General features: G+C 72.0%; 87 protein-coding genes, 1 pseudogene and 1 riboswitch (1 of these 89 running past the window's edge). Of the genes and pseudogenes, 35 read left to right on the plus strand and 53 right to left on the minus strand.

The window, feature by feature from the left end; all coding sequences use genetic code 11:
* A protein-coding gene (locus tag KBX71_RS34425; RefSeq protein ID WP_210819365.1) for a DUF2726 domain-containing protein crosses the window boundary here: on the minus strand, positions 1 to 850 show its 5' portion. The gene continues 29 nt to the left of window position 1, outside the view; only the first 850 of its 879 coding nucleotides appear in the window; its start codon is at positions 848 to 850; its stop codon lies beyond the left edge, outside the window.
* A gap of 164 nt (positions 851 to 1014) precedes the next feature.
* Between KBX71_RS34425 and KBX71_RS19145 the strand changes: the two genes are divergently transcribed.
* From KBX71_RS19145 to KBX71_RS19165, 5 genes are read left to right on the plus strand one after another with little or no spacing between them, the layout of a single operon-like run.
* Complete coding sequence (locus KBX71_RS19145) at positions 1015 to 1206, plus strand: hypothetical protein (RefSeq protein WP_167493000.1); 192 nt, start codon at positions 1015 to 1017, stop codon at positions 1204 to 1206.
* Positions 1203 to 1583: an Asp23/Gls24 family envelope stress response protein gene (locus KBX71_RS19150; RefSeq protein WP_210819366.1), complete on the plus strand. Its 381-nt coding sequence runs from the start codon at positions 1203 to 1205 to the stop codon at positions 1581 to 1583. The genes KBX71_RS19145 and KBX71_RS19150 overlap by 4 nt, the downstream gene beginning before the upstream one ends.
* 1 nt (position 1584) lies before the next feature.
* Positions 1585 to 2106, plus strand: coding sequence for a DUF6286 domain-containing protein (locus tag KBX71_RS19155; protein WP_210819367.1), 522 nt, complete (start codon positions 1585 to 1587; stop codon positions 2104 to 2106).
* Complete coding sequence (locus KBX71_RS19160) at positions 2103 to 2663, plus strand: hypothetical protein (RefSeq protein WP_210819368.1); 561 nt, start codon at positions 2103 to 2105, stop codon at positions 2661 to 2663. Before KBX71_RS19155 ends, KBX71_RS19160 begins: the two co-directional genes overlap by 4 nt.
* A 54-nt stretch (positions 2664 to 2717) precedes the next feature.
* Positions 2718 to 3443: a helical backbone metal receptor gene (locus KBX71_RS19165; protein WP_210819369.1), complete on the plus strand. Its 726-nt coding sequence runs from the start codon at positions 2718 to 2720 to the stop codon at positions 3441 to 3443.
* 10 nt (positions 3444 to 3453) lie between these two features.
* Here the strand turns inward: KBX71_RS19165 and KBX71_RS19170 are convergent, their stop codons facing one another.
* Complete coding sequence (locus KBX71_RS19170; RefSeq protein ID WP_210819370.1) at positions 3454 to 4410, minus strand: TerC family protein; 957 nt, start codon at positions 4408 to 4410, stop codon at positions 3454 to 3456.
* Positions 4411 to 4704: 294 nt separating this feature from the next.
* On the opposite strand from KBX71_RS19170, the gene KBX71_RS19175 reads away from it, so the two are divergent.
* Positions 4705 to 5262, plus strand: coding sequence for a DoxX family membrane protein (locus KBX71_RS19175; protein WP_210819371.1), 558 nt, complete (start codon positions 4705 to 4707; stop codon positions 5260 to 5262).
* A gap of 217 nt (positions 5263 to 5479) precedes the next feature.
* Positions 5480 to 5872, plus strand: coding sequence for an FKBP-type peptidyl-prolyl cis-trans isomerase (locus KBX71_RS19180; protein ID WP_210819372.1), 393 nt, complete (start codon positions 5480 to 5482; stop codon positions 5870 to 5872).
* Between the two features lie 75 nt (positions 5873 to 5947).
* On the opposite strand, the gene KBX71_RS19185 is transcribed toward KBX71_RS19180, so the two are convergent.
* Positions 5948 to 6334: an STAS domain-containing protein gene (locus KBX71_RS19185; protein WP_210819373.1), complete on the minus strand. Its 387-nt coding sequence runs from the start codon at positions 6332 to 6334 to the stop codon at positions 5948 to 5950.
* Between the two features lie 181 nt (positions 6335 to 6515).
* Here KBX71_RS19185 and KBX71_RS19190 point away from each other — a divergent pair, with 181 nt between their 5' ends.
* Positions 6516 to 7532, plus strand: a complete 1017-nt coding sequence (locus KBX71_RS19190; RefSeq protein WP_210819374.1) for an SMP-30/gluconolactonase/LRE family protein — start codon at positions 6516 to 6518, stop codon at positions 7530 to 7532.
* A gap of 76 nt (positions 7533 to 7608) precedes the next feature.
* Here the strand turns inward: KBX71_RS19190 and KBX71_RS19195 are convergent, their stop codons facing one another.
* Positions 7609 to 8877 carry an Ig-like domain-containing protein gene (locus KBX71_RS19195; RefSeq protein ID WP_210819375.1) on the minus strand — a complete coding sequence of 423 codons (1269 nt, stop codon included), beginning with the start codon at positions 8875 to 8877 and terminating at the stop codon, positions 7609 to 7611.
* Positions 8878 to 9534: 657 nt separating this feature from the next.
* On the opposite strand from KBX71_RS19195, the gene KBX71_RS19200 reads away from it, so the two are divergent.
* Positions 9535 to 10500, plus strand: coding sequence for a sugar phosphate isomerase/epimerase (locus KBX71_RS19200; RefSeq protein ID WP_210819376.1), 966 nt, complete (start codon positions 9535 to 9537; stop codon positions 10498 to 10500).
* A gap of 23 nt (positions 10501 to 10523) precedes the next feature.
* On the plus strand, positions 10524 to 12611 hold the full coding sequence (locus KBX71_RS19205; protein ID WP_210819377.1) for a PQQ-dependent sugar dehydrogenase: 2088 nt from the start codon (positions 10524 to 10526) through the stop codon (positions 12609 to 12611).
* A 128-nt stretch (positions 12612 to 12739) separates the two neighbouring features.
* Here the strand turns inward: KBX71_RS19205 and KBX71_RS19210 are convergent, their stop codons facing one another.
* From KBX71_RS19210 to pdhA, 4 genes are all read right to left on the minus strand, one after another.
* Positions 12740 to 14419, minus strand: coding sequence for a right-handed parallel beta-helix repeat-containing protein (locus tag KBX71_RS19210; RefSeq protein WP_210819444.1), 1680 nt, complete (start codon positions 14417 to 14419; stop codon positions 12740 to 12742).
* Between the two features lie 189 nt (positions 14420 to 14608).
* Positions 14609 to 15991, minus strand: a complete 1383-nt coding sequence (locus KBX71_RS19215) for a dihydrolipoamide acetyltransferase family protein (RefSeq protein WP_210819378.1) — start codon at positions 15989 to 15991, stop codon at positions 14609 to 14611.
* Positions 15988 to 16992, minus strand: a complete 1005-nt coding sequence (locus tag KBX71_RS19220; RefSeq protein WP_196930124.1) for an alpha-ketoacid dehydrogenase subunit beta — start codon at positions 16990 to 16992, stop codon at positions 15988 to 15990. Before KBX71_RS19220 ends, KBX71_RS19215 begins: the two co-directional genes overlap by 4 nt.
* Complete coding sequence (pdhA, locus tag KBX71_RS19225) at positions 16989 to 18155, minus strand: pyruvate dehydrogenase (acetyl-transferring) E1 component subunit alpha (protein WP_374102617.1); 1167 nt, start codon at positions 18153 to 18155, stop codon at positions 16989 to 16991. Before pdhA ends, KBX71_RS19220 begins: the two co-directional genes overlap by 4 nt.
* A 141-nt stretch (positions 18156 to 18296) precedes the next feature.
* Between pdhA and KBX71_RS19230 the strand changes: the two genes are divergently transcribed.
* Positions 18297 to 18767: an Lrp/AsnC family transcriptional regulator gene (locus KBX71_RS19230; RefSeq protein WP_210819446.1), complete on the plus strand. Its 471-nt coding sequence runs from the start codon at positions 18297 to 18299 to the stop codon at positions 18765 to 18767.
* 75 nt (positions 18768 to 18842) lie between these two features.
* A complete protein-coding gene (locus tag KBX71_RS19235) occupies positions 18843 to 20999 on the plus strand; it encodes an acyltransferase family protein (protein WP_210819379.1) in 2157 nt (718 codons plus the stop codon).
* Positions 21000 to 21021: 22 nt separating this feature from the next.
* On the opposite strand, the gene KBX71_RS19240 is transcribed toward KBX71_RS19235, so the two are convergent.
* Positions 21022 to 22050 carry a DNA polymerase domain-containing protein gene (locus KBX71_RS19240; protein ID WP_247683732.1) on the minus strand — a complete coding sequence of 343 codons (1029 nt, stop codon included), beginning with the start codon at positions 22048 to 22050 and terminating at the stop codon, positions 21022 to 21024.
* A gap of 52 nt (positions 22051 to 22102) precedes the next feature.
* Between KBX71_RS19240 and KBX71_RS19245 the strand changes: the two genes are divergently transcribed.
* The 3 genes from KBX71_RS19245 to KBX71_RS19255 all read left to right on the plus strand — a co-directional run bounded on the left by KBX71_RS19245 (position 22103) and on the right by KBX71_RS19255 (position 25314).
* The gene (locus KBX71_RS19245) at positions 22103 to 22834 is read left to right on the plus strand and encodes a histidine phosphatase family protein (RefSeq protein ID WP_210819380.1); all 732 of its coding nucleotides are present in this window, start codon (positions 22103 to 22105) and stop codon (positions 22832 to 22834) included.
* Positions 22818 to 23687 carry an NAD(P)H-hydrate dehydratase gene (locus KBX71_RS19250; RefSeq protein WP_210819381.1) on the plus strand — a complete coding sequence of 290 codons (870 nt, stop codon included), beginning with the start codon at positions 22818 to 22820 and terminating at the stop codon, positions 23685 to 23687. Before KBX71_RS19245 ends, KBX71_RS19250 begins: the two co-directional genes overlap by 17 nt.
* Positions 23688 to 23768: 81 nt before the next feature.
* Positions 23769 to 23858, plus strand: a riboswitch (ZMP/ZTP riboswitch).
* 19 nt (positions 23859 to 23877) lie between these two features.
* The gene (locus KBX71_RS19255) at positions 23878 to 25314 is read left to right on the plus strand and encodes a glycine hydroxymethyltransferase (protein ID WP_210819382.1); all 1437 of its coding nucleotides are present in this window, start codon (positions 23878 to 23880) and stop codon (positions 25312 to 25314) included.
* Positions 25315 to 25424: 110 nt separating this feature from the next.
* Here KBX71_RS19255 and KBX71_RS19260 read toward each other — a convergent pair whose 3' ends face one another.
* From KBX71_RS19260 to KBX71_RS19280, 5 genes are all read right to left on the minus strand, one after another.
* Positions 25425 to 25685, minus strand: a complete 261-nt coding sequence (locus KBX71_RS19260; protein ID WP_210819448.1) for a hypothetical protein — start codon at positions 25683 to 25685, stop codon at positions 25425 to 25427.
* Between the two features lie 88 nt (positions 25686 to 25773).
* On the minus strand, positions 25774 to 26877 hold the full coding sequence (locus tag KBX71_RS19265) for an alpha-hydroxy acid oxidase (RefSeq protein ID WP_210819383.1): 1104 nt from the start codon (positions 26875 to 26877) through the stop codon (positions 25774 to 25776).
* A complete protein-coding gene (locus KBX71_RS19270; protein ID WP_210819384.1) occupies positions 26870 to 27832 on the minus strand; it encodes an alpha/beta hydrolase in 963 nt (320 codons plus the stop codon). The genes KBX71_RS19265 and KBX71_RS19270 overlap by 8 nt, the downstream gene beginning before the upstream one ends.
* A gap of 7 nt (positions 27833 to 27839) precedes the next feature.
* Positions 27840 to 29051 (minus strand): cytochrome P450, encoded by a 1212-nt coding sequence (locus KBX71_RS19275; protein ID WP_210819385.1) that lies wholly within the window; start codon positions 29049 to 29051, stop codon positions 27840 to 27842.
* Positions 29052 to 29118: 67 nt separating this feature from the next.
* On the minus strand, positions 29119 to 30396 hold the full coding sequence (locus KBX71_RS19280) for an SGNH/GDSL hydrolase family protein (RefSeq protein WP_210819449.1): 1278 nt from the start codon (positions 30394 to 30396) through the stop codon (positions 29119 to 29121).
* Positions 30397 to 30708: 312 nt separating this feature from the next.
* Here KBX71_RS19280 and KBX71_RS19285 point away from each other — a divergent pair, with 312 nt between their 5' ends.
* Positions 30709 to 32274, plus strand: coding sequence for an AMP-binding protein (locus tag KBX71_RS19285; protein WP_210819386.1), 1566 nt, complete (start codon positions 30709 to 30711; stop codon positions 32272 to 32274).
* Positions 32271 to 33494 carry an MFS transporter gene (locus KBX71_RS19290; RefSeq protein ID WP_210819387.1) on the plus strand — a complete coding sequence of 408 codons (1224 nt, stop codon included), beginning with the start codon at positions 32271 to 32273 and terminating at the stop codon, positions 33492 to 33494. Before KBX71_RS19285 ends, KBX71_RS19290 begins: the two co-directional genes overlap by 4 nt.
* Before the next feature lie 26 nt (positions 33495 to 33520).
* On the opposite strand, the gene KBX71_RS19295 is transcribed toward KBX71_RS19290, so the two are convergent.
* The gene (locus KBX71_RS19295; RefSeq protein ID WP_210819388.1) at positions 33521 to 34582 is read right to left on the minus strand and encodes a pentapeptide repeat-containing protein; all 1062 of its coding nucleotides are present in this window, start codon (positions 34580 to 34582) and stop codon (positions 33521 to 33523) included.
* A gap of 228 nt (positions 34583 to 34810) precedes the next feature.
* Positions 34811 to 35380 (minus strand): hypothetical protein, encoded by a 570-nt coding sequence (locus tag KBX71_RS19300; protein ID WP_210819389.1) that lies wholly within the window; start codon positions 35378 to 35380, stop codon positions 34811 to 34813.
* Between the two features lie 219 nt (positions 35381 to 35599).
* Between KBX71_RS19300 and KBX71_RS19305 the strand changes: the two genes are divergently transcribed.
* Together KBX71_RS19305 and KBX71_RS19310 are read left to right on the plus strand one after the other, a co-directional pair.
* Positions 35600 to 36538: a sialidase family protein gene (locus tag KBX71_RS19305; protein ID WP_210819390.1), complete on the plus strand. Its 939-nt coding sequence runs from the start codon at positions 35600 to 35602 to the stop codon at positions 36536 to 36538.
* A 39-nt stretch (positions 36539 to 36577) separates the two neighbouring features.
* Positions 36578 to 37279 carry an SGNH/GDSL hydrolase family protein gene (locus KBX71_RS19310; protein WP_210819391.1) on the plus strand — a complete coding sequence of 234 codons (702 nt, stop codon included), beginning with the start codon at positions 36578 to 36580 and terminating at the stop codon, positions 37277 to 37279.
* A gap of 82 nt (positions 37280 to 37361) precedes the next feature.
* On the opposite strand, the gene KBX71_RS19315 is transcribed toward KBX71_RS19310, so the two are convergent.
* The 13 genes and pseudogenes from KBX71_RS19315 to KBX71_RS19375 all read right to left on the minus strand — a co-directional run bounded on the left by KBX71_RS19315 (position 37362) and on the right by KBX71_RS19375 (position 49655).
* The gene (locus tag KBX71_RS19315) at positions 37362 to 38720 is read right to left on the minus strand and encodes a hypothetical protein (RefSeq protein WP_210819392.1); all 1359 of its coding nucleotides are present in this window, start codon (positions 38718 to 38720) and stop codon (positions 37362 to 37364) included.
* Positions 38717 to 39685 carry an alpha-ketoacid dehydrogenase subunit beta gene (locus KBX71_RS19320; protein ID WP_210819393.1) on the minus strand — a complete coding sequence of 323 codons (969 nt, stop codon included), beginning with the start codon at positions 39683 to 39685 and terminating at the stop codon, positions 38717 to 38719. Before KBX71_RS19320 ends, KBX71_RS19315 begins: the two co-directional genes overlap by 4 nt.
* A gap of 82 nt (positions 39686 to 39767) precedes the next feature.
* Positions 39768 to 40739: a thiamine pyrophosphate-dependent dehydrogenase E1 component subunit alpha gene (locus tag KBX71_RS19325; RefSeq protein WP_210819394.1), complete on the minus strand. Its 972-nt coding sequence runs from the start codon at positions 40737 to 40739 to the stop codon at positions 39768 to 39770.
* Positions 40736 to 41527 (minus strand): DUF3050 domain-containing protein, encoded by a 792-nt coding sequence (locus KBX71_RS19330; RefSeq protein WP_210819395.1) that lies wholly within the window; start codon positions 41525 to 41527, stop codon positions 40736 to 40738. Before KBX71_RS19330 ends, KBX71_RS19325 begins: the two co-directional genes overlap by 4 nt.
* Before the next feature lies 1 nt (position 41528).
* Positions 41529 to 41639, minus strand: a pseudogene (locus tag KBX71_RS19335) (phytanoyl-CoA dioxygenase family protein); the annotation flags it as partial.
* 15 nt (positions 41640 to 41654) lie between these two features.
* Positions 41655 to 42893, minus strand: a complete 1239-nt coding sequence (locus tag KBX71_RS19340; protein ID WP_210819396.1) for a beta-ketoacyl synthase — start codon at positions 42891 to 42893, stop codon at positions 41655 to 41657.
* Positions 42890 to 44506 (minus strand): class I adenylate-forming enzyme family protein, encoded by a 1617-nt coding sequence (locus tag KBX71_RS19345; RefSeq protein WP_210819397.1) that lies wholly within the window; start codon positions 44504 to 44506, stop codon positions 42890 to 42892. The genes KBX71_RS19340 and KBX71_RS19345 overlap by 4 nt, the downstream gene beginning before the upstream one ends.
* Positions 44503 to 44949: a beta-ketoacyl synthase chain length factor gene (locus KBX71_RS33835; RefSeq protein ID WP_307847177.1), complete on the minus strand. Its 447-nt coding sequence runs from the start codon at positions 44947 to 44949 to the stop codon at positions 44503 to 44505. The genes KBX71_RS19345 and KBX71_RS33835 overlap by 4 nt, the downstream gene beginning before the upstream one ends.
* Before the next feature lie 143 nt (positions 44950 to 45092).
* Entirely contained in the window at positions 45093 to 46202 is a 1110-nt protein-coding gene (locus tag KBX71_RS19355; RefSeq protein WP_210819399.1) for a beta-ketoacyl synthase N-terminal-like domain-containing protein, read from the minus strand.
* Positions 46195 to 46440 (minus strand): acyl carrier protein, encoded by a 246-nt coding sequence (locus KBX71_RS19360; protein ID WP_210819400.1) that lies wholly within the window; start codon positions 46438 to 46440, stop codon positions 46195 to 46197. Before KBX71_RS19360 ends, KBX71_RS19355 begins: the two co-directional genes overlap by 8 nt.
* Positions 46440 to 46706 (minus strand): acyl carrier protein, encoded by a 267-nt coding sequence (locus KBX71_RS19365; RefSeq protein WP_210819401.1) that lies wholly within the window; start codon positions 46704 to 46706, stop codon positions 46440 to 46442. Before KBX71_RS19365 ends, KBX71_RS19360 begins: the two co-directional genes overlap by 1 nt.
* A 161-nt stretch (positions 46707 to 46867) precedes the next feature.
* Positions 46868 to 48217 carry a class I adenylate-forming enzyme family protein gene (locus tag KBX71_RS19370; RefSeq protein ID WP_210819402.1) on the minus strand — a complete coding sequence of 450 codons (1350 nt, stop codon included), beginning with the start codon at positions 48215 to 48217 and terminating at the stop codon, positions 46868 to 46870.
* A 295-nt stretch (positions 48218 to 48512) separates the two neighbouring features.
* Positions 48513 to 49655, minus strand: coding sequence for a helix-turn-helix transcriptional regulator (locus tag KBX71_RS19375; protein ID WP_307847179.1), 1143 nt, complete (start codon positions 49653 to 49655; stop codon positions 48513 to 48515).
* Positions 49656 to 49941: 286 nt separating this feature from the next.
* On the opposite strand from KBX71_RS19375, the gene KBX71_RS19380 reads away from it, so the two are divergent.
* Complete coding sequence (locus tag KBX71_RS19380) at positions 49942 to 51381, plus strand: Tat pathway signal protein (protein WP_210819403.1); 1440 nt, start codon at positions 49942 to 49944, stop codon at positions 51379 to 51381.
* A 65-nt stretch (positions 51382 to 51446) separates the two neighbouring features.
* Here the strand turns inward: KBX71_RS19380 and KBX71_RS19385 are convergent, their stop codons facing one another.
* The 10 genes from KBX71_RS19385 to KBX71_RS19430 all read right to left on the minus strand — a co-directional run bounded on the left by KBX71_RS19385 (position 51447) and on the right by KBX71_RS19430 (position 60610).
* Positions 51447 to 52274: a M55 family metallopeptidase gene (locus tag KBX71_RS19385; RefSeq protein ID WP_210819404.1), complete on the minus strand. Its 828-nt coding sequence runs from the start codon at positions 52272 to 52274 to the stop codon at positions 51447 to 51449.
* Positions 52275 to 52562: 288 nt separating this feature from the next.
* A complete protein-coding gene (locus KBX71_RS19390) occupies positions 52563 to 52880 on the minus strand; it encodes an antibiotic biosynthesis monooxygenase (RefSeq protein ID WP_124815314.1) in 318 nt (105 codons plus the stop codon).
* On the minus strand, positions 52877 to 54133 hold the full coding sequence (locus KBX71_RS19395; protein WP_210819405.1) for a beta-ketoacyl synthase N-terminal-like domain-containing protein: 1257 nt from the start codon (positions 54131 to 54133) through the stop codon (positions 52877 to 52879). The genes KBX71_RS19390 and KBX71_RS19395 overlap by 4 nt, the downstream gene beginning before the upstream one ends.
* On the minus strand, positions 54130 to 55404 hold the full coding sequence (locus KBX71_RS19400) for a beta-ketoacyl synthase (protein WP_210819406.1): 1275 nt from the start codon (positions 55402 to 55404) through the stop codon (positions 54130 to 54132). Before KBX71_RS19400 ends, KBX71_RS19395 begins: the two co-directional genes overlap by 4 nt.
* Complete coding sequence (locus KBX71_RS19405) at positions 55401 to 55805, minus strand: cupin domain-containing protein (RefSeq protein ID WP_210819407.1); 405 nt, start codon at positions 55803 to 55805, stop codon at positions 55401 to 55403. Before KBX71_RS19405 ends, KBX71_RS19400 begins: the two co-directional genes overlap by 4 nt.
* Positions 55798 to 56553: an SRPBCC family protein gene (locus tag KBX71_RS19410; protein ID WP_210819408.1), complete on the minus strand. Its 756-nt coding sequence runs from the start codon at positions 56551 to 56553 to the stop codon at positions 55798 to 55800. The genes KBX71_RS19405 and KBX71_RS19410 overlap by 8 nt, the downstream gene beginning before the upstream one ends.
* Positions 56550 to 57980, minus strand: coding sequence for an acetyl/propionyl/methylcrotonyl-CoA carboxylase subunit alpha (locus KBX71_RS19415; RefSeq protein ID WP_210819409.1), 1431 nt, complete (start codon positions 57978 to 57980; stop codon positions 56550 to 56552). The genes KBX71_RS19410 and KBX71_RS19415 overlap by 4 nt, the downstream gene beginning before the upstream one ends.
* A gap of 19 nt (positions 57981 to 57999) precedes the next feature.
* Positions 58000 to 58518 (minus strand): acetyl-CoA carboxylase biotin carboxyl carrier protein, encoded by a 519-nt coding sequence (gene accB, locus KBX71_RS19420; RefSeq protein WP_210819410.1) that lies wholly within the window; start codon positions 58516 to 58518, stop codon positions 58000 to 58002.
* Positions 58515 to 60275 (minus strand): acetyl-CoA carboxylase carboxyltransferase subunit alpha, encoded by a 1761-nt coding sequence (locus KBX71_RS19425; RefSeq protein ID WP_210819411.1) that lies wholly within the window; start codon positions 60273 to 60275, stop codon positions 58515 to 58517. The genes accB and KBX71_RS19425 overlap by 4 nt, the downstream gene beginning before the upstream one ends.
* Positions 60272 to 60610 carry a TcmI family type II polyketide cyclase gene (locus KBX71_RS19430; protein WP_124821672.1) on the minus strand — a complete coding sequence of 113 codons (339 nt, stop codon included), beginning with the start codon at positions 60608 to 60610 and terminating at the stop codon, positions 60272 to 60274. The genes KBX71_RS19425 and KBX71_RS19430 overlap by 4 nt, the downstream gene beginning before the upstream one ends.
* 424 nt (positions 60611 to 61034) lie before the next feature.
* Between KBX71_RS19430 and KBX71_RS19435 the strand changes: the two genes are divergently transcribed.
* The 4 genes from KBX71_RS19435 to KBX71_RS19450 all read left to right on the plus strand — a co-directional run bounded on the left by KBX71_RS19435 (position 61035) and on the right by KBX71_RS19450 (position 65104).
* Positions 61035 to 61832: a BTAD domain-containing putative transcriptional regulator gene (locus tag KBX71_RS19435; protein WP_210819412.1), complete on the plus strand. Its 798-nt coding sequence runs from the start codon at positions 61035 to 61037 to the stop codon at positions 61830 to 61832.
* 129 nt (positions 61833 to 61961) lie between these two features.
* On the plus strand, positions 61962 to 62372 hold the full coding sequence (locus KBX71_RS19440) for a TcmI family type II polyketide cyclase (RefSeq protein ID WP_231396260.1): 411 nt from the start codon (positions 61962 to 61964) through the stop codon (positions 62370 to 62372).
* A gap of 1 nt (position 62373) precedes the next feature.
* A complete protein-coding gene (locus KBX71_RS19445; RefSeq protein ID WP_210819413.1) occupies positions 62374 to 63723 on the plus strand; it encodes an NAD(P)/FAD-dependent oxidoreductase in 1350 nt (449 codons plus the stop codon).
* Positions 63724 to 64030: 307 nt separating this feature from the next.
* Positions 64031 to 65104, plus strand: a complete 1074-nt coding sequence (locus KBX71_RS19450) for a hypothetical protein (RefSeq protein ID WP_210819414.1) — start codon at positions 64031 to 64033, stop codon at positions 65102 to 65104.
* Between the two features lie 821 nt (positions 65105 to 65925).
* Here the strand turns inward: KBX71_RS19450 and KBX71_RS19455 are convergent.
* A complete protein-coding gene (locus tag KBX71_RS19455) occupies positions 65926 to 66642 on the minus strand; it encodes an isocitrate lyase/phosphoenolpyruvate mutase family protein (RefSeq protein WP_210819415.1) in 717 nt (238 codons plus the stop codon).
* 57 nt (positions 66643 to 66699) lie between these two features.
* Between KBX71_RS19455 and KBX71_RS19460 the strand changes: the two genes are divergently transcribed.
* Positions 66700 to 67323: a TetR/AcrR family transcriptional regulator gene (locus tag KBX71_RS19460; protein WP_210819416.1), complete on the plus strand. Its 624-nt coding sequence runs from the start codon at positions 66700 to 66702 to the stop codon at positions 67321 to 67323.
* On the opposite strand, the gene KBX71_RS19465 is transcribed toward KBX71_RS19460, so the two are convergent.
* The gene (locus KBX71_RS19465; protein ID WP_124821666.1) at positions 67316 to 67618 is read right to left on the minus strand and encodes a GNAT family N-acetyltransferase; all 303 of its coding nucleotides are present in this window, start codon (positions 67616 to 67618) and stop codon (positions 67316 to 67318) included. The two genes, KBX71_RS19460 and KBX71_RS19465, sit on opposite strands and share 8 nt — an antisense overlap.
* Positions 67619 to 67766: 148 nt before the next feature.
* Here KBX71_RS19465 and KBX71_RS19470 point away from each other — a divergent pair, with 148 nt between their 5' ends.
* The 3 genes from KBX71_RS19470 (at position 67767) to KBX71_RS19480 (ending at position 71927) form a co-directional block, all read left to right on the plus strand.
* A complete protein-coding gene (locus KBX71_RS19470; protein WP_210819417.1) occupies positions 67767 to 68462 on the plus strand; it encodes a thioredoxin family protein in 696 nt (231 codons plus the stop codon).
* Positions 68463 to 68505: 43 nt separating this feature from the next.
* The gene (locus KBX71_RS19475; RefSeq protein WP_210819418.1) at positions 68506 to 68904 is read left to right on the plus strand and encodes an MmcQ/YjbR family DNA-binding protein; all 399 of its coding nucleotides are present in this window, start codon (positions 68506 to 68508) and stop codon (positions 68902 to 68904) included.
* 155 nt (positions 68905 to 69059) lie between these two features.
* Positions 69060 to 71927 (plus strand): glycosyl hydrolase, encoded by a 2868-nt coding sequence (locus KBX71_RS19480; RefSeq protein WP_210819419.1) that lies wholly within the window; start codon positions 69060 to 69062, stop codon positions 71925 to 71927.
* 98 nt (positions 71928 to 72025) lie between these two features.
* Here KBX71_RS19480 and KBX71_RS19485 read toward each other — a convergent pair whose 3' ends face one another.
* Both KBX71_RS19485 and KBX71_RS19490 read right to left on the minus strand, forming a co-directional pair.
* A complete protein-coding gene (locus KBX71_RS19485) occupies positions 72026 to 73393 on the minus strand; it encodes an endo-1,4-beta-xylanase (RefSeq protein ID WP_247683736.1) in 1368 nt (455 codons plus the stop codon).
* Between the two features lie 337 nt (positions 73394 to 73730).
* Positions 73731 to 75506 carry a family 43 glycosylhydrolase gene (locus tag KBX71_RS19490; protein ID WP_210819452.1) on the minus strand — a complete coding sequence of 592 codons (1776 nt, stop codon included), beginning with the start codon at positions 75504 to 75506 and terminating at the stop codon, positions 73731 to 73733.
* A gap of 619 nt (positions 75507 to 76125) precedes the next feature.
* On the opposite strand from KBX71_RS19490, the gene KBX71_RS19495 reads away from it, so the two are divergent.
* The 3 genes from KBX71_RS19495 to KBX71_RS19505 all read left to right on the plus strand — a co-directional run bounded on the left by KBX71_RS19495 (position 76126) and on the right by KBX71_RS19505 (position 80592).
* Positions 76126 to 78462 (plus strand): beta-L-arabinofuranosidase domain-containing protein, encoded by a 2337-nt coding sequence (locus KBX71_RS19495; protein ID WP_210819420.1) that lies wholly within the window; start codon positions 76126 to 76128, stop codon positions 78460 to 78462.
* A gap of 161 nt (positions 78463 to 78623) precedes the next feature.
* The gene (locus KBX71_RS19500) at positions 78624 to 79562 is read left to right on the plus strand and encodes an SMP-30/gluconolactonase/LRE family protein (RefSeq protein WP_210819422.1); all 939 of its coding nucleotides are present in this window, start codon (positions 78624 to 78626) and stop codon (positions 79560 to 79562) included.
* A gap of 133 nt (positions 79563 to 79695) precedes the next feature.
* Positions 79696 to 80592, plus strand: a complete 897-nt coding sequence (locus KBX71_RS19505; protein ID WP_210819423.1) for an endonuclease/exonuclease/phosphatase family protein — start codon at positions 79696 to 79698, stop codon at positions 80590 to 80592.
* A gap of 46 nt (positions 80593 to 80638) precedes the next feature.
* Here the strand turns inward: KBX71_RS19505 and KBX71_RS19510 are convergent, their stop codons facing one another.
* Both KBX71_RS19510 and KBX71_RS19515 read right to left on the minus strand, forming a co-directional pair.
* Positions 80639 to 81523 (minus strand): MHYT domain-containing protein, encoded by an 885-nt coding sequence (locus KBX71_RS19510; RefSeq protein WP_196926831.1) that lies wholly within the window; start codon positions 81521 to 81523, stop codon positions 80639 to 80641.
* A gap of 166 nt (positions 81524 to 81689) precedes the next feature.
* Entirely contained in the window at positions 81690 to 84491 is a 2802-nt protein-coding gene (locus KBX71_RS19515) for an RNA helicase (RefSeq protein WP_210819425.1), read from the minus strand.
* A gap of 86 nt (positions 84492 to 84577) precedes the next feature.
* Between KBX71_RS19515 and KBX71_RS19520 the strand changes: the two genes are divergently transcribed.
* Positions 84578 to 85348: an HAD family hydrolase gene (locus KBX71_RS19520; protein ID WP_210819426.1), complete on the plus strand. Its 771-nt coding sequence runs from the start codon at positions 84578 to 84580 to the stop codon at positions 85346 to 85348.
* 18 nt (positions 85349 to 85366) lie between these two features.
* Here the strand turns inward: KBX71_RS19520 and KBX71_RS19525 are convergent, their stop codons facing one another.
* Entirely contained in the window at positions 85367 to 85762 is a 396-nt protein-coding gene (locus KBX71_RS19525) for a hypothetical protein (protein WP_210819427.1), read from the minus strand.
* Positions 85759 to 86055 (minus strand): hypothetical protein, encoded by a 297-nt coding sequence (locus KBX71_RS19530; RefSeq protein ID WP_247683737.1) that lies wholly within the window; start codon positions 86053 to 86055, stop codon positions 85759 to 85761. Before KBX71_RS19530 ends, KBX71_RS19525 begins: the two co-directional genes overlap by 4 nt.
* A gap of 230 nt (positions 86056 to 86285) precedes the next feature.
* On the opposite strand from KBX71_RS19530, the gene KBX71_RS19535 reads away from it, so the two are divergent.
* Positions 86286 to 87197, plus strand: coding sequence for a DMT family transporter (locus KBX71_RS19535; protein WP_374102618.1), 912 nt, complete (start codon positions 86286 to 86288; stop codon positions 87195 to 87197).
* Here the strand turns inward: KBX71_RS19535 and KBX71_RS19540 are convergent.
* From KBX71_RS19540 to KBX71_RS19565, 6 genes are all read right to left on the minus strand, one after another.
* Positions 87160 to 88083 (minus strand): diacylglycerol kinase, encoded by a 924-nt coding sequence (locus KBX71_RS19540; RefSeq protein WP_307847182.1) that lies wholly within the window; start codon positions 88081 to 88083, stop codon positions 87160 to 87162. The two genes, KBX71_RS19535 and KBX71_RS19540, sit on opposite strands and share 38 nt — an antisense overlap.
* A 135-nt stretch (positions 88084 to 88218) precedes the next feature.
* Positions 88219 to 89169: a twin-arginine translocase subunit TatC gene (tatC, locus tag KBX71_RS19545; RefSeq protein WP_210819430.1), complete on the minus strand. Its 951-nt coding sequence runs from the start codon at positions 89167 to 89169 to the stop codon at positions 88219 to 88221.
* Positions 89170 to 89187: 18 nt separating this feature from the next.
* Complete coding sequence (gene tatA / locus KBX71_RS19550; RefSeq protein ID WP_210819432.1) at positions 89188 to 89502, minus strand: Sec-independent protein translocase subunit TatA; 315 nt, start codon at positions 89500 to 89502, stop codon at positions 89188 to 89190.
* Positions 89503 to 89661: 159 nt separating this feature from the next.
* On the minus strand, positions 89662 to 89907 hold the full coding sequence (locus KBX71_RS19555; RefSeq protein WP_210819433.1) for a hypothetical protein: 246 nt from the start codon (positions 89905 to 89907) through the stop codon (positions 89662 to 89664).
* Positions 89908 to 89917: 10 nt separating this feature from the next.
* Positions 89918 to 90973 (minus strand): YafY family protein, encoded by a 1056-nt coding sequence (locus KBX71_RS19560; RefSeq protein WP_210819435.1) that lies wholly within the window; start codon positions 90971 to 90973, stop codon positions 89918 to 89920.
* Positions 90970 to 91968 carry a YafY family protein gene (locus tag KBX71_RS19565; RefSeq protein ID WP_210819438.1) on the minus strand — a complete coding sequence of 333 codons (999 nt, stop codon included), beginning with the start codon at positions 91966 to 91968 and terminating at the stop codon, positions 90970 to 90972. Before KBX71_RS19565 ends, KBX71_RS19560 begins: the two co-directional genes overlap by 4 nt.
* 117 nt (positions 91969 to 92085) lie before the next feature.
* On the opposite strand from KBX71_RS19565, the gene KBX71_RS19570 reads away from it, so the two are divergent.
* Together KBX71_RS19570 and KBX71_RS19575 are read left to right on the plus strand one after the other, a co-directional pair.
* The gene (locus KBX71_RS19570; RefSeq protein ID WP_210819439.1) at positions 92086 to 93090 is read left to right on the plus strand and encodes a cation diffusion facilitator family transporter; all 1005 of its coding nucleotides are present in this window, start codon (positions 92086 to 92088) and stop codon (positions 93088 to 93090) included.
* A 49-nt stretch (positions 93091 to 93139) separates the two neighbouring features.
* Complete coding sequence (locus KBX71_RS19575) at positions 93140 to 94225, plus strand: DUF3866 family protein (protein ID WP_210819440.1); 1086 nt, start codon at positions 93140 to 93142, stop codon at positions 94223 to 94225.
* The last annotated feature ends 200 nt before the right edge of the window (positions 94226 to 94425 follow it).

Genomic DNA, 94425 nt, shown 5'->3' on the forward strand with positions numbered 1-94425 from the left:
ACCCGCCGACCAGTTCGTCACGGCGCTGGCTCAGCGCGGCGATCTGCGCGGTCCACTCGGCCCGCGGCAGCAGGTCCGCGACCGCGTTCTCCCGCAGTCGCTCCCCCACGGCGACGGCGGCGAGATCCTCGGCCAGCCGGGCCGCGTCGATACCGCAGGAGAAGCGGTGTTCGGTCACCGAGACCCGTTCGATGAGACACGCGTCGGGGCGTACCTGCACCCAACTCCACCCCTGCGCCGGCCCGTCCACCCAGCGCACGTGCAGCCCTCGCACGATCGGGTCGGCCACCTGCCCGGCCACGTACGCCTCCACCGCAGCCGCGCGGGTCAGCGCGCCGAGGTCGTTGACCGGCCCGGTACGCCCGTCCGGCAGCCGGCCCAGGATGTCCCGGAAGCCCACCGGCGCCGGTTCGGTCCCGGCGGCGGACGCGGCACCGCCCGCGGCGTAGGCGCGCGCGTCGATCACGTACTCGACCAGGCGGCGGCCGTGGTCGGTGGCCCGCAACGTCGGCGAACCGATCCGCAGCACGGGCAGGCCGGCGGCCGCGCTCACCGCGTCCTTGAGTCGCTCCACGCGTTGTTCCGCCGATCCGGCGGACGGCACCGCGCCGATCTCCACGGCGACGATCGGGCGGCCGGTGTCGGCGGCGTAGACCACGAAGTCGAAGCTGGCGCGACTCGCCGAGGTCCACTGGCTGCCGGTGACACCGGGTGGGCGGCCCTGGACCAGATCACTGAGCCGGCGTGCCGACAGGACCCGGTGGCCGGCGCGGCCGGGCAGCGCGTCGCGCCCCGCCTCGGCGGGCATCGTCCGCAGCCAACCGCGGTCGTCGCTCCCGATGCTCGTCATCTGCCTGATCCATCCGCCGGTCGGTCGAGCCGGGCCGAGTCTAGGTGGTCGATCATGGGCCACTGACTTCTAGTGTGATTGGGATCACAGCGGTACCGACGTTCCAGGGATGGCCCCCGGGTGTATCCAGCGACCGCCGGTACCCGACCGGTCCGGAGGTGACCATGTCGCGACAGCAGTTCGGCTTCCTCGCCGGGTTCCTCGCCGTGGCGGTCTGGGCACTCGCCGGCGTCGGCGTGGCCGCCCTCGCCGTGCTCGCCGGCCTGCTCGGCTGGCTGGTCGTCCGGGTGCTCGACGGCGACCTCGCGCTGACCGGTCTCGGCGACCGCCGTGCCGACGCTCGGCGACGCCGATGACCACCCGCCCGTCCACGGGGACGAACCCCGGTACCGGCCTGGCCACCGGAACCACAGGTTCGGAGCGCCGACCGGGCGACGCGACGGACGTCGCGCGGATCGCGGTGCAGGCGGCCAGCCTCGTACCGGGCGTGTCCGTCGTCCGCCCGGCGGCGGTCCGCCTGGACGACCGGACCGTCGGACTCGACCTGCACCTCATCACCTGGTACGGCCACAGCGTGCCGACGATCGCCGAAACGGTTCGGGCGGTGGTCGCCGACCGGGTGGCCGCCCAGACCGGGCTCACCGTGGCGGTGGTGACCGTCACCGTGGACGACCTGCTCGTCCCCGGCGTCGACGGGCCCGGAGCCGGCACCGCGGTGCCCGAGGACGGCTGAGATGCGCACCGCCAACCGGGTCGCCTCGTTGCTGCTGGCCACCGCCCTGCTCATCGGTGGCGCGGCGGTGGCCGTCCAGGCGTTGCTGCTCACAGTGCACCGCCCGACGCCGCTCGACACCACCGGCTGGTTCGACGCGCTGAGCGGCACCCGGTGGCACGACAGCACGGTCCGGGCCGTGGCCGGCGGGACGCTGCTGCTGGGCCTGGCCATCCTCGTCGCCCAACTGCGCCGCTGGACACCGATCCGCCTGCGAGCCGACGAACGCGACGGCTGGTACCTGCACCGGCGCTGTGTGGAGCGGCGGCTCGCTGACGCCGCCAGCGCGGTGCCGGGCATTCGCCGCGCCCGGGTCCGGGTCCGACGGCGCGGCGGCCAGTGGCGTCCCCGGGTCCGCGCGACAGGCGACCCGGCGGCCCGGACGGAGATCGAGTTCGCCGTGCACCAGGAGTTGCACCGGCTCACCGCGCCCCGCCCCGCCCGGATCGACGTCCGGCTGCTGCCTCGGCGGCGGCCGGCGTGACCAACGCCGGGCACCGACTGCTGTGGACCATCATCGCCCTGCTGCTGGTGGCGGGCGGCGCGGCGGCGCTGGCGGCCAGCCTCGGCACGCTGCCCGGCGTCGACCCGGCGGCGGTGCTGCTCAGCGCCGAACTTGTCGACCGGTGGCGGCTGGCCGCCCCGTGGAGCACCCTGGCCGCGGCCGTCGCCGGGGCGCTGTTCGCGCTGGCCGGGCAACGCCTGCTGGCCCGGGAGCTGCGGGGCCCGGACGGCGTCCTGCGCGGCACCCTGAGCCACGCCGGACGCCGGCCGGGCCGGACCCGGCTGGCCATCGACGTGCTCGCCGACGCGCTGGTACGCGACCTGACCGGGAACCCCGGCGTACGCCGGGCCCGGGTGGTGCTCACCGGCGCGCCACCGCACCCCGACGTGTGGATCCGGGTGGACCTCACCGCCGACGCGCCGACCGCTGGCGTACGCGAGCACGTTCGCGCCGCGGTCCGTCGATTCGCGGCGACGACCGACTGCCAGCCCGCACACCTCGACGTGACGGCCCGCATCGAGCCCGGCCACCTCTGACCCGGCGCCGAACCGAGGGGCATGATCGGTGCTGGCGGCGAAGGGGGTACGCGGATGCGGGTGGTGTCGCTGGTGCCGTCGCTGACCGAGGCGGTGGCGCTGACCCTGCCGGGAGTGCTGGTCGGGGCCACCGACTGGTGCAGCCACCCGGCCGGGCTCGACGTGGCCCGGGTCGGCGGCAGCAAGTACCCCGACCTGGACCGGGTGCGCGCGCTGCGGCCGGATCTGGTGCTGCTGAACGTGGAGGAGAACCGCCGAGCCGACGCGGAGGCGCTGCGGGCGGCCGGCGTACCGGTGCGGGTCACCTATCCGCGAACCGTTCCCGGGGCGTTGACGGAGCTGGGCGACCTGCTGACCGAACTGGGCGCGCCGACGGAGCCGGCCTGGCTACGGGCCGCACGGCGGGCGTGGCAGACGCCACCCCGGCTGACACCGACCCGCCGCGCGGTGGTGCCGGTCTGGCGTCGACCGTGGGTGGTGCTCGGCGGCGACACGTTCGCCGGCGACGTGCTGCGCCGCCTCGGCGTGGTCAACGCCTACGACGAGCACCCCGAGCGCTATCCCCGCCCGGCCCTCACCGAGCTGCGCGAACACGAGCCCGACCTGGTGGTGCTGCCCGACGAGCCGTACCTGTTCACCGCCGACGACGGGCCGGAGGCGTTCCCCGGCGTACCGTGCGCCCTGCTCTCCGGACGGCACCTCACCTGGTACGGCCCGTCCCTGGCCGAGGCGCCCGCGCTGCTCGCCGACCAGTTGTCCCGGCCGGTGCTGGTCGTCTGACTCCGGCGGCTCAGCCGTTGGGTCGGCGGCGGGCGGCCACGGTGCTGGCGGCGATGGAGACCGCCAGGGTCAGCACCACGACGGCGAGCGTCAACCAGACCGGCAGCTTGCCCACCGGCGTCTCGGCGAGAATCAGCTTCAGCCCGGCGAAGGCCAGCAGCAGTGCCAACCCGTACCGCAGGTAGCCGAAGTGCCGCAGCAGGCCGGCGAGGCAGAAGTAGAGGCTGCGCAGCCCCAGGACGGCGAACGCGGTGGCCGTCCAGACCAGGAACGTGTTGGTGGTGATGGCGAGGATCGCCGCCACCGAGTCGATGGCGAAGACCACGTCGGTGGCCTCGATGGCGACGAGCGCCACCAGCAGCAACGTCGCCACCCGTCGGCCGCCCACCCGGGCGGTGAACCGGTCGCCGTGGTAGCGGGCGTCGGTGGGCACCAGCCGCCGGAACAGCCGGACCACGACGTTGCGTTCCGGGTCGACGTCCGGCTTCCCGCGGACGGCCAGCCGCCAGCCGGTCCAGATCAGGAACGCGCCCAGCACGAAACCGGCCCAGGTGAGCCGGTCCAGCAGTTCGGCACCGGCGAAGATGAACAGCAGCCGGAAGACGAGTGCCCCCACGACACCCCAGAACAGCACCTTGTGCTGATAGCCGGGCGGCACCTGGAAGTAGCCGAAGAGCAGCGCGAAGACGAACACGTTGTCCACCGAGAGCGCCTTCTCCAGCAGGTAGCCGGAGAAGTAGACGATGGCCGGGTCACCGCCGAGCCCCCACCAGACGGCCAACCCGAACAGCAGACCCGCGCCGATCCAGACGGCGCTCCACAGCAGCGCCTCGCGGAGCTCGATGACGTGGTTGTCCCGGTGCAGGAGCACATCCACGGCGAGCAACACCGCGATCACCGCGCCGACCGCCGCCCAGGCCCACAGCGGGACCGCGACCGTCGCCTCAGCCACCGACGCCCTCCGCATCGACCACGGTGCACCGCCCGTTACCAGGCCGGCCGGCCGTTTCTGAGCCTAGGTGAACGGGCGACCTCGCATCGGGCGCTCCGACGAAGTCACGTCCACCGGCCGCAACGGCGATCTGGCAGCGACCGGCGGCGGTGGCGCAGGCGCTGCGTGGGCGCGGTGAGGGTCGCCGGACCCGACCCGAGGAGGTCGAACGTCCCGAGCGGTTGCGGTCTGTCGGCCCTGCCGCCGAGGACGCCACGGGCGTCCACTGGAGATGCCACCGGGAAGCGCGGTGCGAAGCTGAGAAGGGACGTGGGGACCATGACCGCGACGATCGAGCGGGTCACCGCCGAGAACACCGCACCGCAGGCCGGCACCGCTCACCGGCGGGCCGTCCGGTACATCCTGGCCGGAACCCGGCTGGCACTCGGCTGGGTCTTCCTCTGGGCCTTCGTCGACAAGATGTTCGGCCTCGGGATGGCCACCGAGTCGAAGAACGCCTGGATCAACGGGGGCAGCCCCACCAAGGGATTCCTGACCTTCGGCGTGACCGGCCCGTTCAAGGATCTCTATACCGGGATCGCCGGCGCCGCCTGGGCGGACTGGCTCTTCATGGTCGGCCTGGCCGGGATCGGTGTCGCGCTGCTGCTCGGCATCGGCATGCGGGTCGCCGCCGTGGCCGGTGGACTGCTGCTGGTCCTGATGTGGACCGCCGTCCTGCCTCCGGAGAACAACCCCTTCATGGACGACCACTTGATCTACGCGGCAGTGCTGGCGGTCCTGGCACTGGTCAACGCCGGTGACACCTGGGGCCTCGGCCGGGTGTGGGCGACGCTGCCGATCGTCCGGCGGATGCCCTGGCTGCGGTGAGCGCCGCACACCCCCTCGGCGGGCGTCACCAGCACCCGTGCAGCCCCCCACTGCATCGCCCCACCGCCCGGGCCCGCGGCACCACCGGGGCCGTCGGTGCACGACCGGAGGATGGGCCGCAGAGCAGGTTGCGGGTCCGCCGGACATCGGTGAGGGATGATCCGGCAGGATCGACGGTGACCGGACACATCACCCAACAACGGCAGGAGATCCCCGCATGAACCAGGCAGCAGGCGCCCAGTCGGGCAAGCCCGAGGTTGGTCCGATCGAGGGTGCACCGCCGGCCGACCTCGTGATCGAGGACATCACCGTGGGCGACGGCCCGCAGGCCGAGCCGGGCCAGTTGGTCAGCGTGCACTACGTCGGCGTGTCGTACTCCACCGGCAGCGAGTTCGACTCGTCCTGGAACCGAGGCCAGGCGTTCGAGTTTCCGCTCGGCGGCGGTCAGGTCATCGCCGGCTGGGACCAGGGCGTCGCTGGCATGCGGGTCGGCGGTCGGCGCCGGCTGATCATCCCGCCGCACCTGGGGTACGGCGACCGGGGCGCCGGCGGCGTCATCAAGCCGGGCGAGACGCTGGTCTTCGTCGTCGACCTGCTCGGAGTGAACTGACCGATTGTGTCGGGGTCCGCCGGCCCACGCCGGCGGCCCCGCGCCGACCCCGGGCGCCCACCTCGTGGACGGGAGTCAGGCGGCCAGTTGCAGGTCGGTGGTCGCGACCACCGGGCGACGCGCCGCCTCGATCGCCGAGGCCGGCTCCAGAATCGCCATCACGCGGTGCAGCCCGCTGACGCGCAGCACCCGCGCCACCACCGGGCTCGGGTCGACCACTACCAACTCGCCACCACGGGCCCGCACGCGCAGATGCGCGGCCAGCAGGGTGCGAACGCCGGCGGCGGAGAGCAGCCGCAGCCCGGACAGCTCCAGGTGAAGCACCGGCCGGGCCGGCGCGGACCACAGCGCGGACCGGAACGCGGCCACCGTGGCGATGTCGATCTCGCCGGCCACCCGCATGAGGACCATCTGGTCACCCACACTGACCTGCACGTCGAGCCGGTCGCTGTGCTCTTCCATGCCCAGAAATCTAGCCGCCACCACCGACACTTTCGCCCCTCCAGGGAGTGATTCCGGGTACGCCCAGGGGCATACCCCGAGGTACCCCACCTCCCTCTCGGGGTGGAGTCGGGGGCCCAGGCGGCACGCCGCGCGGGCGCGGAACGCGGAGTCGACCGAGAACGGGGTGGAGAATAGGTAGATGCTGATCCCCCGGCCCCGGCCGCCCCGGCTGATCCGTCCCGTCCGCGAGCCGGCGACCAACCCTCCGGCGCTGGCCGGGGCGTGGGCCCCCACCGACCGCCGGCTCGACCACGCCGAGGTGCTCCTCCTCCCCGCGGGCGCCGTCGGCCCCGAGGACGTGCTGGTCGACGCGGTCGGGCGGGTGATCAGTGGCGACGAGGACGGTCGGATCTGGTGGTGGCCGGTCGACGCGCCGGCCGGCACGCGACCCCAGCTGCTGGCCGAGACCGGGGGCCGTCCGCTCGGCATCGAGCTGGACCTGTCCGGCGAGGCCCTGGTGGTCTGCGACGCGTACCGCGGGCTGCTGCGGGTCACACCGGACGGCGCGGTACGCGAACTGACCGGAACGGCGCCCCCGGTGCACCTGGCCAACAACGCGACGGTGGGCCGTGACGGCACCATCTACTTCACCGACAGCTCCGACCGGTTTCCGGTCTCCCACTGGAAACGGGACCTGCTGGAGCACCGCCCCAACGGTCGGGTGCTGGCCCACCATCCGGGCAGCGGCCGCACCGAGGTGGTGACCGACGGGCTGTACTTCCCCAACGGGATCGCTCTGACCCCGGACGAGTCGGCGCTGCTGCTCGTGGAGACCAGCACCCACCGCCTGCTGCGTGTCGAGCTGAACGGCGGTGTGCGGGTCCTCGCCGACCTGCCCGCGTACCCGGACAATCTCGCCTCGGTGGGTGACGGGACGTACTGGATCGCGCTGCCCAGCCCACGGGTGCCGATCGCCGAGCGGCTGCTGCCCCATCCGCGGCTGCGTCAGATCGCCGCCCTGCTGCCCGACGCGATGCAGCCGCAGCCCCGCCGCTACGGGCTGGTCGCGCTTGTCGACGGCACCGGCGCGGTCCGCCGGACGCTGCACGGCCCGAACGGCCACTACTCGATGATCACCGGGGTACGCCAGCACGGCGACCAACTCTGGCTGGGCAGCCTGACCGGTTCCGGGGTGGCCCGCGTACCCCTGGGGTGATGGTCCGGGGCCACGGGCGGCGACAGGGCCGGTCCGCCGTCGGGCGGGCCGGCCCTGTCCTGCCGTCAGTGGTGTCTCAGCGGCCGCTGACCGAGGGTGCCGGTGCGGGTGATCCGCCGGCCACCGCGCCCGGATGCGCCGGGGCGACAGGTGCGGGCTTGAGTCCCGGCGGCACCGGCAGGGCGCTGCCCCGGGCGAACTCGTCCCAGCTCACGTTCCAGGCGGTCCAGCCGTTGCCCGGCTGCAGCTCCACCTCGGTGCCCTTGACGGTGACCAGGTCACCAACCTGCGTCACCCCCATCAACCAGTCGGCCGCCGTCGCGGAGACGTTCGCGCAACCGTGCGAGACGTTGGTGTTGCCCTGGTCTCCCTCCGACCAGGGGGCGGAGTGGATGAACTCGCCGCCCCAGGTGTAGCGCTGGGCGTCGTCGACGTCGACCACGTAGCCGCCGTCCGGCTCACCCCGGGTGTCGAAGGTGACCCGCTCGTGCTTCTCCATGATCACCATCTTGCCGCTGGAACTCGGCGTGCTCGGCTTACCCAGGCTGACCGGGATCCGGCGGACCTGCTTGCCGTCGCGCAGCACGGTCATCTGCTTGGTGGCGTTGTCGATCTCCAGCGAGACCTGTCGTCCGATCTTGGAGGTCGCGGTCCGCTCGGCGTCGCCGACCAGTTTCTTTCCGATCGGCAGACCCTCCAGGCCGGCCCGCAGACTGATGGTGGTCCCCGGCTTCCAGAAATCGGGTGCCCGGTAATAGACCTGACTTCCGTCCTCAAGCCACGACCACGCACCTGGCTGCGGCGGATTGGTCTTTACGAACAACCGGCGCTGGACATCCGCTCTGGCCTCTTTCGGAATTCCCGGGTCAAACGCCACCGTTACCGGCATCGCGGTGCCGTACGTCCGATTGCCGTTGAAATAGAGGGTGCTGGTGATCTGTGGTTTGGTCGATTTGGCCATCGTCGTGAACGTGGTGGTGCGGGTGGTGGTGGCCCCGGAGTCACCGGTCGCGGTCACCTCGGCGGTGTAGGTCCGTCGTGGTTGCAGCGGAGCGCTCGGCACCCAGCCGGAGCCGTCCTCGCGCGGCTCGGCGTTGACCTGCTTGCCCTTGTCGTCGGTAAGGCGTACGCCGGTGACCCGCCCGCCCTTGACCACTGTGCCCACCTCGGCGCTGACCGGGACGTCCCGGGCCTTGTCCCCCGGTGTCACGGCGAGTTCCGGCGCGGCGGCGTGCTTCTTGGCCGAGCCGGTCGCCGACCCCCGGTCGGCGGTGCACGCACCCAGGGCGAGTGGTGCGGCTGCGATGGTTACCGCCAACAGCGTCAATCGCCGCCTAGACGTCATGTTTCAGTCCCCCCGTTTTCGACTACCCTCCGCCACATTCTGACCCGCCCAACAGGAGTAGCCGCAGCATTCCGAAATAATCGTCAGCGCATTTACCGGCGCATTTTCCGACAATGTTCCAGTTGGCGGAACAGGGGTTCAACCGACCCATGTCGGGCGCTCTGCTCCGCTTGAGCGACGCAACGTCGACTGTCCGAATGGCGGGCGCGTGGTGGCACCCGAGGGCGACGTTTGTCCGGTCTGCGGGCGCCGATGCGGCCGACCCGGGCGGCCAGGGCCGGGCGTCCGGGGCCGGGCCGGGCGGATCGCGCACGGCGCGGTGGGCGCGGGAAGTAGAAGGTCATGCCGGGTGGCGCACCTCGTGGGCGGACTTTTGTCAGTTGAAGCGAAACTTCCGGCGAACGCGACAAAGCTTTGCCTTCGTCCGGGGGCAAGGGTAAGGTCTCGATCTAGATAGAGGGTTGCCCATTCGTCGATCAACTTGCCGCCACCTCTGCCGGGTCGCCGCGTTCCGCTCCCGATGGGTCCGGGCCGCACCCGCGCCGTCCCTCACCGTCCAGCCGGAGCCCGCCTCCGGCCGGTTCGGCGCGCCCGGCGGACGGCAGTCAGGTCGACCGCCGCCGGCGGCGTACCAGCCGTCAGGAAGGGACCACCACCATGGATCAACAACTCAACCGACCGGGGCCGACACCGGCATCCGAGCCGGTCAGCCGGCGTGGAGTGCTGCGCGCCGCGACCGTCTCCGCTGCCGCGGTCGGCGCCGCCGGTCTGCTCGCCGGTCCGGCCGCCGCCGCACCCGCCGCGTCCGGCCAGCAGGCCCAGGGCCGCCGTCGGGTGCCGGTGGACCGGATCAGCATTCAGCTCTACACGCTGCGTGACCAGCTCGCCGCCGACCTGCCCGGCTCCCTGGACGCGCTGCGCCGGATCGGTTACCGGCGGGTGGAGCACGCCGGTTTCGTCGGACGCACCGCCGCGCAGTTCCGGGCCGCGCTCGACGAGGCCGGGCTGCGTTCCACCTCCGGGCACGTCGGCATCCCGCAGCCGTTCGACGCCGCCACCTGGGAGCAGGCCCTCGCCGACGCCAACGTGGTGGGCTGCAAGAAGATCGTCCACCCGTACTTCGGTCGGGACGCGAGCGGTCAGCCGATCCGGGACCCTGCCGTCTACCGGGCCCTCGCCCGGGACCTGAACCGCGCCGGGCGGCTCGCCGAACGCGCGGGGCTCGACTTCGGATACCACAACCACCAGCTCGAGTTCGTGCCGCTGACCGGCGGTTCGACCGGGTTCGACATCCTCAGCTCGCAGACCGATTCCCGGCTGGTCCACTTCGAGCTCGACCTCTACTGGACCTGGCGGGGCGCCCACGACCCGGTCGACGTGATCCGGGCCAACCGCGGTCGGATCCGCCAGGTGCACGTCAAGGACCTCGACGTCGAGGGTGGCTTCGCCGACCTCGGCGACGGCGTCATCGACTTCGGCCGCATCTTCGCCCACGAGCGGGAGGCCGGCATCGAGGAGTACATCGTGGAGCGTGACGACGCGGGCACCGCGCCGCGCTCCCCCGCCGACGCCCTGGACACCGCTCGCGTCGGCTTCGACTATCTCGCTTCACTTCGGTACTGAAACCACCCCGGGGGACTCACCTGATGAACAGGACCGCATTCGCGTCCGCCCTGCTGCTGGCGACGGCCGGCCTGGCCGTACCACCGTCGGCAGCGGCCGCAGCGCCGGCCGCGCCGCCGGACAGCAGCTTCCAGAAAGTGACACTGAACGACTTCCCGGGCGAGCCGATGAGCCTCGCCGTTCTGCCCGACCTGCGGGTGCTGCACACCTCCCGCACCGGTGAGGTCCGCATCCACGACCCGCGCACCGGGCTGAACACCCTCGCCGCCGACATCCCGGTGTACGAGCACGACGAGGAGGGGTTGCAGGGGGTCGCCATCGACCCGAACTTCGCCCAGAACAAGTGGGTGTACCTCTACTACTCGCCGCCCATGGAAACGCCTGTGGACGACCCGGCGACCCCGGGCGTCAACGAGGGGGACGCGCCGGAGACCGGCACCGAGGCGGACTGGCAGCGGTTCAAGGGCGCGCTGCGGTTGTCCCGGTTCAAGCTCGACGGGACGAAGCTGAACCTCGCCAGCGAGCAGCAGATCATCGACGTGCCGACCGACCGGGGCATCTGCTGCCACGTCGGCGGCCAGATCGACTTCGACAGCAAGGGCAACCTGTACCTGTCGACAGGTGACGACACCAACCCGTTCGCCTCCGACGGCTACATCCCGATCGACGAGCGGGCTGACCGCCACCCGGCCTTCGACGCCCAGCGCACCTCGGCCAACACGAACGACCTGCGCGGCAAGCTGCTGCGCATCAAGGTGAAGAACGGTGGCGGTTACACGGTGCCGGCCGGCAACCTGTTCAAGTCGGGCACGGCGCAGACCCGCCCGGAGATCTACGCGATGGGGCTGCGCAACGCGTTCCGGTTCTCCGTCGACAGGCGTACCGACAACGTGTACGTGGGCGACTACTCCCCGGACGCCTCCAACCCGAACCCGGAGCGCGGCCCGGCCGGGCACGGCCGGTGGATGCTCGTGGACAAGCCGGCCAACTACGGCTGGCCGTACTGCGTGACGCCGACTATCGCGTACCGCGACTACGACTTCGCCACCGGCGAGTCCGGCGCCAAGTTCAACTGCAAGCGCCCGGTCAACGACTCACCGCACAACACCGGCAAGCGCGTGCTGCCGCCGGTCGAGCAGCCGGAGGTCTGGTACGCGGCCGCCCCCTCGGCCGAGTTCCCGCAGCTGGGCACCGGCGGCATCTCTCCGATGGGCGGCCCGGCGTACGAGTACGACGGGACCAGCACGTCGCGTACCCGCTGGCCGGCCTACTACGACGGGGTGCCGCTGTTCTACGAGTGGTCCCGCGACTACATCAAGGAGTTCCGCCTCGACTCCGACGGCGACGTGACGGACATCCGTCCGGTGGCGCCGTCGCTGGTGGTGGACAACCCGATGGACATGGAGTTCGGCCCGGACGGCGCGCTCTACGTCCTGGAGTACGGCGACGGCTACTTCGCCGAGAACCCGGACGCGCAGCTGTCCCGGATCGACTTCGTCCGGGGCAACCGGACGCCGATCCCGAAGATCAGTGGCACCCCGACCGTGGGGCAGGCCCCGCTGACCGTCGCGTTCTCCAGCGCCGGCACGACCGACCCGGACGGTGACAAGCTGAGCTACGCGTGGGACTTCAACGCGGACGGCTCGGTGGACAGCACCGCTCCGAACGCGAGCTGGACGTTCCCGGAGAACGGCTCGTACACGCCGACGTTGAAGGTCACCGACCGCACCGGACGGTCCGCGTCGGCGTCCCTGCCGCTGGTGGTCGGGCCGACCGCGCCGATCGTCGAGTTCGTCGCCCCGGAGGCCGGGCAGCCGTTCCAGTTCGGGCAGACGGTGGCGTACGAGGTGAAGGTCACCGACGACCTGCCGGTGGACTGCTCCCGGGTGAAGGTCACCTACGTGCTCGGGCACGATGAGCACGGGCACCCGCTCTCCACGTCGACGGGCTGCACCGGAAGCATCCCGACCTTCCTGGACAGTGGGCACAGCGGTGCGGACAACCTGACCGCCGTGTTCGTCGCGGAGTACACCGACGCGGGCACACCCGCGCAGTCGGGCTCGGCCACTGTCGTGCTGGACCCGACCCCGGTGGCCGGTCTGGCCGGCTGACCAACCCACGATGACAGCGGCGGCGACCGGATCACTCCGGTCGCCGCCGCTCGTCGTCTCTGCTCCGGCCGGCGGGAGGCGCACACCGCGCGCACCGGGCGACGGCGCGGGCGGGCCCCGGTCGTCGCTCAGGTCCAGTCGTTCTCGACGTGGTTGTCCCGCCACCGTCCGCCCACCGGCGGGGTGTCCAGTCGCATCCCCTCGTCGGCGTTGCCGGCCAGATCGTTGTCCTCGACCCGGCAGTCCACGCAGCTGCCACGCCCGGTGATCCACAATCCGTGCGTCTGGGTCTGGTTGTCGTGGTTGTCCCAGATCCGGTTGCCTCGGATGGTGGCCGAGTCGAACGGCGCGTCGATGGTGATACCGGCCCGCAGTTGGGGTGCGGCGGCCAGTTCGTACGCGCGTCCCGGCGGTGGCACGTCCCCGCTCCACGCGGAGAACGCGTCCGGGCGGACCGGGGCGAGCGTGAGTTCGTCGCCGGTGTTGGAGGCCACCATGGCAATGGTCTTCCCGACCCGCAGGACCTTTCCCCGGTGCCCGTCGTGCGGCCAGGTGGCCGACCGGTCCACCAGGCACCGCTCGCTGTAGCGGACGGCGTCGCCGGTCCCGCTGGCCCCCTCCGCGCACTGCCGCCCGTTGTTGCGGATCCGGTTGTTGAGCAGCACCGCGTCGGTCATCTGGTGGTCGATCCGGACCGCGTCCAGGCCGTTGCCCCAGAACTCGTTGCTCTCGATGACCACGTCCCGGATCGAGCCCTGATAACCGCGTCCGAGGTCGTGCGCGTGATAGCCGTGCCGCCCGTTGCCGCTGATCCGGTTGCCGCGGACGGTGTACGGGCCGGGGCTGTTGCCGATGCTGACCCCGTCGTACATGTTGCCGTCGATGACGCAGTCGGTGAGCAGCCCACCCCGGCCGGCCACGGACGAGGTGCCCTGCGCCGACACGTCGAATCCGGTCTCCAGGTTGCCGGTCATTGTGCAGGCGGAGACGATCAGGCCGTCGGCGCCCCAGTCGGAGATGCCGAAGCGGTTGCCCTGACTGTGGCAGCCGATGATGCGGTAGCCGCGCGGAGGCGCCCAGTAGTCCTTCTGCAGCTCCAGGAAGATGCCGTTGGTGCCGTTGGCCAGGGCGGTGCAGTTGGCGATGGTCAGCCGCTCCACAGCTCCCCAGCCGCCGATGCCGATCCCGATGCCGGCGCCGCCCATCTGCTCGCCGTTGTCCAGTCGGCCGCAGCCGACCACCACCACGCCGTCGATCAGGGAGTCCTGGAGGAAGTCGCAGCCCAGCCCGGTGGCCGCGGTGTGGTGGATGTAGAGGTTGCGGAAGACGCCCCGCACCACGTACTGGAGGCCGAGGCCCTTGGCCAGGTAGTTGTACTCGGCCATGGCGACGCCGGAGCCGTCGATCTGGAAGTCGGAGAAGGTGCAGTCGGCGATGTGCCGGTCCCGGTCGGCGCCGTGCTGCACTGTGGTCCAGAAGGCCAACGGGGTGGGGTCGGCCCGGTTGCCCTCGTTGCTGAGCATGAACCGGGTCGCCGCCGGTCCCGCACCGATCAGCGACACGCCGCTGCGCCACACCGTGCCGGCGTCCCGGATCGAGTAGATGCCCGGCGGGCAGTAGATGACCCGGGCCCGCCCGTCCGAGGCGTACCCGGCGCCGAGGCGGTCCACGAGGGCGGCCAGCGCCGGTTGGTCGTTTGTCGAGCCGTCACCGGTCAGCCCGTAGTCCAGCGCGTCGCAGTAGAGCGGCGCCCCGGCGGAGGCGGGCCGTCGTACCCGGACCGAGTTCAGTAGCAGCTCGTTCGCCACGGCCACAGGCCCGGCTCCCTTCGACGCGTTCGGTGCGCTCCGGCGGGGCCGACTTCCCGGTGCAGCCGCCGGGAAACCCTGGCCCGATCACACCGCCGGAAACCCCGGCCCGCTCGCACCGCCGGGAAACCCCGGACGTGCGCCGACCCCGGCGCCGCACGAGCGGCGCCGGGGTCCGGGGGGTACGCGTCAGACGGCGGCGATCAGCAGCGCCGGGCGCTCCACGCAGTCGGCGACGTGCCGCAGGAAGCCACCGGCCACCCCGCCGTCGCAGACCCGGTGGTCGAAGGTGAGGCTGAGCTGGGTCACCTTGCGGACGGCGAGTTGCCCGTCGACCACCCATGGCTTGTCCACGATCCGTCCGACCCCGAGCAGGGCCGCCTCGGGGTGGTTGATGATCGGTGTGGAGCCGTCGACGCCGAACACCCCGTAGTTGTTCAGCGTGAAGGTGCCGCCGGTCAGCCGGGCCGGGGGCAGGCTGCCGGCTCGCGCGGCGGCAGTGGTCGCGGTCAGTTCGGCGGCCAGTTCGGCGGTGGTGAGCCGCTGGGCGTCGCGCAGCACCGGCACCAGCAGACCCCTGTCGGTCTGCGCGGCGATGCCGAGGTGCACCCCGGCGGACTGGATGATCCGCTGCCCCTCGGTGTCGACCCGGGCGTTGAGCTGCGGGAATCGGCGCAGCCCGCTGAGGCAGATCCGGGCCAGTAGGGCCAGGATGCTCACCGGCGCGTCGGGCGTCGCCGCGTTGATCGCGGCGCGGGTCTCCAGCAGCCCGGTGGCGTCCACGTCGACCCAGATGGTCACCTCCGGGATCTCCCGCCGGCTGCGGGAGAGCTTGTCGGCGATGACCTTGCGGACGCCGGTGAGCGGGACGATCACGTCGCCATCCCCGACCGGCGCCGAACCCGGCTGCGGGTCCGGAACGGCGGCGAGTCGGGTGGCGGGCACGGTCGGCGCGGCCTCCACGTCGGCGCGGCGGATCACGCCCCCGGGCCCGGTGCCCCGCAGGGTGGCGAGGTCGACGCCGCGCTCGCGGGCCAGCCGTCGCACGATCGGAGAGATGACCAGGGCGGCGGGCGACCGCGCCGCGTCGCCGGACCCGGCACCCGCGTCGGGCGCACCACCGGCGGCCGGACCGGTGCCGCCGGTCGGGTCGGCGGTCGAGTCGGCGTCGGCCGGTTCGGGGGCCACCGCCAGGCGGGGCCGACGCCGACGGCGGGTGGTGTTGCCGTGGCCGGTGCCGTACCCGATCAGCACGTTGCCGGAGCCGGCCCGCTCCTCCTCGCGGTAGGTGGCGTGCCCGGCGGGCTCGTCGCCCCCGTCCAGCGGCGCGATGGTGATCAACGGCTGGCCGACCGGGCGTACCTCACCGGCCGCGCCGTGCAGGGTGACCACCCGGCCTGCGTACGGGCAGGGCACGTCGACGACGGCCTTGGCGGTCTCCACCTCGACCACGCTCTGGTCGACAGTGACCACGTCGCCGACGGCGACCCGCCACTCGACGATCTCGGCTTCGCTGAGCCCCTCGCCCAGGTCGGGCAGGAGGAAGACCTGTGTCCGTCCGACGATGGTCATGCCGCCGCCCAACGCGCGTCCGGCTGGTCGTCCCACTGGAGGCGGGCCACCGCGTCGAGCACCCGGTCCACGCCGGGCAGGTGGGTGTGCTCCAGCATCGGCGCCGGGTACGGGATGTCCAGCCCGGCGACCCGCAGCACCGGGGCGTGCAGCGCGTGGAAGCAGCGCTCCTGCACCCGGGCGGCGATCTCCGCGCCGACGCCCGCGAAGCCGGGCGCCTCCTGGATCACCACGCACCGGCCGGTACGCCGGACGGAGGCGGTGATGGTGGCGTCGTCGAACGGCACGATCGTGCGCACGTCGACGACCTCCAGGTCCCATCCCTCCTCCCGCGCGGCCTCGGCGGCCTCCAGCGCGACCGGCACCGCCGGCCCGTACGCCACAAGTGTGGCGTCGCGTCCGGGCCGGCGCACGACGGCCCGGCCGAACGGTTCGGTGCGGGTCGGCAGGGACGCCTCGTCGCTGGCGAAGTAGAGCTTCTTGGGCTCCATGAAGATCACCGGGTCGGGGTCCTCGATGGCCTCGCGCAGCAGCGAGTACGCGTCGTCGACGGTCGCCGGGGTGACCACCTTCAGCCCGGGGGTGTGCGCGTAGTACGCCTCGGACGAGTCGCAGTGGTGCTCGACCCCGCCGATCCCGCCCGCGTACGGCACGCGGATGACGATCGGCACGCTCAGCGCGCCCCGGGTGCGGTTGCGCAGCTTCGCCACGTGCGAGGCGATCTGCTCGAACGCCGGGTACGCGAACGCGTCGAACTGCATCTCGACCACCGGGCGCAGGCCGGACATGGCCAGGCCGACGGCGAAGCCGACGATGCCGGCCTCGGCGAGGGGGGTGTCGAAGCAGCGGTTCTCGCCGAAGCGGGCCTGGAGGCCGTCGGTGATCCGGAAGACGCCGCCGAGCGCGCCGACGTCCTCACCGAAGACGACGACCCGGTCGTCGGCGGCGAGCGCGTCGGCGAGCGCGGTGTTGAGCGCCTTGGCCATGGTGGTGGCCATCAGGCGTCACCCTCCTCGGCGTGGGCGGCGGCCAGCTCGGCGCGGACCTGCTCGCGTTGTTCGATCAGCTGCGGGGTGGGCTCGGCGTAGACGTGGTCGAAGAGGCTCAGCGGGTCGACGGTGGGCTGCTCGTTCATCCGGGTCCGTAGGTCCGCCGCGTACGCCTCGGCCTGCTCGGCGATCTCGGCGGCCGCCGCGTCGTCGAGCACACCGCGGGCCCGCAGGTAGGTTTCCAGCCGGGCGACCGGGTCCCGGTCCCGCCAGGCGTCGACCTCGGCGCGGTCGCGGTAGCGACTGGCGTCGTCGGCGTTGGTGTGCGGCTCCATCCGGTAGGTGTGCGCCTCGACCAGGAACGGCCCCTTGCCGGCCCGGGCGTGGGCGACCGCGCGGGTGAGCACGGCGAGCACCGCGACGGGGTCGTTGCCGTCGACCTGCTCGCTGGGTACGCCGTACCCGACGCCCTTGTAGGCCAGCGACGGCGCGGCGGTCTGCCGCGACAGCGGGACGCTGATCGCGTACCTGTTGTTCTGCACGAAGTAGACGACCGGCGCCTTGAACACGGCGGCGAAGTTGATCCCCTCGTGGAAGTCGCCCTCGCTGGTGGCGCCGTCGCCGATGAAGGCCAGCGCCACGGTGTCGCGACCCTGGTACGCCTCGCCGTGCGCCAGTCCGGCGGCGTGCACACACTGGGTGGCCAGCGGGGTGCACTGCGGTGCGGTGCGTACCTCGGTCGGGTCGTAGCCGCAGTGCCAGTCGCCGCGCAGGAGGGTGAGCACCTCGACCGGGTCGATGCCCCGGGCAACCAGCGCCATCGACTCGCGGTACGTGGGGAAGACCCAGTCGGTGTCGCGGACCGCGAGGACCGCGCCGACCTGGCACGCCTCCTGACCCCGCGAGGACGGGTAGACGGCGAGCCGACCCTGCTTGGTCAGGGCGGTCGCCTGGGTGTCGAAGCGGCGGCCGAGCACCATCCGGCGGTACAGCTCGCGCAGCACCTCGGCAGGTGGTTCGGGGTAGTCGGCGCGGGCGGGCAGCGGCGTGCCGTTCTCGGCGAGCAGGCGGACCGGCTCGGCGTCCGGTAGCAACGAGCGTGCCGGGTCGGGCGGGGTGACCGTCCGACGGGCGCGCGGGGATGCCCTGCGGACCGCCTGGGGAGTGGTCGTCACGGCGGAACCTCCTGGGACGTGTGGTGAGCCTATGCTTCCGCTTGTGGATGATTGACTCAAGATCGACACGGAAGGCGGGACGGTTGGCATGCGGAGGGCCCATCAGTGAGCCAGGAGACCGCCGACGAAGCGAGCCGGGGCGTGGGATCGGGACGATCGGCCCGAGTGTTGGACGAGGTCGACAGGCGGATCCTCGACGAGCTGGTCCGCGACGGGCGGACGTCGGTGCGCACCCTGGCCGAGCGCATCCACATCTCCCGCACCAACGCGTACGCCCGGGTGGAGCGGTTGCTCCGCGACGGGGTGATCACGGGGTTCCGGGCCCAGGTGGCGCCCGAGGCGGCCGGGCTGGGCACCTCGGCGTACATCGCCCTGACCATCGAGCAGAACACCTGGCGGGAGGTGTCGGCCGAGCTGGCCCGGGTGCGCTACATCGAGCACGCCGCGCTGCTCAGCGGCGAGCACGACGTGCTGGCCCTGGTTCGGGCGCCGGACAACGCCGCCCTGCGGGACGTGGTGCTCGACCGGGTGCAGCGCATCGCCGGGGTGCTGTCGACGCGGTCGTGGTTGGTCTTCGAGGAGTTTGACGGGACGCAGAGCCCGTGGCAGTAGCGCCATAACACGAATCAGATGACAAAACACCCGAGATGGCTGTTTCGGGGATAAATACGCCTTACGCTCCGCGACGTGGTTATCGCAAACGAGTTGTGGACACAGGCCAGGGTCTCCGCCGCCCCGCCGCCACCGCCCGCGTCGGCGACGCCGGCCGGCTCGCGCTCCTTCCGCGGGGACATCGAGGGCCTGCGGGCTGTGGCCGTGCTGCTGGTGCTTCTCGGCCACGCCGGAGTCCCCCACCTGCCCGCCGGCTTCGTCGGCGTGGACGTGTTCTTCGTGATCTCCGGCTTCCTCATCACCGGTCTGCTACTCGAAGAGCTCGACCAGCGGGGACGGCTCTCGCTCACCGCCTTCTACGCCCGACGGGCGAAGCGCCTCCTGCCCGCCGCCGCGACGGTGCTCGTCGCCACCCTCGTGCTGACCTACTTCTTCCTGCCGCGCGGCCGCTGGTCCACGACAGCCTGGGACGTCATCGCCAGCGCCTGCTACGCCATGAACTGGCGGATGGCCGGGCAATCCGTCGACTACGTCGCCGCCAACAACGCCCCGAGCATCGCCCAACACTTCTGGTCCCTCGCCGTCGAGGAGCAGTTCTACCTCGTCTGGCCGCTGCTGCTGCTCACCCTCGGCTGGTTCGCCCGCCGTCGCGGACGGGGTCACCGCGGTCTCTACCTGCTCGGGCTCACGCTGATCGCGGTCCCCTCGTTCGCCTGGGCGCTGTACGCCTCGCCGACCGACCCGTCGGCGTACTACGTCACGACGACCCGGATGTGGGAGCTGGCTCTCGGCGGCGCCGTCGCCGTCACGGCGGCCCGGCTGGGCCGGTCTCCGCGTCTGGTGGCCGTGCCGCTGGCCTGGGCCGGGCTGCTCGCCGTCGGCGCGTCGGCCGCGTTGATCGGCTCGACGGCCGGCTTCCCCGGGTACGCCGCGCTCGGCCCCACCCTCGGCACCGCCGCCGTGATCGCGTTCGGCCCGGCGGCCGGCCGCGCCGGACCTGCGCTGCTGCTGGGCCGACAACCACTGCGCTACGTCGGTGGGATCTCCTACTCGCTCTACCTGTGGCACTGGCCGGTGCTGATCGCCGCGCGGGCGCAGTTCGGGGAACTCGGCGTCGGCGCCGCGCTCGCGGTCGTCGCCGTCTCGACGATCCCCGCCGCGCTGACATACCACCTCGTCGAGAATCCGGTGCGCCGGTCACCGACCCTCACCCACCAGCCATCCGTCGCCCTGCGCGTCGGCGCCGTGTGCACCGGCGCCGCCGCGCTGGCCGGTCTGGCGTTCCAGCTGGCCATCCCCTCGACGGACAGCCCGACCCCCGCCTCGTCGGTCATCATGGGCCAGGTCCCCGGTGCCAGCACGCAGGCGGCGCCGCCGTCCGCGCCCGGCGCCGTGGCTCTCGGCGCCTCGCCCCGCACCAGCCGCGCCGGGGTACCCGTCGACCGAGTCGACTCGATCATCCCCAACCCCGCGGCCGCGGCTCGGGACACGCCACTGTTGCAGCCGACGAAGAGTTGCCACGTGTCGCTGGAATCCTCGACCCCGGAGGTGTGCGTCTACGGCAAGGAGGACGCGCCGACCAGCATCGCGCTCGTCGGCGACTCCCACGGCGACCACTGGGTACCCGCCATGCGGCGCGCCGCGGAGACGAACGGCTGGCGCCTCGCCACCTACACCAAGGGCGGCTGCCCGTTCCTGACGGCCGAGATCCTCCAAAATGATCGGCCCTACACCTCCTGCACAGAGTGGAACCGGAAGGTGCGGGAGGGACTGCTCGGCGGGAACCGCCCCGATCTCCTGATCGTCACCAACGCCGAGTACCCGGTCAGAGGCGAGCCGGGGCGGTCCGCGATGGCCCGCGAAATGAGAAAGACGTGGAGCGACATGGTCGCGGAGAAGATTCCGGTGGTGGTGCTGCGGGACACGCCGCTGCACCTCAACGACATCGCCGAGTGTGTGTCCAAGAACCCGAAACGCCTGACGACGTGCGCCAATCCCCGAGACGAGGCCCTCGGCCGTGGGGGCGGTCCCGCTCAGGAGGAGGCGGCCGACGGGCTCGCCGGCGTCCGTCTGGTCGACCTGAACGACTGGATCTGCCCCGCGGACCGCTGTGCCCCCGTCATCGGAGGCGTCCTCGTCTGGCGCGACGCGCACCACCTGACCGCCACCTACTCGGCGACTCTCGCAGGGCCGCTGGGCACCGTGCTCAAGCCCGTGATCGCCGCGCTGTGACCTCGACGGTCGGGCGGAAGGCTCACCGCTCGGGCGGGGCCTCCAGGCCGTCGCGGTCGGCCAGTTCCAGCAGTGGCTCCAGCGAGTGCCGGTCACCGTCCAGGCCGGCGTGCGGGTCGCCGCGCTCGGCGAACCGGGCCGGCATGCTGAGCACGTCGAAGTCCTCCGGGCGGACCTGGTCCAGCTCCGACCAGTCCAGGGGCGCCGAAACCAGCGCGGCCGGTGTGGGACGGATCGAGTACGCCGAGGTCACCGTGTGGTCCCGGGCCATCTGGTTGTAGTCGACGAAGACCGGCCGGTCCCGCTGCTCACGCCACCAGGTGGTGGTGACCAGGTCCGGCAGCCGGCGCTGCATCTCCCGGCCCAGCGCGAGCACCGCCCGACGGCAGTCACCGAAGCTCCACCGCGGCTCGATCGACAGGTAGATGTGCAGGCCCCGACCGCCGGTGGTCTTCGGGTAGCCGGTCATGCCCAGCTCGGCGAGGAACGCCCGCACCTCGTGCGCCACCGGCACCACCTGCTCGAAGCCGACGCCGGGCATCGGGTCCAGGTCGATGCGCAGCTGGTCGGGACGTTCCACGTCGGCGGCGGTGACCGGCCACGGGTGGAACCGCAGGGTGCCCAGGTTGGCGGCCCAGATGACCACCGCCAACTCGCTCGGCGCGACCTCGTCGGCCGTGCGGCCACTGGGGAAGGTGATGTGCGCGGTCCGCACCCACTCGGGCGCTCCCGCCGGCAGGCGCTTCTGGTAGAACGCATCGCCCCGGTTGGTCTGCCGGGTGGCGATCGTCGCGCCCTCGAAGACGCCGCGGGGCCAGCGTTCCAGCATGGTCGGCCGATCCCGCAGCGCGCGCAGGATGCCGTCACCCACCGCCAGGAAGTAGCGGACCACGTCCAGCTTGGTCAGCCCCCGCTCCGGAAAGTACGGCTTGTCGGGGCTGGAGACGCGGACCAGCCGCTCCCCCACCTGGATCTCCTCCGCCGCCGTGGCCACGCCACCGAGGGTACGACCTGCGCCCACCCCGTACGCCCACCGAGCGGACTTCGGCATGGCGGATCACCGGACACGGTTACCGTCGACGGCGCCCGGGTAGGGGGGCGGCATGGCGGAACTGGCAACCCTCTGGATCGTCCGGCACGGCGAGAGCACCGCGAACGTCGCGGCGACGCGGGCCGAGGCGTCGGGCGCGGAGCTGATCGACCTCACCCACCGCGACGCCGACGTGCCGCTCTCCGCGACCGGCGAGGATCAGGCTCGGGCGACCGGCAGGTGGCTGGCCGACCTGCCGGACGCGAAGCGCCCGGATGTGGCGGTGGTGTCGCCGTACCTGCGCGCGGTGCAGACCTCCCGGCTGGCCCTGGCCGGCACCGACATTCCCGTCCACCGCGACGAGCGGCTGCGCGATCGGGAGCTGGGCATCCTCGACGGGCTGACCGGGCACGGGGTGCGGCGGCGGTACCCGGACGAGGCCGACCGTCGGGAGCGGTTGGGCAAGTTCTACTACCGGCCGCCGGGCGGGGAGTCCTGGACGGACGTGGCGTTGCGGCTGCGGACGCTGCTGGGCGACCTGCGCCGCGACCACGAGGGTTGCCGGGTGCTGCTCTTCGGACACGACGCGCTGGTCTTCCTGCTTCGCTATCTGGTTGAGGGGCTGACCGAGGACGAGCTGATGGCGCTCACCCGGCAGGACGTGATCGCCAACTGTTCGATCACCGAGTGGTCGGCGGACGGCGAGGAACGACTGAGGCTCACCGCCTTCAACGATGTCGAGCACCTGCGTCAGCAGGGCGCCCAGCCCACCAGGGAGGACGAGATCCATGCCGAGCCGGTCTGAGGTGAAGGTGATCACGCCGGGGCTGCTGCGGGACTGGGCGCTGCCGGTGCCGGTCGGCGGAAAGGAGAGCCGGGGCACCGTGCTGGTGGTCGGCGGCTCCCGCTTCACGCCGGGCGCGGTGCTGCTCGCCGGGGTGGCCGCGTTGCGCGCCGGCGCCGGGGTGCTCCAACTCGCCGCCGCCGAGTCCACCGCCGCCGCCCTGAGCATCCAGGTGCCCGAGGCGCTCGTGGTCGGTCTGCCGGAGACCGCCGACGGGGCGGTGGCCGCCGACCGCGACGGCCAGCTCGGCGAGCTGGTCGCGCAGGCCCACGTGGTGACCCTCGGCCCCGGCCTGAAGGCGATCGACGAGACCAACAGCCTGTTGGGCCTGGTCCTGGAGGCGGCCCGTCCGGACACGTCACTGGTGCTCGACGCGTACGCGCTCGGTGCGCTCAGCCACGCACCGGACCTGCTGGTCGGCTCGGGTCGGCCCGTGGTGCTCACCCCCAACGTCACCGAGGCCGGGCACCTGCTCGGGCGGGACCCGGGCGACGACCTGGACGCCGAGGCGGCCGAGTTGGCCGCCCGGTACGAGGCGGTCGTGTCGCTGTACGGGCACGTGGCCGCCCCGGACGGGCGGGGTTGGCGGGAGGAGAGCGGCGACGCCGGGCTGGGCACCTCCGGCAGCGGGGACGTGCTCGCCGGGCTGCTGGCGGGGCTGCTGTCCCGGGGTGCCGACCCGGCGCAGGCGGCCTGCTGGGGCTCGTTCGCGCACTCGGTGAGCGGCCAGCGGCTGATCCCCCGCTACGGCCGGATCGGCTTTCTGGCTCGGGAACTGCTCGACGAGATCCCCCGCACCCTGGCCATGGTCTGATCGGACCCAGGCCCTTCGTCGAACCTCGGCAGAGCTCCGCTGGAGGCCGGCCCGAACGGCCAGACCCGGCCCGGTAGGATCGGCGCAGGCCGTTACTGGCGCGTGGGGATGGACAACCATCGGGGAGCGGCCTCGTCACGTGGACGTTTGCCGAGCGCCTGGGCCTTCCCGCACGTCTGTTGGAGGTCGCATGTCGCGCAACGCCGAGTCCACCGCATTCCGTAGTGCCCTTGAGGTGATCCGGGCTGTCGAGCCGCGGGTGGCCGACGCCATCGGCGCCGAGCTGACCGACCAACGGGAGTCGCTCAAGCTGATCGCCAGCGAGAACTACGCCTCCCCGGCGACCCTGCTGGCCATGGGCAACTGGTTCAGCGACAAGTACGCCGAGGGCACCGTCGGCCGCCGCTTCTACGCCGGCTGCCAGAACGTCGACACCGTCGAGGCGCTCGCCGCCGAGCACGCCCGGGAACTGTTCGGCGCCGCGCACGCGTACGTGCAGCCGCACTCGGGCATCGACGCCAACCTGGTCGCGTTCTGGGCGGTGCTGGCCGACCGGGTGGAGTCCCCCGCCCTGAAGAAGGCCCAGGTCCGTCAGGTCAACGACCTCACCGAGGCCGACTGGTTCGCCCTGCGCCGCGAGCTGGGCAACCAGCGGATGCTCGGCATGTCGCTGGACGCCGGCGGCCACCTCACCCACGGCTTCCGGCCGAACATCTCCGGCAAGATGTTCGACCAGCGCAGCTACGGCACCGACCCGGCGACCGGCCTGATCGACTACGACCGGGTGGCCGAGGCCGCCCGCGAGTTCAAGCCGCTGATCCTGGTGGGCGGCTACTCGGCGTACCCCCGGAAGGTGAACTTCCGGATCCTGCGGGAGATCGCCGATTCGGTCGGCGCCACCTTCATGGTCGACATGGCGCACTTCGCCGGCCTGGTGGCCGGCAAGGTGTTCACCGGCGACTTCGACCCGGTGCCGCACGCGCACATCGTCACGACCACCACGCACAAGTCGTTGCGCGGCCCGCGCGGCGGCATGGTGCTCTGCCAGCCCGAGCTGGCCGACCAGGTGGACCGGGGCTGCCCGATGGTGCTCGGTGGGCCGCTGCCGCACGTGATGGCCGCCAAGGCGGTCGCGCTCGCCGAGGCCCGCCGGCCCGACTTCGCCGACTACGCCCAGCGGATCGTCGACAACGCGCAGGCGCTCGCCGAGGGGCTGCTGAGCCGGGGCGCCACGCTGGTCACCGGTGGCACCGACAACCACCTGGTGCTCATCGACGTGTCCGGGTACGAGCTCACCGGCCGGCAGGCCGAGCAGGCCCTCCTCGACTCGGGCATCGTCACCAACCGCAATTCGGTCCCGCAGGACCCGAACGGGGCCTGGTACACGTCCGGCATCCGGGTCGGCACCCCAGCGCTGACCACCCGGGGCCTCGGCGCCGCCGAGATGGACCAGACCGCCGAGCTGATCCACACCGTGCTGACCCAGACCACCGCCGGCGCCAACGCCGACGGCACCCCGTCGAAGGCGAAGTACAACCTGGACGCCGGCCTGGCCGACAAGGTCGCCCGCCAGGCCACCGACCTGCTGGCCACGTACCCCCTCTACCCCGGCATCGACCTGACCTGAGCCGCCGATCCCGTCGATCATGGAGTTGTGGTGCCCGATCCGGGCTGGTGCGCGACTTACGTCCACCACCACAACTCCATGATCGACGCGGGAGCGCGTGGGGGCGACCGTTAGACCATGGGGCGCTTGAGGTGGTAGCGGTGGACTTCGGTGCTGCCCTGGACGTTGTTGACGTCCTCGGCGGCGGAGACCAGCTCCCACCCCTCCCGACCGGCGCGGTTGAGGTGCGCGATGGCGGTGTCGCCGTAGGCGGTGATGTCCTTACGTGACCCGTCCGGCGCGTACCAGACGAACGAGACGTGAAAATTGCGGCCCTGTCCCTGATAGCGACGGACGAGCAGGGCGTACTCCCAGGCAACCATGCGGCTTATTATGACCGTCCACCCAGGACGGCGGCACTCGGGTCGTCGCGCATTGCCATCCGATGAACGCGCTGTGTCAACCCGCCCGGCGCACCGCTCACCCCACCCCGAGGGTGCGCAGCTCGCCGGCCGCCACCGTGTCCGCGCAGCCGGCCAGGGTGAGCGCGTCGGTCAGCTCGGCGGCGAGCAGCGCCAACGCGTCCCGGGCGGCCGATTCGCCACCGGCGGCCAGCGCCCAGAGCAGCGGCCGGCCGACCAGCACCCCGGCCGCGCCCAACGCCAGCGCCCGCAGCACGTCGGTGCCGCCCCGGATGCCGCTGTCCAGCAGCACCTGGCAGCCGTCCCCGACCGCGTCGACGACCTCCGGCAGCATGGTGACGCTCGCCGGTGAGCCGTCCAGTTGCCGCCCGCCGTGGTTGGAGACGACCACCGCGTCCGCGCCGACCCGTACCGCCTCGGTCGCGTCGCGCGGGTCCAGCAGCCCCTTGACCACCAACGGCAGGTCGACCCGCTCGCGCAGCCACGCGAGGTCCGCCCAGCGCAGCGCCGGCGCGAACGACGCGGCGGTGTGCGCGGCGATCGCGGACACCCCGGGGGCACCGGAGTGCGCCAGCGCGTCGCGACCGTCGGGGAGGTTCGCGGCGACCACCTCGGCCGGCAGCCGGAACGCGTTGCGCAGGTCCCGGGGACGTCGACCGAGCACCGGGACGTCCACGGTGACCACGAGCGCCCGGCACCCGGCCGCGACGACCCGGTCCAGCAGGTCGCGGACGAGGGCCCTGTCGCGCAGCCAGTAGAGCTGGAACCAGACGTCCGCGCCCGCCCCGGTGACCTGTTCGATGGGTGTGCTGCCCAGCGTGCTCGCCAGGTACGGAATCCCGGCCGTGCCGGCCGCCGCCGCCAGGCCCAGCTCTCCGTCCGGGTGCACCAGTCGCTGGTACGCCATCGGCGCCACCCCGACCGGCATGGCGTACCGACGGCCGAGCAGCCGGGTGCCGAGGTCGGCAGTGTCCACGCCGCGCAGCACCCGGGGCAGCACCGCGACCCGGTCCAGTGCGTGCCGGTTCGCGGCGAGGGTCACCTCGGAGGCGCTGCCGCCGGCCAGGTAGTCCCACACGTCCGGCGGCAGCAGGGCCCGGGCGCGATCGGCGTAGTCGGCGAGCGACACGGCCGGCAGGTCGGTCAGCACCCGCTCACCCATCGCCCGGGCCTGGCGTGGCCACCGGCTCGGCCGCCAGACCGAAGCGATCGCGGAGGAACGCCGCCGCGCTCCCCTGCGCCCGCCGCCCGTCGGCGAAGGTCGCCGGCATGGCGAAGAACCCGTGGATCATGCCCGGGTAGTGCTCCAGCCGGGTGGACACACCAGCGTCGCGCAGCCGCTCGGCGTACCGCCGCCCCTCGGCGTGGAGGGGATCCAGTTCGGCGGTGATCACCAGCGCCGGCGGCAACCCGGACAGGTCGTCGGCGAGCAACGGGGAGGCCAGCGGATCCCGTGCGTGGGCCGGGTCGGCCAGGTAGTGCGTCCGGTACCAGACGATCGAACGGCGGTTGAACAGCGCCGGGTCGTCGTCGCCGGCCGGTTCGCCGCTCTGGTCGGTGTTCGGATAGACCAGCAGTTGCGCGGCGAGTGGGGGCCCGTCGGTCCGGCTGAGCAGGGTGACCGCGGCGGCCAGGTTCCCGCCGGCGCTGTCCCCTCCCACCGCCAGTCGGGTCGGGTCCACGCCCAGCCGGTCGGCGTGCCGGGCGACCCAGGAGGTGGCGGCGTGGCAGTCGTGCACCGCCGCCGGGAAGGGGTGCTCCGGGGCGAGGCGGTAGCCGACGGTGATCACCTGACAGGGGACGGCGTTGGCCAGGCGTCGGCAGATGCCGTCGGCGGTGTCGATGCTGCCGAGCGTCCACCCGCCGCCGAAGAAGTAGAGCAGGGTGGGCAGTGGCCCCGAACCGGCCGGCCGGTACACCCGCAACGGTAGTTCCCCGGCAGGGCCGGGGATCCGCTCGTCGCGTACCTCGGTCACCGGCTCGACCGCGCCGCCGCCGGCGCGGATCGCGGCCAGGTCCGCGGCGCGCGCCTCGGCAAGGGTCTGCGCGTACAGCGGCGGGGTGCCGGCCGCGGCACGGGCCGCACGGTACGCCGCCACCTCCGGGTGCAGGGCCATCTCGCTCCTATCCACAGGTGCTAACCAGTAACTTGTCGATACCGCGCAGGAACAGGCTGCCGCTGTACGTCGGCGCCTCGGTGACTGTCAGCGCCGGGAACCGGGCGAACAGCCGGGGCAGCGCGAGGCGACCCTCCAACCGCGACACCGCCGCGCCGAGGCAGAAGTGCAGACCCACCCCGAAGGCCAGTGACGGAGGGCCGGGACGGGTCGGGTCGAAGGTGTCCGGGGCCGGGAAGCGGGCCGGGTCCCGGTTGGCCGCCCCGATCATGATCAGCACATTGTCGTCCTTCGCGACCGGCGCGCCGTGCAGCACGGTGTCGGCCGGCGCGGCGCGCGCCAGGAAGTGCACAGGGCTCGCCAACCGCAGCACCTCGTCGACGCAGCCCTGCGCCAGCGTGGCGTCGGTGGGCAGCGCCGCGACCGTCTCCGGGTGCGCCAACAGCAACGGCAGCCCATTGCTGAACATGTAGACGGTGGTGACGAAGCTGGCGTTGAACAGCACGATCAGGTTGCTGACCAGCTCCTCCTCGGTCAGCTCCACCTCCCCGGAGTCCAGCGCCTCGACCAACCCGCTGAGCAGGTCGTTCCCGGGCACTCGACGGCGGTGCTCAAGCAGCTCCCGATAGAAGACCCGCAACTCCCGCGCGGCGGTGTTTGCCGCGGCCAGCCGCTGCGGGGTCTTCCCCGCCACATCCAGGAACTCGTCGATCCACTCCACCCGCTCGCGGTACCACGGCAGGTCGGCGGCCGGAATACCGATGAACTCGGCCATCACCAGGGCCGGGATCGGGTACGCGAAGTCGGCCACGAAGTCGACAACGCCCTCCCCGGCGTCCGCCATCCGGTCCAACAGCTCGTCGACCACCCGCAGGATCACCGGTTCCAGAGCACCGAGCCGGCGCGGCGTGAAGGTGCGGGAGAAGACGTGCCGCATCCGCGTGTGGTCGGGCGGGTTGACGAACATCATCGAGGTTTGGAAGGTACGCAGGATCTCCTGCTCCTCCCAGCCCGGCGGCGGCTGTTTCGTCCACTCCGGATCACGCAGCAACTCGTCGATGAGGTCGTAGCCGACCGCGACGGCGGCCACCGTACGGTGCTCGGCGCGCGCCGGCACCGCGCTGATCGGGCCGAGCCGGTGCAGCTCGGCGTACCACGGGTACGGGTCCTGTCTGCCCTGTTCGCTGTACAGGCCGGTGAGTATCTCCTCCACGTCCACGGCCAACTCCTCCCCAGGATGTCGGTGGCCGGGGACGACGGGGATCACCCGCCGCCCCCGACCGTTGTCACAGGTCGAGCAGCCGCAGCGGCACGGCGTTGGCCAGTGCCTGGTTGCCGACGTCGTTCGGGTGGATGTGGTCTCCCGAGTCGTACGCGGGCAGCAGTTGGCTGGGCCGGGCCGGGTCGCGCAGCACCCGGTCGAAGTCGAGCAGCCCGTCGAACTCCCGACTGCCGCGCAGGTACGCGTTCACCGCCTGGCGGGTGGCCTCCTTCTGCGGCGTCCACACGCCCGGCGCCCCGTGTCCCTCGTACGGTGTCAGCGTGGCCACCAGGCTGGTCAGCCCGCGCTGCTGGAGCTGCTGGTTGATCTGCCGCAGGGTGCCGATGATCGCCTCGGGTGAGTCGTTCGACATCCAGATGTCGTTGATGCCCAGGTGGGTGACGACGGTACGCACCCCGGTCTGCCCGAAGACGTCCTCGTTGAGCCGGGCCGCCGCGTTCGGGCCGAGCTGGTAGTAGCCGGGGTAGTTGCCGTCGCCCGGTTCGGTGCCCTCGTGGTTGAGTCGGTTGCCGGCCAGGCTCAGGTTGAGCACGCCCGGGGTGCGCTTGTCCGGCCGGTCGGCGAGCAACCGGTCGGAGAGCAGGTCGGGCCAGCGCCGGTTGGCGTTGACGGTGCTGCCGTTGCCGTCGCCGATGGAGTCGCTGAGCACGACCAGCGCGCCGGGGCTGCCCTTGCGCTGCACGTCGACGCCGGAGAGGAAGAACCAGCAGCAGGTGGGGCGGGTGGTGAACCCGGCGCCCTCGGCCGCCCCGGTCAGGTCCCCCGCGCCGATGAAGTTGGCCTGCTGCGACTGGCCGTGGAAGGTGGTCGGGCCGGTCGGCGTCGGGAAGTGCACTGTGACCACCAGGTCACTGTCGTCCGCGACCGGGAAGGCCAACGGGTCGCTGAGCAGTTCCGCGCCCCGGTTCATGGTCGTCGTGGTGGCGCCGGTGAAGGTCAGCGGGCGCACCGACGCCGCGTCGATGTCGGAAAGGTCGTCGGGGGTCGCGGTGTTCGGCCGGGCGACGGTGGCGCGACCGACAGTGATCGCCTGCTCGCCGTAGAGGTTGCTCAGGCGTACCCGCAGCGCCGGGCCGCCCACCGAGACGTGCACGATCATCCGAACGCTCTGGTCGTTGAGACCGGTGTTGGTCAACCCGACCGAGTTGCCCCGGGTGACAGCGGTGGCCCAGCTGCCCGCCCACTCGGCGCGCTCGGGTCGGCCGGCGGCGGTGCCGGACGGACCGGCGCTGGCGACGACGGCGGGCGCGCCGGCGACCAACAGCGCGGCCGCGGCGGCGATGACATGCCATCTCTTCGGGGTTGCCGTTGCCATGGAACCTCCATCGTGTGGCAGCCCAGGGCCGTCCGCTGACGGCGCCCGTCTGGACGATGGTCCAGAAACCTAGCCGCCGCCGCTGACGGGCGTCAATCAACCTGATCGACGCGATCAAATGTCCGGCGGGCCGCTCGGATCGCCCGTCGGCACGGTTCCGACCAGCCGTTTCCGGCCTAGGCTTCCAGGCGGCGGCGGTGCGGTCGCCCAAGCGCGCCACCGTCGCGTCGTCACCGGGAGCTGCCCGGGACCGCCGCTTTCACGGATGGGGGCTGCCGGATGACTGACGGACCCGGGCACACCACTACCTACGTGGACAGGGTGTTGGACCTGTTCGCCGAGTTCGGTGACCGGGAGGCGTTGGTCGGCGCCGATCAGCGACTCACCTACACCGAGGCCGCCGCGCGGGTTCGGGCGATGGCCGCGACGTTGACCCGGCACGGCGTACGGCCCGGGTCGGCGGTGCTGGTGACCGTCGCGAACGCGGTGGAGGGTCCGCTGCTGCAACTCGCCCTGCACCTGCTCGGCTGCCGGACGATGTGGGTCGCCCCGGTGACCGCGCGCCGGGAGGTCGACGAGTTCATCCGGTTGGCCCGCCCGGACGCCCTGGTCTACGACGCCCGGGACCGGGCCGGTCTGGGCCCGGAGCTGGCTGCCGCGCTGCCCGGCACGCCGGTGTGCTGTCTGGGTGCGGGCGGCGCCGGCCCCGACCTCACCGCCGACACCGACGCCGACGTGTCGGACCTGCCGGTGTCAGTGCCGGCGCCCGAGTCGTTCCTGCAGACCAGCGGCACCACCGGAAGCCCCAAGCTGGTGCACCACCGGGAGGGTTTCTACGCCCAGATCCTCGCCCTGGCCGCCGACTTCCGCGCCGCCGGGTTCCCCCTGTTGCGGCACCTGTCGCACTCGCCGATGTGGCTGGCCAGCGGGCAGATCACCACATTGTTCAACCTGTTCACCGGCGGGGTGCTGTTCCTGCGCGACGACTGGGACCCGGTGGCCTTCGTGGACACCGTGCAGCGGGAACGGATCAACTCGACCTTCGTCACCCCGCCGATGCTCTACGAGGTGCTGGACCACCCGGCGCTGGTCGGGGCGGACTTCTCCGCCATGTTCATGTTCAACGTGGGCGCCGGGCCCGCCGCGCCCGCCCGGCTGCGCCAGGCCATCGCGCGGTTCGGCCCGGTGCTGCGCATCGTGTACGGCCTCAGCGAGGCGGTCGTGATCACCGCGCTGCCCGGGCTGACCGACGATCCGGAGCATCCGGATCGGCTGCGCTCCTGCGGGAGACCCTACGGCGACGTCCGCGTCGAGATCCGCGACGACGACGGCGCCGTGCTGCCGACGGGCCGCGACGGCGAGGTGTGGGTGCACACCCGACTGAGCTTCGCCGGCTACCACGGTCAACCGGAGCTGACCGCGCAGACGCTCGTCGACGGGTGGGTGCGGACCTGCGACATCGGCCACCTCGACGACGACGGCTACCTCTACCTGGTCGACCGGGCACACGACATGATCGTGACGCATCGACGGAACTGGGCGATCTTCTGCCGCCCCATCGAGGACGTGCTGGTCGGGCACCCGCAGGTACGGGCCGCCGCCGTGATCGGCGTACCGGACGAGACGGTCGGCGAGGTCCCGTACGCGTACGTGGTGCTCGGGCCGGGCGCGACGGTCACCGGGGCGGAGCTGATCGACCTGGTGACCGCCGACCTCAACGAGATGTGGGCGCCGGCCGCTGTGGAGTTCCTCGACCGGTTGCCGGTGAACCGGTCGATGAAGGTGGACAAACGGGCACTGCGCGAGCGGTACGCGGCCCGTCGGGCGGCGGCGGTCGGGGCGTGACCCCCCGCCGACAACTGGTCGTCCTGGTCAGCGCGGACCTGATCTCCAACCTGGGCACCCGCATCTCGGTGGTGACCATTCCGTGGTTGGTGCTGGTGACCACCGGCAGCCCCACCAAAATGGGCCTCGTCGCGTTCGCCGAGACCCTGCCGTACCTGCTGTCCAGCGCGTTGGGCACACCCTGGGCGGACCGGATCGGCCTGCGCCGTACCTCGATCCTCTGCGACGCGGGCAGCGCGGTGGCGATGGTCGTCGTCGCGCTGACCCCGTGGTTGGGCTTCGCCCCGCTGGTGGCGCTCGTCGCGGTGGCCGGGGCGCTGCGAGGCATCGGCGACCGGGTGAAGCACGTGATGTTCCGCCCGGTCGCGGAGGCCGCCGGGGTGCCGTTGATCCGGCTGACCTCCGCGTACGACGGGCTCAGCCGGGTGGTGACCCTGTTCGGCGCCGCCGTGGGCGGCCTGCTGATCGCCGCGTTCGGGGTGACCGAGGCCATCCTCATCGACGCGGCCAGCTTCGGCGTCTGCGCCCTGCTCATCGGCATCCTGGTCCGCCCGCCGGCCGCCCCGACGCGACCCGCCCAACCGGAGAGCTACCTGCGCGCGCTGCGGGGCGGCTTCAGCTACCTGGGCCGGGATCGACCGCTGCTCGTCATGCTGATCGTCGTGTCGGCGCTGAACATGGTGGCCAACGCCAGCGTGGCCGTCTACATCCCGGTCTGGGTGGCCCGGGAACTGCACGGCCCGAGCGGGCTCGGCCTGGTGCTGGCGGCGTTCTCGGCGGGCGCACTGCTGGGCAACCTGGTGTTCACCGCGCTCGGGACCCGGCTGCCCCGGCGGCTGACGTTCCTGGTCGGCGCGCTGGTCGCCGGCACGCCCAGGCTGGTGGCGCTGGCGATCAGCGACGAGCTGCCGGTGGTGCTCGTGGTGACGTTCCTGTCCGGAATCGGCATCGCGGCGGTCAACCCGCTGCTCGGTGCGGCGCTCTACGAACGGGTGCCGGCGGAGCTGCAGACCCGGGTGATCGGCATCTCCGGTTCGGTGGCCTTCGTCGGGTTGCCGGTCGGCGCGCTGCTCGGCGGCTGGTCGGTGGATGCCCTGGGGCTCACCCCGGCCCTGCTGACCATGGCGGCCGTGTGCCTGCTGGTCACCGCGTACCCGCTGCTGACCAGGGCGTCCGGCCCGGAGACGCCGGCCCGACCCACCCCCGTCACCACACAGTGACCGGCCCAAGCCTGCCTCGCGAGGTCCTACCGCACCGCTGCCCACTCTGCCCGACGGGCCCGGCACTCGGGATCGTTGCGGTGGGCGTCGGCTGCCGGCCGGTTCACTCCGGGCGGCAGGCGCGTCTGGTCGCCCACGACAGCGCACTGGATGTTCCAATCCGAGAGCAGCCTCGCCCGCTCGACGTTCGCCTCAGTCAGAACAACGCCGAGCAGGTCGACGCCGAACAGGTCCGCGCCCGTGAGGTCCGCGCCGGTCAGGTCCGCGTCGGTCAGGTCGGCGGCGGACAGGCCCGCGCCGGTCAGCACGGCAAAACGCAGGCTCGCCTCGACCAGGCTCGACCCGGTAAAGGTGGCGTGGTCCAGTCGCGCCCGGTCCATCTGCACGTCCCGCAGGTCCACCCCGCTGAGGTTGGCGCCGCGCAACTCCGTGCCGATCAGTTCGACGTCGGTCAGGTTGGCGCCGGCCAGGTCTGCGTCGGTCAGGTCCGCATCGGAGAGGTTCGCCCCTTCCAGATTCGCCAGCCCCAGATCCATCCCAGCCAGGTCGATCCGGCGCAGGTCGGTGCGGGACAGGTCGACGCGGGTCAGATCCGGCCGGTCGCTGAGCGAGTCACTGTCGCCGAGTGCGGCCAGAGCGGCGTGGATGTCCACCGGGGGCGGTACCCGGGTGTCCTTGACGGAGGCCGTCCCCGTGGCCTCGTCGGTGCGAGCGGAGGTCGGAGCGGCCGCCCCGCCGACGGAGTGGACGCGGACGAACGCCGACAGGATCTCCACCACGGCAGGACGATCAGCCGCAGAATCACGCATGATCCGTCGCAGGGCGTAGATGGCACCCAGGCGCACGTCCACCTTGTCGGCGCCGGGCTGCCCCAACTGTTCGATCGACGCGGTGAAGCGGTCGGTGATCTGCCCCTGCGCGGTGAGGCTTCGCTGCTCTCGGTCGGCCTCCTGTTGCGCACGGTTGGCGGCGTTTGTGACGTACAGCCCGACGGCGAGGACGATCACCGACAGGATGCTCCCCAGGCCGAGCAACCGTTGCCACGGGTCCGGTCTGAGCTCCAGGGAGGCGCTCGGGGCCAGCTCCAACCGGGTTGTCGACGGTCGGCCAGGGCGTAGGGCGCGCGGCGCGACGATAGCCGGCCGAGGCCGTCTGTCGCGCGTCGGGCGGCCGGGGGCTGCGGTGGGGGCACCGGTACGCCAGGCGACGCGGACGGCGGCTAGTCGAGCGCGGATGGTCGCCACGACCTCCATTTGACTCGACCTCCGCCACTCCTGCTGTCAGCCTCTTCCTGACGCCGCGAACCGGTTTGCCCGTCAGTGCCCGGCCGCAGCCGGGGTGGCGTGTTCGGTACGGCAGCGCGGGCAGCGCAGTCGCGCCCCCGCGGCCGTTCGGGGCACCCGGAGCCGCTGCCCGCAGCCGCAGGTCAGCACCGGCGCCCGCAGGTATTCGTCCCGCTCCCGGCGTGGCCACCGGCCGTGGCAGCGGGCGCACCACTTCGGTGGGTAGCTGTGGTAGTGGGCCAGGCCGAACGCGCCCGCGATCATCAGCGCGGCGGGGACCACCAGGCCGAGTGGTGCGAGCAGCGCGGTGGGCACCCCGCCGACGCCGTCGGACACCAGCACGGCGACCACCGTGAGCACGACCACCGGCAGACCGAGCAGAGTGAACCCGAAGCCCCAGGCGAAGGCCAGCAGGGACGGCAGGAACATCCACATGCCGCCGGACGCCCACCGGCGGACCCCGTACCCGCCGCAGCGTGGGCAGTTCGGCGAGGCGCGGTGCGGCACGGCCCGCAGCGTCTTCGGCGCCAACCACTGGACCAGAAGCTTGAGGATCTCCTCGACCAGTTTCGACGCGAGGGACTGAAGGAACGAACCGAGCATGCAGTCACCTCCCTCGCCGACGGATTCTGCCCTCAGCCCACCGCCCATCGTGGTCGGTGGGTGCCAACAGCCCACCCCAGCGCGCCGACGTCGCGTCGTCCGCGACGCCAATCCGACAGAGCCCGCGTTGTTCGTCGGACGTTCGGCTGCTGGCCGTGTGGGCGTCGGCCGGGGACGGCTAGCGTCGGCCGTCGTCACCGCACCTGGAGGCTGCCGCGTATGCCAACGTCACCCACCCGCCGCCGCGCCGCCGAGGTCATCGCCGTGCGCCGGATCGGCGACAGCGCGCCGCACAGCGCGTTCACCGACCTCGTCCGGTACGCCGGGAGCTGGTTCTGCGCCTTCCGGGAGGCCCGGACCCACCTCAGCGACGACGGCGTGCTCCGGGTGCTGACGTCGACCGACGGCCGGTCCTGGACCTCCGCGGCCGTCATCGCGCAGGCCGGCACCGACCTGCGCGACCCGCGCTTCGTGACGCGACCCGACGGGCGGCTGCAACTGCTGGCGGCGGCCGCCACCGGTGAGGCCACCAAGACGTTCCAGACGGTGACCTGGCTCTGCGCCGACGGGCACACCTGGGGCGATCCGGCCCCGGTGGGCGAGCCGGGCGTCTGGGTGTGGCGGGCGGTCTGGCACGACGACGCCATGTACGGCGTCGGCTACGCCACCCGGGAGCCCAGGTTCGCCCGGCTCTACCGCAGCATGGACGGGATCGACCTGCGGCCCTGGGTGCCGACGCTGTTCGAGGACGGGTACCCCAACGAGTCCGGTCTGGTCTTCGACCCGGACGGCACCGCCCGGTGCCTGCTGCGGCGGGACGGGGGCACCGCGAGCGCGCAGCTCGGCCGGGCCGTTCCGCCGTACCGGGACTGGACCTGGACCGACCTGGGTGTCCGGGTGGGCGGGCCGACGCTGCTCCGGCTGCCCGACGGGCTGCTGCTGGCCGGGGTACGCCTGCACGACGGCGAGGTCCGCACCGCGATCTGCGTCGTCGACCCGGACCGGGGCGAGCTGTCCGAGCTGGTCGCGCTGCCGTCCGGTGGGGACACCAGCTACCCCGGCCTGGTCTGGCACGACGACCTGCTGTGGGTCAGCTACTACTCCTCCCACGAGGGACAGACCCACGTCTACCTGGCCGAGGTCAGGCTGACCGTCTGATCCTGGCCGGGGCGCCCGCCGGTCGGCTAGCGTGCCCGCATGCCATCGACGCTCACCGAATCGACGGACCCGTACTGTCTGCGCCCCGGGGAGGCCGCCGAGCTGCTGCACGGGCACCCGTGGCGGCGGTTCGTGGCACTCGGCGACAGCGTGGTGGAGGGCATGTGTGAGCCGACACCGGGCTACCCGGACGTGCAGTGGGTCGACCGGCTCGCCGTCGAGCTGACCGCAGTGCGCCCCGAGCTGGCGTACCGGAATCTGGGTCGACGCGGGCTGCGCGCGCACCAGGTGCGGGCCACCCAGCTCGCCCCGGCGCTGGCCTTCGCACCGGACCTGGCGCTTGTCGTCTGTGGCGGCAACGACGCCTTCCACAGGGCGTACGACGCGGAGGCGGTGGACGCCGAGCTGACCGCGATGATCACCGCACTGCGCGACGTGGGCGCCGACGTGATCACCGTGGGCATGTTCGACGTCTCGCACAGCCCTGCGGTGCCCGAGCACATCCGGCCCGGCCTGGGCGAACGCATGCGCCGCCTGTCCGCCCACACGGCAAACCTCGCCGAACGCCTGAGCACAATCCACGTGCACCTGACCGACCATCCGCTGACGGCCGACCCCACCCTCTACAGCACCGACGGCCGCCACGGCAGCGCCCGCAGCGACGCCATAGCAACAGCCCAAACCCTCCGCACCCTCTCCCCCAACCCCCACCCCCACCCCAACCCCGGTCGACCCCGTTGATCATGAAGTTATTGCCACGACCCCAAGCCGTGCCGGAGCGCCATAACTTCATGATCGACGAAGGTCAGAGACTGGGCCGGGGTCAGTCGGTTAGGAGGATTCCGGTTAGGAGGACGCCGTGGGCCAGGTTGAGGATGCCGTCGCAGCCTGGGTAGCCGACCCTCGCCAGGCCGCCGGAGGCTTGGCGGCCGAACAGGTACGGGGCCAAGGAGTACGGGACGTCGGCGGTGACCGTGTCGCCGGTCTCGATCTGGACGAAGTCCATCGGCACCCGGTCGGTCGGCAGGTACTCCTGCAGGATGGCGCCGCCCTGGTCGACGGCGGCCCGCACACCGTCGGCCCAGTCCGCCGCGCTCAGCTCCGGGCCGAGCAGCACACCGTGCCCGGCCGAACCGTCGGCCGGTTTCGCCACGAGCGTGGCCTGCTCGGCGATGGCCCGGTCGAGCACCGCGGCGGTCAACGGCACCGTGTACGGCACGTGTCGGCGGATCAGCGCCTGGTCGTTGGCGGGCAGGTCGTCCACGTCCTCCCACAGCCAGCCGAACGTGGTCTTGTTGCCGAGCAGCCAGGCCGCCGCCGACACGAACATCGGTAGGGTGCCGGCGGCGAGGGCCAGGGTCACCGCGTCCAAGCCGGCGGTCGGGGTGACCCGGTTGGGCACGAACAGCCGGAACAGCGCGTCGACCGGCGCGCCGTCGACGACGAGGCGGTTGTCGGCGTCCACTGTGGCGGTGGACACCGGGGCGATGACCAGGTCGATGCCGAAGTCCCGGGCCCGGACGGCGAGGGGGTCGAGGATCCGGATGAAGGTCTGCGGGTCGTCGAGGCCCGGGTAGTCGGCGTCGAAGTCCATCAGCAGCGCCACCCGGGCGCCCTCGGGCAGCCGCAGCTCCTCGCGGATCGCCACGAACCTCTGATCGAGCAGGGACGGCGCGGCCCGCACCGGCAGGTCGTCGAGGATGCCCTGCTCCCGGTAGAGGCGCGCGAACCGCTGGATGACGGTGTCGGCGTCGAACCCGCCGCCGAGGCTGCTGTCGATGTTGTACTCGACGAACTTGGGCACCCCGGCAGAGAAGATCACATCCGGCCGGTACGCGGCCAGCAGCGCCTCGGTCAGCGGCTCGGCCTCGTCCAGCAGCCTGGTCTCCCCCGTCGGTACGCCGAGCAGCCGGCGCAGCTCGCCGGCGGTGCCGGCCCGACGACGGCAGGTGTCGAGGATGAGTTGGGCGAGCCGGTCGCAGACCTCGTTGAGTTCCCGCCAGGCGTCGGCGGTGAGGACCGGGGGGCGGGCCAACCGCCACTGCTTGTTGTAGGTGGCCCGGCCGTGGAAGACCTGCTCCCAGGCCGCCGCCCCGCTGGTCACCATGGCCCGACGGGCCGGTTCCGGCAGGTCGGTCCAGGCCCGGTCGGCCGCCGGCCACGGATAGTTCGGGTCGATCATGACGTGTCCTTCATGGTCAGGTGGATGGCGGTGGCGAGCTGGTCCCGTCCGGGCTGGACGGCCCGGTCCAGTGCCGGGGCGAACGGCAGCACCGCCCCGTCCGGTCGGGTGACGCGGCGCGGCGGGGCGAGCAGCCGGACCCGTTCCACCACGCTGGCGATGATCTCGGCGGCCATCCCGCAGGAGCGGTTGGCGTCGTCGAGCACCACGAGGCGTCCGGTGCGGGCGACCGACTCGGTGAGACCGTCGATGTCGAACGGGTACAGGGTGCGCGGGTCGAACACCTCCACCGAGACCTGGTCGGCCACCTCCTCGGCGACCGCGAGCGCGTCGTGCACCAGGTGCCCGATCGCCACCACTGTCACGTCGTCGCCGAAGCGGTGGATCCGTCCCCGGCCCAGCGGCACCGGCGCCAGGTCGTCGACGTCGTCGCGCAGGTCCATCGCACCAGCGGGGGCGAACACCACCACCGGGTCGTCGTGGCGGATCGCGGTAACCAGCAGCCCGTACGCGTCGGCCGGGGTGGCCGGCACGACGGTGACCACGCCGACGTGGGCGAACAGGCTGTACGGGTGGTCGGAGTGCTGCCCGGCCCACCCGGTGCGCGAACCGGAGCCGGGCACCAGGTAGGTGACGGGAACACTGCACTGACCGCCGGTCATCAGCGGGAACTTGTGCGCGTGGTTGACGATCTGCTCGAAGACCAGAAACAGCAGCGACGGAATCTGGAACTCCACCACCGGCCGCAGCCCGGCCAGCGCCGCCCCCGTGGCGAAACTGGTGAACGCCTGCTCCGACAGGGGGGTGTCGCGGACCCGTTCGGTCCCGAACCTCTTGGCCAGCCCGGTGGTCACCAGCGACGCCCCGACCTGGACGTCCTCGCCGAGCAGGAACACCGCCTCGTCGCGCGCCAACTCGTCGGCGAGGGCCCGGGTCAGCGCCCGCCGGTACGACAGTCGGGGCACCTCAGCCACCTCCGGTGTGCAGGGACATGCAGCCACCTCCGGTGTGCAGGGACATGCAGCCACCTCCGGTGCGCAGGGACATTCAGCCACCTCCGGTGCGGGCGGTCAGGCCGCTGGCGTACAGGTAGGTCAACGCGTCGGCCGGGTCGGGTTCGGGGCTGGCCAGGGCGAACCGCACCGCCGCGTCGACTGTCGCCTCGACCTCGGCGTCCACGGCGGCGCGGTCGGTGTCGGAGAGGCGTTCACCCTGGATGCGCACCGGGTCCCGGGCCCGACCACGGGTCACCTCGTCGGGCGGGCGGTAGTCGAGGCGTACCGCGTGTTCGAAGGTGTGGTGGGCGTCGAAGCGGTAGGTCCGGGCCTCGATCAGCTCGGGGCCACCGCCGGCGCGCATCCGGTCGACGGCGGCGGCCGCGGCCACGCGTACCGTCTCGGGGTCCTGGCCGTCGACCTGGACGGCCGGGAGGTCGAACGCGGCGGCCCGGCCGGCGATGCTGCCGGCCACCGCGCCGGCGACCGGCATGGTGGTGGCGTAGCCGTTGTTCTCGCAGACGAACAGCACCGGCACCCGCCAGAGCGCGGCAAGGTTGAACGCCTCCAGCAGCATCCCCTCGTTGACCGCGCCGTCGCCGAAGAAGCTCACCCCGACGGTGTCGCGGCCCCGGCGGCGGTGGGCCCAGACCGCGCCCGTGATGATCGCCCCGGAGGCGCCGACGATCGCGTTGGCGCCGAGCACCCCGATGCTCAGGTCGGCGGCGTGCATCGAGCCGCCCCGGCCGGCGTTGAGGCCGGTGACCCTCCCGCACAGTTCGGCGAGCATCCGGGCCGGGTCGGCTCCGCGGGCCAGCACGTGCCCGTGGCCACGGTGGGTGCCGGCGAGCACGTCGTCGGCACCCAGCGCCGCGCAGACGCCGGCGGCGATCCCCTCCTGACCGAGGTACGGGTGGATGCCGCCGACAATCTGCCCGGCGTGGACCAGTTCCACCGCCCGTTCCTCGAACCGGCGGATCAGCCGGACCGTGCGGTAGAGCCGGACCGGGTCGTCGTCGGTCACGCAGGCCCCTTGATGGCGGCCAGGATGTCGTCCCAGAGCCGGGCCCTGGCGGCGAGGGCGGTGTTGACCGTGTCGGCGCACTCCTGCCACTTGGCGTCGTCGTCGCCGCACAGGTCGGCGAGCATCTGCATGGCCATCGGGGTGTGCTGTTCGCCGTCGACCTCGATGTGCCGCTCCAGGTAGTCGACGAAGGTGTGCAGCCGGTTGCTGCGCTCGTTGACCGAGACGACCTGGGTGAACATGTCCGGGATCAGGTCCTCCCGGCCGAACGCGAAGGCCGCGGCCTGGCAGTGCACCGGGGTGGACTCGATGATCTGCCAGGTGGTCGCGGCGAACCTCGCCGACGCCTGCGGCACCCCGGCCTCGGCGAGCGCCTCGGTGACCGGTCGGCCGGCGCGCAGCAGGTCGATGAGGGCGTTCACCGCCGTGGTGTCCGCGCCGGCCTCGGCCATGCCCTGCACGTACAGCTCGAAGTGGCTGATGTAGCCGCCGTCCAGCTCGTCGCTCTCCTCGACCATGACGATGTCGTTGATGAGGCGGCGGCTACCGGTCGGGCCGGTCGGGATCCACGGAACGGTGACGCAGGTCAGCTGCCGCTGCAGCGACTTCAGCAGGGACATGAAGTCCCAGACCGCGAAGACGTGGTGCTGCATGAAGGTGACGAGCGCCTCGTGGGTGTCGAGGTTGGCGTAGAGCGGGTGCTTGACCACGGCGTCGCGCCGGTCGGTCACCGCCCGCTCCAACCGCTCGATGCCCGGGTGCGTCTTACCCCAGTCGTACCGTGACATGTCAACCTCCCTGCTGGGCGCGGTGGCGCCAAATGATCGGGCAGTAGTCGGGGTCCGCGTGGTCCGGCCGCCCGTCGTGGGTGCGGCGGACCAGCACGTCGTGGTTGTACGCGGGGTGCAGCCTCGATCACCCCCTCGCCTCGGCGACGCGGGCCAGCAGCAGGCTCACGTTCTGGCCGCCGAACCCGAACGAGTTGGTGACCGCGTACTCCAGGTCGGCCTTGCGGGGTGTGCCACGGATGTGGTCCGCCGGGCAGTCCGGATCCGGATCGTCCAGGTGGTACGTCGGCGGCAGGAGCCCTCGGCCGAGCGCCATCGCGGTGGCCGCCGCCTCCAGCACCCCGGACGCGCCCAGCAGGTGCCCGCTGAGCGCCTTGGTGGAGCTGACCGGCACACCGCCGACGCCGAAGACGTTGGCCAGGGCGGTGGTTTCGGCGATGTCACCGAGCTTCGTGCCGGTGCCGTGCGCGTTGACGTAACCGACAGCCGCCGCCGGCACACCGGCGCTGCGCAGCGCCCGGCGGATGCTGGCCGCCGCGCCGGCGCCGTCCGGGCGGGGCGCGGTCGGGTGGTACGCGTCGGTCGTCGCTCCGAAGCCGGCCACCTCGGCGTACCCGGTGACGCCCCGCGCCGCGGCGTGCTCGGCGTTTTCGAGTACCAGCAGCGCGGCGCCCTCGGACAGGACGAACCCGCTGCGGGAGGTGTCGAACGGCCGGCTCGCCCGGCTCGGGTCGGTGCCGGCGCGCGCCAACGCCCGCGCGTTGCCGAAGGTGTCGGCGAAGGTCGGGAAGAGCGGCGCCTCGCTGGCCCCGCACAGCACCACGTCGACCTCCCCGGTCGCGATGAGCCGCACCCCGTCGGCGATCGCCTGGGCACCGGAGGCGCAGGCGGTGCCGACCGACGAGCTGTAGCCCCGGATGCCGTGCGCGATGGCGATCCGCGCCGCCGGCATGTTCGGCAGGATCCCGGTGAGCAGGTACGGGCTGACGGCCGACCGACCCCGGGCCGCCCGGGCCAGCACCTGCGACTCCAGGGTGGCCATCCCCCCGACCCCGCCGACGATCACACCGATCCGGTCGGGGTCGACGTCGCGGCCCACCTCGATGCCGGCGTCGGCGAGGGCGTCGGCGGCGGCCAGCAGGGCGAGGACGACGACCCGGTCCAGCACCCGGGTCTCCGGCCCGGACATGACGGTCCGCGGGTTGATGTCGGGCAGCAGGCCGGCGACGTCCAGCGACTCCCTCGCCGGATGCCCCTCCGGTGGGCGGGTCAGCCCGGACCGGCCGGTGGTCAACGCGTCGAAGGTCTCCTCGACGCCCCGCCCGACCGGGGTGAACAGACCCATCCCCGTGATGAAGGCGGTCATGAGTTCGCCTCGGTGAGGTAGCGCTCGCGCAGGACCACCTTGCGGACCTTGCCGGTCACGGTGACCGGGATGTCGGCGGAACGCACCGGCACGACCCGGCGCAGCGTCGCGCCGACGTCCGGGCCGAGGGCGGCGCGGACCCGCTCGGTGCGGTCCTCGGCCTCGTCGGCGCCCGCGGCCAACTCCAGCAGCACGTCGGTGACCACCGCGCCGGCCTCGGCGACGATCACCACAGTGCAGTCGGTGACGTCCGGGCAGGCGGCGAGGATCCGTTCCTCGGACAGCGCGGTGTAGAAGCGCCGCCCGGCACCGGCGTCGACCGAGTCCACCGCCCGGTCCAGGTGGTAGTAGCGGCCGTCGGCGTCGGCGCGGACCAGGTCACCGGTGAGGTACCAACCCCGCTGGCGGAAGCGGTAGGTGGTGACCGAGTCGTTCCAGTAGCCCCGGAACAGCGACGGCGAGTCGATGCCCAGGAAGCCCACCTCGCCGACCGGCACGGGTTCGCCGTCGGCGTCGAGGACCGCGACCTTGGCGAACTGGTACGGGCGGCCGATGCAGCGGCCGTACCTGTCGGTGTCGGCGCGATGGGTTATGTGGAACATCGAGTGCCCCATCTCGCTGGAACCCAGCCCGTCGATGAAGACCGACCCGGGCACCTTCGCCACCCCGTCCCGGGTGACTGTGTCGTGCCAACCGACCGCGACGAGGCGGCGGATGTGCGGTTCGTGAGAGGCGTCACCGGTGTTGAACCACAGCCGCACCGAGTCCAGGTCGTACCCGGACAGGTCGAAGCGGGCCAGCTCCACCCAGGTGACCGAGAAGCCGAACACCCCGTCGGGACGCCAGCGTTGGATCGCGTCCAGCACCCGCTCGCCGCCCTGCTCGGACAGCAGGAACATCTGCGCGCGGTTGCCCAGCGCCTGGTTGACCATCAGCACCGTGGCGGTGTGTGGCGCGGGCAGCGCGTTGAGGATCCGGCTGGTGCCCTGCGCCTGCGGCATGGTGAGCAGGTGCCGGGTGGCCGCGAAGAGGCTGGCGTGCGAGTGCAGCACCGCCTTGGGCACCCCGGTCGTACCGGAGGTGTGGGTGATCACGATCGGGTCGTCCGGGTGGTGCCGGTAGTGCTCCGGGGCCGTGGCCGGGTCACCCGTGCCGGCCTGCGCGGGGGTGCCTAGCAGCGGTACGCCCAGGTCGTGCCCGGCCAGCAGCGCGGTGTGCGCGTCGTCGGCCAGCACACCGATGCCCCGCAGGCGGCGGATGTACTCGGCGGCGATCTCCGGGCGGAGTTTGCCGTTCATCAGCGCCGGGATCGCCCCGAGCCGGGCCAACGCCAGGAAGCTGAGCACCATGTCGGCGGCGGCGGTGGCCCAGACGGCGACCGGGTCGCGGGGGCGTACCCCGCGCTCGTGCAGCCAGGCGGCGCGGGCGGCGACCCGCTCGTCGAGCCGCCCCAGCGTCAGTGGCGTCTCGGCGGGGTGCCCGTCGACGGCGGTGTCGAAGGTCAGGCCGGGCCCGTCCGGGTCGGCGCCGTGCGCCAGTACCCGGGCCAGCACGTTGCCCGCACCCAGCTCGGTGTCGGCGGCCAGTGTGCCGCGCAGTCCCCGTGTCCTCATGGTCGTGCTCCTCCCCCCAGCAGCACCGCGACCGCCTCGGTCGGCCGGTCGGGTGCCTGTTCGATCAGGATCAGCAACACCTCGTCGGCGTCACCGTCGTCGCGCAGCAGGTCGGCCTCGGCGACCCCGTCGGTGTACGGGTCGCCGGTCGGGCTGAGACAGACCACCGGGCCGCGCAGGTCCCAGCGGGCCGCGAGGTGCCCGGCGACGCTGTTGGGCACGGACTGGAAGAAGAACAGCGGGCCGACCCGCCCGCCGGCCTCGACGGTTGCCCGTACGTGCTGGGCGCTGGCGAGGTCCCCACTGGCGCTGACCAGCACGATCCCCGTCCGCACCCCGGCGGGCACTCCCTCCGGCCCGTACCCCCGACGCAGACACCGCTCGGCGACGGTCACCACCACGGGCGCGAAGTCCGAGTGCACAAACCCCGGCACCCTCGCCACCGCGCCGTCACCCTCAGGCCACCAGGCCCGCGCCCTCTCCCCCGCCCTATCCCCCGGCGATCTTGCGGTTTCGGTCGTCGGTTTGGGTGTTTGGTCGGATTCGTCGGGACAGAAAGTGCAAGATCGCGGGGATTCGGGGGCGGTCATCGGACACCGACCAGGAGAGCGGTGTTGGCGCCACCGAAGGCGGCGTTGAGGGTCAGGGCGTGGGTTGCCGTCGTCCTCTGGGGACGGTCGGTCACCACGTTCACGGGGCAGGACTCGTCGGGGCCCAGCCAACCGGCGTTGACCGGCAACTCACCGTGGCGCAGCGCGAGCGCGGTGACCACGAGTTCGAGGAGCCCGGACGCCTCCAGCGCGTGCCCGTGCACCGACTTCGTGGAGCTGACCGGGACCCTCGTGGCGTGCCCGTCGAGGGCCCGGCGCAGTGCGGCCGCCTCGGCGGCGTCGCTCTGCGAGGTCCCTGTGGCGTTGGCGTTGACGTAGCCGACGGCCTGCGGTGGCAGCCCGGCCCGGCGCAGCGCGCCGTCGACCGCGCGGGCCAGCCCGGTGCCACCGGGCTCCGGCTGGCAGGGATGGAACGCGTCACCGGACCGTCCCCAACCGGCCACCTTGGCCACCGGATCAACACCGCGTCGTCGGCCGGTGCTCGACTCCAGCACCACAGCGGCCACCCCGTCACCCAGCAGCAACCCCCGGCGGCCGGCGCTGAACGGGCGGACCGCACCGTCGACCGCGAGGGCGCGACCGGCGTCGAAGAGCGCGAACTGGTCCGGCTCCACCAGGTAGCCGGCCGCGACCACCACCCGTTCGACGTCTCCCCGGGTGATCTGGGCTGCGGCGTCGGCCACCGCCGTGCTCGCCGACACGCAGGCGCTGGTGTAGACCCGGGTGTGACCCGAGAGCCCACACCGGGTGGCGAGCTGACCGGCGAGCACTGTCGGGGTCGGACCCGCACCCGGGGTCGGGCCGCCGTGCACGGCGAGCAGCAGGGCGCACCCCGTGCGCTGCGCGCGGTTCAGGCCGGCCGCCCGGCAGGCCGCGTCGATCGCGGCGGCCAGTTCGTCGGGGAGCGTGCCGACCTCGGGCAGGGTGGCCGCCACGGTGACCCGGCGGGCCGCGGTGTCGAATCGGCCCACCGGCCCGAACGCCGGCACACCGGCCAGCACACCGGCGAGCTGCGCGTCGACGCCCCGCCCGAGGGCGCTGACCGCGTGCATGCCGGTGAGCTGGGCGACACGCGCCTCAACCATCTGCGGAGGCGGTCAGCGACGCCCGCAGCACCACCAGGGCGTCATCGACGGTACGGACGCGGGCCAGGTCGTCGTCGGCGAGGTCGAGCCGGCGTTCGTAGCGCTGTTCGACGAGGTGCACCAGCCAGGCAAGCTCCATCGAGCCGATCCGGTCGGACACCTCGGCAGCCGGTTTCGCGGCGAGTTCGGCGAGCATGGTCATCAGGTCAGCTCGCCCCAGATCGGGCTGACCGCCCATCAGGCTCTGTCGCTCGTCGCCTCGGTGACGCGACTGGCGACCATTGTGGTGAACTCCCCCACCGTCATCAGGGCCAACTGCTCCGACTCGTCGTCGGCGAACGTCAGGCCGAAACGGTCCTCGACCCGGACGGCCAGGTCGGCCAGGGCGAGAGACTCCAGGTCGACGCCGGAGGGGCCGAGTGTGGTGTCGTCGTCGAGCCCTTCGACGTCGTAGTTCATGTCGGCGAGCTGCTCGACGACGAAGGCGCGGACCTCGGCTCTCATGGATACCCTCTCTGCGTGGCTCAGCTGACGGTGTCCGGTCGGGACACCGCCTACGTGTGGGTCGGCCGGGACACCGGCGGTCAGCCGGATCCGGCCGCCGTGCTGTTCCGCCCGCTGCCGGCACTCGCGCCGGTCGACGTCGAGGTGGCGCAGTGGCCCGCTCACGGGTTGACCGCCGAGCGCAGCACGTCGATCGAGCGGACCAGCTTGCCGGTGGTGGTACGGGGCAGCTGGTCGAGCAGGTGCAGCGCCCGGGGGCGTTTGTAGCCGGCCAACCGTTCGGCGAGGAGCTTGTCCAGCGTGTCCTCCGACAGTGGGCCGTCGGGTTGGACGTACGCGGTGATGCCGTCGTCCCAGAGCACCACCGCGGCGGCCACCCCGGCCAGCCCGGCGACGGTGGCCTCCACCTCGGTCAGGTCAACCTTCATCCCGCCGACGGAGACCTGCGAGTCGAGTCGACCGCGCACCGTGACCAGGCCAGTGTCCTCATCGACGGTGCCGGCGTCGCGGGTGTGCAGCCAACCGTCGGACCAGCGGGACGGATCGCTCACCCCGACGTACGGCGACGCCGGGCAGGACACCCACAGCTCACCGCCGGACTCGCGGACCTCGATGCCGGGCGCCGGGGTGATCGACGGGCGGTGCGCCCCGTGCAGGTCGGTGCCGATCACCCCGACCTCGGTCATCCCGTACATGTTGCCCAGGGGCACCCCGTACCGTTCGGTGAACGCCCGGGCGACGGCGGCCGGCACCAGTTCGCCGCCGGTGGTCATCCGTCGCAGCTGCGGCAGTGGAGCGGTCGGTCGGGTGGAGGCGAGCAGTCCGATGTGGAACGGCACACCGAGCACGGTGGCGGGCGTGGTGTCGGCGCTGATCGCGGCCAGCACGGCGTCGCCGCTGAGCCGCTCCGGCGGAACCAGTTCGACCCCGGCGTGCAGCCCGTAGAGCAGGCCGCCGACGAGGCCGAGCACGTGCACCATCGAGGGCAGCAGGATGATCCGCTCGCCGGGCAGGGCCACCCCGTCGATCCGGGTGTAGCGGTGCACCTCGGCGACCAGGTCCGCGGCGGTACGGCCGATCACCTTCGACGGGCCGGTGGAGCCGGAGCTGAGCTGGATCACGGCGTGGCCGCTGACCGCCGGACGGTCGGCGTACCCTGTGACTCCCTCGGTGACGTCGACGAAGATCTTCAGCGCGCCGCCACCGGTCCGCAACGGGGCGACCACCACCTGCGGGGTCAACCGGGCCAGCGCACGGTCCACCTCGTGGTCGGTGAGCCGGTGGTCGAGCAGGATCGCCTGCCCCCCGGCGCGCCAGGTGGCCAGCAGGTTCACCACGTACGCCAGTGAGGGTGGCAACCGCAGCGCTGCGGCGCCGCCGGGGCGCAGTCCGGCGGCGGTGAGCCGGTCCTGCGCGGCGGTGACCAACCGGTGCAGGGTGGCCCGGTCGATGGGTTCGGGCAGACGCAGACAAACGTCGGTCGAGTGGCCGGCGAACAGGACTTCGTCCACCCATTCGGGGGCTGTCGCCGTAAGATTTTCCGCCACCACTACCGTTCACCGCCCAGCATCAAAGAGGGCGAATCCGCCCATCACGTACGCTTGTCGGGGTGCTGCGGGGAACCATACGACGCCCAAAGGGTCATTGCTAGATGCGAATGGATGGATCAAAAGAAGCGGCCAGCCGGATTGCCGACAGCCCGTTCGGCGGACAGGATCGGGCGGCCGATTCGGCAGAACGTCACCGAGGCATGACGCCTCGTACAACCGTCGCGCGGCCCCAGCCGGACGGCCGATGGCGTTGCGGTCAACGGGTGAGCCCGACGAGAGTGGCGAGTCGCGCCACGCTGGCGGCTGCCCGGCCGCTGTGGGCGATCTCGGCGATGAGGGTACGGGCGGCAGGCCGGTAGCGGACCTCGGCGGGCGCGACAGTGTCGGCCTCGGCCAGGGCGCGTCCGGCGGCGGTGAGGTCGCCAACGTCGAGGTAGGCGCGGGCGGCGTCGAGAAGGTGGGCGGCCCGGTGCTCGGCGGGGAGTCGACGCCAGTGGTCGCCGCGGACGACCTTCTCGTGGCGGTACACGGCCTGGGCGGCGTCGCCGAGGCGCAGGGCGCTGACAAAACGGGCCAGTCGCACGGCGGTGGGGCCGAACGCGGTGTGGTGCGGGTCGTCGGTGCCCGTACACCGGTCGGCCAACGCGGCGGCATGGTCGATCAGGTCGCCGGCGCTGCGGCCGTCGCCACAGCCGGCAGCGGCCATCGCGGCCTGGAGCAGCAACGTTCCGCGTACCCCATCGTCGGCGGCCGTGCCCACGGCGGCGACGGACGCGGTGAGGGCGAGGCGGTCGCGGCCCAGGGCGCGCAGCGCCTGTGCCACGGCGATCGTGGCGGTTCCGGCGCGAATGGGGTCACCGGTGGCGGCGGCAACGGCCCGGTCGGCGGCCAGCCAGGCGAGGTCGGGCTCGCCGAGCTTGACGAGCACCGAGGCGGTGATCCGGTACGCGGGCACCAGCAGGCCCGCGCTGGTGTGGGCGGCGTCGAGCAAGGCGGGCAGTGCCCGCAACAGGTGGGGGTAGTGGGCGTGCTGGTAACTGAGCCAGGCGTGCGCGACGTGCCGCCCCACCTCGGCGGCGGGCACGGTGCGGGCAGATCGTTGGTGGTAGTGGGCCAGGGCGGCGCGGACCGCGTCGACGCCGTCCAGGGCGGTGGCCGCCGTCGGTGCTGGTCGGCAGGGGTCGAGCAGCACCGCCGGGTCGAGGCGCAGTACCTCGGCGATCTCCTGGACGACGGAGTAGCGGTCCAGGTTGCGAACGCCGCGCTCGACCTTGTCGACCCAACTCTTCGACTTGCCGAGCCGGTCGGCGAGCATCTGCTGGGTCATCCGGCGACGGACCCGCCAACGGGCCACCCGCCGCCCGACCGGCTCGTCACGGTCCACCCCGGGCCGGGTCACCGGTCGCGCCCCTGCGGCAACGACTGGGTGCGCTGCCCACAGTGGGGACACCACCTCGACTTCACCCGGAACGCCAACAACCCGAGCAAAAACCCCGGCACCAGCCCACCAAAAAGCAACGCCACCACTTCGGAAACCACGAGCACCTTCACCTTTCACGACACGCCCAGGGAGCACCATCGCCAGCCGTTGTCCAGCTCACCGCGCGTGCCATAGGGTCTACTCGCAGTAAACGGACTGCCTGTGGCGTTTCATAGGCAGTCCGGCTGCCGCGTCCGTTGAACGCGTGGAACGCGAATCCAACATGGAGGGCCGATGGATGGCGCGGACACCACGGCAACGCAATGAGAAACTGCTTGCCCTTATCAGGGAATGCGACTGGTCGTATAGCGCCTGCGCTGCCGCCGTGCGCGCCGTCGCCAACGAGAACAGCAACGCTCTGCCCTCCTGCGACCGATCCCACGTCGGGCATTGGATCGCCGGAGTGAAGCCCGGGGAGAGGACCTCCCGCTATCTGGCTGAGGCCATCTCACGCAGGCTCGGCCGGGTCATCAGAGCAACCGATCTCGGGCTTGTCGGCGGCGGTAGCCTGGAGGTTGACCTAGACGGCATGGATTGGTGGAAGCGTGACCCGGCCACCGATCTCCTGACGCTCGGGAGAGCCGACTTGGAGCGACGAGCGTTCGGGCTATCCGCCCTGTACTCGCTAGCCGCGCTAGCTGTCCCCCTCGACTCCTGGCAGGACATCGCCGATCGGGGCCGGCAGGCGCGTGGCGGGGGTGCCGCAGTCGGCCGCCGCGAGATCGATGCCGTGCGGGACATGCTCGCTGTGTTCAGCAAGGCCGACGAGCGGTTCGGAGGAGGTCATGCGCGGCTCGCCGTGGTCCAGTACCTCACCTCCGACGTCGCGGGCTACCTCCAAGGACGCTTCATGTCGGAGCACGACCGCCGGGCCATGTTCGGCGCTGCGGCTGAGCTGACCTACCTCGCCGGATGGAAGGCGTTCGACTCATCCCTGCACGGGCTGGCCCAGCGTTACTACCTTCAGTCGCTACGACTGGCGAACGAGGCAGATGATCGAGCCCTCGCAGGCTTTACCTTGCGCGCGATGGCCCACCAAGCCGTTGATCTTGGCCACGGGCAGGAAGCCCTGCAACTCGCCAATTCGTCCCTCGAATGGTCGAGAGGGAAGGCATCCCCGGCGGCGACCGCGCTGTTCACCATCCTCACCGCACGGGGGTACGCCGCGACGGGCGACGCGGCCCGCACGTCGGCGGCGATCGACGCGGCCGAAGTCCACCTCGCGAACGCCTCCCCGGGCGACGAGCCGAGCTGGATCCGAACCAGCGGCTTCACCGAGACCTCCCTCGCCAGTCAGGCCGGCCAGGCCCTTCGAGATTTAGGTGACCTTTCCGCCGCGGAAACCGAACTTCGCCGGTCGATTGCCACCCGCAACACCGAGGCGTACCGGCGCATCCACACCCTCACGCTGGCCAATCTCGCCGATGTCCAGTGCGCCCGAGGGCGGCTCCGCGAGGCGAGCGAGAACTGGAATCACGCCCTGGACGCGATGACCGGTGTGCAGTCGGGCCGGGCCGCCCTGGCCGTGCGGAACATGCGCACTCGCCTCAGCAGTTTCGGCCCTCGGCTGCCTACGTTCGCACAGCAACTCGACCGACGGGCCGCCGCCTTCCTGCGGTCCGACAGACTTTCCGCTCTCGGGTGAGCTGTTAGCTCGTGGCTCTTGTGGGATCAGACCCTGCCACCCAGCCCGAGGCTCACCACGCGGTGCTAGCTCGGTTTGATGCTGGCGAGTTCAACGAGCAGCTGCACCAGCCGGTACGCCTCGGCGACGTCGACGGCACGGAAGGCGACCGTCCGGCCGCCGCTGACGCGGGTCACACCCGGCACGAGAGTTGCGAGGTCGACCATGTACGGGCCGTACAGGTCGACCTCGACGTCCAGCGGCCCGGCCAGCTTCGCCGGGGATATCGAGGCACGCCGGGCGATGGCCTCGGCGGCGGAGTGACGCAGCCGCTCCCGTGCCTCCTGCGGATGTAGGGCCACCGCGGCGGCCTGACCCAGGGTCTGCTTGACGGCGACGGTGACTGCCGAGGGCACCAGCTCACTGAATTCCGTGCAGGCGGTGTCGTCTCCGCTGAGCAGGACGACCGGCGCGTCGAGGTGTCCCGCCATGGCGACGTTGAGGCCGATCTCGCCCAGCGATCGTCCGGCCACCCGTACGTCGAGAATGGCGTCACTGAACGTGTGGGCCAGGACGGCGGGCCCGGCACCGGCGCGAGCGTGATAGCCGACGAGCAGAACGGCATCCGTGTGCTCGTCCAGCCCCGCGAGCATGCCCAGCGGGCGGGGTTTGCCTCGTACGAGGTGAGCACGCCGGTCGAGGTCCTCCGGCAGGATGTTCCGAAACGTTCCGTGTGCGTCGGCGACCCACACCACCGCGTCGGGTTCGGCATCGAGAACCCCGGCGATCACCGCGTTCGCCTCGGCGGTCATCAACGCCCGGCCGCGCTCGTAGTCGTACCGGTCGGGATTCGTCTCGGCGGGATGCACGATCCCCGAGATGCCTTCCAGGGCCACCGAGATCAGCACCTTCATGGCTACCGGACCCTACGCGCACTTTCCCCACTGTCGACCCCGCGCGCCGCAGGGCACGGCCCCCGCCCCGCCCCGCCCCGCCCAGCCCAGCCGATCTTGCAGTTTCGGTCGCCGAGACGCGTTAAATGCCCTCTATGTCGCGACAGCAAGTGCAAGATCGGCGCGGCGGGTCCGTCGATCATGGAGTTGTGGTGCCTTGCTTGTCCCGGTGAGGGACACTTTGTCACCCACCACAACTCGACGGGGGCGGGGCGGGGGCGGCGGGCGGGGCGGGGCAGGGCGGGTCCGTCAGGGCAGGGCTGGGGTTTGGGCGTGGATGTGGAAGCGCAGCGAACGGGCGTCGGTGAAGCACTCCCGCATCGGGCGTACCAGCTCCCGGTGCTCAGGGCTGCGTTCCCAGTCCTCGAAGTCGGCAAGGCTCGCCCACTCACTGGTGATCAACCACTGCTCCGGGTCGGTCGCCGACCGGCACACCTGGTCGACCAGGTGCCCCGGCACGCCGCCGGCGACCAGGTGCCGCACCTGTTCGTACGCGGCGAGGAACTGCTCGGTGCGCGGCGCCGGCACCCGTACCAGGAAGACCACCCGGGCCCGTTTGTCACTCATGACGCCTCTCCCCTCATCGGCGCGGCCCCACGCAGGACCAGCGCGCTGTTGAACCCGTCGAAGCCCCGCGCGCAGACCAACGCCAGCCGGCTGCGCGGTCGGCGGTGTTCCCGCAGGAAGTCCAGCTCGCAGCCCTCGGCCACCTCGTCCGGCCCCGCCGACGCCGGCAACGTGTCGTGGGCGAAGGCCAGCAGCGCGGTGGCCACGTCCAATGCCGAGCCGCCCTGGTACGCCCGACCGGTAAGCGGTTTCTGCGTGGTCACCGGAGGCGGCCGGTCGGCGAACACGGCACGCAACGCCTCGGCCTCGCTGCGGTCGTAGCGGTGCACGCCGAGCGCGTCGGGCAGCACCACGTCGATTCCGGCCGCGGCGACGCCCGCCCGGTCCAGGGCCAGGCGCATCGCCCGCGCGTACTGGGCCGGGTCGCCGCTGCTCTCCGCCGTGGTGTGCGCGGCGTCGTGGGTGGAGCCCCACCCGCTCACCTCGCCGTAGACCCGGGCGCCCCGAGCCAGCGCGTGCCCCAGCTCCTCCACCACGAACACCGCTCCCCCCTCGGCCGGCAGGTAGCCGCTGGCCGTGGCGTCGAACGGCCGGTACGCCCGCTCCGGGTCGGCGACGTCGCTGAGCAACCCGGAGCGCAGCTGGCAGGCCAGCGCGTACGGGCTCAACGGGCACTCGGTGGCCCCGGCGATCACGACCGGGGTGCCCCGACGTACCGCGCGGGCGGCGTGCGCCAGGCTGTCCAGCCCGCCGGCCGCCTCCGCGACCAGCACCCCGCTCGGGCCCTTGAACTGGTGGTGGATGGAGAGCTGCCCGACGCTGGCCGCGTAGAACCAGGCGATCGACTGGTACGCCCCGACGGTCCGCGACGTGCCGCCCCACAGCCGTTGCAGCTCCCGCTGACCGAACAGGTTGCCCCCGGACGAGCTGGCCAGGGTCATCGCGTAGCCGTACGGGTCGGGGGCCCGGTCGGGCAGGCCGGCGTCGGCCAACGCCAGCCGGGTGGCGGCGAAGCCGAGGTGCGTCCACCTGTCGGTCTGCACCAGTTGTCGACTGTCGGCGTACGAGTCGGCGGTGAAGCCGGGCACCTCCCCGCCGAAGCGGGTCGGATAGCCGGACGGGTCGAACAACGTGATCGGCCCGGTCCGGCGGGTGCCGGCGAGGACCGTGCGCCAGTGCGCGTCCGCGCCGATGCCGCTAGGCGCGACCACGCCAATGCCGGTCACCACGGCACGAGCGACCTCGGCGCTCACGCCGCCACCGCGCCGAGCATCCGACGGAAGACCATCGCCGACTGGAAACCGCCGAACCCGCTACCCACCGAGAGGGCAACGTCCACCGGGACCTCCCGCGCCTCATTGGGTACGTAGTCCAAATCGCACTCCGGGTCCCGGGTGCTCCAGTTCGCCGTCGGCGGCACCACACCGAACTCGATGGCGAGGGCGCACGCGGCCATCTCGATAGACCCGATCGCGCCGAGCGAGTGCCCGACCATCGACTTGATCGAGCTGATCGGTATCCGGTACGCGGCCTGGCCCAGTGCCCTCTTGAACGCGGCCGTCTCGTGCCTGTCGTTCTGCCGGGTACCCGAGCCGTGCGCGCTGATGTAGGAGACCTGCTCGGGCAGGATCCTGCCCTGCTTGAGCGCGTCGGTGACGGCGAGGCCCATCTCCAGCCCGTCCGGGCGCAGCCCGGTCATGTGGTAGCCGTTGCTGCGGCTGGCGTAGCCGGCCACCTCGCAGTAGATGTGCGCCCCCCGCCGCCGGGCGTGCCCGGCCTCCTCCAGCACCAGCACCGCGCCGCCCTCGGCCAGCACGAACCCGTGCCGGTCGGCGTCGAACGGGCGGGAGGCGTGTGCCGGGTCGTCGTTGTCCGGACTGGTCGCCTTGATCGCGTCGAACGACGCGACAGTGACCGGCGAGATCGGCGAGTCGGACGCGCCGGCCAGCATCACGTCCGCCTCACCGTCCACGATCATCTGGTGGGCGTACCCGATGGCGTCGATGCCGGAGGTGCAGCCGGTGGAGACCACCTGCGCCGGGCCGTGCAACCCGTGCCGGCAGGCCACGTCCGCCGCGAGGCTGCTGGGCACCAACGCCTGATAGAGGTACGGGCCACCGCGCGCCCCGTCCACCAGCCAGCGCCGGCCATGCTCGCTCACTGTGACGTACTCCTGCTCCAACGCCATCGTTCCGCCGACCGCCGTGCCCAGCACCACCCCGGCGCGGTCCCGTTCCGCGTCGGTGAGCACCAACTGGGCGTCGGCCACCGCCTCGGCGGAGCAGGCCAGCGCGAACTGCACGTACCTGTCGGCCCGGCGTCGCTCGGCCTCGCTGAGCCCCGCCGCGACCGGGTCGAAGTCGCATTCCCCGGCGATCTGGGACCGGAACGCCGACGGGTCGAAGAAGCTGATCCGCCGGGTGGCGGTCCGCCCCTCGGTGATGGTCTTCCAGAACCGGTCCCGGCTGGCGCCGCCCGGGGCGACCACCCCAATCCCGGTCACCACCGTGCGGCGCCCCGTCATGACCCGCCCCGCTGTTCGACAAGCTCGGTGTCGACATGACCCAGTTCGGGCCGGGGGGCGAGGGGGCCCAGGTGGAAGACCACCTCGGCCGGTTCGACGCCGGTGTTGCGCAGTCGGTGCCGCACGTTCACCGGTACGAACAGCCCTTCGCCGGCGGCCAGCAGCGTCGGCTGGTCGTCCAGGTCGACGGTGATCGCACCCCGCACCAGGTACAGGAACTCCTCGCTGTACGGGTGGTAGTGCTCGGCGATCCGCTCCCCGGGCGCGAGCGTGGCCACCCCGAGGAAGCCCGAGGTGCTGCCGACGGTGCGGGGGCCGAGCAGTACCCGCAGCTCACCGCCGCGGCGGCGGTCGGCGGGTACGTCCCGGGCGGCGACCGGGCGGGTGCTCAGGTCACTCATCGCCGGCCTCCGTCGGCTCGCTGCTGGCCGTCGGGCTGCCCTGGTCGGCGCGCTGCCAGGCGGTCCGCTCCACCCGGTCCTTGATCACCGCGAGTTGGATCACGCTGTTGGTGTTGATCCGCTCGGTCATCGCGGCGTTGTCGACGGGCGCGGTCGGCCTCATCGCGAAGTCCTGTGTCCAGGTCATCCGGGTGCCGCCGGTCTCCTCGGTGTAGCGCCAGTGGATGCGCATGTACTCGAACGGCCCGGTCTCCACCCGGTGCGCCCGGACCTGCCTGCTCACCGGGTCGGCGGTGCGCTCGCTGACCCAACTCCAGGACACCCCGTTCTCGTCGGGGTACATGGTGAGCCGGAACCGCACCGTGTGGCCCTCGCGGTGCAGGATCTCCACCACGGCGTACTCGGTGAACAGCTCGGTCCAGTTCGCCACGTCGTTGGTGACCTCCCAGACCAATCCCAACGGCGCGTCGATGACCACGCTGTTCTCGGTGTGCCCGGGCGGGTCGGCGCGGCGGGCGACCAGGTCGGCCACCGCCGGGATGCTCAACTGCCCGGCCTGTTCGGGGATGGCCACCTGCCAGCGGTCGGCGACGACCGCGGAGAGTTCCAGCAGGGCGAGCGAGTCCATGCCCAGCTCCTCCAGCGACGCGGCGGGCGCCCGGGCCGCGGCGTCGGCGTCCAGCCCGCAGTGCGCCACCAGGATGTCGGTGATCTCGGCGGTCATCGGGCGACCATGGGTGACGGTCATCGGGTCCTCCTGTGGGTTGCGTCGGGATCGGCGGCGGGCGCGGTGCGGGGTGCGGGAGTGGACGTCGGCCCCCGCGCGGGCGCGGCGAGCAGACGGTCGACCAGGCCGGTGGTGTAGCGGCCCTTGCGGAATGCGGCGTCGTCGAGCACCCGCCGGACGAACGGGATGGTGGTGTGCACGCCCGGACCGGCGACGTCGAACTCGTCCAGGGCACGTTCCAGCCGGTTGAGGGCCAACTCCCGGTCGGGCGCCCAGACGATCACCTTGGCCAGCAGGGAGTCGTACCAGGGGCCGACCAGGTAACCGGCGCTGGCGTGGGTGTCCACCCGGGTGAACGGGCCGCCGGGTGGGGTGAACCGCTCCAGCCGGCCGGGGGTGGGGGCGAAGCCGCGCTCGGGGTCCTCGGTGTTGACCCGGCACTCCACCGCGACGCCGTGCAGGCGGATCTCCTCCTGCCGCCAGCGCAGTGGCACCCCGGCGGCGATGTGCAGTTGCTCGTGCACCAGGTCGATCCCGGTGACCATCTCGGTCACCGGATGCTCCACCTGGATCCGACAGTTGATCTCCAGGAAGTGGAACTTCTCCTCGGCGTCGACCAGGAACTCCAGCGTGCCGGCACCGACGAAGCCGACCTGGAGCGCGCCCCGCAGGGCGGTCTCGGCGATGGTGTCGAGGACGGCGGCGGGCAGCGACGGGGCGGGCGCCTCCTCGACCAGTTTCTGGTGCCGGCGCTGCACCGAACAGTCCCGGGTGCCCAGGTGCACCCCGTTCCCGTGGGCGTCGCAGAGCACCTGCACCTCGACGTGCCGCGCCTCGGTGAGGTAGCGCTCGACGTACACCCGGTCGTCGCCGAAGGCGGCCTGCGCCGCGGCCCGGGTGCGGGTGTACGCCCGGCGCAGCTCGCTCGGGGTGTGCACCACTGTCATCCCCCGGCCCCCGCCCCCGGCGGCGGCCTTCACGATCACCGGGTAGCCGACGGCCTCGGCCACCTCGGCCGCCGCGGCGGCGGTCGGCACCGGCGCGACACTGCCCGGCGACAGCGGCAGGCCGGCGCGGCTCATCAATGCCCGTGCCGAGGACTTGTCGGCCAGCGCGGCCATCACCGCCGGCGGCGGGCCGATGAACGTCAGCCCGTTGTCGGCGCAGATCTCGGCGAAGTCGGCGTCCTCGGAGAGGAAGCCGTAGCCGGGGTGCACGGCCTGCGCGCCCACCTGCCGGGCCGCCTCCACGATGGCGGCGGCGTTGAGGTAGCTGCGCCGACTCGACGCCGGTCCGATCCGGACGGCCTGGTCGGCGAGGCGGACCACCGCCGAGTCGGCGTCGGCGGCCGAGTAGACAACCGCCGTTCGCACGCCGAGCTCCTTGCAGGCGCGCAGCACCCGCAGCGCGATCTCGCCCCGATTGGCGATCAGCACGGTCTCGAACATGGTCAACCACCCCGCGCTGTCATGCCGGGTCCAGGTCGACGAGCGGTTGGTCGTACTCGACCGGCTGGCCGTCCTCGACGAGGATCGCGGCCACCCGTCCGGCCCGGTCGGCGGTCACCTCGTTCATCAGCTTCATCGCCTCGACGATGGCGACCGGCTGCCCCGGGCGGACCAGGTCGCCCACCGCGACGAACGGCCGCGCGCCGGGCTCCGGCGCCCGGTAGAAGGTGCCGACGATCGGTGCCCGCACCGCGGCGCGCCCGGGCACCGGCGGCCGGATCGCCGCGGGCGGGGCGCCGGGCGCCGACGCCGCCTGGGCCGGTACGGCAGGTACGTCCGGTCGGGTCACGTCTTCGGGGTGCCACTCGACCTCCAGCACCGCCGGCCCGCTGCGCAGTCGGATCCGGCGCACCGGCCCGGCCAGTTCGGCGATCAGGTGCTGGGCCTGCCGGCGTAGCCCGGCCAGCGCCTCCTCGCCACCCGCCCCGACGTCGTCGGCCGCGTCCACTGTCGACAGCGACCCGTCGCCGGCGGTCATCGCAGGCCCGCCCGAGCGGCGGCGCGGTTCGCGCCGAACCGTCGGAAGCGTTGCCGGCGCAGGCGGACCAGCATGGCGGGCGGTACGTCCAGCAGCGGCAGGAGGTTGGCCAGCAGGGCGGCGCGCAACCGGTCGGCGGTTTCCGCCGGGTCGTCGTGCGCGGCGCTCGACGGCTCCGACACGACCTCGTCGACCACTCCGAGCCGGCAGAGGTCGGGCGCGGTCAATCGCAACGCGCGGGCAGCCTGCGGCGCCGCGGACCGGTCCGGCCAGAGGATCGCCGCACACCCCTCGGGGCTGATCACCGAGTAGACAGCGTTCTCCAGCATCAGCACGCGGTCGGCCACCGCCAGCGCCAGCGCGCCGCCGCTGCCGCCCTCCCCGGTGATCACCGCGAGCACGGGGGTGGGCAGCACGGTGAGGGTGAGGATGTTCTCGGCGATGGCCGCCGCCTGCCCCTGCTCCTCGGCGCTCACCCCCGGGTCGGCGCCGGGGGTGTCCACGAGGGTGATCACGGGCAGGCCGAGCCGGGCCGCGAGACGCATGAGCCGCAACGCCTTGCGGTGCCCGGCCGGGCTGGCCATGCCGAAGTTGCGGGCGACCAACTCGGCGGTGGTGTGCCCCTTCTGGTGGCCGATGACCATCACGTGCCGGCCGGCCAGCCGCGCCACCCCACCCACGATGGCCGGGCAGTCCGCGCCGAGCCGATCGCCGTGCAGCTCCACGAACCCGTCGAAGACGGAGTCCAGGTAGTCCAGCGTGGTCGGTCGCCCGGGGTGCCGGGCCAGCCGGACGGTGGCCCACGCGTCGCGTACCGCAGGGGTGTCGCCCGCGACCGGAGTTGCCGCGTCGGCCACCGGGCCCGTTGGCCGCACCAGGGCCGCGCCGTCGTCGGCGCAGCGCTCGCGGCGCGGCGCCGGCTCCTGCCGGGGTACGGGCGGACGCGCCGGACGGCCGGCGCGGGTCGCGGCGAGCAGCGCCACCAGCCGTCCACGCAGCGACCGGCGCTGCACCACCATGTCGACCTGCCCGTGCCGGAGCAGGAAGTCGGCGGTCTGGAAGCCCTCCGGCAGGGCCCGCCCGGTGATCTGGCGGATCACCCGGGGGCCGGCGAAGCCCATCCGCGCGCCGCTCTCGGCGAGCACCAGATCGGTGTTGGTGGCGAACGAGGCGGCCACCCCGCCGTAGGTCGGGTCGGTGAGGACGCTCACGGTGAGCAGCCCCGCCTCGCGCAGCGCGGCGATGGCCTGACTGACGGTGGCCATCTGCATCAACGACAGCGCGCCCTCCTGCATCCGCGCCCCACCGGAGGCGGTGACCAGGACGAGTGGGGTGCGGTCGTCCAGCGCCCGTTCGGCCGCCCGGGTGATCAGCTCGCCCACCGCGCAACCCAGGCTGCCGCCGAGGAAGCGGAAATCCATCACCGCCAGGACCACCGGGTGCCCACCGATGGCGGCCGTGGCGCAGACGACCCCCTCGGCCAGGCCGGTGCTGGCCCGCGCGGCGGTGAGCCGGTGCGGGTACGGCAGCACGTCGACGAAGTCGATCGGGTCCGCCTCCGGCAGCCGGTCGGGGAGCAGGCGCAGCGAACCCGGGTCGACCAGTTGGCGCAGGCGTTCCGGCGCGCCGAGTCGGGCATGCTTCCCGCACTCCGGGCAGACGTCGAGGTTGCGGCGCAGCCGTTTGCGGTAGAGCAGGCTGGCGCAGCCCGCGCACCGTGACCAGAGTTGCTCCTCGCGCGGCGCGGTGGCCGTCACGACCGCCGCCCGGCGTCCGGGGCGTCGAACCGGTAGAAGCACCGCGCCATGGCGTCGCGCGGCGAGCGCCAGGTCGACAGGTACGGCGACACGTACGGACGCAGGCGGTCACTGACCCGGATGAACTCGGGATGGCCACGAGCGGCCTCCACCGCGCCCTCCGCCGGCTGCGCGGTCTCGAGCAGGTGCACGTAGAGGTCGTGCAGCCGGTACAGCGAGCGGTGCCGGACACCGACCAGGCGCGGCAGCTCCGTCGCGTCCGACTCGGCGAAGATCTCGGCGACCCGCTCCTCGGCGGTCGGATCCACCTTCGCGACGATCAGCGATCGGTCCATACTGGGCCTCCCCCCACAGCGTCCGGCCGGCGACGGGTGGCCCCGGACGCGCTGGACGACTGCCGACACGATGCGCCGGTCCTCGTCACGGCGGCGTCACCGCGCCGGGCCAACCAGCGACGCATGGTGGTGACGCTGCGTTGACGCAACCTGTGTATCAGCTATGCGTTCGGTGTGCTCCGGGCGCTAATGTTTATGCAGTTCAGAACCGATCTCGGGTTGACTGTCGGCAATAGAAGGTCCACGCTGCCGTTGACTCAACGTGACCATTTTTGATAATCTTCAGCGTGGTCAGCCTGGCGGCCTCGGCGGGCGGGGCCGCGCCTGGCCACGCCGCGATCGGCGGGGTCGACAGTGGCGTCGCGGGCGACCGATCCGGGACACAGCAGACAGTCGGGACGAGCGTTCCGCAGGGGGTGCCGCCGTGGCCGCTGATCCGTCCGTGCCGACCGCCGGAGACCCGCCCGAGGAGGGTGTCTCACTGCACCTGCTCGGAGGCTTTCGACTCCTCCGCGAGGCGGTGCCGGTCGTGGTGCCGCGCGGGCTGCAACGGGTGATCGCGCTGATCGGGCTGCGCCCCGGCGCCACCCGCAGCCAGCTCGCCGGGCTGCTCTGGCCCGACGCGTCGGAGGAGCGTGCGCTGTCCTCCCTGCGCACCGCCCTGTGGCGGCTCCGCCAGGACCCGTGCTGCCCGATGACAGTGGCCAGCGACACCGTACGCCTCGGCCCGGCGGTCCGGCTCGACGTGGACGACCTGGTCGGCACCGCGGCCCGGGTCCGGGACGGCGACGACCCCCGCACCGCCGCCGGGGCGCTCGCCGCCGGACGACACGACCTCCTCCCCGGCTGGTACGACGACTGGGTGCTGCTGGACCGGGAACGCCTGCGCCAACTCCGCCTGCACATGCTGGAGCAGGTGGCCGGGCACCACCTCACCGCGGGGCGGCACGGCGAGGCCCTCGAAGCCGCGCTGGAGGCGATGGCCGCCGAGCCGCTACGGGAGACACCACACCGGCTGGTGGTCCGCATCCACCTGGCCGAGGGCAACGCCTTCGAAGCCGTGCACGCCTTCTACGTCTACCGGGACCTGTTGCGCCGGGAACTTCGGCTGGAGCCGAGCCCCGCCATGAGCGCCCTGCTCGACGACACCCTCGCCCCGATCCGCCAGGCCAGTCGCGACGCCGTCACCGACCGGCCGTCACCGGCCGGCCGACGTACGTGACGGCGCCGCCCGTCACCGGCCGGTCGGTGCACGTGACGGTGACGTGACAGGCGCTGCGGCACGGTGGGCGCACAGAGCACGTGGCACCGATCCCCAAGGGTCGGGCACGCCACCGGCGGAAGGGGTCCCATGAGTCGTCTACTGATCGTCAGCCGGATCATCCCGGGAGCGGAGGGACGGGTCGCGCAGATCTTCGCCGAATCCGACGCCACCGAACTCCCCAGCCTGACCGGCGTCACGCACCGATCCCTGTACTGCCTGCACGACCTGTGCGTACACCTGCTGGAGACCTCGGACGACGTCGACCCGGACGCGCTCGCGGCGGCCCGCAACCACCCGCTCTTCCAACAGGTCAACGAACGACTCTCCGCGCACACGTCGCCGTACCTGCCGACCTGGCGCTCCCCCCGGGACGCGATCGCCGGCTGCTTCTACCGGTGGGACGCGCCCGACGTGCCCGCGGCGCGCCCAGCCAGCACCGACGTGCCCGCGGCGCGCCCAGCCAGCACCGAGGCACCTGCCGCACACCCGGCCGGCTAACATGTCCGCCGCACCACCGCACGTCCTGATCATCGGCGCGGGCACGGGCGGACTGTGCCTGGCGCACGGTCTGCGCCGCGCCGGGATCAGCGTCGCCGTCTACGAACGGCACCGCAACCGCGCCGAAGGGCTGCTCGGCTACCGGGTCGGTATCGGCCCCACCGGTAGCCGGGCGCTGCGGGAGTGCCTGCCCCCGGAGCTGTTCGCCACCTTCCTGGCCACGTGTGCCCGGCCGCCGCACTACTTCAACGTCGTCACCCAGAGACTCCGCCAGACCGCGTCGTTCGGGCTGCGGCCGAGCGCCGACCCGGTGCGCACCGAACACTCGGTGGCCCGGATGGTGCTACGCCAGGTGCTGTTGACCGGCCTGGAGGACGTGGTGCACTTCGACAAGACCTTCACCCGGTACGAGCAGCACGACGACGGCACGGTCACCGCGCACTTCGCCGACGGCACCACCGCCACCGGCGACCTGCTGGTGGCGGCCGACGGCACCCATTCCGCCGTACGCCGCCAGTACCTGCCGCACGCCGTCACCCGCGACGCCGGGACGATCAACATCGCCACCCGGATCCCCCTGACCCCGTACACCCGTGGTCTCGTTCCGGAGCGGGTCCAGCAGGGCATCTCACTGATCTTCGGCGTCGGCGGGATGATGGGCGTGCTGCACGTGATGGAGTTCAAGTGGGACGCCGAACGGGCGATCAAGCCCGGCGTCAGCGAGGCCGACGCCGCCCTGCTCCGAGACTGGTCCGGCCTGGCCCACGACACCACCACCGACAACATCAACCTCATCATCTGGAGTGCGGCGAACCGGTTCCCCGCCGACGTGATGGAACGCCGCGGCGAGGACCTGGTGCAGGTCGCCCTGGACCTCACCTCGAACTGGCACCCGCACCTACGGGAACTGCTCACCCACGCGGACCCGGCCAGCGCCCTACCGATCAAAGTGTCCACGTCCGAGCCGGTGCCGCCCTGGAAGAGCAGCACCGTCACCATGCTCGGCGACGCCATCCACACCATGACCCCGGGTCGCGGCGTGGGCGCGAACACCGCGCTGCGCGACGCCCGCCTGCTCTGTGAACAGCTCAGCCGCGCCACCGCCGGCGACAAGACCCTGCTCCAGGCGGTCGCCGACTACGAGGCCGTGATGGCCCCGTACGGCTTCGCGCGAGTCGCCGAATCGTTGAATCGCAGCGGCACCAACGGCGACGACCGGATGTACCGGCCGGTGGTGGGTCGGCTCGCGTTGCTCGGCGCGCGCGGCTACTTCGGAGTGACCAGCCGGGTACCACGACTCCGTCGCCGGTTCGTCGACGACTTCCACACCTACGAGGGCGACCGGGACTGAACCCCGCATCACCCGACCCGGGCTCGGCGTCCTTCGCCGGGCCCGGGTCTCATCGTGTCCGGACCCCGCCGGGTACCGGTGTCATGTGGGTGCCGGTCTCATTGGGTCGATTTCGGCGCGATTGGGCGACGCTGTGTCACATGGCAGGCACCGGCTGAGGTGGCCGGCCCACCCGCAACGCTGACGGCCGATCCTGCCTTTCGTCGGCAATACGCGTGTGCGAAGCTGCGGCGAGTTTTTCTCGTGACTTTCCAACGACCTGAGAGGGAGGTTCGCCGTGGCGTGGTCTTTCGGACACTCGCTGATAGTGGTACTGGCACTGTTGCTGGGCCTGGCCGCCGGGTGGCTGCTGCGCGGCCGACGGGGCGTACAGGGCAATTCGATTGTGGATGGTGACCCCGTCGCCGGCCTGGCCGTGATCACCACGCCCACACCGGCTGCCACCACCGACGAGGCCCGCCCCGCGGCCGCCGTCGACTCGGCGCCCACCGCCGTCGCCGACGAGCCGGCACCTGTCGACACGGTCAGCGCGCCCGCCGCGTTGACCGAACCGGACGGTCCCACCCCGCTGCCCGTGCCGGCGGACGCACCGAGCACCGTCGACCCGGCGGAGATGGCACTGACCGAGGACCCGCCGCCCGTACCGGTCACCGAGCAGTCCGACGGCGCTGAACTGCAGCCGGAGCCGACCGTGGAGTCGGCCTCCGAGCCGGTCACTGTCGACGAGAAGCCCGTCCCGGCGGCCGTGGTCGCTCCCCGCCAGCCCGCGGACGACCTCCCGACCGTCGACACTGAGCAGCTCGACACGACGCCGGCCGACGGTGCGCCGGACTCCGTCGGCCTGGTCGACGACTCGGAGACCAAGGCCACGACCGCCGACGCCATGCCGGCAGACGCGTTGGCGACCGCAGACCCAACCGACGCCGAGCCGGTGCACATCGATTCCGTGAACACCGAGCCGGTCCAGGCCAACTCGGTGAACGCCGAGCCGGTTGACGCCGAGTCTGCGGTTGACGCCGCGGGGGCCGAGCGGTCGGCGATGGCCACGCCTCCGGTACGGCCGGCCACCGCCGCGACCCCTCCGGTCCGTTCGGCCGCCGACGCGGCGATCAGCGGCGTCGACGCCAACCCGACGGGGCCGGCCGACGACTTCCGCCGGATTCAGGGGATCGGCCCGAAGATGGCGGCGGCGTTGCAGGACGCGGGTGTGCGCACGTACGGGGAACTCGGCGAGTTGGACGAGCCGGCGCTGCGCGACCTGATCCGGGCCGCCGGCCTGCGCGCCGCACCTGGGTTGGCCAGCTGGCCGCAGCAGGCACGCGTGCTCGCCGGCGCCGGCGAGGAAATGGCCGCGGTGCTGCCGAACAGCAACCAGGCCTGACCGCCAGCACTCGAGCCCCCGGCAGCCGTCCATGATGACGGCGCGCCGGGGGCTCGGCCGTAGCTACCGAAACTCCCCCGCCGCCCGCCGCCCGCCGCCCACCACCCCCCGGTGATCGACTCGGCCTTCAGGAATCCGGGCCCTCCACCCGACCCGGATAGCCCGACTTGCAGGAACCCGAGTCGATCACCCCGCGAGCTGCCGCACACCCGCGCCCTCGGCGCAAAACCAGCCGGCGCACGGCAGCCCACCCACGGCAGCCCGCGGCGACGCGCAATACGGCGGCGGGACGGAGACACCTCGCCGCAAGATCGTGCTCGATCGTGGATGCAGTGGTGTCGAGCTCGGCGAATGCCACTACATCCACGACAACACCATTGCGTTAGCGAGCGGTTGCTGGGCGCAAGGGCGCGGTGAGCCCAGGTCCGCCACTCCAGAAACGCCCCGCCCGCGCCGATCTTGCAGTTTCGGTCGCCGATATGCGCCGATTGCCCTCTTGTGTCGCGACAGTAAACGCAAGATCGCGGAAGAGGGGCACCCCACCCTCGTCGATCATGGAGTTACGGTGCCTGGTTTGGCTCGATCCGGACACTTTGCCACCCACCACAAGTCCATGATCGACGGAACAGCGCGGGGTTGACGAACAGCCACTCCGCCTAACGCAACGGTGTTGACATCCACGATGCTGCGCGATCTTGCGGCGGAAGCGGCTGCGCCCGACCGACCGAGCGCGCGGCTGGCCCGACCGGGCGCGCAGCCCCGTCTGACCGGGAGCGGCTGCGGCTGTGCCTTGGCGGCGGGGCGCGGGGTGACGTTTGGCCTCAGGCGCGCAGCTCGGCCGCGAGGTCGCCGATCGCGCTCATCGCGTACCGCTGCATTCCCGGGCCGAAGGTGATGCGTGTCGCGCCCTGTCGGCCCAGCTCGGCGATGGACTCGCGGTCCGGTCCGGCGGCCATGTTGATCGGCCTGGAGATGCCCTCCCGCAGCCGCGGGAGCACCTGCGGTGGCGCCAGGATCGGGTAGACGCAGTCGGCGCCGGCCGCCACGTAGAGGCGGGCGCGTTCCACCGCGTCGACTGGGTCACCCGTCCCGACCAGGAACGTGTCGACGCGGGCGTTGATGAAGAGGGCATCACCCGCCTCCGCGCGCACCTCGGCAAGCCAGTCCGCGTGCAGCTGCGGGTCCTTCTGGGCGCCGTGCCCGTCCGAGTCCTCCAGGTTGCAGCCCACGGCGCCGGCTTCCAACAGCCGCCCCACCAACTCGCGGGGGGCGAGACCGTAACCGCCCTCGACGTCAGCGGACACGGGAACGGACACGGCGCGGACGATGCGCGCGACCGCGGCGAACATCTCGTCCGGCGGGGTCGCGCCGTCGTCGTAGCCGAGCGAGGCGGCGACACCCGCGCTCGGGGTCGCGAGCGCCGGGTAACCGGCGTCGGCGAGCACCCGGGCGCTGGCCGCGTCCCAGGGGCCCGGCAGGACGAGTGGGTCACCGACGGCACGGTCGTGGTGCAGGGCACGGAAGGTGGAGGCTGTCATGATCGGTCCACCATACGTTTGGTGGACCGCGTGGTCAATAATTGCTAGGCTGTTCAGATGGCCAGGCCACGGCAGTTCGACGAGGAACAGGTGATCCGCGCCGTCCGGGACCAGTTCTGGGACGCCGGCTACGCGGCGACCTCACTGGAGGACCTGGTGCGCGTCAGCGGGCTGGGCAAGGGCAGCCTCTACGGCGCCTTCGGCGACAAACACCGACTGTTCCTGCGGGCGCTGCGGGAATACACCGACACCAGCGGCGGCTACCTGCGCGAGATGCTGGCGTCCACTCCCCGCGCCCTGGACGCGCTGCGCGCGTTCGTCCTGGCCCCGGTGGACGACCCGGGTGGCGCCGCCGCCCGGCGCGGTTGCCTCATGGCCAACAGCACGTACGAGCTGGCCACCACCGACCCCGATGTTGTCGCCGAGGCGCGGCGCACCTACGAGACGACGACCGCCCTGGTCGCCGAGTGCGTCCGGCGGGCCCAGGACGAGGGTGACCTGCCACGCGACGTCGACCCGGTCGAGACGGCGCGCGCGCTGCTCGCCGCGCAGCAGGGGCTGGTGTTCATGGGGCGGACCGGGCTGGACATCGACACCCTGACCGCGACGGCCCGCGCCCTCGCCACGAGACTTCTACCGGACGCCCGACCCGGCACGACGCCGCAAGGCGCGTCTATTTGATCTTGCGAGTGGACCGGACCACGATGCTCTCGTACTCCGGGTGCTTGACCAGCCAGTCGGCGAGGAACGGGCAGATTGGCACGACCGTGCGCTTCTTGGCTCGCGCGTCGTCCATCACCGCACGCGCCAGCGTCGACCCGACGCCCCGGCCCTCGTACGCCGGATCGACCTCGGTGTGGGTGTAGGCGATGATCGAGCCGGTCAGCTGGTAGGTGACGAACCCGGCGACCGCGCCCGCCTCGTCGCGCGCCTCGAATCGCTCCCGCGCCGGCGCGTCTGTCACGGTGAACTGCACCCGACCATCCAACCACCCGACCCGGCGGCGCTGACCGCGAGGCCGGCAGGGGACACGACCCACGCGCATTGTCCCGGCGGGAATGGGAACGCAACGCCGCCGGGGATACGCGACGCGGCCGGGCACACCGTGGGAGGAGACACGCACCATGACGAATCCATCGACGGACGGCGGCTTCGCCGTCGTTGAGATGTTCACGTCCCAGGGCTGCAACAGTTGCCCTCCTGCGGAGGAGTTGCTGAGCGAGATCGAACGCGATGCCCGGGAACGGCGACAGAACGTCTTCGCCCTCGGGTTCCACGTCGACTACTGGGACGACCTGGGGTGGCCCGACCAGTTCGCGGACGCCGCGTACACCGCGCGGCAGGAGGCGTACACCCGCGCGTTCGGCACCAGAGGTCTGTACACCCCGCAGATGGTGGTCAACGGCACCGTCGAGTTCGTCGGCTCCGATCGACGACGGGCGGCAAGCGCGATCATGTCCGCCATGGCGTCGACCACCACCACACCACTGGCGCTCTCCGTCGACAACCTCGGTGCGGACCGGGTGATGCTGGACTACCGGGTCGAAGGGCCGCCGCCGCGCGCGGTGCTGCACGTGGCGGTCGTGGAACGGGATCTGACCAGCGAGATCGCCCGGGGGGAGAACGCCGGGCGGACGCTACGGCAGGACAACGTCGTACGCGCCTTCAGGTCGGTGGGCCTGGACGCCGAGCGGGGGCAGGTGGAGCTGGCGACACCATCTGGTCTCGATCCGCGGAGCGCCAGCGTGGTCGGCTATGTCCAGGAGAACGGCGACCGGGCGATCGTCGGCGCCACAGCGATCGAGCTGTCCACCGCGTAATCTCGGCACATGCGGATGGTGCGTGGTGCGACGAGGGGGCTCGGTGGCTGACGCGGACGACGTACGCCGGGTGGCGCTGGCGTTGCCGGACACGGTGGAGATCGCCAGTGACGGCTTCGACTTCCGGGTGGCCGACAAGGGCTTCGTCTGGTCCTATCCGGAGCGGATACCTGGCAAGCCGCGGGTGATCCGGCTCGACATCGCGGTGCTGTTCGTCGGTGACGAGGCCGAGAAGCAGGCTCTCCTGCTCGGGGAGCCCGAGGTCTTCTTCACCACGTCCGGCTACGACGGCCTGCCCCTGGTGCTGTTGCGGCTGGCGGCGGTCGACCTGGAACGGCTGACCGAGTTGGTGACCGACGCGTGGCGGATGCGCGTGCCGGACGCCCTGTTGAGCGACCGCGAGGGCGAACCGTTGGGCGACCGTGCGGGCGTCGGCAAATAGCGACATCAGCACGCAACGGGCCGGACACATTGACGGGGATCTCGGTGCTCCATTACGGTGGCCGAGAGAGCGCTCTCTCACCTGACCTTCCCCCCAATTCAGACGCATCGCGCTGGACCCGGCAAGGGCCGCACCCGGCGCGCGATGGAGGCACGATGAAACCTCCCGTCCCCCACCGCCGATGGGCCCTGGCCGCCGCCACCGCGCTGGCCCTGGTCGTCGGCGGCCTCGCCATCCCCGTCACCCGCGCGGCCGAAGCCGCACCCGTCGGCGCCGGCAGCTACACGACCACCCCGGTCGGCCCGCTCCCCAGCGGCTGCGGCGCGATGTCCAGCAACCCCCGGCAGTTCGCCACCGCCAACGCGCCCGCCGGGCCGATACCCACAAACGACTGGTGGTCCTCGCTGCTGTGGAAGCGCACCGACTGTTCCTTCAGTGAGCCCCTGCACGCCCACCCGATCTCGTACGACACCTTCGGCGACGGGCTCGGCTTCTCCGCGAACTCCACGCCCGCCATCAGCGGCACCGCCACCGGTGTCGGCGAGTTCCACTACCCGTACGTGCAGGACATCCGGGTCGGTGTGGCCGGGCTCGCCGCACCCCTGGTGAAGGTCGACGGCTGGACGGACTGGACGGTCAGCCCGCACTGGAGCGACGGCACGCGCACCATGCGCGCGACCATCGGCCACGGGCTGCCCTTCGCGTACTTCCAGACCACCGGCGGGAACGCGCAGATCAGCACCGCCGGCACCCCCGACGTCTGGTCCAACAGCGGCGCCACCATCGGCTTCCGGGTCAACGGCCACGACTACGTCGGGTACGCGCCCAGCGGCGCCAGCTGGACAGTGGCGTCCGGCCGGATCTCGTCCACCCTGGCCGGCCGCGGCTACTTCTCCGTCGCCCTGCTGCCGCCCACCTCCAGCGCGACGGAGCGCGCCGCGTTGGCCGCGACCTACGGGCAGTACGCGCACGCCCACGTGACCGGCACCCAGGTCTCGTACGCCTACAACCCCGCGACCAGCGGCCTGACCACCACGTACGCGTTCACCACCACCGCCCGGGAGGGCACCGCCACGCAGACCGTGGTCAGTCTCTACCCACACCAGTGGAAGTCCCTGAGCGGCTCCACCGCGATCACTCCGACCTACCCGTCGGCGCGGGGCCGGATGAAGGTGCTCACCGGCGTCAACCAGTTCCGCACCGCCATGAAGTTCCAGGGCATCCTGCCGGAGTTGCCGGCCGTCGGCGACGGCAGCGGCGGTGACCTGTCGACGCTCACCGGGCACCTGGCCGCCACCCGCGCCAACCCGATGGACCAACGCGGCAACGACACCTACTGGACCGGCAAGGGGCTCGGCCGGGCCGCGCGGATCGCCGAGATCGCCGACCAGGTCAACGACACCACGACCCGCGACAGCGCGCTGAACGCGATCCGCAGCACGCTCACCGACTGGTTCACCGCGTCCAGCGGCAAGACCAGCCGGGTCTTCTACTACGACAACAACTGGGGCACCCTGATCGGCTACCCGGCGTCGTACGGGTCCGACCAGGAGCTCAACGACCACCACTTCCACTACGGCTACTACATCGCCGCCGCCGCGACCCTGGCGAAGTTCGACCCGACGTGGGCGGCCACCAGCCGCTACGGCGGCATGGTCGACCTGCTGATCCGGGACGCCAACAACTACCGCCGCGGCGACACCCAGTTCCCGTACCTGCGCGACTTCGACATCTACGCCGGGCACGACTGGGCGTCCGGGCACGGCTCGTTCGGCTCCGGCAACAACCAGGAGTCCTCGTCGGAGGGGATGAACTTCGCGAGCGCCCTCATCCAGTGGGGGCAGACGACGGGTAACACCGCCGTCCGCGACGCCGGCGTCTTCCTCTACACCACCCAGGCCGCGGCCATCCAGGAGTACTGGTTCGACGTCAGCGACCAGAACTTCCCCAGTGCGTTCGGGCACTCGACTGTCGGCATGGTCTGGGGCGACGGCGGCGCGTACGCCACCTGGTTCAGTGGCGAGCCGGAGATGATCCAGGGCATCAACCTGCTCCCGGTCACCGGCGGTCACCTCTACCTGGGCAACAACCCGGCGTACGTGCGGACCAACTACGCCGAACTCGTCCGCAACAACGGCGGACAACCGACGGTGTGGCAGGACATCCTCTGGCAGTTCCAGGCCCTCGGCGACCCCGACGCGGCGCTGGCGAACCTCCGCGCGAACCCGGGCTACACCCCGGAGGAGGGCGAGAGTCGGGCACACACGTTCCACTGGATCCGTAACCTCGCCGCTCTCGGCAATGTCGACACGACGGTGACCGGCAACCACCCGCTGTCCGCGGTCTTCTCCCGCAACGGGGCCCGCACCTACGTGGCGTCGAACCCGACGGCGACGCCGATCACTGTGACGTTCTCCAACGGCACCACCCTCACCGTGGGAGCCGGCAAGACGGCCACCACCGGGGCGTACACCTGGAGTGGTGGCAACGCGGCCGGCGGCGTCCCACCGACGACGCCGACGGACCCCCCGCCGACAACCGACCCGCCGCCGACCTCGGGTAGCCCGACGCGGTACCTGCTGCCCGGGGGTGGGTTGGGTGCCGCCGGCAGCGCGGCCACGACGACTGTCGCGGCGGCGAACGGAAACCACGACGGTACGCCCACCAACGCCCAGGTCTTCACGGCGACCGGCCTCAACCTCGCCTACGCCGGCGGGCAGACCGCGTTCGACCTGTTCGTGGACGCCGGGTCGGCGGTCGGCAACGGCGTGCAGGTGCGGATCTCCTACGACCTCACCGGCAACGGCAGTTGGGAGCGGGTGGAGACGGGGCGCTACTTCGCCACCGACCCGGTCACCGGCTACGAGCACTACACCCAGAACGCCGGCCTGTCCTCGGCCACCGGCACGCTGGGCGCGCTGAGCAACGGCACGGTCCGGGTGGAGGTCTGGTCGGCGATCGGCAACAACCCGACCACCGTGGGCATCGGCAACCAGTCGGTGCTGCGGCTCCCGTACTCCTGATCCACAGGCACGGCGCGACATGACGTCGGCCGGCGCGGAGGACCACGACGGGTCCTCCGCACCGGCCGACGTTTGTCGTTCAGTCGGTCATCGGGTGATCAGGAGGCGGTGCAGGTGGGCGTCACGCCGGAGGCGCTGCCGGTGCCCTGGAAGCCGAACTCGGTGACCTGCCCCGCGCCGAGCCGACCGTTGTAGTTCACGTTGGCGAACCGCACCGTGCCGGTGGAGCCACTGGCCGTCGCGCTCCAGGTGTTGGTGACACTGGCACCACTCGGGAGCGTGAAGCCGACGTTCCACCCGCTCGTGCCGGCGGAGCCGGCGGTCACCTTCACGGAGGCCACGAATCCACCGGTCCACGAGTTCAGTGACACCGATGCCGAACAACCAACAGTCGGCGGGTCCGTCGGCGGGTCGGTCGGGGGATCCGTCGGCGGGTCGGTCGGCGGGTCCGTGGGGATGCCGGGGCCGGCGTTGAGGGCGTTCAGGACGTTCGTGTACGCGGCCTTCTTGTTGCCGTTGCAGTCGAACAACAGCGCGTTGTCCGAGCCACGCCACGAGTCGCAGTCCCGCACGCCCCACACGGTGATGCCGGTGCAGCGCGAGACGTTCATGCAGGCGCGGGTGACCGCGCCAAAGATGTTTGCCTGGTTGCCGCCGGTCATCACGTCCAGCTCGGTGATCTGCACATCCACACCGAGATCGGCGAAACGCTGGAGGTTGGCCTGGTAGTCACTGGCCAGCGAGGTGCCCAGGTGCGACTGGAAGCCCACGCAGTCGATCGGCACGCCACGGGACTTGAAGTCCCGCACCATGTTGTAGATCCCCGTCGACTTCGCGTTGATCCCGTCGGTGTTGTAGTCGTTGTAACACAACTTCGCACCCGGATCCGCCGCCCGCGCCGCCCGGAACGCCGCCTCGATCCAGTCGTTACCGGTGCGCTGCAGGTTCGAGTCCCGACGCCCACCGCTACCACCGTCGGCGAACGCCTCGTTCACCACATCCCAGGCATAGATCTTGCCCCGGAAATGCGTGGCGACCTGGGTGACGTGGTTGATCATCGCGCTGCGCAACGCGCTGCCCGACATGCCCTGCGCCCAACCCGGCTCCTGCTGGTGCCACAACAACGCATGGCCACGCACGCTCATGCCATTGGCCTGCGCGTGACTGACCAGACGATCACCACCGGTGTAGCTGAACCGACCCTGCTGCGGCTCGGTGGCGTCCCACTTCATCTCGTTCTCGGCCACGACACTGTTGAACTCACGGTTCAGGACTGTCACGTACGCGCTGGTGGACAGCTTGCCCGTCGCGACAGCAGCGCCGAAGTAACGGCCCTTCTCGGCCGCGGACGCTCGGAGGGTGGTGCCGGCGTTGGCCGAGGTGGTCAGCGCCATCGTCATACCCGCGGCGAGGGCGCCGGTGACCGCGACGGTCACCGCCGCCCGCAGAACTCTTCTGTGTTTCATGCGGATTCCTTGTCTGTGGTGGTGCAGCGATGGGGGCGCAGCGCCGAATCTGCTGCGAGATCGGAGACGGCAGCACCTGTCGCCGTCACGGCAGCAGTGCGGAAAGTCCTGACCCGACGTCCGGCATGCCCTGGGCGGACGTCGGAATCCGAGGGGCCACAGCGGGTTCGCCCGGTGAACCACAGGTGCGGCCGCCCTCAAACATCGACTGTGAGCGATAACATCCCGTTCGTCAAGTCGTAACCAACAGTGCCGGGCACGGGGTCGCTCCGGTCGCACCGGCGGGGCACGTCGTCGTGCTGCCGGAGCCGTGCGAGCACGGCTCCGGCAGCACCCGTCACTGGAACGAGACGTCGTCGACGAGGAGGCTGTCGGTGCCCTCCGCCGTCTCCACGTAGAAGGCGGCACTGGACAGCGTGCCGCTCCACGACACTGTCGTCGTGCCGGTGAGCTGGGTCCAACCGTTGACGTTCACTCCCACGGCCGGGGTCAGCTGCAGGTAGCTCGTGGTGCCGTTCGCGGTCAGCGACAGCGTCGCCTTCGCCGACGGGGTGCCGCTCTGTGCGCGTACCCAGACGTTCGTGGTGTAGCTCTTGCCGTTGGTGAGCTTGGTGGTCACGTCCTGGCTGGGGCCGTTCCACGCGCCGGTCCGGCCGGTGATCGACAGCGACCCGCTGCCGCCGTGCGCGACTGTTGTGTTCCTGGCGAGCGTTCCGCTGCCGTGCACACCCCAGCCCGTCGTGCCGTTCTCCACGTCGCCGTTGGTGATCAGGTTGGCGCTGCCGCCGCCGGTGCCGCTGAACTGCCACCAGTTGATGTTGAACAGGTTGCCGCTGCCACCGGCGAAGCGCAGGTAGAGATCATGGGTGCCGGTCGCCCCGCTCACCGCGCAGGTGGTGGTGGTCCACGTCTGCCAGCCGCCGGTGCCGCCCACGGTGCAGGTGCCCACGGTCGGGCCGCTGGCGCTGTCGAGGCGCACCTCGATCCGGCCACCGCTGGTGGCCGACGCGACCCGGGCGCTGAACGAGGTGGCACCCGCGCCGAACGCGACGCCCTTGACCTTGATGTTGTCGCCGTTCTCGATCCAGCCGACGTTCATCCCGCCCTCGGTGGACACCTCGGTCTCGATGCCCGAGCCCCACGCGATCGTCTCGGCCTCCTGCCGTAGGTACGGGTTCAGCGTGCCCACCTGCGGCGCACCCGTACCGGTCATCGTGATCGTCGGGAACATGCCGCCGCTGGTGTAGTTGAACTTCTCCACCGCCACCGAACGGGTGTAACCGCTACCACCGGGCAACGCCCCGTTGTGATAGAAGAAATACGATCCACCCTGGAAATCGATCACACCCGCGTGATTGGTGAAGCTGGCGCCCTGGCGCGGCATGATCGTTCCCCGGTACGTCCACGGCCCGGTCGGCCCCGTCGCCGTGGAGTACGCGATGAACTCCGAGCAACACTCCGCCGCGAACACGTTGTAGTACAGGCCGTTGCGCTTGAACACCCACGGCCCCTCCTCGTACAACGTCGGCCTACTCGCATTGCCGTTACGGGTGCCGAAACCCGCCGTCGTGAGTGGAATGCGTGTCGCGCTGCCGGAGAACGAAATCATGTCGGAGTTCAGCTTCACGTACCACAGGCCAGGGTTACCCCAGTACAGGTACGCCTGCCCGTCGTCGTCGATGAAGACGGACGGATCGATCTCGTTGTTGCCGACAAGTGGTCGACCGAGCGCGTCGCGGAACGGCCCGGTCGGGCTGTCCGCCACACCGACGCCGATGACCATCTGACCGTTGGAGCGCTGACGCACCGGCACGTACCAGTAGAACTTCCCGTTACGTGCGATGACCTGCCCGGCCCACGCGTTGGCGTCGGCCCACGCGAAGGTCGCCAGACTCATCGGCGAGCCGTGATCGGTCCAGTTCACCATGTCCGCGGACGAGTACACCCGCCACTCACGCATGGTGAAGTAGGTGGAGCCGTCCTCGTCATGTCCGGTGTAGAGGTACACCCGACCGTTGTGCACCAACGGCGCCGGGTCGGCGGTGTAGATGTTCTGGACGATGGGGTTGTCGGCCCTGGCCGTGCCCGGGATCAGTGCGAGGACGCAGGCCATGCTCGCCAGCCAGGCGATGGCGCGCCTGGCCCGGTGGGTGGCCCGGGTTGTGGTTCGATCTTTCACCTTCACGATTACTCCCACAGAGAGTGCGCCAGCCGTGTTAGCGTTAACAGCGCCTTCCGAGCGCCTCCTCCCCCATTTGACCTGGAATTTTGTGCGGCGCGGGATGTCCGTCGTAACCACATCGCAGCATTGATGTATTGACGTTGACATCCAAGATTTACGATGCACCGTACTGAGCGACCGGGCGGGCGTCAACGGGAGGGCACTCGCTCCGCACCCACCGTCATCCGTCACACACGGTCACATTTTGGTGGTCGCGAGCCGGGCAGGTGTCCGTTTCGGACCATAGCTGCCACCGGCGGCCCCGCACCCCGAGGCAGGTTGTCGCGGGATGAGTCAGCGAGGCGCCCCGGGGGTTGCGGGTGTGTTAACGACGAACTATGTTAGCGATCACATCGATGTGCCGCGATAAGCGCCTGGGTGGGCACCCGGCGTCCACGGCGACCGCGTTCCCCACCACCCACACCGCATCCGCTGTCGGCCCCGTTGCGGCCGACCGCCCCCGCCGCCATCGATGGCGGCCCCGACGTACCCGGCCATCTGGAGGTTCCCCATGCCACCCCCGCCCCTCAGCCGCCGCAACCTGCTTCAGGCCACCGGCGCCACAGTGGTGCTCTCCGCGACCGGCGCCGCCGTCACCCCCGGAAGCGCCTCCGCCGCCATCGTGCCCCCGGCCCGGGCCGACATCGGCGTCTCGGCGTACGCGTTCGACCTCGGTCAGGTGCGGCTGACCTCCGGCCGCTGGATGGACAACCAGTCGCGGACGCTCAACTACCTGCGGTTCGTCGACGTCGACCGGATGCTCTACAACTTCCGCGCCAACCACCGGCTGTCCACGAACGGCGCCGCCACCAACGGGGGCTGGGACGCGCCGAACTTCCCGTTCCGGACCCACATGCAGGGCCACTTCCTGAGCGCGTGGGCGTACGCGTACGCGGTCCTGGGCGACACCACCTGCCGGGACAAGGCGAACTACATGGTCGCCGAGCTGGCCAAGTGCCAGGCGAACAACGGTGCCGCCGGGTTCGGCTCGGGATACCTCTCCGGCTTCCCGGAGTCCGACTTCACCGCCCTCGAGGCACGGACGCTGTCCAACGGCAATGTGCCCTACTACTGCATCCACAAGACCCTCGCCGGTCTGCTCGACGTCTGGCGCTACATCGGCAACACGCAGGCCCGTACGGTGCTGCTGTCGCTGGCGGGCTGGGTCGACACCCGGACGAGCCGACTGAGCTCCAGTCAGATGCAGTCGATGCTGGGCACCGAGTTCGGGGGCATGAACGACGTGCTCGCCGACATCTACCAGCAGACCGGCGACAGCCGGTGGCTCGCCACCGCGCAGCGGTTCGACCACGCCGGCGTGTTCGACCCGCTGGCCAACAACCAGGACCAGCTCAACGGCAAGCACGCCAACACGCAGGTGCCCAAGTGGATCGGCGCGGCCCGGGAGTTCAAGGCCACCGGGACCACCCGTTACCGGAACATCGCCAGCAACGCGTGGAACATGACCGTCGGCGCGCACACCTACGCCATCGGCGGCAACAGCCAGGCGGAGCACTTCCGGCCGCCCAACGCGATCGCCGGCTACCTCACCAACGACACCTGCGAGCAGTGCAACACGTACAACATGCTCAAACTGACGCGGGAGCTGTGGCTGCTCGACCCGAACCGGGCCGACTACTTCGACTACTACGAGCGCGCGCTGATGAACCACCTGATCGGCGGACAGAACTCGGCCGACAGCCGCGGCCACATCACCTACTTCACCCCGCTGCGGCCGGGTGGCCGTCGGGGTGTGGGCCCGGCCTGGGGTGGCGGCACCTGGAGCACCGACTACAACTCGTTCTGGTGCTGCCAGGGCACCGGCCTGGAGATCAACACGAGGTTGATGGACTCCATCTACTTCTACAACGGCACCACGCTGAGCGTGAACCTGTTCACGCCGTCGGTGCTGAACTGGACGCAGCGCGGCATCACTGTCACCCAGACCACCAGCTTCCCGGTCAGTGACACCACCACGCTGACCCTGAGCGGCTCGATGAGCGGCTCCTGGAGCATCCGGGTGCGGATCCCGTCCTGGACCAACGGCGCGACGATCTCCGTCAACGGCACTGTGGAGAACGTCACCACCACCCCGGGCAGCTACGCCACTGTCACGCGCACCTGGGCCGCGGGCGACACCATCACCGTGCGGCTGCCGATGCAGATCGCCGTCAAGGCCGCCAACGACAACGCCAACGTCGGCGCGGTCACCTACGGCCCCGCGGTGCTGGCCGGCAACTACGGCAACACGGCCCTGAGCACCCTGCCCACCCTCACCGTCTCCTCGATCACCCGGACCAGCACCAGCTCGCTCGCGTTCACCGCCAGCGCCAACGGGTCCACGGTGAACCTCGCCCCCTTCTACGACGCCCACGGCTACAACTACACGGTCTACTGGAACACCACCGGTAGCGGCAGTGGCGGCGGCGGCAGCTACCGCCTGCAGAACGTCGGCACCGGGCTGGTTCTCGGTGTCCAGAACATGTCCACCGCCGACGGTGGTCTGGCCGTGCAGTGGAGCGACAGCGGCACCGCCGACCACAACTGGGTGGTCGTGACCGACGGCAACGCGGTGCGGTTCCGCAACGCCCACAGCGGCAAGGTGCTGGGTGTGGAGAACATGTCCACCGCCGACAACGCTCGCGTCCTGCAATGGGCGGACAACGGCACCGCGGACCACCGGTGGATCCTCGTGGACAACGGCGACGGGACCTACAAGATCCGCAACGTCAACAGCAACAAACTGCTCGGCATCCTGAACGCGTCGACCGCCATGGGTGCGCAGGCCGTGCAGGATTCGGACAACGGCAGCGCGGACAACCGGTGGAGGCTCGTCCGCAACGCCTGACCTCCGCCCCGCCAAACGGGCTCACCGGCGCGGTCACCCGAAGACCGCGCCGGTGACGCCGGGCGGGCGCCCGCCAGCGGTCGTACAGTGGGGAGGGTCCTGGCCCCAGTGAACGCGGCGGACGTGTCGGCTCGTGCCGCCTTCCGCCCGGAAGGAGCACAGTGAACCGCCCCCTCCGCACCACACTCGTCGGCGCGCTGACCACCGCCATGCTGGCCACCGTCGCCGTCGCGCCGGCACAGGCGCACCCCGCCGGACGGCCGCCGGCCGTGCTCGACCTTCCCGACGGATTCCAGCCCGAGGGCATCGCCACCGCCGGCCGGTACGCCTACTTCGGCTCGCGTGCGACAGGCGCCATCCAACGCGTCGACCTGGTCACCGGCCGTGGCACGACGATCGGCGCGGCCACCGGCACCCCGTCGCTCGGTCTCAAGGTCGACCACCGTGGCCGGCTCTTCGTCTCCGGCGGCACGGCCGGCGACGCACGCGTGCTCGACACCCGCACCGGAGAGGTGCTGGCCCGCTACCAGTTCGCCACCGCCCCGACGTTCGTCAACGACGTCGTCCTGACCCGTGACGCCGCGTACTTCACCGACTCGAACCGGCCGGTGCTCTACCGGCTGCCACTCGGTCGCGGTGGGGCGCTGCCGCCCGCCGACGCCTTCACCACGATCACGCTCAGCGGCGCGTACGAGCAGGTCGGCACCGGCGTGAACCTCAACGGCATCGCCACCACACCCGACGGCCGGGCGCTGATCGTCGTCCAGTCCACCACCGGCACGCTGTACCGGGTCGACCCGGCCACCGGCGTGAGCACCGTCGTGGACGTGCCGGGCCACACCTTCACCAACGGCGACGGACTGCTCCTGCTCGGCCGCACCCTCTACATCGTGCAGAACCGCCTCAACCAGATCGCTGTGGTCCGACTGAACCACGCCGGCACCGCGGGGACGCTCACCAGGACCATCACCGATCCGAACTTCGACGTGCCCACCACGGTCGCCACGGCGTTGGGCCGTCTCTACCTGCCCAACGCCCGGTTCACCACGCCGCCCACCCCCACCACGCCGTACACGGCTGTCGCGGTCCGCGCCCACTGAGCGACCCGAGGGGGTACGCCCCGCGTCTGTGCCCCCTCGGCCCGCCGCTCTGGATCGCGATCGCCGATCGGCCGCCAGTAGGATCACTGGCACCTCGGCGACGCCTGTCGCCTCGTGCACCCCCGGAGTCCGTGTGGCCGCCCGTTCGTACCGGTTCCTGCGCCGAACCGTGGTCGTGGGTTGCCTCATCGCCGCCGCCGCGCTGCCAGCCGCACGCCCAGCCGCACCGCCGGCCGGACCGCCGGCCGCACCCAGCGACGCCGCGGTCGCCCCGCAGCCCACGGTCCTGCGGATGCTCCAGATGAACCTCTGCAACAGTGGCCGCGCCGGCTGCTACACCGGCCGGGCGATGGCCAGGGCCGCCGAGGTGATCACCGCGCAGGCACCCGATGTGGTCACTCTCAACGAGATCTGCGCGGGCAACCTGACCGCACTGCGGCGCGTCTTCCAGGCCGTCCACCCCGGCCGGACCATCGTGGGAGCGTTCCAGGCCGCCGGCGACCGCCCGAGCGGGGACGACACCCGCTGCAGCAACGGCCAACGGTTCGGCATCGGGTTGCTGACCCACGTGCAGACGCCGAGCCCCCCGGCCACGGTGTACGCCGGAACCCACCCGACGCAGGACCTCGCGGACCCCGAGGAACGAGCCTGGCTCTGCGTCGACGTCGACGGCGCCCTGCTCGCCTGCACCACGCACCTGTCGGCCACCGGCGGCTACCGCGTCGCGATCGCCCAGTGCGACCACCTGCTCGGCACCATCCTGCCGACGATCAGCCGCGACGCCGGGTACGAGCCGGCCGTGCTGGCCGGCGACCTCAACCTGCTCGCCGGCCACGACCCCGACGTGCGGTCCTGCACGCCGCCGGGCCATCAGCGGGTCGACGACGGCCGACTGCAACACATCATGGCGACCCCCGACATCAAACTCTGCTGTCGCAGAACGGTGCCCATGAACGGGGCGACCGACCACCCCGGGCTGCTGGTCACCCTCACCATCGACGGAGGCCGACCGGGCCGGCGGCCGGCCTGATCCGCCACCGCGCCGTGCGCGGATCGGGCGGGCCGGCCGCACGGCCTCAGCGCGGCGGCGTGTCCCGGCGGGACGGGAACGGCGTACCCGGCTGACCGAGGGTGGAGCGGGCGCGCAACCCGACCGGGTCGGGAGCAGCGGTCGGCGTCGCGGGCGCAGGTTCCGAGAGCCGCCGCCCGTCCAGGTACGCGGTGGCGGCCCGGTCGTCGTCGGTCGGGGCGGCGAGCAGCGCGTACAGCAGACCGACCACCCCGAATACCACCGCCAGCACGATCGGCACCAGCAGGGTGCTCACCCCGGCGCCGGTCACCTCGCCCGTCCGCTCGTGGCGGTGCACCGACAGGGCGCTCATGCCGGTGAAGTGCATCCCGTTGACCGCGACCCCCATGACCAACGCGGAGGCGAAGATCGCCAACCCCCGCCGGACGGTCATCGCGAGCCACAGCGCGACGGTGGACGCCACCACGGCGATGACCACCGAGAGCACGACCCGGACCGTGTCGTAGTCGAGGCTGCCGTTGAGGCGCATGGCGGCCATTCCGGTGTAGTGCATGGAGGCCACGCCGGCACCGGTGAAGACGCCGCCGGCGATCAGCCGTACCGGATTCAGCCGGCCGGTGCCCACAATGGCCAGGCCGATACCGACCGCCACCACGGCGATGGCCGTGCTGGCCGCGGTCAACGGCACGTCGTAGCGGATCCGGGTGTTCTCGACGGCGAAGCCGAGCATTGCCATGAAGTGCATCGCCCAGATGGCGGTGCCGCCCAGCGCCCAGGCCGACAGCAGGCCCCACCACGCCCGCTGACCGTTCGTCCGGGCCGTGCGGATTCGCCCCGCGCAGACCAGACCGAGAATCGAACCGAGCACGGACAGCGCATAGCTCAGCGCGGGCGTGATCCACCCGTACTCAAAGTGATTGATCTCCGCCACGGCGGCTTTCTCCCCATTCGTTACCGACGCGTCAACAAGACGCCTCGGCAATGATCAGGGGTGCCGTGATCAGGCGCAACAGTGCCCCCCGGGCCATCCGAGGGGTGCCATTGCGGTAACCGTCCGCTGCGTCGATTTCACCGACAATAATGACTGAGCGTAATTGTCAGGCCGACGTGTGGTACGCGAGAACGCCCCGATTGACGGCCGCTATAGCCTGTCGAGCCGTGGACCGCAGCTCCGTTGTGGCACCACCCGAGTCGGCAATCTGACCGAGCAGGTCGACGACCTGTCGGGCCCACCGGACGAAGTCACCGGCGGGCATCTCACCATCGATCTCGTGCCCGCTGCCGAGCACCTTCGCCAGCGCCTCGCCCCGGGCCCACCGGTAGACGGGCCAGGCGAAACCGAGATCCGGCTCCCGGGTCGCTGTCAGCCCCCGCGCCGCCTCGTCGGCCTCGATCTCCCCCCACAGCTTCAGCGTCTCGTCCACCGCGTCGGCCACCGGGCCACGCGGCAGCGACGCCCGCTCGTCGACATCACGGCGCGCCTCGAACACCACAACGGACACCGCGGCGGCCAACTCGGCCGGGGACAGCCCGTTCCACACCCCCCGGCGCAGGCACTCGGCGACCAGCAGGTCCGCTTCGGTCCAGATCCGGCCCAGCATCCGACCGGCGTCGGTGACCGCGCCGTCGCGGGCGAGGTAACCCCGCTCGGTCAGCAATGCCACGATCCGGTCGAACGTCCGGGCGAGGGACCCCGTACGACCACTGACGCGCTCGCGCAGCTCCTCGGTGTCGCGCTCCAGCCGCCGACGTCGCTCCGCCCAGCGGGCGTGCTCCTCCCGCTCGGGGCAGGCGTGGCAGGGGTGGTGGCGCAGCTCGGTGCGCAGCTGGGTGATCTGGTGGTCCTCGCCGCTCACCTGCCGGGAACGGCCCCCGCGCCGGCCGCCGTGCCGGTCCAGGCCGGTGCCGCTGACCTCGGCGGCGAGATCCCGCCGGGCGCCCGGGGACCGGTGGTTGAAGTGCTTGGGCACCCGGATCCTTGCCAGCACCTCGGCCGGAGTGGTGAAGTCGCCGGGGCTGACCCGCCCCGCCCAACGGTCCTGGGTGAGCACCAACGGCCGAGGCTCACCGAACCCGCCGGTCGCCGGGTCCAACACCACGGCCAGGCCGGCCCGCCGACCCGACGGCACCCGGATCACGTCGCCGACCCGCAGCCGCTCCAACGAGGCCACTGCGGCAGCCTTGCGCTGGGTCTGCCCCTGCCGGGCGATCGCCTTCTCCCGGTCGGCGATCGCCACCCGCAGCGCGAAGTACTCGTCGAAGTCGCCGTGGTGGCAGGCGGCCTCCGCGCCGTACGCCTCGATGGTCTCGGTGTTGCGCTGCACCTGCCGGGCCAGACCGACCACCGACCGGTCCGCCTGGAACTGGGCGAACGAGGACTCCAGCAGGGCCCGGGCCGGCTCCGCGCCGACCGTGCCGACCAGGTTCACGGCCATGTTGTACGACGGCCGGAAGCTGGAGCGCAGCGGGTAGGTGCGGGTGGACGCGAGCCCGGCGACGTGCCGTGGGTCGGTCTCCGGGGACCACACCACGACGGCGTGCCCCTCCACGTCGATGCCACGGCGGCCGGCGCGCCCGGTGAGCTGCGTGTACTCCCCCGGGGTCAGGTCGACGTGCGCCTCGCCGTTGTACTTGACCAGCCGTTCCAGCACCACGCAGCGGGCCGGCATGTTGATGCCCAACGCCAGCGTCTCGGTGGCGAAAACCGCCTTGACCAGGCCCCGGACGAACAACTCCTCGACGATCTCCTTGAACACCGGCAGCATTCCGGCGTGGTGGGCGGCCAGGCCGCGTTCCAGGCCGTCCAGCCACTCCCAGTAACCCAGGACCGACAGGTCCTCGCCGGGAATGGCGGTGACCCGGGACTCGACGACCCGGCGGATCTCGGCCCGCTCCTCCGCCGAGGTGAGCCGCAGCCCGGCGGCGAGACACTGCTGCACCGCGGCGGCGCAACCGGCCCGACTGAAGATGAACAGGATCGCCGGCAGCAGACCCTCCCGGTCCAGCCGGTCGACGATGTCCGGGCGCAACGGGCCACGCCAGCGCGGGCCACGCCGGCCGGCGCCGGGTCCCGCGCTGCGGCCCTCGCCCAACTCCAGCCGCCGCGCGGTCTCCCGGGTGTAGCGCAGCAACTCCGGGTGCACGTCGTGCTTGCGGGCGGCGTCGGCGTCGTGGAACAGGTCGAACATCCGCTTGTTCACCAGCATGTGCTGCCACAACGGCACCGGCCGGTGCTCGCTGACCACCACCGCGGTCTCGCCGCGCACGGTGACCAGCCAGTCGGCGAACTCCTCGGCGTTGGAGACGGTCGCCGACAACGAGATCAGCGTTACCGAGGCGGGCAGGTGAATGATCACCTCTTCCCACACCCCACCGCGGAACCGGTCGGCCAGGTAGTGCACCTCGTCCATCACCACGTACGCGAGGCCCTGGAGGGTGCTGGAGCCCGCGTAGAGCATGTTGCGCAGCACCTCGGTGGTCATCACCACCACCGGCGCGTCGCCGTTGATCGCGTTGTCGCCGGTCAGCAGGCCGACCTGCTCGGCGCCGTACCGGGCAACGAGGTCGTGGTACTTCTGGTTGGACAACGCCTTGATCGGCGTGGTGTAGAAGCACTTGCGCCGGGCCGGCGGGTTCGTCGCGTCGGCGGCGGGCACCGGGTCGTCAGGCCGCCCGCGCAACGCCAGGTGGACGGCGAACTCCCCGACCACCGTCTTACCGGCGCCGGTCGGCGCGCAGACCAGCACACCGCTGCCCCGCTCCAGCGACTGACACGCCTCCCGCTGGAAGTCGTCGAGGTCGAACCCCAGCTCAAGGGCGAACTCGTCCAGCGCCGGAAACTGTGCTGCTTGTGCGGCCTTGCGGCGCGCCGCTGCGTACCGCTCGGCGGGGCTCGACATGGCACCAAGATTAGTGCGTGCCGAGTCGCGCCACCCCACAAGGCCGTCCGGAGGCGCGGTCGGGGGCGGTCGGTAGGGTGCACGGCGTGCCGGACCATGCCGAACCGCCCCAGACCAGTCCGCCGGGCACCGCCGAGGCGCCCGCCGCCCACCGGGCGTCCCGACGCCCTGTCAAGGCGGTGCTCTTCGACTTCCACGGCACCCTGGCCCAGGTGGAGGATTCCCAACGGTGGGTGCTGGAGGCCGCGGCTGCGTGCGGCGTCACCCTGGACCGGGTCCGCGCCACCTCGCTGGCCGACCGACTGCTGACCGCCGGCCGCGCCGGCGGGCCACTGCCGGCGCGGGTGCCACCCCGACTGGCCGAACTGTGGGCCGACCGGGACCTCTACCAACACGCCCACCGGGGCGCGTACACCGGGCTGGCCGAGACCGTCGACGCCGGCATCGACGGCTTCGCCGACGCGCTCTACGAGCGCCTGCTGACCGCCGAGGGCTGGCTACCGTACGCCGACGCCGCCCCCACGCTGACCGCTCTACGCGACGCCGGGGTGCCGGTGGCGGTGGTCAGCAACATCGGCTTCGACCTGCGGCCACACTTCGACGCCTGGGGGCTGACCGACCTGGTCGGCGCGTTCGTGCTCTCGTACGAGGTGGGGCGCTGCAAACCCGACCCGGCGATCTTCTGGCGTGCCTGCGGGATGCTGGGCGTCGACCCGGAACAGACCCTCATGGTCGGTGACACCCCGGCGGACGCGGGCGCGGTTGCCGCCGGCTGCTCGGTGCTGGTACTCCCGGCCGCCGAGCCGGGCCGGGAGAATGGGCTTGGCGCGGCGCTCGACCTGGCCCTGCCGGCCTGAACCCGCCGCGCTGCACCGTCAGTCGGGAATGTGAATCACCGGTAGCTCGTCGCCGTACCGGGCCTCCCCGGTGAGGATCGAGGCGTCGTGTTCGAGGACGGCCATCGCCGTGGTGGCCAGGTCAGCACGGCCTGTCACAGTGCGCCAGAAGCTGAGTTCGTGCCAGGAGCGCCCCTCGGTCGACAGCACCGCACAGGCGTCCAGGTTCAGCAGCCGGTGCAGAGCCGCTCGTTCCTTCGGGTCGTTGACGATCGCCAGGGCCTCCGCCGCGGTCACGGCGGTGACGCCGAACCTGTTGCGGTCCTGGATGACCTCGTGCAGCGGCTCCCCGACATGCACCGACCCCGCCAGGTACGCCAGCAGTGCCGACCGGTCCAGCACGAGCCGGACCGGTCGTTCGTCCTCGGGGCTCACGCGGCGGGTTGTTCGGGCGTTCCGGCGGCGGCGTCCCGCGCGTGCTGGCGGACCCGCTCGCGAAGGGCGCTACGGCGCTCCGGCGACCAGTCGGCCTCCACGGCGGCCCGGCGGGCGCGTGCCTCGGCCACGCCCTGCTCGGTGATCGGGATGCCCTGGTGAGCAAGCTCCGCGTCCAGGGCGTCCAGCCGCATCCGGTCACGGACGGCCTGGGTGATGTAGGCGCTGGCGTTGGACTCCCGCTCCAGGCGCTCAGCCACGTCAGGTGGCACGGAGATCGATAGTTTCCGCATCGCGCTCGTCATACCAGGAACCGTACGCCGGTAGCACCGCGGGTGGCGAAACTCTACGGCCGTGTCGGCCTCGGTGGCGATGGCGGCCGCCAACCCCCGTTCCCCCCATCCGTCAGCCAGGCGAACGGCAGCGAAGCCGACCCGGGCCACGAACCGAGCGGGAAGGCGCGCCTTTCCGCAGGTGGACGCCGCCGCGAGGTGGCCGGAGCTGAGCGCCTAACGTCGTGGCCGTGACCGAGATCCTGCTGCCCACGACGGCACCGTCCGACACGCCACCGGCCCGGCGGGGTGGCGTCACCGCCGTGGGGCTGGTGCTCGGCGGGGCCCTGTCGGTGCAGTTCGGCTCCGCCGTGGCCGCGTTGCTCTTCCCGCGTACCGGGGTGGCCGGCGCGGTGACCCTGCGGCTGACCATCTCGGCGGTGCTGCTGCTCGCCGTGTGCCGGCCCCGACTGCGCGGGCACGACCGGTCGGCCTGGCTCGCGGCCGGCGGGTTCGGGCTGGCGCTGGCCGGCATGAACTCGCTGTTCTACCAGGCCATCGAACGCATCCCGCTGGGCCCGGCGGTGACACTTGAGGTGCTCGGCCCGTTGGCGCTGTCGGTGTTCTCCGCCCGACGACTGGCCAGCTGGGGCTGGGCGGGGCTGGCACTGGCCGGGGTGGCACTGCTCGGGCAGGGCGGCTTCGACCGGCTGAACCCCGTCGGGGTCGCCTTCGCGTTCGGCGCGGGCGCCATGTGGGCCGCGTACATCGTGCTGAGCGCCCGGGTCGGCGGCCGCTTTCCCGGCGCGGACGGGCTGGCCCTGGCGCTGACCCTCGCCGCGCTTGTCACACTGCCGCTGGGCATCATCGACGGCGGCGCGGTGCTGCTCGACCCGCCGGTGCTGGCGCTCGGCGCCGCCCTCGCGGTGCTCGCCTCCGGGCTGCCCTACACCCTGGAGCTGCTGGCGCTACGGCGGATGCCCACCGCCACGTTCGCGGTGCTGATGAGCCTCGGCCCGGCCGTCGCCACGCTCGCCGGCTGGCTGGTGCTGCGGCAGGAGCTGACAGTGCTGGAGTGCGCCGCCATCGTGCTGGTCATCGCGGCGAGCATCGGCGCGGTACGTGTCAACGCAGCAACCGCAGGGCGCCCGGAACCGCGCTGATCGTCACCGGCAACTCCAGGGAGCGTTCCCCGTCGGCGTACGAGGTGATGCCCTCGGCGGACAACTCCACAGTGCGGGCCCGGAAGCTGTACACCATCGGGTGCCTGACATGGGTGCCCTCGTAGATACGCGGCTTCACCCGGACCAGGGTCCGCCGGTCGACAGGACCCGCCACCACCACGTCGAGCAGCCCGTCGGTCGGATCCGCGTCGGGGCAGATCCGCATCCCACCGCCGTACGTGGGGCAGTTGCCCACCGCCACGAGCACCGCGTCCATGTCCTGCGACACCCCGTCGAGGCGCAGCGTGTAGCGGCGTGGGCGCATCCGGGCCAGCTCGACCAGGATCGCCAGCTCGTACCGGCGCGGGCCACGTGGCCAGCGCATCCGGTTGGCCCGCTCGTTGACGATCGCGTCGAACCCGGCCGCGAGGACCGCCCCGTACCAGCGCTCGGCCCCGTCGACCCCGACCATCCGGGCCAGGTCGACAGGTCGACTCCGGCCGTCGCGCACCGCCTCGGCGATCACCGCCGCCGCCGCGAGGGGGTCGGCCGGGAAGCCGACGTCCAGGGCGAAGTCGTTGCCGGTGCCGGCCGGGATCGGGCCGAACGGCACGTCGGTGCCGGCGACCGCCTGCAACGCCCGATGCACGGTGCCGTCCCCACCGACCGCCACCAAGGCGCCGGCGCCGTCGGCGACGGCGGCCCGGCACACCGCCTCCGCCTCGGCGGGGCTGGACACCGGCAGCAGCCGGACCGGCCGTCCACCGGCGGCCAAGCGCTCCAGCAGCTGGGGCAGCAGAGCGCGGTGCCGTCCCCGACCAGCGGTCGGGTTGGCGAGCACGGCGACCGGGCCGGGCAGATGATCGTCTGCGGTCACGGGCAGCACCGTACCGGTCGGACACCTGTTGTTCACCATGGGCAGATGCCGTCACCACCGGTTCCGCTACCGGCGCTAAATGTGACGCAACGACGCCGCCCCCGGAACGGGGACGGCGTCGGTGGACCGGGCGGTGTGGGGCCGTCAGGTCATGTCGTCGTAGCGGCGTTCGATCGGCGCCGGTGCGGCGATCGGATCGGGTACGCCGACCGGCGCCGTCGAGTCGACCCGCTGCCCGGCCACGACCGGGTCCGCGTCGAACTCCAGCGGCGACACCTCGTCGTCATCGATGCCGGCGTAGATCTCCTTGCCCCGCCCACGCCGCCTGTCGTTGATGAACGCGATGCCCACCGCACCGAAGTAGAGCGCGGAGAGACAGATCGCCAGGGCCGTCATCCCGAACGGGTCCGGGGTGGGGGTAACCACGGCGGAGAACGCGAAGAACACGAAGATCGCCACCCGCCACCAGCTGAGCAGTCGCTTCGCGCTGGCGATGCCCACGAAGTTGAGCATCAGCACGACAAGCGGGAACTCGAACGCCACACCGAACAACAGGATCAGGTTGGTGACGAAGGAGATGTACTTGGTGATCTCCAGTGTCGTGCTGATCTCGCTGTCCGAGATGCTGAGCAGGAACTCCAGGCCCTTGGCCGTGACGAAGTACGCCAGCACCGCACCAGCCGCGAACAGCGGCGCGGCAAGGGCGGTGAAGAAGTACGCGTAGCGCCGCTCGTGCCGGTGCAGGCCGGGCGCGATGAACGCCCAGAGCTGGTAGAGCCACACCGGCGCGGCCGCTATCAACCCGACCCAGAGCGCGACTTTCAGTTGGAGCAGGAACAGGTCGGCCGGCCCGAGCTGCACGAACTCACACTTGCCGTCGACATATCTGGCCTGCGGCAGGTCGCAGTAGGGCTGCTGGAGCAGGTGCAGCACCGGACCCGCCAGCCAGACACCGAGGCCGAACCCGATGAGGATGGCCACGGACGCGCGGAAGAGACGGTTGCGCAGCTCGCGGACGTGCTCGATGAGCGTCATCGAGCCGTCGGCGGCCCGCTCGAACGCCTTTGGGCCACGTTTACGCAGTGCGAAGGCCACGGTGGTGGGGCCCTTCGGTCAGTTGTCGCGGACGCGGTGCACCGGGTCGACGACCGGCTGCTGCGGCGGCGTCTGCTGGTACGGCGCCTGCTGCGGCTGACCGGTGTACGGCGCCTGCTGCCCGGCGTGCGGCGGCAGCGGCTGGTAGCCGGCCTGCGCGTCGGCCTTCTCGGCGAGGTCGCGGTCGTCGTCCTGCAGGCTCTTGGTCTCGGCCTTGATGATCCGCAGCGACCGACCCAGCGAACGGGCCGCGTCGGGGAGCCGCTTCGCACCGAAGAGCAGGATCAGCACAACCACGAGAACAGCGATGTGCCACGGCTTGAGGGCACCCATGAGAAGCTCCAGTCGCTCTGTGTCCGGGGGGTGGTACGCAGCCCATCGTACGTGCGGATCGGCTGCCCGCCACCCGCTGGGTGGTGGTGGTCTGGCCGGAAGGGTGAAGTCTTGACCAACCCGCGATGATCCGTCAACCACCGCCGGGTGCGTGCTCGATCAGCCGCGCTTGGCCTTGATCACCGCGAGCCGCCGGGATGTGGTGTCGAGCCGATCTTGGACTTCCTCGGCACGCTCTTGCAGCGCCTCGGCGGTCTCCCGCAGCGCCTCGGCCTCGACGGCCCGCCGTTGCAGCGCCTCGGCGGCCCGGCGCAGTCGGGGCAGCCGGGTCAACACCGGGCGCACGGCCAGCGCGAGCGCCACGAGGGGTAGCAGCACCACCGCGAGCACGATCCAGATCAGCACGGCGGTCAGCCTACTGGGTGCGGCCGGCCACCGCCGGGTCACCCGACGGCGCGCGCTCCGGGTCGACCTCGGGCCGTCGCGGCACGGCCGCGGGCGTGGGTACGGCGTACGCGTCCAACGCGGCGGCCGCCGTCGCCCTCACCTGATCTGCCAACTCGACCGGGGCGACCACCGTCACCTCCGGGCCGAGGCCCAGCACGAACCGGCGGGCCCAGCCCAGGTCGGTCACCCGCAGGGAGACCAGCCACTGGTCGCCGTCGCCGGCCTCCACCCGCTCACACGGGTAGTACTCGGTGATCCACCGCTCACGCCGGCCGATCCGGAGGGTGATCAACGGCAGGTCGGCCGAGGGGCGGAACACGCCCTCGGTGAGGTCGTGCGGAACGGCCTGCGGCGGCACCGTGGCCGGCTCGTCCAGCTCGGTGATCGCGTCGATCCGGTCGGCGCGGAACAACCGGACGGCCTCCGCGCGTCGACACCACGCCTCCACGTACGCCCGGCCGCCGACCATGAGCATCCGCAACGGGTCGATGACACGCTCGGTGGTCTCGTCCCGGGCGGCTGTGTAGTAGGTGATCCGCAGGGCCTTCCCGCCCTCCACAGCGGTGCGCAGCGCCTCGACCCGAGGGGTGTCCCCGGGCAACCGGACCGCCACCGGGGCGCCCACCAGGTCGCCCGCGGCCTCGATCTTGGCGAGGGCTCGTTCGACGGCCTCCCGGTTGGCCACCCCGGGCGTCTCGGCCAGCATCCGCAGCGCCACCACGAGCGCGAGGGCCTCGTCGGGGGTCAGCCGCAACGGCCGGTCGATGCCGGCGTCGTAGGTGATGGTCACCCGGTCACCGTCGAACGCCATGTCGATCAGGTCACCCGGGCCGTACCCTGGCAGCCCGCACACCCAGAGCAACTCCAGGTCCTCGCGGAGCTGACGCTCGGTGACGCCCAGGTCACCGGCCGCCTCGGCGATCTCGATGCCGGGCCGGGCCAGCAGGTAGGGCACCAGGTTGAGCAGCCGGGCCAACCGGTCGGCGGACGCGCGGGAACCGTTACGGGCGGCCGGACGGGTCACCGGGCACCCCCGCTGACGGCCAGCTCGTCGTGGCGCACGGCGATCTCCTTGAGTCGTTGGATGACCGCCTCGCGGACCTCCGGTGGGTCGAGGACCCGCACGTCCGGGCCGTAGCCGACGAGATGACCGGCCAGCCCGTCCGCGTCCGCGTACGGCAGGACCAACCGGTCGCCGTCCGGCCCTGCGGTCACCTCCACCGCCCAGCGGCGCAGCCCGGCGGCCCGCCCCGGCACGGCCAGCACGGTGGCCCGACCGGTGCGCTCCACCGGACCCGACCAGCGGGCCACGTGGCTGATCAGGTCGACGTTGGGCGGTGGCTCGTACGCGCCGGGGGCGCCGGTCACCCGGACCGCGCCGACGACCCGGGACAGCCGGAAGCAGCGGGTCGCCTCCCGGTCCTGGTCGTGGCCGACCACATACCACCGGCCGCGCCAGCAGACCACGCCCCACGGCTGCAGCCGCCGCCGGCTGGGCGCGTCGCGGTCGGGCACCCGGTAGTCGAACCCCACCTCGCGGCGGTCCCGGGCGGCGGCGGTCAGCGGCGCGAACGCCGGATCGACAGTGACCATCGGCTCCAGGCCGAGGGTCGCCTGCGGGTCCACGTCCACCCCGGCGGCACGGAGCTTGGCCAGCCCGGACGACGCGGCGGCGGCCAGACCGGCGTGCTGCCACAGCCGTGCGGCGATGCCGACCGCGGCGGCCTCGTCCGGCTCGAGCAGGATGTCGGGCAGCGCGTACTCGCGGTGGGCGATCCGGTAGCCGGGCTCGGCGTCGAAGGCGCTCGCCGTGCCGGTCTCCAGTGGCACGCCCAGCTCACGCAACTCGGCCTTGTCCCGTTCGAACTTGCGCTGGAACGCCTCGTGGTCGCGCGCGTCGTCCGGATCGTGCTCGTAACCGGGCACGGTCGCGGCGATCTGCGCGGCGGTCAGGAACCGTCGCGTGGACAGCAGGCAGATCACCAGGTTGACCAGGCGTTCGGTGCGGGTCCGCGACACGCGGTAGACGCTAGCAGCCGACACGCCCGCACCGTGCACCCACGCGGGCGTGCCGCACACTTGTTCGGATCGGGCCTCCTCCGGCGCGTCGCCGTCTCCGGTCATAGGGTGAGGCTCATGTCGCAAGCGGACGCCAGGCCCGAGAGCGAGAGCGTCGGCACCGTCGTCGTCGCCGGCGCCGCCAACCTCGCCATCGCGGTCGCCAAGCTGATCGCCGGGCTGATCTCCGGATCCGCCGCGATGCTCTCCGAGGCGGCCCACTCGATCGCCGACACCACCACCGAGGTGCTGCTCTTCCAGGCGCTGCGCCGCGGCGCCCGGCCGGCCGACCAGCGACACCCCTTCGGGTACGGCAAGGAGAGCTACGTCTGGGCGTTCTTCGCGGCCATGTTCACGTTCGTCGCCGGCGCCGGTTTCGCCGTCACCCACGGCGTCACCACGATCCTGGTGCACGAGCACAGCGGCGACTACCTCATCTCGTACATCGTGCTCGGGGTGTCGTTCGTCATCGAGTCGATCTCACTGGCCCGGGCCGTGCGGCAGGTCCGCCGCGAGTCGCGACGCTGGCAGACCACGCCTCGCCGGTTCCTGCGGCTGACCGCCGACACCACGGTCAAGGCGGTCTTCCTGGAGGACAGCGCGGCCCTGATCGGTCTGGTGCTGGCCGGGCTCGGCGTCGGCCTGTCTCACGCCACAGGCGACGAGGTGTGGGACGGCGTCGCGTCGATCCTGATCGGGCTCCTGCTGCTGACCGTCGCCGGGGTCCTCGCCGGCAACAACCTGTCGCTGCTGGTCGGCCGGGCCGTCCCGGAGCGGCTGCGCCGCGAGATCGAGCAGGAGCTGGCCGGGCTGCCCGAGGTGGAGCGCATCGACACCCTGTTGACAATGCAGCTCGGCCCGCAGGACATCCTGGTCGCCGCGAAGGTCGACTTCCGCGACGAGGCCACCGGCGCGCAGATCGAGGCCACCGCCGACGACGCCGAACGGCGGCTCACCGACCGGTACCCGGAGATCCGGTTCGTCTTCCTCGACCCCACCCGCTCGCTGCCGGGCGCCACCGGCACCGCCCGGGACACCCAGGCCGGGCCGAGCCCGGACGCCGGCGGCTCCGAGCCGACCTGAACCACACCCGGGCGCGGGCCGCCGGGCCCGCGCGGCTAGCGTGCCCGTCATGGTGCGATGGCGTACGGGGACGGTGGCGACGCTGCGACGGCAGTGGACCGGGGCGGTGGAGTTGGACGTCGACCTGCCCGACGGCACGCGGATGCGGGCGCTGGCCTACCCGGAACTGGTCGGCACGCCCGAGCCCGGCGACCGGGTGCTGCTCAACGCCGGCGCGCTGCTGATGGGGCTGGGCACCGGCGGGTACGCCCTGGTGGTCGCCCTGCCGGACCGGCTGCCGCCGGACCCGCCGGACGTCGCCGACACCCGCGACGCCGGGCACCTGGTCAAGGCCCGCTACACACCGCTGCAGCCGATCCTCCTCGGCGTCGACGAGGAGGCGTCCCCGCACCGCGACGTGCTGGCCGACGCGGACGACCTGGGCGGCCTGCCGGTGGTCACCGCCGACCTGCACTCGGCGCTCCCGGCGATCCTGGCCGGCATCCGGGCCGACGCCCCGCGGGCGCGGGTGGCGTACCTGCTCACCGACGGTGGGGCGCTGCCCGCCTGGTTCTCCCGCACCCTCGCCGGGCTGCGGAGCGAGCTGGCCGGCACGATCACCGTCGGGCAGGCGTTCGGTGGCGACCTGGAGGCCACCACCCTGCACGGCGGTCTGCTCGCCGCCCGGTACGTGCTCCACGCGGACGTGGCGATCGTCGCCCAGGGGCCCGGCAACCTGGGCACCGGCACCCGTTGGGGCTTCTCCGGCGTCGCCGTCGGCGAGGCGGTCAACGCGGTAGCCACGCTGGGTGGTCGACCGGTCGGCTCGTTGCGCATCTCCGACGCCGACGCCCGCCCCCGACACCGGGGCGTGTCACACCACAGCCTCACCGCGTACGGCAGGGTGGCGCTCGCCCCGGCGGAGCTGGTGGTGCCCGACGACCTCGACCCGGCCCTAGCGGCCGAGGTGGACGCGGCGCTGGCCCCCCTGGCGGCCCGACACCGGATCGTCCGGGTGCCCACCGCCGGTCTCGACGCCGCGCTGCGGGCCAGCGCCGTACCGCTGTCCACCATGGGCCGTGGCCTCGACGCCGACCACGCGTACTTCCTGGCGGCAGCCGCCGCCGGCCGCCACGCGGCAACCCTGCTCCCCTGACGCCCGCCCCACTCCCGGAACCCGGCCCGCCCCACTCCCGGAACCCGGCCCGGCCCGGCCCCGGCCCCGGCCCCGGCCCGTTGATCATGAGGTTATTGCGCGCCGCCTCGGCGTGTCGCCGCAATAACCTCATGATCAACGCGAGGAAGGCGCGCGCGGGTCGGGCGGGGCGGGGGGTGGGGGCGCGGGTGGGTGGGGGG

Origin of the sequence: Micromonospora sp. D93, assembly GCF_018070365.1 — a bacterium.
Classification (GTDB): Bacteria; Actinomycetota; Actinomycetes; order Mycobacteriales; family Micromonosporaceae; genus Micromonospora; species Micromonospora ureilytica.

What these genes read in the sequence shown, in the direction of transcription:
- KBX71_RS19145 (WP_167493000.1), top strand. Translation starts at nt 1,015, where the DNA reads ATGTCGCGACAGCAGTTCGGCTTCCTCGCCGGGTTCCTCGCCGTGGCG.
- KBX71_RS19150 (WP_210819366.1), top strand. Translation starts at nt 1,203, where the DNA reads ATGACCACCCGCCCGTCCACGGGGACGAACCCCGGTACCGGCCTGGCC.
- KBX71_RS19155 (WP_210819367.1), top strand. Translation starts at nt 1,585, where the DNA reads ATGCGCACCGCCAACCGGGTCGCCTCGTTGCTGCTGGCCACCGCCCTG.
- KBX71_RS19165 (WP_210819369.1), top strand. Translation starts at nt 2,718, where the DNA reads ATGCGGGTGGTGTCGCTGGTGCCGTCGCTGACCGAGGCGGTGGCGCTG.
- KBX71_RS19170 (WP_210819370.1), bottom strand. Translation starts at nt 4,410, where the DNA reads ATGCGGAGGGCGTCGGTGGCTGAGGCGACGGTCGCGGTCCCGCTGTGG.
- KBX71_RS19180 (WP_210819372.1), top strand. Translation starts at nt 5,480, where the DNA reads ATGAACCAGGCAGCAGGCGCCCAGTCGGGCAAGCCCGAGGTTGGTCCG.
- KBX71_RS19185 (WP_210819373.1), bottom strand. Translation starts at nt 6,334, where the DNA reads ATGGAAGAGCACAGCGACCGGCTCGACGTGCAGGTCAGTGTGGGTGAC.
- KBX71_RS19190 (WP_210819374.1), top strand. Translation starts at nt 6,516, where the DNA reads ATGCTGATCCCCCGGCCCCGGCCGCCCCGGCTGATCCGTCCCGTCCGC.
- KBX71_RS19195 (WP_210819375.1), bottom strand. Translation starts at nt 8,877, where the DNA reads ATGACGTCTAGGCGGCGATTGACGCTGTTGGCGGTAACCATCGCAGCC.
- KBX71_RS19200 (WP_210819376.1), top strand. Translation starts at nt 9,535, where the DNA reads ATGGATCAACAACTCAACCGACCGGGGCCGACACCGGCATCCGAGCCG.
- KBX71_RS19205 (WP_210819377.1), top strand. Translation starts at nt 10,524, where the DNA reads ATGAACAGGACCGCATTCGCGTCCGCCCTGCTGCTGGCGACGGCCGGC.
- KBX71_RS19215 (WP_210819378.1), bottom strand. Translation starts at nt 15,991, where the DNA reads ATGACCATCGTCGGACGGACACAGGTCTTCCTCCTGCCCGACCTGGGC.
- KBX71_RS19240 (WP_247683732.1), bottom strand. Translation starts at nt 22,050, where the DNA reads ATGCCGAAGTCCGCTCGGTGGGCGTACGGGGTGGGCGCAGGTCGTACC.
- KBX71_RS19245 (WP_210819380.1), top strand. Translation starts at nt 22,103, where the DNA reads ATGGCGGAACTGGCAACCCTCTGGATCGTCCGGCACGGCGAGAGCACC.
- KBX71_RS19250 (WP_210819381.1), top strand. Translation starts at nt 22,818, where the DNA reads ATGCCGAGCCGGTCTGAGGTGAAGGTGATCACGCCGGGGCTGCTGCGG.
- KBX71_RS19255 (WP_210819382.1), top strand. Translation starts at nt 23,878, where the DNA reads ATGTCGCGCAACGCCGAGTCCACCGCATTCCGTAGTGCCCTTGAGGTG.
- KBX71_RS19265 (WP_210819383.1), bottom strand. Translation starts at nt 26,877, where the DNA reads ATGGGTGAGCGGGTGCTGACCGACCTGCCGGCCGTGTCGCTCGCCGAC.
- KBX71_RS19270 (WP_210819384.1), bottom strand. Translation starts at nt 27,832, where the DNA reads ATGGCCCTGCACCCGGAGGTGGCGGCGTACCGTGCGGCCCGTGCCGCG.
- KBX71_RS19285 (WP_210819386.1), top strand. Translation starts at nt 30,709, where the DNA reads ATGACTGACGGACCCGGGCACACCACTACCTACGTGGACAGGGTGTTG.
- KBX71_RS19300 (WP_210819389.1), bottom strand. Translation starts at nt 35,380, where the DNA reads ATGCTCGGTTCGTTCCTTCAGTCCCTCGCGTCGAAACTGGTCGAGGAG.
- KBX71_RS19305 (WP_210819390.1), top strand. Translation starts at nt 35,600, where the DNA reads ATGCCAACGTCACCCACCCGCCGCCGCGCCGCCGAGGTCATCGCCGTG.
- KBX71_RS19310 (WP_210819391.1), top strand. Translation starts at nt 36,578, where the DNA reads ATGCCATCGACGCTCACCGAATCGACGGACCCGTACTGTCTGCGCCCC.
- KBX71_RS19315 (WP_210819392.1), bottom strand. Translation starts at nt 38,720, where the DNA reads ATGATCGACCCGAACTATCCGTGGCCGGCGGCCGACCGGGCCTGGACC.
- KBX71_RS19330 (WP_210819395.1), bottom strand. Translation starts at nt 41,527, where the DNA reads ATGTCACGGTACGACTGGGGTAAGACGCACCCGGGCATCGAGCGGTTG.
- KBX71_RS19340 (WP_210819396.1), bottom strand. Translation starts at nt 42,893, where the DNA reads ATGACCGCCTTCATCACGGGGATGGGTCTGTTCACCCCGGTCGGGCGG.
- KBX71_RS19345 (WP_210819397.1), bottom strand. Translation starts at nt 44,506, where the DNA reads ATGAGGACACGGGGACTGCGCGGCACACTGGCCGCCGACACCGAGCTG.
- KBX71_RS19355 (WP_210819399.1), bottom strand. Translation starts at nt 46,202, where the DNA reads ATGGTTGAGGCGCGTGTCGCCCAGCTCACCGGCATGCACGCGGTCAGC.
- KBX71_RS19360 (WP_210819400.1), bottom strand. Translation starts at nt 46,440, where the DNA reads ATGGGCGGTCAGCCCGATCTGGGGCGAGCTGACCTGATGACCATGCTC.
- KBX71_RS19365 (WP_210819401.1), bottom strand. Translation starts at nt 46,706, where the DNA reads ATGAGAGCCGAGGTCCGCGCCTTCGTCGTCGAGCAGCTCGCCGACATG.
- KBX71_RS19385 (WP_210819404.1), bottom strand. Translation starts at nt 52,274, where the DNA reads ATGAAGGTGCTGATCTCGGTGGCCCTGGAAGGCATCTCGGGGATCGTG.
- KBX71_RS19390 (WP_124815314.1), bottom strand. Translation starts at nt 52,880, where the DNA reads ATGAGTGACAAACGGGCCCGGGTGGTCTTCCTGGTACGGGTGCCGGCG.
- KBX71_RS19400 (WP_210819406.1), bottom strand. Translation starts at nt 55,404, where the DNA reads ATGACGGGGCGCCGCACGGTGGTGACCGGGATTGGGGTGGTCGCCCCG.
- KBX71_RS19405 (WP_210819407.1), bottom strand. Translation starts at nt 55,805, where the DNA reads ATGAGTGACCTGAGCACCCGCCCGGTCGCCGCCCGGGACGTACCCGCC.
- KBX71_RS19410 (WP_210819408.1), bottom strand. Translation starts at nt 56,553, where the DNA reads ATGACCGTCACCCATGGTCGCCCGATGACCGCCGAGATCACCGACATC.
- KBX71_RS19415 (WP_210819409.1), bottom strand. Translation starts at nt 57,980, where the DNA reads ATGTTCGAGACCGTGCTGATCGCCAATCGGGGCGAGATCGCGCTGCGG.
- accB (WP_210819410.1), bottom strand. Translation starts at nt 58,518, where the DNA reads ATGACCGCCGGCGACGGGTCGCTGTCGACAGTGGACGCGGCCGACGAC.
- KBX71_RS19430 (WP_124821672.1), bottom strand. Translation starts at nt 60,610, where the DNA reads ATGGACCGATCGCTGATCGTCGCGAAGGTGGATCCGACCGCCGAGGAG.
- KBX71_RS19440 (WP_231396260.1), top strand. Translation starts at nt 61,962, where the DNA reads ATGAGTCGTCTACTGATCGTCAGCCGGATCATCCCGGGAGCGGAGGGA.
- KBX71_RS19445 (WP_210819413.1), top strand. Translation starts at nt 62,374, where the DNA reads ATGTCCGCCGCACCACCGCACGTCCTGATCATCGGCGCGGGCACGGGC.
- KBX71_RS19455 (WP_210819415.1), bottom strand. Translation starts at nt 66,642, where the DNA reads ATGACAGCCTCCACCTTCCGTGCCCTGCACCACGACCGTGCCGTCGGT.
- KBX71_RS19460 (WP_210819416.1), top strand. Translation starts at nt 66,700, where the DNA reads ATGGCCAGGCCACGGCAGTTCGACGAGGAACAGGTGATCCGCGCCGTC.
- KBX71_RS19470 (WP_210819417.1), top strand. Translation starts at nt 67,767, where the DNA reads ATGACGAATCCATCGACGGACGGCGGCTTCGCCGTCGTTGAGATGTTC.
- KBX71_RS19480 (WP_210819419.1), top strand. Translation starts at nt 69,060, where the DNA reads ATGAAACCTCCCGTCCCCCACCGCCGATGGGCCCTGGCCGCCGCCACC.
- KBX71_RS19485 (WP_247683736.1), bottom strand. Translation starts at nt 73,393, where the DNA reads ATGAAACACAGAAGAGTTCTGCGGGCGGCGGTGACCGTCGCGGTCACC.
- KBX71_RS19490 (WP_210819452.1), bottom strand. Translation starts at nt 75,506, where the DNA reads ATGGCCTGCGTCCTCGCACTGATCCCGGGCACGGCCAGGGCCGACAAC.
- KBX71_RS19495 (WP_210819420.1), top strand. Translation starts at nt 76,126, where the DNA reads ATGCCACCCCCGCCCCTCAGCCGCCGCAACCTGCTTCAGGCCACCGGC.
- KBX71_RS19515 (WP_210819425.1), bottom strand. Translation starts at nt 84,491, where the DNA reads ATGTCGAGCCCCGCCGAGCGGTACGCAGCGGCGCGCCGCAAGGCCGCA.
- KBX71_RS19530 (WP_247683737.1), bottom strand. Translation starts at nt 86,055, where the DNA reads ATGCGGAAACTATCGATCTCCGTGCCACCTGACGTGGCTGAGCGCCTG.
- tatA (WP_210819432.1), bottom strand. Translation starts at nt 89,502, where the DNA reads ATGGGTGCCCTCAAGCCGTGGCACATCGCTGTTCTCGTGGTTGTGCTG.
- KBX71_RS19570 (WP_210819439.1), top strand. Translation starts at nt 92,086, where the DNA reads ATGTCGCAAGCGGACGCCAGGCCCGAGAGCGAGAGCGTCGGCACCGTC.
- KBX71_RS19575 (WP_210819440.1), top strand. Translation starts at nt 93,140, where the DNA reads ATGGTGCGATGGCGTACGGGGACGGTGGCGACGCTGCGACGGCAGTGG.